General features: G+C 58.7%; 105 protein-coding genes and 1 pseudogene (2 of these 106 cut by a window edge). 61 read left to right on the top strand and 45 right to left on the bottom strand.

Translation table 11 applies throughout. The features are described 5' to 3' along the window. The 8 genes and pseudogenes from mobQ to MTP39_RS13605 all read left to right on the top strand — a co-directional run. Positions 1–761, top strand: the 3' portion of a protein-coding gene (mobQ, locus tag MTP39_RS13640) for a MobQ family relaxase (protein WP_044954172.1). Its footprint begins 817 nt before the window's first position; only the last 761 of its 1,578 coding nucleotides appear in the window; the start codon falls outside the window, past its left edge; the stop codon is at positions 759–761. Between the two features lie 907 nt (positions 762–1,668). After that, entirely contained in the window at positions 1,669–1,899 is a 231-nt protein-coding gene (locus MTP39_RS13635) for a replication initiator protein A (protein ID WP_256468826.1), read from the top strand. Positions 1,900–2,122: 223 nt separating this feature from the next. Continuing rightward, on the top strand, positions 2,123–2,305 hold the full coding sequence (locus MTP39_RS13630) for a hypothetical protein (protein ID WP_005945116.1): 183 nt from the start codon (positions 2,123–2,125) through the stop codon (positions 2,303–2,305). 93 nt (positions 2,306–2,398) lie between these two features. Continuing rightward, positions 2,399–4,024 (top strand): recombinase family protein, encoded by a 1,626-nt coding sequence (locus tag MTP39_RS13625; protein ID WP_223383313.1) that lies wholly within the window; start codon positions 2,399–2,401, stop codon positions 4,022–4,024. A 121-nt stretch (positions 4,025–4,145) separates the two neighbouring features. Then, on the top strand, positions 4,146–4,586 hold the full coding sequence (locus MTP39_RS13620) for a hypothetical protein (protein WP_005929376.1): 441 nt from the start codon (positions 4,146–4,148) through the stop codon (positions 4,584–4,586). A 164-nt stretch (positions 4,587–4,750) separates the two neighbouring features. Continuing rightward, a pseudogene (locus tag MTP39_RS13615) lies at positions 4,751–4,885 on the top strand (DUF4367 domain-containing protein); the annotation flags it as partial. Positions 4,886–5,513: 628 nt separating this feature from the next. After that, entirely contained in the window at positions 5,514–5,900 is a 387-nt protein-coding gene (locus MTP39_RS13610) for a hypothetical protein (protein WP_223382614.1), read from the top strand. 9 nt (positions 5,901–5,909) lie between these two features. Beyond that, positions 5,910–6,449, top strand: a complete 540-nt coding sequence (locus MTP39_RS13605) for a hypothetical protein (protein ID WP_015564577.1) — start codon at positions 5,910–5,912, stop codon at positions 6,447–6,449. A 79-nt stretch (positions 6,450–6,528) separates the two neighbouring features. Here the strand turns inward: MTP39_RS13605 and MTP39_RS13600 are convergent, their stop codons facing one another. Both MTP39_RS13600 and MTP39_RS13595 read right to left on the bottom strand, forming a co-directional pair. Further along, positions 6,529–6,777, bottom strand: coding sequence for a DUF6061 family protein (locus MTP39_RS13600; RefSeq protein WP_015564576.1), 249 nt, complete (start codon positions 6,775–6,777; stop codon positions 6,529–6,531). Positions 6,778–7,312: 535 nt separating this feature from the next. Then, positions 7,313–8,179: an AraC family transcriptional regulator gene (locus tag MTP39_RS13595; protein ID WP_249240935.1), complete on the bottom strand. Its 867-nt coding sequence runs from the start codon at positions 8,177–8,179 to the stop codon at positions 7,313–7,315. 297 nt (positions 8,180–8,476) lie between these two features. Between MTP39_RS13595 and MTP39_RS13590 the strand changes: the two genes are divergently transcribed. The 6 genes from MTP39_RS13590 (at position 8,477) to MTP39_RS13565 (ending at position 16,647) form a co-directional block, all read left to right on the top strand. Next, positions 8,477–9,754 carry an ABC transporter substrate-binding protein gene (locus tag MTP39_RS13590; RefSeq protein WP_249240934.1) on the top strand — a complete coding sequence of 426 codons (1,278 nt, stop codon included), beginning with the start codon at positions 8,477–8,479 and terminating at the stop codon, positions 9,752–9,754. 23 nt (positions 9,755–9,777) lie between these two features. After that, positions 9,778–10,662: a carbohydrate ABC transporter permease gene (locus MTP39_RS13585; RefSeq protein ID WP_249240933.1), complete on the top strand. Its 885-nt coding sequence runs from the start codon at positions 9,778–9,780 to the stop codon at positions 10,660–10,662. Positions 10,663–10,665: 3 nt separating this feature from the next. Then, complete coding sequence (locus MTP39_RS13580) at positions 10,666–11,502, top strand: carbohydrate ABC transporter permease (RefSeq protein WP_117506307.1); 837 nt, start codon at positions 10,666–10,668, stop codon at positions 11,500–11,502. 109 nt (positions 11,503–11,611) lie between these two features. After that, positions 11,612–13,870 carry an alpha-galactosidase gene (locus tag MTP39_RS13575; RefSeq protein ID WP_249240932.1) on the top strand — a complete coding sequence of 753 codons (2,259 nt, stop codon included), beginning with the start codon at positions 11,612–11,614 and terminating at the stop codon, positions 13,868–13,870. Between the two features lie 6 nt (positions 13,871–13,876). Further along, positions 13,877–15,703, top strand: coding sequence for an amylosucrase (locus tag MTP39_RS13570; RefSeq protein WP_249240931.1), 1,827 nt, complete (start codon positions 13,877–13,879; stop codon positions 15,701–15,703). A gap of 11 nt (positions 15,704–15,714) precedes the next feature. Then, on the top strand, positions 15,715–16,647 hold the full coding sequence (locus MTP39_RS13565; protein ID WP_249240930.1) for a carbohydrate kinase family protein: 933 nt from the start codon (positions 15,715–15,717) through the stop codon (positions 16,645–16,647). Between the two features lie 57 nt (positions 16,648–16,704). On the opposite strand, the gene MTP39_RS13560 is transcribed toward MTP39_RS13565, so the two are convergent. Continuing rightward, positions 16,705–17,166: a hypothetical protein gene (locus MTP39_RS13560; protein WP_249240929.1), complete on the bottom strand. Its 462-nt coding sequence runs from the start codon at positions 17,164–17,166 to the stop codon at positions 16,705–16,707. A gap of 592 nt (positions 17,167–17,758) precedes the next feature. Here MTP39_RS13560 and MTP39_RS13555 point away from each other — a divergent pair. Next, the gene (locus MTP39_RS13555) at positions 17,759–20,377 is read left to right on the top strand and encodes a family 78 glycoside hydrolase catalytic domain (RefSeq protein WP_442899402.1); all 2,619 of its coding nucleotides are present in this window, start codon (positions 17,759–17,761) and stop codon (positions 20,375–20,377) included. Positions 20,378–20,487: 110 nt separating this feature from the next. On the opposite strand, the gene MTP39_RS13550 is transcribed toward MTP39_RS13555, so the two are convergent. The 4 genes from MTP39_RS13550 to MTP39_RS13535 all read right to left on the bottom strand — a co-directional run bounded on the left by MTP39_RS13550 (position 20,488) and on the right by MTP39_RS13535 (position 26,938). Next, positions 20,488–21,336 (bottom strand): sugar phosphate isomerase/epimerase family protein, encoded by an 849-nt coding sequence (locus MTP39_RS13550; RefSeq protein WP_249240928.1) that lies wholly within the window; start codon positions 21,334–21,336, stop codon positions 20,488–20,490. Positions 21,337–21,339: 3 nt separating this feature from the next. Continuing rightward, positions 21,340–23,154: a family 43 glycosylhydrolase gene (locus MTP39_RS13545; protein ID WP_249240927.1), complete on the bottom strand. Its 1,815-nt coding sequence runs from the start codon at positions 23,152–23,154 to the stop codon at positions 21,340–21,342. Between the two features lie 4 nt (positions 23,155–23,158). Beyond that, the gene (locus MTP39_RS13540) at positions 23,159–25,366 is read right to left on the bottom strand and encodes a glycoside hydrolase family 2 protein (protein WP_249240926.1); all 2,208 of its coding nucleotides are present in this window, start codon (positions 25,364–25,366) and stop codon (positions 23,159–23,161) included. 81 nt (positions 25,367–25,447) lie between these two features. Then, a complete protein-coding gene (locus MTP39_RS13535) occupies positions 25,448–26,938 on the bottom strand; it encodes an MFS transporter (RefSeq protein ID WP_249240925.1) in 1,491 nt (496 codons plus the stop codon). Positions 26,939–27,166: 228 nt separating this feature from the next. Here MTP39_RS13535 and MTP39_RS13530 point away from each other — a divergent pair, with 228 nt between their 5' ends. Next, positions 27,167–28,468, top strand: a complete 1,302-nt coding sequence (locus MTP39_RS13530; RefSeq protein ID WP_249240924.1) for a glycoside hydrolase family 1 protein — start codon at positions 27,167–27,169, stop codon at positions 28,466–28,468. A gap of 54 nt (positions 28,469–28,522) precedes the next feature. On the opposite strand, the gene MTP39_RS13525 is transcribed toward MTP39_RS13530, so the two are convergent. Beyond that, positions 28,523–29,059, bottom strand: coding sequence for a TetR/AcrR family transcriptional regulator (locus MTP39_RS13525; protein WP_249240923.1), 537 nt, complete (start codon positions 29,057–29,059; stop codon positions 28,523–28,525). 262 nt (positions 29,060–29,321) lie between these two features. Here MTP39_RS13525 and MTP39_RS13520 point away from each other — a divergent pair, with 262 nt between their 5' ends. The 3 genes from MTP39_RS13520 to MTP39_RS13510 all read left to right on the top strand — a co-directional run bounded on the left by MTP39_RS13520 (position 29,322) and on the right by MTP39_RS13510 (position 32,987). Beyond that, positions 29,322–30,329, top strand: coding sequence for an SDR family NAD(P)-dependent oxidoreductase (locus MTP39_RS13520; protein WP_249240922.1), 1,008 nt, complete (start codon positions 29,322–29,324; stop codon positions 30,327–30,329). A gap of 75 nt (positions 30,330–30,404) precedes the next feature. Further along, positions 30,405–31,751: an MATE family efflux transporter gene (locus tag MTP39_RS13515; protein WP_249240921.1), complete on the top strand. Its 1,347-nt coding sequence runs from the start codon at positions 30,405–30,407 to the stop codon at positions 31,749–31,751. A 36-nt stretch (positions 31,752–31,787) separates the two neighbouring features. Further along, positions 31,788–32,987: a helix-turn-helix domain-containing protein gene (locus tag MTP39_RS13510; RefSeq protein ID WP_249240920.1), complete on the top strand. Its 1,200-nt coding sequence runs from the start codon at positions 31,788–31,790 to the stop codon at positions 32,985–32,987. Between the two features lie 88 nt (positions 32,988–33,075). On the opposite strand, the gene rhaD is transcribed toward MTP39_RS13510, so the two are convergent. Genes rhaD through MTP39_RS13495 form a run of 3 tightly spaced genes read right to left on the bottom strand, consistent with a single transcriptional unit; the run spans position 33,076 to position 36,501 of the window. After that, entirely contained in the window at positions 33,076–33,903 is an 828-nt protein-coding gene (gene rhaD, locus MTP39_RS13505; protein ID WP_249240919.1) for a rhamnulose-1-phosphate aldolase, read from the bottom strand. A gap of 19 nt (positions 33,904–33,922) precedes the next feature. Then, on the bottom strand, positions 33,923–35,182 hold the full coding sequence (locus MTP39_RS13500; protein WP_249240918.1) for an L-rhamnose isomerase: 1,260 nt from the start codon (positions 35,180–35,182) through the stop codon (positions 33,923–33,925). Further along, the gene (locus MTP39_RS13495; protein ID WP_249240917.1) at positions 35,179–36,501 is read right to left on the bottom strand and encodes a rhamnulokinase; all 1,323 of its coding nucleotides are present in this window, start codon (positions 36,499–36,501) and stop codon (positions 35,179–35,181) included. The genes MTP39_RS13500 and MTP39_RS13495 overlap by 4 nt, the downstream gene beginning before the upstream one ends. A gap of 154 nt (positions 36,502–36,655) precedes the next feature. Here MTP39_RS13495 and MTP39_RS13490 point away from each other — a divergent pair, with 154 nt between their 5' ends. Further along, positions 36,656–37,528, top strand: coding sequence for an AraC family transcriptional regulator (locus MTP39_RS13490; protein WP_249240916.1), 873 nt, complete (start codon positions 36,656–36,658; stop codon positions 37,526–37,528). Positions 37,529–37,965: 437 nt separating this feature from the next. Here MTP39_RS13490 and MTP39_RS13485 read toward each other — a convergent pair whose 3' ends face one another. After that, positions 37,966–38,832, bottom strand: a complete 867-nt coding sequence (locus MTP39_RS13485) for a MurR/RpiR family transcriptional regulator (RefSeq protein ID WP_249240915.1) — start codon at positions 38,830–38,832, stop codon at positions 37,966–37,968. A 202-nt stretch (positions 38,833–39,034) separates the two neighbouring features. On the opposite strand from MTP39_RS13485, the gene murQ reads away from it, so the two are divergent. The 3 genes from murQ (at position 39,035) to MTP39_RS13470 (ending at position 42,505) form a co-directional block, all read left to right on the top strand. After that, on the top strand, positions 39,035–39,943 hold the full coding sequence (gene murQ, locus MTP39_RS13480) for an N-acetylmuramic acid 6-phosphate etherase (protein WP_249240914.1): 909 nt from the start codon (positions 39,035–39,037) through the stop codon (positions 39,941–39,943). Between the two features lie 77 nt (positions 39,944–40,020). Beyond that, positions 40,021–41,463: a PTS transporter subunit EIIC gene (locus MTP39_RS13475; RefSeq protein ID WP_249240913.1), complete on the top strand. Its 1,443-nt coding sequence runs from the start codon at positions 40,021–40,023 to the stop codon at positions 41,461–41,463. Then, positions 41,456–42,505, top strand: coding sequence for a MupG family TIM beta-alpha barrel fold protein (locus MTP39_RS13470; RefSeq protein WP_249240912.1), 1,050 nt, complete (start codon positions 41,456–41,458; stop codon positions 42,503–42,505). The genes MTP39_RS13475 and MTP39_RS13470 overlap by 8 nt, the downstream gene beginning before the upstream one ends. A gap of 50 nt (positions 42,506–42,555) precedes the next feature. On the opposite strand, the gene MTP39_RS13465 is transcribed toward MTP39_RS13470, so the two are convergent. The 10 genes from MTP39_RS13465 to hisG all read right to left on the bottom strand — a co-directional run bounded on the left by MTP39_RS13465 (position 42,556) and on the right by hisG (position 52,525). Further along, positions 42,556–43,932 carry an MATE family efflux transporter gene (locus MTP39_RS13465; protein WP_249240911.1) on the bottom strand — a complete coding sequence of 459 codons (1,377 nt, stop codon included), beginning with the start codon at positions 43,930–43,932 and terminating at the stop codon, positions 42,556–42,558. A 378-nt stretch (positions 43,933–44,310) separates the two neighbouring features. Beyond that, positions 44,311–45,135, bottom strand: coding sequence for a histidinol-phosphatase HisJ family protein (locus MTP39_RS13460; protein ID WP_249240910.1), 825 nt, complete (start codon positions 45,133–45,135; stop codon positions 44,311–44,313). A 7-nt stretch (positions 45,136–45,142) separates the two neighbouring features. Further along, on the bottom strand, positions 45,143–45,778 hold the full coding sequence (gene hisIE / locus MTP39_RS13455) for a bifunctional phosphoribosyl-AMP cyclohydrolase/phosphoribosyl-ATP diphosphatase HisIE (RefSeq protein WP_249240909.1): 636 nt from the start codon (positions 45,776–45,778) through the stop codon (positions 45,143–45,145). A 79-nt stretch (positions 45,779–45,857) separates the two neighbouring features. After that, positions 45,858–46,613, bottom strand: coding sequence for an imidazole glycerol phosphate synthase subunit HisF (hisF, locus tag MTP39_RS13450; protein ID WP_097785705.1), 756 nt, complete (start codon positions 46,611–46,613; stop codon positions 45,858–45,860). A 15-nt stretch (positions 46,614–46,628) separates the two neighbouring features. Continuing rightward, positions 46,629–47,348: a 1-(5-phosphoribosyl)-5-[(5-phosphoribosylamino)methylideneamino]imidazole-4-carboxamide isomerase gene (gene hisA, locus MTP39_RS13445; RefSeq protein WP_249240908.1), complete on the bottom strand. Its 720-nt coding sequence runs from the start codon at positions 47,346–47,348 to the stop codon at positions 46,629–46,631. Between the two features lie 29 nt (positions 47,349–47,377). Continuing rightward, on the bottom strand, positions 47,378–47,986 hold the full coding sequence (gene hisH, locus MTP39_RS13440; protein ID WP_249240907.1) for an imidazole glycerol phosphate synthase subunit HisH: 609 nt from the start codon (positions 47,984–47,986) through the stop codon (positions 47,378–47,380). After that, positions 47,983–48,579, bottom strand: a complete 597-nt coding sequence (gene hisB, locus MTP39_RS13435) for an imidazoleglycerol-phosphate dehydratase HisB (RefSeq protein ID WP_097779006.1) — start codon at positions 48,577–48,579, stop codon at positions 47,983–47,985. Before hisB ends, hisH begins: the two co-directional genes overlap by 4 nt. Positions 48,580–48,581: 2 nt before the next feature. Continuing rightward, positions 48,582–49,643, bottom strand: a complete 1,062-nt coding sequence (hisC, locus tag MTP39_RS13430) for a histidinol-phosphate transaminase (RefSeq protein WP_249240906.1) — start codon at positions 49,641–49,643, stop codon at positions 48,582–48,584. Positions 49,644–49,655: 12 nt separating this feature from the next. Next, positions 49,656–50,933: a histidinol dehydrogenase gene (hisD, locus tag MTP39_RS13425; protein ID WP_249240905.1), complete on the bottom strand. Its 1,278-nt coding sequence runs from the start codon at positions 50,931–50,933 to the stop codon at positions 49,656–49,658. Further along, the gene (hisG, locus tag MTP39_RS13420) at positions 50,930–52,525 is read right to left on the bottom strand and encodes an ATP phosphoribosyltransferase (RefSeq protein ID WP_249240904.1); all 1,596 of its coding nucleotides are present in this window, start codon (positions 52,523–52,525) and stop codon (positions 50,930–50,932) included. The genes hisD and hisG overlap by 4 nt, the downstream gene beginning before the upstream one ends. A 383-nt stretch (positions 52,526–52,908) precedes the next feature. Here hisG and MTP39_RS13415 point away from each other — a divergent pair, with 383 nt between their 5' ends. Beyond that, positions 52,909–53,322 carry an EamA family transporter gene (locus tag MTP39_RS13415; RefSeq protein ID WP_097779010.1) on the top strand — a complete coding sequence of 138 codons (414 nt, stop codon included), beginning with the start codon at positions 52,909–52,911 and terminating at the stop codon, positions 53,320–53,322. A gap of 402 nt (positions 53,323–53,724) precedes the next feature. On the opposite strand, the gene MTP39_RS13410 is transcribed toward MTP39_RS13415, so the two are convergent. Both MTP39_RS13410 and MTP39_RS13405 read right to left on the bottom strand, forming a co-directional pair. Further along, positions 53,725–54,180 carry a MarR family winged helix-turn-helix transcriptional regulator gene (locus MTP39_RS13410; RefSeq protein WP_249240903.1) on the bottom strand — a complete coding sequence of 152 codons (456 nt, stop codon included), beginning with the start codon at positions 54,178–54,180 and terminating at the stop codon, positions 53,725–53,727. A gap of 166 nt (positions 54,181–54,346) precedes the next feature. Next, the gene (locus tag MTP39_RS13405; protein ID WP_249240902.1) at positions 54,347–56,020 is read right to left on the bottom strand and encodes a Na+/H+ antiporter NhaC family protein; all 1,674 of its coding nucleotides are present in this window, start codon (positions 56,018–56,020) and stop codon (positions 54,347–54,349) included. Positions 56,021–56,127: 107 nt separating this feature from the next. Between MTP39_RS13405 and MTP39_RS13400 the strand changes: the two genes are divergently transcribed. Continuing rightward, positions 56,128–56,283, top strand: a complete 156-nt coding sequence (locus MTP39_RS13400) for a hypothetical protein (protein ID WP_249240901.1) — start codon at positions 56,128–56,130, stop codon at positions 56,281–56,283. Here MTP39_RS13400 and MTP39_RS13395 read toward each other — a convergent pair. After that, positions 56,280–56,669 carry a thioesterase family protein gene (locus tag MTP39_RS13395; protein ID WP_249240900.1) on the bottom strand — a complete coding sequence of 130 codons (390 nt, stop codon included), beginning with the start codon at positions 56,667–56,669 and terminating at the stop codon, positions 56,280–56,282. The two genes, MTP39_RS13400 and MTP39_RS13395, sit on opposite strands and share 4 nt — an antisense overlap. A 792-nt stretch (positions 56,670–57,461) precedes the next feature. Between MTP39_RS13395 and MTP39_RS13390 the strand changes: the two genes are divergently transcribed. The 3 genes from MTP39_RS13390 (at position 57,462) to MTP39_RS13380 (ending at position 60,203) form a co-directional block, all read left to right on the top strand. Further along, positions 57,462–57,797, top strand: coding sequence for an ArsR/SmtB family transcription factor (locus MTP39_RS13390; RefSeq protein WP_249240899.1), 336 nt, complete (start codon positions 57,462–57,464; stop codon positions 57,795–57,797). Positions 57,798–57,838: 41 nt separating this feature from the next. Next, complete coding sequence (locus MTP39_RS13385) at positions 57,839–58,060, top strand: cation transporter (protein WP_015537588.1); 222 nt, start codon at positions 57,839–57,841, stop codon at positions 58,058–58,060. Between the two features lie 259 nt (positions 58,061–58,319). Continuing rightward, complete coding sequence (locus MTP39_RS13380) at positions 58,320–60,203, top strand: heavy metal translocating P-type ATPase (protein WP_249240898.1); 1,884 nt, start codon at positions 58,320–58,322, stop codon at positions 60,201–60,203. 61 nt (positions 60,204–60,264) lie between these two features. Here the strand turns inward: MTP39_RS13380 and MTP39_RS13375 are convergent, their stop codons facing one another. From MTP39_RS13375 to MTP39_RS13365, 3 genes are all read right to left on the bottom strand, one after another. Further along, the gene (locus MTP39_RS13375) at positions 60,265–60,948 is read right to left on the bottom strand and encodes a 5'-methylthioadenosine/adenosylhomocysteine nucleosidase (protein WP_249240897.1); all 684 of its coding nucleotides are present in this window, start codon (positions 60,946–60,948) and stop codon (positions 60,265–60,267) included. A gap of 11 nt (positions 60,949–60,959) precedes the next feature. After that, entirely contained in the window at positions 60,960–62,093 is a 1,134-nt protein-coding gene (gene ychF, locus MTP39_RS13370; protein WP_249240896.1) for a redox-regulated ATPase YchF, read from the bottom strand. Between the two features lie 86 nt (positions 62,094–62,179). Beyond that, positions 62,180–63,076 (bottom strand): Fic family protein, encoded by an 897-nt coding sequence (locus tag MTP39_RS13365; protein ID WP_249240895.1) that lies wholly within the window; start codon positions 63,074–63,076, stop codon positions 62,180–62,182. A 242-nt stretch (positions 63,077–63,318) separates the two neighbouring features. Between MTP39_RS13365 and MTP39_RS13360 the strand changes: the two genes are divergently transcribed. The 11 genes from MTP39_RS13360 (at position 63,319) to MTP39_RS13310 (ending at position 74,234) form a co-directional block, all read left to right on the top strand. Continuing rightward, complete coding sequence (locus MTP39_RS13360; RefSeq protein ID WP_005921458.1) at positions 63,319–64,017, top strand: response regulator transcription factor; 699 nt, start codon at positions 63,319–63,321, stop codon at positions 64,015–64,017. Continuing rightward, the gene (locus MTP39_RS13355) at positions 64,017–65,546 is read left to right on the top strand and encodes a sensor histidine kinase (protein ID WP_249240894.1); all 1,530 of its coding nucleotides are present in this window, start codon (positions 64,017–64,019) and stop codon (positions 65,544–65,546) included. Before MTP39_RS13360 ends, MTP39_RS13355 begins: the two co-directional genes overlap by 1 nt. A 102-nt stretch (positions 65,547–65,648) precedes the next feature. Then, positions 65,649–65,993, top strand: coding sequence for a hypothetical protein (locus MTP39_RS13350; protein WP_249240893.1), 345 nt, complete (start codon positions 65,649–65,651; stop codon positions 65,991–65,993). A 9-nt stretch (positions 65,994–66,002) separates the two neighbouring features. After that, positions 66,003–66,653, top strand: coding sequence for a ribulose-phosphate 3-epimerase (gene rpe, locus MTP39_RS13345; protein WP_081028471.1), 651 nt, complete (start codon positions 66,003–66,005; stop codon positions 66,651–66,653). Positions 66,654–66,665: 12 nt separating this feature from the next. Next, on the top strand, positions 66,666–67,685 hold the full coding sequence (locus MTP39_RS13340) for an RnfABCDGE type electron transport complex subunit D (RefSeq protein WP_249240892.1): 1,020 nt from the start codon (positions 66,666–66,668) through the stop codon (positions 67,683–67,685). Further along, on the top strand, positions 67,682–68,407 hold the full coding sequence (locus MTP39_RS13335) for an Rnf-Nqr domain containing protein (RefSeq protein WP_249240891.1): 726 nt from the start codon (positions 67,682–67,684) through the stop codon (positions 68,405–68,407). Before MTP39_RS13340 ends, MTP39_RS13335 begins: the two co-directional genes overlap by 4 nt. Further along, positions 68,404–69,018, top strand: coding sequence for an Rnf-Nqr domain containing protein (locus MTP39_RS13330; RefSeq protein WP_249240890.1), 615 nt, complete (start codon positions 68,404–68,406; stop codon positions 69,016–69,018). The genes MTP39_RS13335 and MTP39_RS13330 overlap by 4 nt, the downstream gene beginning before the upstream one ends. Before the next feature lie 24 nt (positions 69,019–69,042). Further along, the gene (locus MTP39_RS13325; protein WP_249240889.1) at positions 69,043–70,149 is read left to right on the top strand and encodes a putative glycoside hydrolase; all 1,107 of its coding nucleotides are present in this window, start codon (positions 69,043–69,045) and stop codon (positions 70,147–70,149) included. 32 nt (positions 70,150–70,181) lie between these two features. Beyond that, complete coding sequence (locus MTP39_RS13320; protein WP_249240888.1) at positions 70,182–71,474, top strand: DUF1015 domain-containing protein; 1,293 nt, start codon at positions 70,182–70,184, stop codon at positions 71,472–71,474. A 10-nt stretch (positions 71,475–71,484) separates the two neighbouring features. After that, positions 71,485–73,389 (top strand): DEAD/DEAH box helicase, encoded by a 1,905-nt coding sequence (locus MTP39_RS13315; protein ID WP_249240887.1) that lies wholly within the window; start codon positions 71,485–71,487, stop codon positions 73,387–73,389. Beyond that, positions 73,386–74,234: a putative RNA methyltransferase gene (locus MTP39_RS13310; RefSeq protein ID WP_249240886.1), complete on the top strand. Its 849-nt coding sequence runs from the start codon at positions 73,386–73,388 to the stop codon at positions 74,232–74,234. The genes MTP39_RS13315 and MTP39_RS13310 overlap by 4 nt, the downstream gene beginning before the upstream one ends. 58 nt (positions 74,235–74,292) lie before the next feature. Here the strand turns inward: MTP39_RS13310 and MTP39_RS13305 are convergent, their stop codons facing one another. Both MTP39_RS13305 and MTP39_RS13300 read right to left on the bottom strand, forming a co-directional pair. Further along, positions 74,293–75,648 (bottom strand): MATE family efflux transporter, encoded by a 1,356-nt coding sequence (locus MTP39_RS13305; protein WP_249240885.1) that lies wholly within the window; start codon positions 75,646–75,648, stop codon positions 74,293–74,295. A 482-nt stretch (positions 75,649–76,130) separates the two neighbouring features. Beyond that, positions 76,131–77,570: an alanine/glycine:cation symporter family protein gene (locus MTP39_RS13300; RefSeq protein WP_249240884.1), complete on the bottom strand. Its 1,440-nt coding sequence runs from the start codon at positions 77,568–77,570 to the stop codon at positions 76,131–76,133. A gap of 577 nt (positions 77,571–78,147) precedes the next feature. On the opposite strand from MTP39_RS13300, the gene MTP39_RS13295 reads away from it, so the two are divergent. Further along, the gene (locus tag MTP39_RS13295) at positions 78,148–79,071 is read left to right on the top strand and encodes a hypothetical protein (RefSeq protein WP_249240883.1); all 924 of its coding nucleotides are present in this window, start codon (positions 78,148–78,150) and stop codon (positions 79,069–79,071) included. Here MTP39_RS13295 and pdxR read toward each other — a convergent pair. Then, positions 78,978–80,420, bottom strand: a complete 1,443-nt coding sequence (gene pdxR / locus MTP39_RS13290; protein ID WP_249240882.1) for a MocR-like pyridoxine biosynthesis transcription factor PdxR — start codon at positions 80,418–80,420, stop codon at positions 78,978–78,980. The genes MTP39_RS13295 and pdxR overlap by 94 nt on opposite strands. A 166-nt stretch (positions 80,421–80,586) precedes the next feature. On the opposite strand from pdxR, the gene MTP39_RS13285 reads away from it, so the two are divergent. Beyond that, positions 80,587–81,246 (top strand): ECF transporter S component, encoded by a 660-nt coding sequence (locus MTP39_RS13285; protein ID WP_249240881.1) that lies wholly within the window; start codon positions 80,587–80,589, stop codon positions 81,244–81,246. A 66-nt stretch (positions 81,247–81,312) separates the two neighbouring features. Here the strand turns inward: MTP39_RS13285 and MTP39_RS13280 are convergent, their stop codons facing one another. Then, positions 81,313–82,554 (bottom strand): aminoacetone oxidase family FAD-binding enzyme, encoded by a 1,242-nt coding sequence (locus MTP39_RS13280; RefSeq protein ID WP_249240880.1) that lies wholly within the window; start codon positions 82,552–82,554, stop codon positions 81,313–81,315. 157 nt (positions 82,555–82,711) lie between these two features. Here MTP39_RS13280 and MTP39_RS13275 point away from each other — a divergent pair, with 157 nt between their 5' ends. Then, the gene (locus MTP39_RS13275) at positions 82,712–83,254 is read left to right on the top strand and encodes a stage V sporulation T C-terminal domain-containing protein (protein ID WP_249240879.1); all 543 of its coding nucleotides are present in this window, start codon (positions 82,712–82,714) and stop codon (positions 83,252–83,254) included. 454 nt (positions 83,255–83,708) lie between these two features. Here the strand turns inward: MTP39_RS13275 and MTP39_RS13270 are convergent, their stop codons facing one another. Beyond that, positions 83,709–85,421: a hypothetical protein gene (locus tag MTP39_RS13270; protein WP_249240878.1), complete on the bottom strand. Its 1,713-nt coding sequence runs from the start codon at positions 85,419–85,421 to the stop codon at positions 83,709–83,711. 459 nt (positions 85,422–85,880) lie between these two features. Here MTP39_RS13270 and hrcA point away from each other — a divergent pair, with 459 nt between their 5' ends. From hrcA to MTP39_RS13245, 5 genes are all read left to right on the top strand, one after another. Then, a complete protein-coding gene (hrcA, locus tag MTP39_RS13265) occupies positions 85,881–86,954 on the top strand; it encodes a heat-inducible transcriptional repressor HrcA (protein ID WP_097785731.1) in 1,074 nt (357 codons plus the stop codon). Continuing rightward, a complete protein-coding gene (locus MTP39_RS13260) occupies positions 86,951–87,568 on the top strand; it encodes a nucleotide exchange factor GrpE (protein ID WP_249240877.1) in 618 nt (205 codons plus the stop codon). The genes hrcA and MTP39_RS13260 overlap by 4 nt, the downstream gene beginning before the upstream one ends. Positions 87,569–87,669: 101 nt before the next feature. Then, positions 87,670–89,496: a molecular chaperone DnaK gene (gene dnaK / locus MTP39_RS13255; RefSeq protein WP_005925254.1), complete on the top strand. Its 1,827-nt coding sequence runs from the start codon at positions 87,670–87,672 to the stop codon at positions 89,494–89,496. Positions 89,497–89,655: 159 nt separating this feature from the next. Next, positions 89,656–90,828 (top strand): molecular chaperone DnaJ, encoded by a 1,173-nt coding sequence (gene dnaJ / locus MTP39_RS13250; protein WP_249240876.1) that lies wholly within the window; start codon positions 89,656–89,658, stop codon positions 90,826–90,828. 167 nt (positions 90,829–90,995) lie between these two features. Continuing rightward, positions 90,996–92,063: a Fic family protein gene (locus MTP39_RS13245; protein WP_249240875.1), complete on the top strand. Its 1,068-nt coding sequence runs from the start codon at positions 90,996–90,998 to the stop codon at positions 92,061–92,063. A 189-nt stretch (positions 92,064–92,252) separates the two neighbouring features. Here the strand turns inward: MTP39_RS13245 and MTP39_RS13240 are convergent, their stop codons facing one another. The 6 genes from MTP39_RS13240 to MTP39_RS13215 form a co-directional block, all read right to left on the bottom strand. Further along, entirely contained in the window at positions 92,253–92,582 is a 330-nt protein-coding gene (locus tag MTP39_RS13240) for a hypothetical protein (RefSeq protein ID WP_249240874.1), read from the bottom strand. A 74-nt stretch (positions 92,583–92,656) separates the two neighbouring features. Beyond that, the gene (locus MTP39_RS13235) at positions 92,657–93,013 is read right to left on the bottom strand and encodes a hypothetical protein (RefSeq protein ID WP_249240873.1); all 357 of its coding nucleotides are present in this window, start codon (positions 93,011–93,013) and stop codon (positions 92,657–92,659) included. A 219-nt stretch (positions 93,014–93,232) separates the two neighbouring features. Continuing rightward, on the bottom strand, positions 93,233–94,405 hold the full coding sequence (locus MTP39_RS13230; RefSeq protein WP_249240872.1) for a DHHW family protein: 1,173 nt from the start codon (positions 94,403–94,405) through the stop codon (positions 93,233–93,235). Positions 94,406–94,417: 12 nt separating this feature from the next. Further along, the gene (locus MTP39_RS13225; RefSeq protein ID WP_249240871.1) at positions 94,418–95,836 is read right to left on the bottom strand and encodes an MBOAT family O-acyltransferase; all 1,419 of its coding nucleotides are present in this window, start codon (positions 95,834–95,836) and stop codon (positions 94,418–94,420) included. 119 nt (positions 95,837–95,955) lie between these two features. Beyond that, positions 95,956–96,525, bottom strand: coding sequence for a DUF4358 domain-containing protein (locus MTP39_RS13220; RefSeq protein WP_249240870.1), 570 nt, complete (start codon positions 96,523–96,525; stop codon positions 95,956–95,958). Positions 96,526–96,666: 141 nt separating this feature from the next. Next, positions 96,667–97,488, bottom strand: a complete 822-nt coding sequence (locus MTP39_RS13215) for a M15 family metallopeptidase (protein ID WP_249240869.1) — start codon at positions 97,486–97,488, stop codon at positions 96,667–96,669. 79 nt (positions 97,489–97,567) lie between these two features. Between MTP39_RS13215 and MTP39_RS13210 the strand changes: the two genes are divergently transcribed. From MTP39_RS13210 to MTP39_RS13195, 4 genes are all read left to right on the top strand, one after another. After that, positions 97,568–98,017, top strand: a complete 450-nt coding sequence (locus tag MTP39_RS13210) for a SpoVA/SpoVAEb family sporulation membrane protein (protein ID WP_112091520.1) — start codon at positions 97,568–97,570, stop codon at positions 98,015–98,017. A gap of 87 nt (positions 98,018–98,104) precedes the next feature. Continuing rightward, the gene (locus MTP39_RS13205; protein ID WP_249240868.1) at positions 98,105–99,121 is read left to right on the top strand and encodes a stage V sporulation protein AD; all 1,017 of its coding nucleotides are present in this window, start codon (positions 98,105–98,107) and stop codon (positions 99,119–99,121) included. Between the two features lies 1 nt (position 99,122). After that, positions 99,123–99,479, top strand: a complete 357-nt coding sequence (locus MTP39_RS13200) for a SpoVA/SpoVAEb family sporulation membrane protein (protein ID WP_015537621.1) — start codon at positions 99,123–99,125, stop codon at positions 99,477–99,479. Positions 99,480–99,555: 76 nt separating this feature from the next. After that, positions 99,556–99,807: a peptidoglycan synthetase gene (locus tag MTP39_RS13195; protein ID WP_249240867.1), complete on the top strand. Its 252-nt coding sequence runs from the start codon at positions 99,556–99,558 to the stop codon at positions 99,805–99,807. 71 nt (positions 99,808–99,878) lie between these two features. On the opposite strand, the gene rpsT is transcribed toward MTP39_RS13195, so the two are convergent. Further along, positions 99,879–100,139 (bottom strand): 30S ribosomal protein S20, encoded by a 261-nt coding sequence (gene rpsT, locus MTP39_RS13190; RefSeq protein ID WP_005943554.1) that lies wholly within the window; start codon positions 100,137–100,139, stop codon positions 99,879–99,881. A 165-nt stretch (positions 100,140–100,304) separates the two neighbouring features. On the opposite strand from rpsT, the gene gpr reads away from it, so the two are divergent. Together gpr and spoIIP are read left to right on the top strand one after the other, a co-directional pair. After that, positions 100,305–101,090 (top strand): GPR endopeptidase, encoded by a 786-nt coding sequence (gene gpr / locus MTP39_RS13185; protein WP_249240866.1) that lies wholly within the window; start codon positions 100,305–100,307, stop codon positions 101,088–101,090. Between the two features lie 17 nt (positions 101,091–101,107). Continuing rightward, positions 101,108–102,235 (top strand): stage II sporulation protein P, encoded by a 1,128-nt coding sequence (gene spoIIP, locus MTP39_RS13180; protein WP_249240865.1) that lies wholly within the window; start codon positions 101,108–101,110, stop codon positions 102,233–102,235. Between the two features lies 1 nt (position 102,236). On the opposite strand, the gene MTP39_RS13175 is transcribed toward spoIIP, so the two are convergent. Further along, positions 102,237–102,788 (bottom strand): hypothetical protein, encoded by a 552-nt coding sequence (locus MTP39_RS13175; RefSeq protein WP_249240864.1) that lies wholly within the window; start codon positions 102,786–102,788, stop codon positions 102,237–102,239. A 527-nt stretch (positions 102,789–103,315) separates the two neighbouring features. Between MTP39_RS13175 and asnS the strand changes: the two genes are divergently transcribed. The 8 genes from asnS to MTP39_RS13135 all read left to right on the top strand — a co-directional run bounded on the left by asnS (position 103,316) and on the right by MTP39_RS13135 (position 109,899). Then, positions 103,316–104,704: an asparagine--tRNA ligase gene (gene asnS, locus MTP39_RS13170; protein WP_005925302.1), complete on the top strand. Its 1,389-nt coding sequence runs from the start codon at positions 103,316–103,318 to the stop codon at positions 104,702–104,704. 86 nt (positions 104,705–104,790) lie between these two features. Further along, positions 104,791–105,834, top strand: a complete 1,044-nt coding sequence (mutY, locus tag MTP39_RS13165) for an A/G-specific adenine glycosylase (protein ID WP_249240863.1) — start codon at positions 104,791–104,793, stop codon at positions 105,832–105,834. 242 nt (positions 105,835–106,076) lie between these two features. Beyond that, on the top strand, positions 106,077–106,271 hold the full coding sequence (locus MTP39_RS13160) for a phosphatase (RefSeq protein WP_249240862.1): 195 nt from the start codon (positions 106,077–106,079) through the stop codon (positions 106,269–106,271). 111 nt (positions 106,272–106,382) lie between these two features. Beyond that, positions 106,383–107,687 carry a murein hydrolase activator EnvC family protein gene (locus MTP39_RS13155; protein ID WP_249240861.1) on the top strand — a complete coding sequence of 435 codons (1,305 nt, stop codon included), beginning with the start codon at positions 106,383–106,385 and terminating at the stop codon, positions 107,685–107,687. Between the two features lie 25 nt (positions 107,688–107,712). Then, positions 107,713–108,369, top strand: coding sequence for a hypothetical protein (locus MTP39_RS13150; RefSeq protein WP_249240860.1), 657 nt, complete (start codon positions 107,713–107,715; stop codon positions 108,367–108,369). Then, positions 108,360–108,524, top strand: coding sequence for a hypothetical protein (locus tag MTP39_RS13145; protein ID WP_249240859.1), 165 nt, complete (start codon positions 108,360–108,362; stop codon positions 108,522–108,524). The genes MTP39_RS13150 and MTP39_RS13145 overlap by 10 nt, the downstream gene beginning before the upstream one ends. 194 nt (positions 108,525–108,718) lie before the next feature. After that, positions 108,719–109,411, top strand: coding sequence for a zf-HC2 domain-containing protein (locus MTP39_RS13140; protein WP_249240858.1), 693 nt, complete (start codon positions 108,719–108,721; stop codon positions 109,409–109,411). Positions 109,412–109,413: 2 nt separating this feature from the next. Next, positions 109,414–109,899, top strand: coding sequence for an RNA polymerase sigma factor (locus MTP39_RS13135; protein ID WP_249240857.1), 486 nt, complete (start codon positions 109,414–109,416; stop codon positions 109,897–109,899). A 195-nt stretch (positions 109,900–110,094) separates the two neighbouring features. Here MTP39_RS13135 and ptsP read toward each other — a convergent pair whose 3' ends face one another. The 4 genes from ptsP to MTP39_RS13115 all read right to left on the bottom strand — a co-directional run. After that, positions 110,095–111,738, bottom strand: a complete 1,644-nt coding sequence (gene ptsP / locus MTP39_RS13130; RefSeq protein WP_097779394.1) for a phosphoenolpyruvate--protein phosphotransferase — start codon at positions 111,736–111,738, stop codon at positions 110,095–110,097. Positions 111,739–111,841: 103 nt separating this feature from the next. Next, on the bottom strand, positions 111,842–112,105 hold the full coding sequence (locus tag MTP39_RS13125) for an HPr family phosphocarrier protein (RefSeq protein ID WP_112091379.1): 264 nt from the start codon (positions 112,103–112,105) through the stop codon (positions 111,842–111,844). A gap of 285 nt (positions 112,106–112,390) precedes the next feature. Then, positions 112,391–113,044, bottom strand: coding sequence for a DUF4830 domain-containing protein (locus MTP39_RS13120; RefSeq protein ID WP_117949438.1), 654 nt, complete (start codon positions 113,042–113,044; stop codon positions 112,391–112,393). Positions 113,045–113,171: 127 nt separating this feature from the next. Then, positions 113,172–113,449, bottom strand: the 3' end of a protein-coding gene (locus tag MTP39_RS13115; protein ID WP_249240856.1) for a GH25 family lysozyme. The gene runs 1,150 nt beyond the window's last position; 278 of the gene's 1,428 nt are visible here — the last part of the coding sequence; its start codon lies off the right edge, out of view — the gene reads right to left on this strand; it ends in the stop codon at positions 113,172–113,174.

Here is a 113,449-nt window from a genome sequence, read left to right as displayed (position 1 = left end):
GCTGGATCGCAGACCTGAATGAAAAGAAGCAGATTCTTTTGGATGCACTGGAACAAGCCAAGGAGCCAATGCTGTCCGACCTGCTGGTGGATTACTTCAACCTCCGCAACGAGCAGCGCAGCGATTGGTCTGGCAAGGCAAAACTGAAATGCACTGTCCGAGACTTTGAGGAAGTCAAACGGGCGGTGGACTATCTGAAAGCCCATTCTCTGAACACCATCGAGGATCTGGATACCGCAATTTCTAACCTGAACCAGACCGCCGCCCCTCTCCGTAGGCAGTTGAAGCAGAACGAAAACCGTATGCGGGCAATCGCCCAGATCAAGGATGCTGCCGCCGCCCATGCCAAGCTGAAGCCCATCCACGACACCTTTATCAAGAAGAACTTCAAGTTGACCAAGGACGCTTATGCCGCCCAGCACAAAGAGGAGCTGGACACCTTTAATAAAGCTGTCCGCACTCTGATGAAACTGAACGGCAGCACAGCGGTAGATTTTTCGGCATTGGATGCCGAATTTTCTGCGCTGCAATCCGGCAGCGCAGAACTGCGTACCAAACTGGAAACCTTGCAGCCGGATGTCTCTGCCCTGAAAAATATCCGCAAGTATATCGACATGGTGCTGAATAAGCAGCAGCTTTCCACACCGGGCGGCAAGCCCCCGGAGAAGGAATCGGTGCTGAAACAGCTGGAGCAGCTTCAGCAGAAAAAGTCCAACTACAAAACGATTTCTACCACCCCAAACCGCGAAGAATCGCTCTAAACGATCTTTCTGTCACCGATATGCCGTTGCAATCAGTGGCAGAAGTACATAATTCATTTGTTTTTTGCTGGCTTTTGGCTATTCTCGCTGGCTAGTGAGTAGAGGCGTACTTTTAAGGCAGAAATTTTCTCCAACACCCCCCATTTTAGGCCACTTTTTCTGTTAATAGTAGAAGCGCCTCTTTGAAAGCCGGTCATTTGTGACCTTTTTGTTAATTCTCAAAAAGATGGTTGTCTTTGGGCTGTTTTCGTTGCCTACCTATTGAGAGGATTTTTTCAAAAGCGGAGATTTGGTCTCAAGAATTACAATTCAATTACAAGTTTCTCACCAATGCTACGAAACAGGCGTTCTCGATGCCTACCAAGTGTAGGGCATCTTTTTCAAGACCATTCTCGGACTATTATGACGTTTTGTTTACAAAATTGCTTGCAATGCTACGAAATGGCCTTTTTCATCGGCTACCAAGTAGAAGGATGTTTTTCGTCCGTCAAAGTCCAGAAATCTTCCATATGTTCCTTGACAAGTGAATAGTTCAATCGTCCGGTACTTCACAAAAGGTACTTCTGTAACTCGCAGCCCGGTCATAACGAAGACGGGGTGGCTGAAATGCCAATGGTGCGGTGCAAGCCCGCCGCCGGACGATTCCCCACTCCTAGGGAAGTCGAGGACCAATATGGGAGACCTTAACTTATTAACGCAGTTGAGCACTTGTTTCGTGCTTTTCTGCGACTGGAGAATTGGAACCCTCCAATTCTCGTTACATACTCTTTGTTCCTGATTTCTGCTTCAGCTGGAGGTGATCAACATTTCAGAATATCTTACCACGCAAACTCCGCTGCCGCCGTTTCTCCCATACCCATGCTTCCTTTTGGAACTTGACCTGAGTCAGACTGCAAAAATGACTTAAGTGTTGCTACTCGACCGTGCCACACTCTCGCAGAAAAATCTCTGGATAGATGAACGTGGATTCGTGTTTGTCATTTTTACGATTTGCTCTTTGGCTGAGCAGCTAGGGCGCAGCACTGTCAGTGTTTCCAGTGCGCTTAAGGAATTGGACGCTGCGGGATTGATTGAGCGCAGACGAACGCGGTTTTCTTCGCCCAATCACATCTTTGTGAAAATTCCAAATGTTGAATAGTTCTGCGTTTTTCACGATTCAAGAACCGCCAAAATCACGATTCTGTGATGCAGATTCTTAATGGCATCTGCAAAAGATATTTTTCCTATGCAGTATAGCAGCCTTTAAGACTGTATCGAAGAAAACTTTCACCTAACCAACGTAATAAAACAAAAAGAGAAAAACGAATAGAATCCATCCATTCCTTTCCGTATTTGCACCACATGAATGAGGAGGTCTGCCCTTGAACAAAGAAAAATCTGAGAAGAAGCCCACCACACGCAAACGTGCGCCGAGAAGTCCGAAGTCCGTGCGCCTGATCGTGGAACGCCATTATATCGGCAATGTGCCGATGAATACGCTTTTTCAGCGGCTTGTGGAAGAAGAAATTCGTAAAACTGCCGAATCGTATCTCGCCGCTGGCTAATTGGACGTTTTACTGCGGAAAAGGGCTTGCATCGTCACGCAGTATCCGCTACAATGTGATTGATGAGGTCTCTTTTCCATTATGGAGGTACACATGGAAAAGGACAAAAAAGTAACTGCTTTATACTGCCGACTGTCAAAAGATGACGGTTCAAACAGCGAAAGCCTGAGCATCCGCACTCAAAAGTCAATGCTTATGGAGTATGCCACACGCAACGGTTTCGGGAATTGCCAGTACTATGTTGATGATGGTTACAGCGGTACGAACTCTGACCGCCCTGCCTTTCAGGAACTTCTGGATGATATCCGGGAAGGAAAGGTGGCAACAGTCATTACCAAAGACCAGTCCCGACTTGGACGCAACCACATCGAAACCGGAACGTATATGGAAATCTTCTTTCCTGAACACGGTGTCCGCTATATTGCAATCAACGATGGTTATGATTCCAACGAGCAATCTCAGATGGATATTGCCCCGTTCCGAAACATCATCAATGAAATGTACGCCAAAGACACTTCCCGAAAGATCAAGAGTGCCCTTCGGACACGCAAGAAAAGTGGAAAGTATATCTCCAGCGGCGCACCGTTTGGCTACCAGAAAGACCCTGCCGACCACAATCACCTTGTGATCGACCCGAACACCGCCCCCGTTGTTGAGTATATCTATTCAATGGCAGAGGAAGGGCTGGGGCTTCACCGCATCGCCAAGCGGCTCCACGATGAAAAAGTCTTGAAGCCGTGTTACTACAAGAAAGAGATGTTTGGCCGCTTTATTGATGATGAAAAGATGTATGATTGGGACAGTGCCTATATCAGTCAGGTTCTGCACAGCCCAGTCTACGCCGGACACATCATCTACGAAGCCAAGCCCACCGTGTCCATGAAATCCAAAAAGCGGCGTTATATTCCGTTTGAAGAACGCGCTATCGTTCCGAATACACATGAAGCAATCATCCCACAAGACCGTTGGGAGAACGTGCAGCGAATCCTTTACAGCCGTTCCAGTAGTTTTATGTGCGATAAGACCGACTACGACAATATCTTCAAAGGCATCGTCCGCTGTGCAGACTGCGGCAGAACGATGTTAGTCAAGGTCGAGCACAGGCGCAAACGTAACAGTGTTCTGGATCAGACCTTTTATTGTTGCAGCACTTATCGGAAATATGGTGCGAAAGCCTGTGACTCGCATAATTTGGAAGCCCGTGTTCTGCATGAAGCTGTCTTTGCGGACATTCAGGCACACGCAAAGGCCGCTGTGAGCAATCGGGAAGCCCTTGTGAAGAAGATTGCAAATCAGATGCACCTCCGGGTGTCCTCTGACCGGGCGCAGCACAAACGGGATTTGAAGCAGTGTAAAGCACGAATCGCAGAAATCGAAGACCTGTATGCAAAACTTTATGAGGACGTATCAAAGGGACTTCTCCCGGAGAAACGTTTTCAAATGCTTGCAGATCGCTACGACAAAGAACAGGCTGAACTGACCGAGAAGATTGAGCAGTACGAGCGGGAAGGCCGTGCTGAACACGATCAGCTGGACAAGATTCAGGATTTTATTGATGAAGTCAGCAAGTACGCTGGTATCACCGAACTGAACTATAAGATTCTGCATCAGCTGATTGACAAGATTCTGGTATCCAGAGCGGAAAAGGTCGATGGCGAATACGTCCAGAAAATCCAGATTTTCTACCGCTTTATCGGCCCATTGGATGCCATCGAGTAACAAAGTCAGAAAAGTCACCTCCGAGAACTATCCTACAGATAATGGGTATAAAAGCCACGATTCTTTAGAGTCGAAAGAAAAGAATCGTGGCTTTGTACGTTTGAATTATGGAGCAAGCCAAATGAATAAGAAATTGGAATTTTTTAGCAGTATGGCGGTTGCCTTTATAGTTTTGATATTGGTCTTTCTTTGCATTCGTTTTTCAGGTCAGGGAAAATTTGCTACACATGGAGGAACCAATCCGTCTGATGTAAAATGTATTTATACTTCAGTTTGGCCGGATAATGAATACACTAGGCTTATTTGTGAGCCGGAAAGTGGAACGATAGAATATATATTGGATGGTTCTAATGCTGGGTATTATGCAATCTTTTATAATAATATCTCTGAAGAAGAAATACAAAAATATATTGACCAATTGAAAACCTTAGGATACGCTGAAGAGGCATCGGCTTCAGAAAGCGTTTCGACAGGCGTTTTGCTAAGAAAAGATGAAACATGGATAAGCATTGCATACTCAGAGGGAGGATTTGGAATCCGGATTTCAGTAGAAAAATCCTGAATAAAAGAGATGCTGGGGAATCCCGGTTATCCCTATGATGCAGTGGAAAGAAAATGGATTGCTCAATATTGGAGGCTCCAACCACAGCTTCTTTGTTGAAATGTTAATCAGTTAGATACCGCCAGACGGTTTATTTAGAACGAGGTTAAGTTGGAACAGCCGATGCCACACTCGGAACAAACAATAGCGGAGGCCGTACAAGATATGTGCTAGTATGGGAGAAAGATGGCATATCACATACGATCATTGGAAAGATACCGCGTGAAGAGATTCTAAAAATTGCAGAGAGCATTTCCTAACTGGCTGAATTTTTGCCCACACGCTTGTAATTATTTACAAATGTGTGGACACTTTTTCGTTGAAGCGTCCAAAGCTGACAAGATTTTGAACTTTTTTCAAAAAAGCTGTCACAAACGCAGTGTGAGCAACGTTGACTAAGCAAAAGCTCCTGGGGGAGTGTACAAAATGGAGGTTATTCATTAATCAAAATGACGAAAGAAGAAATCATTTCCATGCTATCAAAGGAATTGAACAGTGAATGGACGAATGGAGTCACATGTTTGATGGTGGAAAATTCCGATAGCTATATTCCAGTAATAGTTCATCACAATAAAAATGAACTTATTGTTGAAGTAGGAGAACAAGACAAGAAGATTTACCGCATCGGACGAAATGAGCTAAATAAAACATCTTAGTCATCACCAAAAAAATCATTGAAATCAGTCACAATTTGACGCATAGAATATGAATTCAAACTTGATATGAGGTGATTCCAATGCAGAAAAAATAGAACACATATTTCGAAAATATTGCTACCATCAAACTGTCAAAGAATACAAGTCAAACGGTTCTTTGATTCGTTCTAAAACGGATTACTATCAGGCTATTGGTGGTTAAGTCACTCCGTTTGTAAGGAAAGGGTTGAAAATGGATTTTCTTAAACAAAAAGGGCCATTAGCAAGAGAATTCTGCAACACGTTGATTTACATTATTTCGTTAGTGTCATTAAAGCCTTCAAGCCTTCAGAGGGTGTTGACAGAACTTCAATGGAATGGGATGTGGTTCTTTTCTCTGGCATTTTTCGCTGTCATCTTTATGGAAATGCTGTCCGATTTTTTGCTGGTTACAGATCGCTGCACTGCATGGAAAGCATTAAATGGAAATGTCAGCGAAGCCGAATTTCACAATCTTCAGCAGATTGTCCTATGCGAAAATCAGAAAGTTTCCATTGAGAAGAAACTTGCAAGTACGATACTACTGGTTCTGATGATATGTGCAACTGCTGCATTTGTGTGGTTTACCTTTTTGGTATAAGGTTTTGTTATGAAAGAGATAATTATTATACCACATATTGGAATTGGACAATTAAAATTAGGTATGGCACCAGATGAGCTAGAAAAAACTCTTCTGCAAATGAAGAGACAATGGTCGAATTCTTCTAATGAAGCAATGCAAATGGAACGTTGTGCGGAAACCGATGACCCTAATTTGATAACCGGACGATATATGGATAATGATTCGTTCTTTCTAGTGCAGTATCGGAACGGAAAAGCTACTGAAATCGGCATCCAGAGAGATCTGTCTAAAGTTGCGTCAATAAAACTGTTCGGAATGGACATGTTTAATACAACCGCCGAGTGTATTATTGATAGCTTAATGAAAAAGGACAAAGTTATTTGCAACGAAAAGGACTTGCAACTTGGGACGGAATATATTTTTCCCAAAAGTGGAGTCCGACTCTGGAGAGAGCGAGCATTTCATCCCAAATTGTTGAAAGACCCGTTATACATGGAAGAAATGCAGGCGGTATTAGAAGACGAATACCAGTATCAGTATTTTCAGATGGTCACCATAATAGATTGAACTACTAACTAAGAGCCCTCTATTTGTAACGACTGCAAGTAGAGGGCTGTTGATCTGTTTGGAATATTTCAATTAAAGGTCAATCTTCCAGTCTGCCATGGTCGCAGCCAAGTGAAAGGTAGTGTTCAATCTCACCACTCAGCACAAGCTGGGCGTACTCCAATGGCTTATTGTAGAGCAGCCAGTCCAGTTCTGCCCGCTGTGCCGGGGTGTTGCCGTACTCGTCCTCAATGGCAATGCAGTCGATGGCAACAGCAGAGCCGTCCGCAAACTGGGCTTCCACCCGGTTGGTGTCCATATTGTAGTGGCAAGAAAGCAGTTTGTTCATAGTCGTGTCCTCCATGACTTGATTTTGATGTTCGGCCACTCAAACCAATGCCGTCAAGCCGGTGGGGGATAGAGCGATTTTATTTGTCGGGGAGTAAGTGCACGGTTTCTGCACGGATTTTGCACGGTTTCAAAACGTGCAGAAGGTGCTTTTCGTTACAAAATCCGACAAAGGGTGCAGAAATTACTGGGTGAAAAATCACGTTGTCTTGATTAAAAATAACGATGACTCGAAACTTCCATAAATTGAGACGAACCGGCGGCTTGCTCTCTTAATCAGTGGGCCCAGGGTTCGAGTCCCTGGAGGTGCACCACAACAACAAAATCCGAACTTTTTTCCGATAGGAGAAGGGTTCGGATTTTTTGTTTTCTTCGGAAAGCAGAATGCCGCGGTTGCGCAGCAATGGCAAAGCAAAAACAGGATGCGCCCCTGAATGAACAGCACCCCATTTGTCCGACAGTATTCGGTCTGACAAATGGGGTGTTTTTATATGTCGGAAAAACGAAAGGCGTATAGCGGAGAATGAGACCAATTTTTATAGTGCAAAATGCTTTGCACGATAGTCCCGTGGGCTGATGCCATATACATTTTTGAACGCACGGGAAAAGTGGAGCTGATTGGGATAGCTGACCATGGTGCTGATGGTGCTGATGGGCAGGCGGCTTTCGGTCAGCAGCTGTGCCGCCCGTGCCATGCGGTAGTGCAGCAGGAACCCCTGTGGGCTTTCGCCCATGGTATCTCGGAATACCTTGCTGAAATAGCTGCGGTTCAGTCCGCAGACGGAGGAGATATCCTCGATGGAAATATCTTCGCTGTAATGCTGCTCTATGAAAGACAGAGCCTCCTTCATATAGAAGTCCCGCAGGCGGCGGGGACTTTGTGCCTGATGGGAGGCAGAGGACTGTACAAGCTGATCCAGAAACAGAAAGCCGTAGCCGATCTGACGCATGGGGCTGTCCTGACTGTGATTTACCAGAAAGAGCATCTGCTCTTGCAGCAGCTGTCCGGCTTTGGTGCTCGCAGGCGAGTACACCGGGTTCTGTCCGCTGATGCCTGCAAGGTTCAGGGCTTCGTGGGCACGCAGACCGTCAAACTCGATCCATGTGTATTCCCACGGCTCCTGTTCATCGGCACGGTAGGTGGTGACCTGACCGGGAGCAATCAGAAAACCATGCCCGCCCTCGATGGTGTATTCCTGCTCGTTTGCAAGCAGAAGCCCTTTGCCGGAGATGACATAGTGGAACAGATAGTGGTTGCGGGCATAGGGACCATAGGAGTGTAGAGGCTCTGTCTGCTCCCAGCCATATTGGTATAAGTTGAGATCGACGAATCGCTCATCCTGAAACACATGGAACCTGCATTTTGTTTCCGTTGATACGTTTCTTTTTGTACATTCTTGCATACAAGATGCCTCCTGTCCGCTTTTTCTTATTATATACCAAAATGCGTGATGACTTCAACATAATTCGTAGTATTCCTTCAAATTGAGATATAACAAGTCGCATTTTTGCATTTACGAAACTGCTGGCAGATAGTATAATAATGGCACAACAAGAGAAAAGAAACTGTGCAATGTGATGATGCACAAAATTTTCTCGCTGCTTTTGTAAGAGCTGACAAAAGCAGGAAAATCGACCCGGCCGGTGCGACACAGTACGAAGATCACCCTACGGAATAAGGACTTTGGAGGAGAACAAAAATGAAGATCTCTCGCAGACAATTCGTAAAGGCAATGGCGGCAATGAGCGCCGCATCCATGCTGGCAGCCTGCGGCGGCAGCAGCGGCAGCGGTTCTTCCGGCGGCAAGAAGGCACTGACCTTCCAGATCTGGGACGTTGCACAGAAGGAGGGCATGGAGGCTATGTGTGCGGCCTACACCCAGCAGCACCCGGAGGTCAGCATTGAGGTGCAGGTCACCAGCTGGAACGAATACTGGACAAAGCTGGAGGCTGCAGCCACCAGCAACCAGATGCCGGATATTTTCTGGATGCACACCAATGAAATTCTGAAGTACGCTGACAATGGAATGCTGGCAGACTGCACCGACATTGTGGAAAAGGACAAGTTCTCGGAGATCTCGCTGTCCAACGCCATGGGCTCCAACGGTACCCTGTATGCAGTCCCCAAGGACAAGGACACGGTCGGTCTGGTGTATAACAAGGAGATGTTCGATGCTGCCGGTGTTGCTTACCCGGACGAGAACTGGACTTGGGACGATCTGGTCAGCGCATCCGAGAAGATCTACGCTGCCACCGGCAAGTACGGCTATATGGCATACGCCGACGACCAGCTTGGCTACTGGAACTTTGTGTATCAGGCCGGCGGCTACATCCTGAACGAGGACAAGACTAAGGCGGGCTTTACCCAGCCTGCCACCGAAAAGGCAATGAAGTTCTACATCGGTCTCCAGCAGAACGACTGGTGCCCGAACCAGACCTACTTTGCCGAGACCGCTCCCGGCACTGCCTTCTTCTCCGAGAAGGGCGCAATGTTCCTGGAAGGCGACTGGAACATCCTTGCCGAGCTGCAGAACTACCCCGAAATGGTGGGCAAGTGGGATGTGGCTGTTCTGCCCAAGTGCCCCGACCCGGAAAGCGGAGACGGCCGTGCTACCATCTCCAACGGTCTGTGCTACGCGACTGCTGCCAGCAACAAGAATCTGGATACCGTGAAGGATATCCTGAAGTTCTTCGGCAGCGAGGAGGGCCAGCGCATTCAGGGCGAAAGCGGTGCGGCCATCCCTGCCTATCAGGGTCTGGAGGATACCTGGGCAGGCTGCTTTGCAGAGTATCCCATCAATATCCAGTGCTTCATTGAGATGTTTGAGTACAGCATTCAGAGCGTCAACAACGCCTCTCGCCCGGAGTGGAAGAGCAAGGTCAATGATGAGCTGCTGAAGATCTACGCAGGTACCGAGGATATCGACACCGGCCTGCAGAAGATGCAGGACATCGTGGATCAGGCCAGTGCGGGCTGAAAATGCAGCTTGGGAGGAACCAAATGAAAAGCACATCAAAGCTGGGCCGGGATGGGCGTTTCTGGGGGCTGGTCATGGTAGCTCCCACCATCCTCGGTCTGATGATCCTGAATATTATCCCGTTCTTCCAGACCATCTACATGAGTTTTTCCAAGACGAAAGCCTTTGGAGCCTATCAGTTCTGCGGTCTGGAAAACTACCTTGAAATGTTCCGCAATGCGGAATTCTGGAAGGCAAACTGGAACTCCATCTACTTCTGCATCCTCACTGTGCCGGTGGGCGTTTTTCTGGCGCTGATCGTGGCAGTGCTGCTGAACGCAAAGATCAAGGGCAAGACCGCCTTCCGCGCCATCTTCTTCCTGCCCATGGTGGTGGCTCCTGCTGCGGTAGCAATGGTCTGGAAGTGGATCTTCAATGCGGAGTATGGCATTCTGAATCAGGTCCTTGGCACGAACATCCGCTGGCTGACTGATCCCAAGATCGTTCTGGTCACCTGTGCTATCGTTTCCATCTGGAGCTCCATCGGCTACGATGCCGTGCTGCTGCTGTCCGGCATCCAGAACATTTCCCAGTCTCTGTACGAAGCCGCCGAGCTGGACGGTGCATCCAAGATCCGCCAGTTCTTCAGCATTACGCTGCCCATGGTATCGCCCACCCTGTTTGTGGTGCTCATCATGCGGCTGATGGCTTCCCTGAAGGTCTACGATCTGATCTACATGATGGTGGAGCAGACGAACCCTGCGCTGACCAGTGCACAGAGCCTGATGTACCTGTTCTACCGCGAGAGCTTTGTTGCCGGCAATAGGGGCTACGCATCGGCCATTGTGGTGTGGACCGTGCTGCTGATCGGTCTGGTCACGCTGGTGCAGTTCATCGGTCAGAAGAAGTGGGTCAATTACGAGGTGTAAACTATGAATGCCAGTCTGAAAACCAGAAAGAATGTCGTAACGTTCTTTACCTATCTGGTCTTGATCCTCGGCAGCATCAGCATGATCTTCCCCTTTGTATGGATGGTGCTCACCAGCTTCAAGACGCAGGCCGAGTCTATGGCGATCCCGCCGCAGATCCTGCCCTCCCATTGGAATCTGGACAGCTTTGTCAAGGCATTGCAGAGCCTGCCCTTTACCAACCTCTACGTCAATACGGGTCTGCTGATCCTGTTCCGTGTGATCTTTGCGGTGGTGTTCAGCTCCATGGCGGGCTATGCCTTTGCCAAACTGGAATTCCCCTGCAAAAAGCTGCTGTTCGGTCTGGTGCTGATCCAGATGATGCTGCCGAGCCAGATCTTCATTATTCCGCAGTACCAGATGCTGGCAAAGATGGGTGCCACCAACTCCATCTTTGCGCTGGTGTTCCCCGGTCTGGTCAGTGCCTTCGGCACCTTCTTTCTGCGGCAGGCGTATCTGGGCATCCCCAACGAGATCGCAGAGGCAGCGTATCTGGACGGCTGCAACAAGTGGCAGACCTTCGTCAAGGTCATGCTGCCGCTGACCGGCCCCAGCATGGCGGCACTGGCCATCTTTACGGCGGTGTTCGCTTATGCTGACCTGATGTGGCCGCTGATCTGCAACACCGATCTGAACATGATGACCCTGTCTGCCGGCCTTTCCACCCTGAACGGTCAGTACACCACCAACTTCCCGGTGCTGATGGCAGGCAGCCTGCTGGCCATGATCCCCATGGTGATCTTGTACCTGATCTTCCAAAAGCAGTTTATTCAGGGCATTGCCATGACCGGCGGTAAATAAGCAATTCACATTTCTCCTTCATCATAGCCGACAGGCGGGTAGCCGTTCCAATACGACCGCCTGCCTGTCGGCGTTTTTGTTGGAAATAATTCTTTGAGGTGTTGAACCAATGAGCATTCGATTTGATTCCGAGACCCGCGTTTTTGCGTTGGAGACCGCCCATACCAGCTACCACATGAAGGTGGATGCGCTGGGGCACCTGCTGCACCTGTATTATGGTAAAAAAATCGGTACAGGCGATCTGATGCAGCTGTATCCCCGCACAGACCGGGGATTCTCGCCGGATTACTACGCTTACCGCACCCACCGGGGCATTTCCCCGGATCTGCTCCCGCAAGAGTATACCGGCTGCAACGTGGGTGATTTCCGCATCTCCTGTCTGACAGTCGCAGACGAAAAAGGTGCATTCGGTGCGGATTTCACCTATGTTGATCATACAATAGAATCCGGCAAATACTCCCTGACCGGTCTGCCCTGTGCCCACGCAGAGGAAAACGATGCCGAGACCCTGATCGTCCGAATGCAGGACGAAGCCACCGGTCTGACGCTGGAGCTGCTGTACGGCGTGTTTGCACAGCAGGATGTCATCACCCGCGCGGCGCGGCTGACAAACCACGGCGATGCCACGCTGCGGCTGGACAAGGCAGCATCTGCCTGTCTGGATCTGCCCTTTGGCAGATGGGATCTGCTGCATTTCCACGGCAGACACGCCATGGAGCGGCAGCTGGAACGGGAAGCTGTGGGCACCAATATCCAGACCATTTCTTCGGTGCGGGGCAGCTCCAGCCACCACAATAATCCCTTCCTGATCCTCTGCCAGCAGGATGCAACGGAGACCAGCGGTGCCTGCTACGGGGTGATGATGGTCTATTCCGGCAGCTACCAGATGGACGTGGAGCGCTCTCAGACCGGGCTTGTCCGGGTAGTGAGCGGCATTCAGGAGGAGCGCTTTGCGTGGAACCTGAAGCCGGGCGAGACCTTTGACACCCCGGAGGTGATCCTCTCCTTTGCGGCAGAGGGTCTGACCCCGCTTTCCCAGCAGTACCACCGCTTTCTGCGGCGCAACATCTGCCGCGGCCCGTGGAAAGACAAACGCCGCCCGGTGCTGATCAACAACTGGGAGGCCACCTATTTTGATTTCAACACCGAAAAGATCGTAAAGATCGCTGAAAAAGCGGCCTCTCTCGGCGTGGAGATGATGGTGCTGGACGATGGCTGGTTCGGCACCCGGAATGACGACAATCAGGGTCTGGGCGACTGGACCGTGAACTGCGAAAAGCTGCCCGGCGGACTGGACCCGCTGATTGGGCAAGTCAATGCGCTGGGCATGAAATTCGGCCTGTGGATCGAGCCGGAAATGGTCAACGAGAACTCCCGGCTGTACCGCACCCACCCGGACTGGGCGCTGACCCTGCCCGGACGTAAGCCCGCCATGGGACGCAACCAGCTGGTGCTGGACCTCTCCCGCCCGGAGGTGGTGGACTATCTGGCAGAGGCAATCGGTAAGCTGCTGCGGGAGCATCACATCGAGTATATCAAGTGGGATATGAACCGCAGCATGAGCGATGTGTACAGCCGTGCTTTCCCTGCCGAGCAGCAGGGCGAGATCATGCACCGCTATATGCTGGGCGTTTATGCGCTGGCAGAGCGGCTGACGCAGGGCTTCCCGGAGGTGCTGTTCGAGGGCTGCGCAGGCGGCGGCGGACGCTTTGATGCCGGAATGCTGTGCTACTATCCCCAGATCTGGTGTAGTGATGATACCGATGCCATTGAACGGTTGACGATCCAGCACGGCACCTCCTTTGGCTATCCGGTCTGCACCATGGGTGCTCATGTTTCTGCCTGCCCCAACCACCAGACCGGCCGCACGACGCCCATCGACACCCGTGCTGTGGTGGCGATGAGCGGCACCTTTGGCTACGAGCTGGATCTGGGCAAATTAAAGCGCACCGAGTGCACCGCGGTGAAAAACCAGATCAAGCGGTTCAAGCGGCTGAACGACCTGATCCGCACCGGCGATTATTACCGGCTGACCGACCCGGCAGAAAACGCATATTTCACGGCATGGCAGTTTGCCGCAGAGGACGGCAGCGAGGCACTGTTGAATCTGGTGGTGACCCATCCGCAGGCAAATCCCTTGCCCATCCACCTGTGCTTCCGTGGGCTGGAAGAAGACGCTGTGTATGAGCTGGATGGCATCGACTATTTCGGCTCTCAGTATGACCACGACGGCGGCAAAGCCATAGAGGACGGCATTCACAAAGGGATGCGGTTCAGCGGCAGCACGCTGCTGTATGCAGGGCTTGTCCTGCCGCAGCTGTTTGGCGATTACCCCAGCGTGCAGCTTCATCTTACACGAAAAGGATAAAAGGATATGAAGGATCAAACTGCATTTTCCACCCGCTTTGCCCACCATAAGGACGAGCTGGAATGGCTGTTCATGGAGCTGTACCACAACCGGGAAGGGCTGGAAGTTCTGGAGCGGGAGATGGCAGAAGCCTACAACGCCCGCAGCGCCGAGCTGAAAGCACTGGACAAAGCCCGCACCGCCGACCCGGACTGGTACAAGCGGGGCAATATGTTCGGCATGACCATGTACACCGACCTCTTTGCCGGAAATCTGAAAGAACTGGCAAAGAAACTGCCCTACCTCAAGGAGCAGAAGCTAACTTATCTGCACCTGATGCCCCTGCTGCAGATGCCCCATCCCCACAACGACGGCGGCTATGCGGTGGAGGATTTTGACACCGTAGACCCCGCTCTTGGCACGAACAAAGACCTCGAGAACCTGACCCGGGAGCTGCGCAAGGCAGGCATCAGTCTGTGTCTAGATTTTGTCATGAACCACACCGCCAGCACCCACCGCTGGGCCATGGCGGCAAAGGCGGGCGACCCGTGGTTTCAGGCCTATTACCACCTCTATGACGACCGCACCATCCCTGACCAGTACGAGCAGACCGTGCCGCAGGTGTTTCCCAACACCGCGCCCGGCAACTTTACATGGTGCGAGGAGATGCACAAGTGGGTGCTGACCACCTTCCACGACTACCAGTGGGATCTGAACTATGCCAACCCGGCGGTGTTCGTGGACATGACCAAGAGCATCCTGCACCTTGCAAATCTCGGTGTGGAAGTGTTCCGCATTGACGCCGTGCCCTACATCTGGAAGCAGCTGGGCACCACCTGCCGCAATCTGCCGCAGGTGCACACCATTGTGCGGATGCTCCGCATGGTGCTGGAATGTGTCTGCCCCGCTGTCATCCTCAAGGGCGAAGTGGTCATGGCTCCCAAGGAGCTTGCCGCCTACTTCGGCACTCCGGAAAAACCGGAATGCCACATGCTCTACAACGTGTCCACCATGGTCAACCTGTGGAGCGCTCTTGCCAGCCGGGACACCCGGCTGCTGAAAGCGCAGTTGGATGCCCTTCACGCCCTGCCGGACAACTGCTGGTTCGTGAACTATCTGCGCTGCCACGATGATATTGGCTGGGGTCTGGACGAAGCGGTGGAAAACCGGCTGGGCATCGACCCGCAAAAGCATAAAGAATACCTGTACCACTTCTACGAGGGCAATTTCCCCGGCAGCTGGGCAAAGGGTGAGCTGTACAATTACGACCCTGCCACCGGCGATGCCCGCAGCTGCGGCACCACCGCCAGCCTGTGCGGCGTGGAGCAGGCACTGGAAAAGGGCGATAAGATTGCACTGGACTACGCTGTAAAACGTGACCTGCTGCTGCACACCGCCATGGCGTTTTTGCAGGGCTTCCCCATGCTGAACTGCGGCGATGAGATCGCCCAGCGCAACGGCTGGGATTACAAAAACGACCCTGACCGTGTGGAGGACAGCCGCAACCTGCACCGCAGCAAATTTAACTGGGAGGACGCCAAGCAGCGCACCCGGAAGGGCACGCTGCAAAACCAGCTGTGGCAGGGCATGGAACAGCTGCGCCAAATGCGTGCAGACCCCTGCTTTGCCCCGGATGCGTGGGTGACCACATGGGACAGCCATAACCCCAGCGTGCTGGCACTGGTGCGCAAGCGCGGCGAGGAAACGCTGGTGGGACTGTTCAACTTTACCGAGTACCCGGCAGGAGCCAGTCTGGACGCTCTGGGCGGCGAGTATCACACCCCGGAGGGCACTTCCGTCTGGCTGGCGGATGTGGAGCTGGAGCCGTATCAGGCGCTGCTGGTACGCCGCTGAAAGGAGCAGCCATGGATATTGTAACGATTGGTGAAGTTTTGATCGACCTGACCCAGACCGGCAAGGACGAAAAGGGTGTTCCACAGTTTGCTGCAAACCCCGGCGGTGCCCCGGCAAATCTGGCGGTGGCTGCTGCCCGGCTGGGGGCACAGACCGCCTTTATCGGCAAGGTGGGTGCAGACGCCTTTGGCCGCTACCTGAAAGAGGTTCTGGCAGAAAACAAGGTAGACGTTTCCGGCATGGCGGTGGATGCAGACCACCCCACCACCATGGCAGTCGTGTCGGTGGATGCCACCGGTGAGCGGAATTTCAGCTTCTACCGCAGCGCCAATGCCGATGTGATGCTGAGCAAAGAGGACATTTCGGAGGGCGCTCTGAAAGCTGCCAAAATCGTCCACTTCGGCTCTGTCAGCCTGACCGCTGACCCCTCCCGCACCGCGACGCTGGATGCTGCTGCCCGCGCCAAAAAGCTGGGTGCTGTCATTACTTATGACCCGAATTACCGTGCCAACCTCTGGAAGAACAAAGAGGATGCCATTGCTCAGATGAAAGCACCCCTGCCGCTGGTGGATATCTTGAAAGTGTCCGATGAAGAACTGCCCCTGCTCACCGGCACCACCGACTGCGAAAGTGGCACGGCACAACTGGCACAGAACGGCATCCGACTGATTTTTGTCACCTTGGGTGCAAACGGCGTATTCTACCGCTTTGGGGAGAAAACTGGTCATGTGGCAGGCGTCCCCTGCAAGGTGGGCGACACCAACGGCGCAGGCGATACCTTCTTTGGGGCTGCTCTGTCCAAGCTCTGCAAGGCGGATTTGAACACCCTGACCGTGGACAAGCTGGAAGGCATTCTGGCCTTTGCCAACAAGGCTGCCAGCATCACCACCAGCCGTCACGGTGCGATCCCTGCCATGCCTGCATTGGAAGAAATCGAAAAATAACAGAACCGGCCACCAATCTGTAGCAAATCATACAGGCTGGTGGCCGGAAACCATGGGTTAGAAGATTAAGGACAAAATAAAAAACAGGGCGCGTCCACCCGGGCGCACCCTGCCAAAATCCACATACGATAGCGATATGTACAACAGGAAGTTCCCCAGCGGGAACTTCCTGTTTTTCTTTGCCGGAGATGTGAGCCTGCTCTGCCTGCCACACGGCAAGCTCGCGTTTGCGAAGCGCAGCGCAGCAATGAAAGCCCCAGTGGGGCTTTTAAGCGGCAGCGCGGTCTGCGACAGCAGATGGAGGGGCGTTGCCCCGACAAGCGCTACCCCAACAAGATCACTTGGAAAACTCGCAAGAGTTTGAGAAGTGAAGTCCCGGATGGACAGGAAATTTTCAAGAATTGAAAATTTGTGGCCACGGGACGGTTCTTGCCCTCTACCGCTGCGCTCAAAACCGTTTCCGGGTAATTGTTTCCGAATTGTTAAGGTGCAAAAAATAAGTAGCGGGTCTCTGCTCATGTAATGGAAATCACCGTTTGCTCCGAACGAAGTTCCTGCCCATGTTTGTGCAGCGGCGTTGACGGAAAGTCGGTATCACGTTCGGTCGGCTCATGAAATTTTCAAGGTACAACTCCCGTAAAAGAAAAATACCACCCTGCAAGACAGGCGAAAAATTTTGTCGGGTGAAGTAAGCGGCAAAATGAATCGGGTGTGTTGCGGAGCGGTAAATCTTTCAGGGATAATCCACGGTGAGGCAGCGTTCAAAATGAACACGACCACATCTTGTAGAGGACTTCAAACCAATCCACAAGAACGGTGGGATTTAGAAGAAAAATACCAAAGTATGTAGAATGCGTCAAGAGGATTTTGAGAGATTTATGCCAGTAAAGTGGAGAGAGTAGGACTTATTTTATCGTGCAATCCCTGCCTTACCCAAAGTATAACAGGAGAACCGCAGACAGTACGGATGAAAAATCGTGGAGCGAGATGAATTTTTTGGATTATCATAAATAGCACGACTTTTTGACCGACAACACAAATTTTTGCACCCTTATTCCGTGGGATTCCCTCTATAATAAGAGCAGAGATCAAACGGAAAAAGGAGATGTGGATGATGCAAGCAACAAACCTGAAAACGAATCATCTGACCCAGCCTCTCGGTATAGATGCCGGGACGCTGTTTTTATCGTGGCAGTGCGCCGAAGGCGTGCGCCAGACCGCCTACGAAATCGAAGTGACCGCCGGAGCCGAAACGCTGTGGGCAAGCGGAAAGATCTTGAGCAGTATGATGCACACCGAAACGCCCACCCCTGTGCCGCCCAAGATGCAGGGACAGTGGCGCATCCGGCTGTGGGATGAAAATGACCAGCCCGGTGCATGGAGCGAAGCCGTCTTTGAAACGGGTCTGCCCTTTGCCGACTGGCAGGGCGTGTGGGTCTGCCCGGAAACGGAAGAACCGGATATCGATTGCACCGATGCAATCAACGCCTTTGCAAAGCCCAACTGGGAGCAGAAGCAGGCTGCGCTGGAAGCCTCCGGCAAAGGGCAGGCGCAGCCGTATCAGCCCCACCGTCCGGCAAGCTATCTGCGCAAAGTGTTCACCGCCCCGGCGGGGCAGCGCAAGCGGCTGTATATTACCGCTAAGGGTCTGTATACGGCATGGCTGAACGGCAAGCGGGTCGGCGATATGGTGCTTGCTCCCGGCAGCTTTACCGCAGACAAGCACCTTGGGGCACAGACCTACGATGTGACAGCGCTTGTCCGTGAGGGGGAAAACGAGCTGCTGATCGCGCTGGGCGATGGCTGGTACCGCAGCACCTCCGGCGTGGATGGTGACCGCGACCTGTTCGGCAAGGAACTGGCTGTCCTGTTCCAGCTGGAAGTGGATGGCAAGGCGGTCTGCGTTTCGGATGATGCCATGGAAGCAACCCAGTGCGGTCCCATCCGGCAGAATGATCTCCAGCAGGGCGAAGTGTATGATGCCCGGCGGGAAGGAGAACTGACTGGCTGGCACGGCGTGAGGACTGCGCCCAACACGCTCCCCCTCATTGGCATGAACACCGTGCCCATCCGGGAGCAGGAAGCCTTTGCGGGCAGGCTGTTCCGCACACCCAATGGAGAAACGGTTCTGGATTTCGGGCAGAATATGGCAGGCTATGTAGAAATGAAGCTGACTGCCCACGAAGGCCAGAAGATCCGTCTGTTCTGCGGCGAAACGCTGGACGAGAACGGCAACTTCACACAGGAGAACTTTCAGGACAGGAACCGCCACAAAGAGGGCGGCACGGCACAGCTGCTGGAGCTGATCTGCAAAGAGGGCGAAAACCACTATAAGCCCAGCTTTACCATCATGGGCTTCCGGTACGCAAAGGTGGAAACGGACATCGACCTGACCGGCGCAGAGTTTACCGCCCATGCCGTCTATTCGGAGATGCCGGTCACCGGCAGCTTTGAGTGCGGCAATGCGGATGTGAGCCAGCTGGTGCAAAACAGCGTGTGGAGCCAGAAGGGCAACTTCTGCGATATCCCCACCGACTGTCCTACCCGTGAGCGTGCCGGCTGGACGGGCGACATGGGGGTGTTCATTGAAACCGGTCTGACCCTGATGGATTGCTACCCGGTGGTGGAAAAATGGCTGGCAGAATGCCGCCTGAACCAGTACCCGGATGGGCGCATGGCAAACATTGCCCCGCCCACCAGCCGCCCCGGTTATATGACCCCCATGCTCTGCATGTCGGCGGGCTGGGGCGATGCTGCCATTCTGGTGCCCTACGCTCTTTATCAGCGTACCGGCGACCGCAAGATCCTGGCAGACAACTACGAGATGATGCAGAAGTGGTATGCGTTCCTGCTGGGGCGTGCCCAGCAGACCACCGAGGAGCAACAGACCGGCGAGTACGCCAAATACACCGTTCTGAACGGTCTGGACTACGGCGAATGGTGTGAGCCGGGCATTACCCCCATGCAGGCGATGATGAACCCGCGCAAAAGCGTGGGTACGGCCTACCTTGCGTACTCCGGCAGACTGCTGGCAGAAATCGCCGTTGTGCTGGGCAAACCGGAAGAGGCAGCGCAGTACCGTGACACAGCGGAAAAAGCCCGCCTTGCCTATCGTGCCGCCTTTACGGATCACGGGAAAATTACTTCTGACCGCCAGTGTGAATATGTCCGTGCCATTGCATTCGGTCTGTTGGATGAAGCTGAGAGCCAAGCCGCTGCGGATATGCTGAACCAGATGGTGCTGGAAAACGGCTGCCACCTGAACACCGGCTTCCTTTCCACGCCCTTCCTCTGTGAGGTGCTGGCAAAGTATGGTCATGCGGACACCGCTTACAAGCTGCTGCTGCAGGATACTGCCCCCAGCTGGCTCTATGAGGTCAAACAGGGCGCTACCACCGTCTGGGAAACGTGGACGGGCATTGACACCAATGGACACCCCAGCGAATCCCTGAACCATTATTCCTACGGCGCGATCTGCGGCTGGCTGTTCGGCGGTGTGTGCGGCATCCATCTGGCAGGCCAGACCCTGACCATCGCTCCCACCCCGAACCCTGCACTGGGTTGGGCAAAAGCGGTGTACGATTCCCCGGTGGGGCGCATTGAAAGCGGATGGCAGTATGCAGGCGATGCTGTGACCTACACCATCACCGTGCCCTGTAATCTGACCGCAGAGGTTGCCCTCCCGGATGGCAGAAACCTGACCTTGCAGCCGGGAACCCATACCCTGTAACGCAGAAATATTCCCCGCAAAACACAGCGCCCCGCACCGGAAGGAGTAACCGGTGCGGGGCGTTGCTTTTATGGGGATAATGAAGAAGAAAATGATGAGAAAATGGCAGATCAGAATTTTTGTGCAAGGTATTTTGCACTGAGCTGGAAGCTCTTGACAGGGGAATTGTCCACCCAGTTGCGGTGGCTTTCCAGAATGATGGCATCTACATTCACGGAAAGTGCCTGTGTCATCAGGCTGTCCAGATCCATGTTGCCTGTGCCCAGCTCCATACTGTCGGTTTTCAGAATGGGGGTAATGGCGCTGCCGGTGATGCGGGTGCCACGGTCGTTGATGTGCCACAGCTTCATGCGAGGACCAAGCCGCTGCATCCACGCCAAGGCGTTTGCACCGCCCTCGGTGAACCAGTAGCTGTCAAACTCAAAGTTGACGAAGGCCGGATCGGTTTCCTCTAAAAGAATATCGTAAGCACGCTTTTCTGCGTTTACAGGACGCAGCTCGCAGTTGTGGTTGTGGTAGAGCAGGTGGATGCCCTCTTTTTGCAGGGTTTCGCCCGCCTTGTTCAGCCGCTGTGCCAACTGGTGCATCGTGGTTTCATCGCCGTAATCAAAGCGGTACATCCCGGTGATGACCACATACTCCGTGCCAAAACTTTTTGCTTCCTCGGCCACTGCATGGGCATCTCGTTCCAGAGAGCCAAGGTCGGTGTGCAGGCTGACCACCTGAAGGCCTGCCTCCTGCACCAGCTTGTGCCAGTCCAGATTGCCGCCCTTGCCCACCGGCATTCCGGCGGCCTTGGTCAGCAGCTTTACCACAAAGCCAATGGGATGGATCATAAATCCACACAGTTCAATGCCGTCGTACCCGGCGGCTTTCATGGCGGCAAGCGTTTCTTTCGCCTGCTGTTCGTTGTTCAGTACAGTGCCCAGCATAAATTGCTGCACGGCTTTGATGGGCATGATTTACCCCTCCAGTTTGAATGTCTTGCCCGGCGTGATGCCGTTTTCGTTAAAGCTGTCCACGCAGATGTAGTATTCCTGCCCGGCGGTCAGGGTGGAAAGGGTCACTTCGTCTGCATCGTAGACCAGCCAGCTCAGATAGAGCTTGTCGGGTGCAACGCCATAGCGGACATTGCAGCCCTGCGCGTTTTCGATGTGCTGCCAAGTGATCGTTGCATCCAGTGCATCTACGCGAGCCCCGGCGGCTTCGGCCTGTGCGGGCTTCGGGCCTTCGCCGTTGCCGAACACCCGCAGGCCGCTGATGCGCAGTGCCTGCCCATAGGGCAGTTCGCCGCCGGTCACCCGGACATACCGTGCCCGGATGCCATCGGCATATTCGTAGTAGCCGTTGGAGCACTCCCGGGCAACCGTTTCGCAAATCGTCCAGTCTGCTCCGTTCACACTGGTCTCTACCGTGTAATGGGAGATCTGCGGCCGGGTCTCGATGTGGCGGGTCTTGCGGGTATCGCCGTAGCTGTCGGCTGGGAAGTCCACCACAAGCTTTTCATCTGCCATATTTACCTGAATGGCGCGGATATCACTCTCTTTGCCAAGGTCCACGCAGAGCCATTCGCCCGGCTCTGTACCAGCGGCGCTCCACCAGCTGCGGCAGTCCTCGTTGACGGCCAGTGCCGGGCTGCTGCCCTCGGCAGTGCTGGAAGCCGTGACCGGCTTTTTGTAGCTCAGAAGCATCCATTCCGGCTGCTGGCTGGCGGCATCGAACTTGCCAGCCGGGATGCAGTGCGGGTAATCGGCAAAGTTCTGGTTGCAGTAGAGAACCCCGTCTTTGTCGAACCCGGCAGGGAACAGCCCCACCCGGCGCTCAAAGTCATAGTTGACGGAAATGCGCATGGTAGAGGCGTGCCACCAGTTGCCATAGCGGTCGGCAATGGTGCTGCCGTGGCCTGCGCCGGTGATGAATCCGCCGGGCTTTGCGGAAAACGGGTTGGATGCCTGCCGCACAAAGGGACCCAGCGGAGAAGTGGAGGTGTATACACCATCGGCGTAAGTGTTGTACTGAGTGCCGGGGCAGGCGTATTGCAGGTAATAGAGGCCGTCATGCTTTGTCATAAAGGCACCCTCAATGTAGGGTTTGCCCACGGCGTTGAACATGGCAGTCAGGCTTTCGGCACTCAGGCCGGGGATGTTTGCCATCTGCGGCGGCAGATCCAGCTTGCCGGTTTCTGGGTTATAGAACTGCTTCATGGACTGGTACAGCACGCTGGCTTCCCGGTCCACAATGCCGTTGTTGCCGGGGCGTTCGTAGCCCAGTACGGTTTCATTGCCGAAGATCAGCTCCTGCTTTTCCCCGATGGGGGTCATGGTGTCCGGGTCCATCTCCACGCCGTAGATGGGCGTAGTATTGGAGCAGCCCCAGTAGAAGTACACCCGGCCGTCATCATCGCAGAACAGATCCGGGTCCCAGAAAGCAAAGGGCGCAGATACTTCGGTAAACGGCTCGGTCAGGGGGTCGGCGGTGCGCAGAATGGGACAGTTGCGCCCCTTGCGGCTGGCGCAGAAGTACAGGAAATCGCCCACCTGCCGCACATCGGGGGCATAATCGTAGATCAGCAGATCCGGGTCTGCATGGAAGTCCCAGTGCAGCAGGTCGTCCGAATACCAGAAGCCTGCCGACATGGAAACAAAGAGATAATATTTGCCCTTGAAGGATACCAGCGTGGGGTCTGCACCCTCCCGGAAACCTGCTGTACGGGGACCTTCCTTCATGTGCTGGTAACGGTAGCCCAGATCAAGGGGGTTACAATAGGTTTGTTTCATCGAATCACTCCTTGGAAATGCCCTGCAATACACGGTTCAGCTGCTTGATGTCCTCTTCCGAAGCGCCGGCCTGCATCAGCATGGATTCAATGGTCATCCGCCGCATAGCACGCTCCATCATCGCCACCAGAGCCGGGTTGTCCTTCACGGCGGCGGCAACATCTCCGCGGGCAGCGGCGGCTTTATCAGAGATCTGCTTCAGGATGGGACCAACTTTCGGGTCTGCCGTGGCGGCAGCCATGTTGTCCTTGACCGACCAGCAGCTTTCGTCCAGCTCGCCGTCAAACCAGTTGGTCACGTTCTTGCGGTTGTCCATGGCGTAATCCGGGTTGGGGGCGTCCACCTTGTTCACCAAGATCACGCTGCTGTGCTCACCGGAGCGTGCCTCAATGCTGTGCTTGCCGGTGATGGGCAGCTGGAAGGTGAACACCTTGTCGCCCTTACGGGTCTCCACCAGCTGACCGTCCTTGTACAGCGAGACCTCCGGCAGATTGGAGTAGACCTTGATCTCAGTCACATCCTCGGCGCGGTCTACATAGCGGCTGCCGCACAGGTGCACGAACGGTTCCTTGCTCCAGTAGGCCTTGTAGAGATAGAAGGGGTCTTTTTTGAGCTTGCGGTCAAAGGTGACAAGTCCCTTCTGGTTCTCGCCATGCTTGCCGCCCTCATCACGGCCATCGGCGGCAAAATCAAACATATTCCACACATGGGTCGCCCACAGCCACGGACGAGCGGCGATCATCTTTGCGATATGCTCATGGTAAACGCACTGGTAGCTCTCGGTGTAGTCGCCCTTTTCCGGGTGGCTGCTCTGGTACTGGGGGTTGGCATCTGCGCCGTACTCCGAAAAGCCGATGCAGCGGTCAGGGTAATCGGCGTGGTACTTGTCAAAGAACTCGTCGTTCTGCTCCAATTCGCCCAGATACCAGCCGAAGTAGAGGTTGTAGCTGTTCACATCGGGAATTTCCAGAATGGGACTGGTGGTCTCCAGCATAAACACGTTTGCCATGGTGGTCTTGCGGGTGGGGTCCAGCTTGTGCGCCAGCTCGTTCAGCAGACGGTGGTTTTCCAGCAGATCCTCGTTGACAGCAGAAGCAGCGGTGATCTCGTTGGACAAGCCCCACACGGCAATGCAGGGGTGGTTGTAGTTCTGGACGATCAGCTCTTCCATCTGGGTCAGGGTGTTGGCACGGCCGTTGGTCATGTGCATGGTGATGTAGGGGATCTCTGCCCAGATGACAAGACCCTTTTCATCACACAGGTCGTAGAAATACTGTGCGTGCTGATAGTGTGCCAGCCGGATGGTGTTGGCGCCCATTTCCAGAATGATGGAGATATCCTCCTCCATCATTTCGTTGGTCAGGGCATAGCCCACACCCTTACGGTCCTGGTGGCGGGAAACACCGCGCAGCGGATATTCCCGGCCATTCAGGATAAAGCCCTTCTGGGGGTCGATCTCAAACTTGCGGCAGCCGAACCGGGCGGAGGTCTCCTCGCCATTGTCCAGCTTGGCAGATACGGTGTAGAGGAAGGGGTCGTCCACGCCATCCCACAGATGGGCGTTGTTCAGCGTGAAAACAACCTTTGCGGTGCCCTTTTCCACCGGGGCGGTGAGGGTCTGACCCTCCAGTGCAAAGGTCACGTTCTGTGCGCCCACCACGGCGGCTTCCACGGTGACCTCGGCGGTCTTGGCAGCAAGGTCGGTGACGATGGGGGTCACCTTCAGTGCCGGTGCGCCATTAGCGGGCAGGGCAAAGTGTTCTGCCGGGACGATATGCAGGGTCACATCCCGGTAAATGCCGCCGTAGAAGGTAAAATCGGCTTTCTGGGGATACACGGTGTCGTTGTCGCGGTTGTCCACGGAAATGGCCAGCAGATTTTCCTCTTTGAGGTGGTCGGTCAGGTCTACCCGGAAGGTGGAGTAGCCGCCCTTGTGCTCGGCCAGCTTTTCACCGTTCAGGTAGACGGCGGCGGTCATGGCTGCGCCGTCCAGCTGTAAAACAGCCTTGCCGCCTGCCGGGATGGCGGGCTTTGCCAGAGCCAGCGTATACCAGCAGGTGCCGCGATAGTAATCGTTGCCGCCGTCCTGACCGTCCACGGCGTTCCATGTGTGGGGCAGGGTGACGGCCTCGCCCATAACGGCGGCGGGGATGCCGGGGTTCTCCTTGGTAAAATGCCAGTCGCTCTGATTCAACAGGATGGTCTTGCTCATGGTAAAAACTCCTTTATAAAAGATGGATGGAATCAGCAAAGACCGAAAGAGCGTATGAGCCCTTTCGGTCTTTGCAGGGTGTTACTGCATCTGTTCTGCAATTACTTCATGACGAAGGGCTTCTTTCTTATCTGCGATGCGCTTCTGGACGTTGACCATTTCTTCCTTGGTCAGCGGGCAGCCCAGCATGGCGATCAGGGTGATGGCCCAGCCCAGCATGGGCAGACCGAACTTGATGGCAAGGGTCATCCAGAAGATGCCGCTGGTGTAGGGATCCGTGGGCTGGGGCATGGTGGTGGTGTAACCCAGAAGGGCGACCGCACCGGTGGCGATGACAGCAGCCACCGAGGTGATGAGCTTGTCCACCAGACTGTAAGTACCAGAAACGACAGCCGGGATATAGCGGCCGCTGCGGTCCAGCTCGTAGTCAATGGTATCGGCCATGTAAGAAGTGTTGGAGGTGGTAATGCACATCATGGAACCGTTCTGCAACAGAGTCAGCAGGACGTAAACGATCATGTTCCAGCTGCCGATCACACCGATCTGATGAGTGTCGGTAAAGATGAAGAACAGGAACAGCACAGAGGCGATGGCCATGCTGACGCAGGTCCAGGTCACGATGCCCTTTTTGCTGCCATTTTTGCCCACATACTTTGCACCGAAGGCCGCAAAGAAGATGGAAGGCACCATGCTGATCACGCCAAGGGTGGTAGCAAGACCCATGTTGCCGATGAGGATGCCGTTCAGCATCGTGTTGATGATGGCCTGGCTGCCTACCTGCTGTGCCAGCTTATCGGAAGCGTTGGAGGCGATGTAGCACTGCAGGGGCTTGTTGTGCTTGAGCACCTCAAGAATATCCGCAGTTTTCAGCGGCTCGTGTTTTTTGTTGGTGCCCTCGAAGTTTTCGGGCTTATCGTAGGCGGAGATGCCGGCGCAGACGACCAGGGTGCCGATGCCGGCAATGATCAGCACGATGGTGCAGACCGTGCTGAGGAAGTCCTGATTAAAGGTGCCGCCGCACTTGGGCAGGATGACGGTGTAGATCAGCATACTCATGCCCATGGGCACGAAGTAGTTCAGCGCAGTGCTCCAGACACCGATGGTGGGACGCTGGCGGGGATCGTTGGTCATAATAGCCGGCAGGGTCTGGGCGGTCATGTTGGTGACGGTATAGCCGATAATGTAAATAATGTAGGTCAAAACGAACACCGGCAAGCCGAAGCCTTTGCTGGAGCACAGGTTGAACATACACAGCAGGCCGACAGCCTCGATCAGGTAGCCGCTGATCAGAAGAATACGCAGCTTGCCGAAACGGGTGTTGACGCGGTCGTAGATGAACGCCAGCATCGGGTCGGTAAAGCCGTCCAGAATGCGGGCCAGCATCAGGATGAGGCCCACGGCTGCAGTGGTGATGCCGTAGCCGATGCTGGCAGAATAACTGGCCATACCGATCAGGGAATAGATGCTCATGCCCACAAAAGCGTTGCAGGCGTAACAGATGATCTGCCAGAGCTTTGCACGGCGGTACTGGACGCCGTCTACTTCACTGGCACTGGGTTTCTTTTGGAACATAATGATTTTCCTCCTTTTTGTGTGAACTGAGTTCCGCTTTTTCTGACACCAGAATAACAGAATGCAACAGCCACTGCCGGATGAAAAACGATAGTTAAGGATAAAAATTCGTGCAATAATTTGTGGTGCGTGAATTTGCGCCCGCCTTCACGATTTATTGTCCCATAGGGGCAAAACAGGTCTGCTACAATAGCCTCAACAAGCAACACGCAGGAAGGGAGAACCATCATGCAGAAATTTGAAAAAGGCTTTTTCATCGGTGCTGCAACAGCAGCCCATCAGGTAGAAGGCAACAATACGAATAGTGACTACTGGGCACAGGAACAGCTGCCCCATTCCAGCTTTACGGAGCCCAGCGGCATTGCCTGTGACCATTATCAACGGTACGAAGAAGATATCAAGCTCTTGGCTGATGCCGGGCTGAATGCCTACCGCTTTTCTATCGAGTGGGCACGGGTAGAGCCGGAGGAAGGAAAGTTCGATCCGGAAGCTATCGAGCATTACCGCAAGGTGATCGCCTGCTGCAAAGCGCATGGCGTAGAACCCATCGTGACGCTGCTGCACTTCACCAGCCCGAAATGGCTTATCTGCAAGGGCGGCTGGGAAACCGAAAGCACCGTAGAGGATTTTAAACGTTATGTGACCTATGTGATGGAACAGCTGGGCAGCGAGCTGCGCTATGTCTGCACCATCAACGAGGCCAATATGGGCTTGCAGCTGGCCGCGATCTCCAAGCGGTTCCGTCTGATGGCAGAACAGGCTGCCCAAAATGCCGCATCGGCCGGAAAGTCTGCCGAGGGTACGGTGCAGGTGGGCATGAACTTCCAGAAGATGATGGAAAACATGAAGTATGCCGCCATGGAGAATGCACAGGTGTTCGGCACACCCCAGCCGCGGATCTTTGTCAGCGAGCGCACCCCGGAAGGTGATCTGCTGGTGATGCGTGCCCATGCAGCCGCACGGGATGCCATCAAAGCCCTCTGCCCGCAGGTCAAGGTGGGCCTGACCCTCTCGCTGCACGACTTGCAGGCACAGCCCGGCGGCGAAGCCTTTGCCGAGGCCGCATGGCAGGAGGAGTTCACCCATTATCTGCCTTATATCAAAGACGATGATTTTCTGGGTGTGCAGAACTATACCCGCACCCTTTACGGCCCGCAGGGGCAGCTGCCGGCACCGGAGGGCGCAGAACTGACCCAGATGGACTACGAGGTCTATCCGCAGGCACTGGAACACGTCATTCGCAAGGTGGCAGAGGAATTCAAGGGTGACCTGATCGTGACCGAAAACGGCATTGCCACCGCCGATGATACCCGCCGTGTGGCGTTTATCCGGCAGGCGCTGGATGGCGTGCAGCACTGCATCGCCGACGGCATCCCGGTGAAGGGCTACTTCCATTGGAGCCTGATGGATAACTTTGAGTGGCAGAAGGGCTATGCCATGCAGTTTGGACTGATCGCCGTGAACCGCGAAACGATGGAGCGGACCGCAAAGCCCAGCCTTGGGGTGCTGGGTAGTTACGCAGAAAGATAAGCTGCAATAGCAAAAAACAGGCTGCGGAAGATGCTTCTTGCAGCCTGTTTTGGCTCAGTGGGAAAGATGCAGACCGTGGACACCATTCGCAACCACGGCGGCGATCACATCAATTTGTTTTTGTGCCAGTTTTGCGTCGGTGTTCAGAAGCCCGGAAAGACCGTTCATTACAAAAATCAGGATCGCACCGACATTTTCATATTGGGATGGTTCCATGTTTGCGAGTTTGATTTGTTCCAGTATCGCATCACGCAGATGCTGTGTAAAGCGGTTCATCGCGGATGCCGGAACCACACCGAGATAATCGGTCGCCTGCTGGAGATTAGCAAACATCTCCCGCACAAAAGCCTCCGGCGTATCCAGCAGCTGCTGTGCGCCGCCCATATTGTCGCAGACGAGCTGGACCGTTTGCCGCTCCATTTCGGCGGTGAGGGCATCCAGCGTTTCATAGTGGGAATAAAAGGTCGTTTTGTTGATCTCGGCCCGTTCGGCAATTTCTTTGACCGTGATCTTTTCGATCGGCTTCTCCCGCAGCAGGGCAACAAACGCTTTCTGAATGGCACGCTTCGTTTTTTTGACCCGGATATCCATACAATTCCTCCATCAATTGATTTCATAAAGGGTGCTTAACCAACGCTTTGAATGTGATTCGTTGCTTAAACACCGGACACGCCGGAAACTGCTGATTGCAGCTCCTGCGCCACAGTGTTATTATAGCACCACAGGGATGGATAAGCAACTGATGGTTGCAAATCTGATTCGTAAATACGATAAATCATCGGGAAACCATCCACGATGAAGTGGAATGGCTGAAGCAGAACGATATGATCTGAGAAAAAGGAGAGGATATAGGATGGATTTTAACAGTGTCAAAGGTAAAGTGGCCATCGTCACCGGCGCAAGCCGTGGCATCGGCCGGGCCATTGCCGAGTGCTTTGGCGAAAACGGCATGAAGGTGGTCTGTGCAGCCCGCAGTGCAGAACAGGGGCGGGCTGTGGCAGATGGCATCTGCGCCAAGGGCGGCGATGCCATCTTTATCCAGACCGATTGCAGCAAGGCTTCTGCCATCAAAGAACTGGTGGATAAGACGGTGACGCACTACGGCAAGCTGGATGGCGTTGTCAGCAACGCAGGCATCGGCATGGGCGGCACACCGTTGCATGAGTATGAGGTAGAGGATTACGAGAAGATCTTCTCCCTGAACAGCGAGGGCGTCTTTGCCGGGATGAAGTACGGCGCCAAGGCCATCCTCAAGAGCCACAGCGAAGGCGGATTCCTCATCAATGTGGCATCGGTGGCGGGTCTTGTGCCCCAGCGTGGACAGGCGCTGTACAGTGCCACCAAGTTCGGCGTGGTCGGCATGACCCGCGCAGCGGCACTGGATTACGCAGAATACGGCATTACCGTCAACGCTATCTGTCCTGGCTACACCAGAACCAGCATTTTCGGGGATGCACCGGCTGCGGCCATGGACTTCTTTGCAGCCGACTGCCCGGCAAAGCGGATGGGCGACCCGGAGGAGTGCGCTGCATTGGCACTTTTCCTTGCCAGCGGTCTGGCACGGTACATCACCGGTGCAGCCATCCCGGTGGACGGCGCACTGTCTGCCGGACACCAGAGCATCAGCAGCTGGAAGCACCCGGAAATTTTGACCGGCGGCAAGCTGAACAGCCAGAGCACGATTGCAGCGCTGATGGAAAACGAGGCCGCAAAAGCCATCGTGGAGCAGTACCTGCCCGGTTTTGCCGATAACCAGCAGGCAAAAGCTGCCTACGGCATGACATTTGGCAAGATCGGCCCTATGCTGGGGCTGCCGGAAACGGTGCTGAAAGCACTGCTGGATGCGCTGGACAACCTGTGACCGAAGCAGCTCGGAAAGCTCCCTTGACAGGGGCTTTCGTTTTGCCTGCGTGCGGTTGATTTTTGGGAGGAGACCATGAAAAACGAAGCACTTTTCCGTACCGGCTCTGTCTGGAAATCCATCATTTCCATGGCGGTGCCCTCCATTATCATTATCCTTGTCATGGTGCTGTACAACATGGCGGATATGTTTTTTGTGGGCTGTCTGGGCGATACCGCACAGGTGGCGGCGGTCTCCGTTGTGGGGCCGGTGTTTTCGATCCTTTCGGCAGTAGCGACCATGCTTGGCGCAGGCAGCAGCGCCATCATTGCACGCTGCTTTGGCGCCGGCGAGATCGAGCAGGGCAAGACTTGCTCCTCGCTCTGCTTCTGGAGCTGCTTTTTTCTGGGCGTTCTGGTCAGCATAGGTCTGCTGGTGGGTAGAGTGCCACTTCTGGGGGTGTTGGGCTCAAATGCAGAATTTTTTCCCTATGCAGAGCGGTATCTTCAGGTCCTTGCACTGGGTGCGCCGCTTTTTATCCTGTCCAACAGCATGGCGATGCTGGTGCGTGCAGAGGGCGCAGTAAAAGAAGGCTTGATCGGCAATCTTCTGGGCACGCTGGTCAACTGCATTTTTGACCCGCTGTTCATTCTGGTGCTGAACTTCGGCGTCAGCGGTGCGGCTGCTGCCAGTGTGCTGGGCAATCTTGTGGCAACGGGCTGCTATCTGCGCTACATCGTCAAACACGGCACGGTGCTGACCATTGATCTCCGTCCTGCCCTGAAAAAACCGCAGATGCTGGGGGAGATGCTGGCCATTGGTCTGCCCAACGGGATCAGCAGCCTGCTGGCAGGGTTTGCCTCCTCCTTCAGCAACCGGCTGCTGGTGACCCACGGCACGGCGGCGGTCGCAGCCATGGCGGCAGCGGGCAAGACGACCATGATCATCAGTATGATCGCCATGGCGATCTGCATGGGGTGCCAGCCGCTTCTGGCGTACAGCTACGGCGCAGGCGACACGAAGCGCCTGAAGCAGCTTTTGAAAGATCTGATCCTGCTGACCGTTGTTTTTGGTGTTCTTGCCGGGGCGGCCAGCTTTGCCGGACGCAATGCCCTGATCGGGATGTTCATCAAGGAAGAAGGGGCATTCCGTCTGGGGACGCAGCTGGTGATCTATCTGGTGCTGGGCAGCCCGGTGATCGGTCTGACCTATCTGGCAACCAGCCTGCTGCAATCCGTGGGCAGGGCAAGTGGTGCGGTGGTGCTCTCTCTTTTGCGGCAGGGGCTGCTGCTGATCCCGCTGCTGTACCTGATGAATGCGCTTTGCGGGGTGCAGGGCATTGCGGCGGCGCACCTGATGGCAGACGTGGGCGCTGCGGTCATCTCCGCAGGCATCCTGCTGCACTGGCTCCGGGCATCGGTAGAAAAAACGGCAGAAGTATGATATACTGTTTCCATCAATGAGCCGGAGGGATTAGGCATGGATGTTCTCCAGAATATGATGCTGTTTTCCGAGCTTGTCCAGTGCGGCGGAAATGTATATACATGGTGCTATGATGCACAGGGGAAGCTCTTGCGGAGCAACTGCCCGGACGAGGCATTTCTTGCCAGTGCATTTGAACTGTTCGGCTGCAAACAGCGGATGCTGGAGCATGGGGATCGGGACGATGTACCTGTTACCTTGGGGACGGCATTGGGTCTTTTGTGGGGCGCAGCCTTTGAAAAGGAAGAGGGAGAACTGAAGCGTGTCTGGGTCATCGGGCCGGTGTTCTATCAGGATGTGACAATGCGCGGGATCGAGGAAGGGCTGAAATATTACAGCAAGCTGGAGATCAGTGTGGCATGGACGATCCAGCTTTACAAAGCCCTTGAAAAAGTTCCTACCCTGCAAAACACCATTATGAACCGCTATCTGCTGATGATGCACTACTGCCTGACCGGGCAGCGGCTGGAGCTGAGCAGTGTGAACAGCAGTGCAGCACAGGACGAACGGCTGAAAAGCGATGCCATTCCCCATGACCGCCATAAGATCTGGATGGCGGAGCAGGGAATGCTGCAAATGGTCCGCACCGGAGACCTGAATTACAAGCAGGCACTTTCCAACAGTATGAGCATAAGCGCAGGCGTGCCGGTGCAGAGCAGCGATGTTCTGCGCCAGAGTAAGACTTCCATCATCGTGTTCACCTCGCTGGTGTGCCGTGCCGCCATTGAGGGCGGTCTTTCCCCGGAGGAGGCGTACTCGCTGGGGGACAGCTACATTCAGACGGCAGAAGCGGCAAAATCGTTGGATGAACTGAGCCCGCTTGCAATGATGATGTACGATGATTTCATTCGGCGTGTCCACAAACACCGGACGAACCCCAACCTCAGTATGCAGATCCAGAAATGTGTGGATTATATCGAGATGAATCTGGACAAAAAGATCGTGGCGGAAGATCTTGCCGCTCTGGTGGGCTACACGGAATACTACCTCACCCATAAATTCAAGGAAGAAACGGGTCTGAGCGTCACGAACTATGTGAAGTTTGCAAAGGTCGAACGCGCGAAGGTTCTGCTGAAAAGCACAACGCTCAGCGTCCGGGAAATTTCCGAGCAGCTTGGCTTTGCCACCCGCAATTATTTCAGCGCAGTCTTTCAAAAGGTCACCGGAAAAACACCTATGGAGTTCCGGGAAACATAAAGCAGAACAGGCATCCTGCGATACCATTTGGCGGTATCGGACAGGATGCCTGTTTTGCTAGGATGAAGAAAAATGGGGGGAAAATAGCTCAGTTAAGGAACTTCTCGTTCAGGGTCACGCCAAAGTCGCGGGCAATGGCGCGCAGGTCATCGTCGGTGATGGTCTGCCGGATGATGCCGCCGCCCATGGAGAGCACCTTGACGTAAATTTCGGCACTCTTTTCGATGGTGTGGGCCAGACCGAAGGTGATGTCAAAGTCCGGGCCGGAAGCAAACAGACCGTGCTGTGCCCAGATGGCTGCCTGATAGTGCTTCATCAGCTCACTGGTGGCCATGGCAATGTCCGCCCCGCCGGGCACCATCCAGGGGCAGACGCCCACACCCTCCGGGAACACCACCGGGCACTCGGTGGCGCTCTGCCACAGGGCACGGGTGAAGTCCCGGTCGGTCAGGGGCAGGATGTAGGTCAGGGCAATGACGTTGGTGGCGTGGCAGTGGTAGATGACGCGGTTTGCGCCATTGGTGGCGGCTTTGCGGACGCTGTGGTTCATAAAGTGGCTGGGGAACTCGGATGTGGGCTTTGCGCCGCCCTCCAAGCCCCAGACGATGCGCCAGCTGTCGCCCTTGTCGTTGATCTCCACGATGCCGATGCTGTGAACAGGGTCCGGCTCCACGTTGCGGAAAAACTTGCCGGAGCCGGTGGTAATGAAATACTCGCCCGCCAGATTGTCCGCCTGCACCCCCATGTTCACCCACTCCCGTGGCTGCTCATCAAAGAAGGGGCGGCACTGCGCCACTTCTTCTTCCTTCATGCGGTAGGTCAGGTTGCCGCCGTTGCGCTCGTGCCAGCCCTGCAGCCAGCCATCGTTGCACATCCGCATAAAGCCTTTTACAATCTCAATATCCAGAATACCCATCTTCAAAAACCTCTTTCCTTCAAATGCGCTTGCTCAGCACGTTCTGCTCGTACTTTTTGACTTCCTCAAACCATGCACCATCCACCGGCACACTGTTCCGGCGGCAGTATTCGTCCCAGACCTCGCCAAAGGGCAGGGTCTTCAGCTCCTCCTGCCGCACCATTAGCTCGGTGAACTGGTTGGTGTCCTGCAGCTCTTTCAGCGCCGTGTGGGGGGTACACAGGGCAGACAGCAGTGCCTTTTCCACGTTGCGGAAGCCCACCGTCCATGCGGAAATGCGGTTGATGGAAGCATCAAAGTAATCCAGTGCAATGTTCACCCGACCATCCAGACCGCCGCAGCGGACGATCTCCTTGCAGATCTCCTTCGTTTCATCGTCGAACAGCACCACATGGTCGGAGTCCCAGCGGATGGGGCGGGTAATGTGGAGCGCGATCTCCGGGAAGAAGGCAAGCAGGGCAGGGATCTTATCGCTGACCACCTCGGTGGGGTGGTAGTGACCGTTATCCATCAGGGGAATGCACTTTTCCCGGTTGAAGGCGGCATAGCTCAGGGCAAACTCAGCGCTGCCCACGGTGTAGGCCTCCACACCGATGCCGAACACCTTGCTCTCGATGCAGGGCTTTACCAGCTTGAAGTCGTAAGGTTCGCTCAGGATCTCGTCGATGCTTGCCTTATAGCGGTCCCGGGGACCTTTGCGGTCCGCCGGTACGTCCTTGAAGCCGTCGCCTGTCCAGATGTTCATGGTGCAGGGCTGCCCCAGTTCCTCCGCCAGATACTGGCTGATGCGGATGCAGGCCTTGCCATGTTCTACCCAGAATTTCCGAGTCTCCTCGTTGGGGCTGGCAAGGGTCAGAGGATCGCACTTGGGGTGGGAGAAAAAGGTGGGGTTGAAGTCTGCGCCCAGCCCTCTTGCCTTGCAGAAATCCACCCATTTTTTGAAGTGCTTGGGCTCCAGTTTGTCCCGGTCTACCCACGGGTTCTCCTCGTCAAAAATGGCGTAGGAGGCATGGAGGTTGATCTTTTTGGTGCCGGGGCAGAGGGACAGCACCTTGTCCATGTCGGCCATCAGCTCCTCCGGGGTGCGGGCACGGCCGGGGTAGTTGCCGGTGGTCTGGATGCCGCCGGTCAGGGGCTTGGTGGGGTCGGTATCAAAGCCACGGACGTCATCTCCCTGCCAGCAGTGCAGGGAGATGGGCACGGTCTTTAACCGGGCAATAGCGGCATCGGTGTCCACACCAATGGCGGCGTAGCGGGCTTTTGCTTCTGCGTAGCTCATAAAGTTCCTCCTTCAGGAATGCTCATCTGAATCTTCAAATTGCCGATGGCGGTGGCCTCAATGGGCAGCGCCACCACCTGTTTCCCGGTATAGTGGGCGGTCAGCTCGTTCAGGGTGGCGTTCTTGGCGCCGCCGCCTGCGATGTACAGCTTATCCCAGTGCTGCCCGGTGAGGGCTTCCAGCTCCCGGAATGCTTCCCCGTAGCAGTACGCCAGTGAATGATAGACGCTGTTGATGAGGTCGGCATCCGTGGCAGGAGCATCGCCGGTCTCGGCAAGGGCGGCTCTGATCTCTGCGCGCATATCCTGCGGGGCAGAGAAGCGGGCAGCGTTCACATCAAAAATGCGGGTGTAGGTGCTGGTTTTGGCCAGCTCCACCATCTGGGCAAAGGAGATGCCCAACTGCTTTTGCAAGCACTGGATGATCCACAGTCCCATGATGTTTTTCAGGTAGCGGATGTACCCCACGCCGCCCTCATTGGTAAAGTTTGCACGGCGGCTTTCCGGGCTGGTGATGGGCGTTGCCAGCTTGACCCCCAGCAAACTCCATGTGCCGGAGGAGAGGAACGGCGCATCCCCCTGTTCCATGGGAATGCCCTCCACGGCACTGGCGGTGTCGTGGGTGGCGCACAGCACCACCTTGGTCTGCCCGCCCACCTCGGCGGCGATGTCGGGTAGCAGGGGACCCAGCACCGTGCCGGGAGCGGTGAGCTTGGGGAACATCGCCTCCGGCAAGCCCAGAGCCTGCAAAATTTCCGGGTCGTACTCCTTGGTCTGGGCGTTCACAAGCCCGGTGGAGGTGGCGTTGGTGTACTCCCGCGCCTTTACGCCGCAGAGCTTCCACAGCAGGTATTCCGGGATCATCAAAAAGTCCTCGGCCTGCGCCAGCCGCCCAGCTGTTTTGTCGGCATACAGCTGATAAATGCTGTTGAAGGGCTGGAACTGGATGCCGGTGCGCTGGTAGAGTTGCGCAAAGGGCAGGATGCTGTGGACTTCGGAGATCACGGCCTGTGTCCGGTCGTCCCGGTAGGCGTAGACCGGGTAGAGGGGCTGACCGTCTTTCAGCAGCACATAGTCCACTGCCCATGTATCAATGGAAAGGCTCTCAATCTCCGGGTACTTGACAAAGGCTTCCCGGATGCCCTGCTTCACGTGGACGAACAGGCTGTCGATGTCCCATTCCAGATGACCGTCCACCCGCCGGACGCTATTGGGAAAACGGTACACTTCCTCGGTGCGGAGAACGCCGTTCTCCATCCATCCCACAATGTGCCGCCCGCTGGATGCGCCAATGTCGATGGCAAGATAATTTTTGTGCATAATGCGCCTCCTGTGTGGCTTTGACTGCTACCAGTATAGCCCCATGATGCCGCCGATTCCATCCGCAAAGGTGACGCATTTTTTGTGAAAAGTCTACTCTTGCACGGCAAAGGCTGGTGCGCTATACTGAACACAGAAAGAGAGGAACCGGAAAATGCTGACCTACAACATGGATGTGACCCCGGAAAGCGTTTGGAAGCGCACCACCCCCAGCGAAGCAGAGCTGGCACAGCCCTACTACTGCACCGAGGCAGGGGTGTTTTACGCCCAGCAGCACTTTTCCACCGCCCGCACCGATAAAGAAAGCTACCTTCTGTTTTACACCCTCCGGGGTGCGGGACTGATTGAGCAGGGGGAAAGCCATGTGGTACTCAGCACCGGGCAGGCGCTGCTGCTGAATTGCCGCACGCCGCAGAGCTACTGTACCGCCCCGGGGCAAAGCTGCTGGCATCATTACTGGGTGCATCTGGACGGCGCAGGGGTCGCCGCTATGGAGCCGCTGCTGCTGCCGGGCAAAAAACTGACCCCGGTGCAGCTCACCGGGGTCAAGATGCAGGAATATTTTGAGACGCTTTTAGCGCAGATGGAGCGCAGCACCGTGGACAGCATGGTGACCACCGGCTTGGCGCTCCACGAGATGCTGGCCCTGTGCGCCCGTGGCATCCTTGCACAGGCTGAAGCCACCAGCGCACGGCAGGTCATTTTGCAGGCGGCGGAGACCCTGCGCAAGAATTACCAGCAGGAACTTTGCCTTGCCGACCTGCTGGCAGAAGCGCACATGAGCAAAAGCTATTTTCTGCGCCTGTTCCGGCGGTATATGGGTACGACACCGTATAATTATCTGGTCAACTTCCGCATTACACAGGCAAAGGAACTGCTTGTCCTCACCGACCACAGCGTCAGCGAAATTGCACAGAAGGCAGGCTTTGGCGATGCCAGCAACTTTTCCACCCGCTTTGCAAAAGCCACCGGGCAAAGCCCCCTGCAATACCGCAAAAGTGCGCTGAAAAGTGCAGAAGAACGATAAACAGGGCTTCCTGTTCGGGTGTCTGCCCTGAAAGCTCCACAGGCAATCGGCTTTTTTTCGCAAGTAAAGAGCCTGATTTTGCGGTGCGGCCACTCAAACCAATGCCGCCAAGTCGGTAGGGAATAGGACGATTTTATTTGTCGGAGAGTAAGTGCACGGTTTCTGCACGGTTTTTGCACGGTTTCAAACCGTGCAGAGGGTGCTTTTTGGTGCAAAATCCGACAAAGGGTGCAGAAATTACCGGGTGAAAAATCACGTTGCTTTGATTAAAAATGACGATGAATCGAAACTTCCATAAATTGAGACGAACCGGCGGCTTGCTCTCTTAATCAGTGGGCCCAGGGTTCGAGTCCCTGGAGGTGCACCAGATATTGAACGTCAAATCGTAAGATTTTGCGTTCTTTTTGTTATTGCACCCTGCGGCGGCGGCTTCTGCTTTACGGCTGGGTCAGCACCTCCGGGTCACCGGGCTTATAGATATGAGTCTTGGTCAGGCGGCGCATGGTGTCCTCGTGGTTGCGGCTGGCGTAGGCGGTGTACAGGATATCCATCACGTTCAGCTGGGAAAGCCGGGAGGACATGGCACCGTTGCGGAACAGGCTCTCGTTGGCGGCCACATACAGCACATGGTCGGCCAGCTGCGCCACCTCGGAGGGGTAGTAGCGGGTCACTGCGATCACCGGTGCGCCGCCCGCCTTCATCTCCTTGATGCACTGGATCATCTCCATGGTCTGCCCGGAGTAGGAGAACACGATGCCCACATCCTGCGCGGTGGCGTTGCGCGCCTGCAAAAGCTGGGAGTGGGAGTCCTCGTTGACCACGCAGGGCTTGTCCAGCCGCAAAAATTTCAGGTAGGTGTCTTTTGCCACGCACAGCGAGGAGCCGATGCCGAACAACAGCACCGTGCGGGCGTTGGCGATCAGCTCCACGCACTGCTCCAGCTCGTCCAGCAAAAGCAGCCGCTGGGTGTCCAGCAGGCTCTGGATGTTCTTGTGGGTCACCTTTTCCGCGATCTCCTGCAAACTGTCCTGCGGGGTGATGTCCTTTTCCCGGTGGCTGCCGTTCTCCCCAAGGGTGGCAAGCTCCAGCGTCAGGGCGTGGCGCAGCTCCTTGTAGCCCTGAAAGCCGATGACCCGGCAGATGCGCACCACGCTGGAAGGGGAGGAGAAGGAGCGCCGCGCCAGATCCCGGATGGTAAGGGTGGTGGTCTCGTCCGGGTTGTCCAGAATGAACTGCGCGATCTGCCGCTCGGTGCTGCTGAGGGAGGGCTGCACCTCCCGCAGGCGTAAAAGAACGTTCTGCATATAGATACCTCTGTTGTATTTCAGGATGGATTGAACAAGCTGCACAAAAAAGTCGTACTTATAAGCAAAAATTTCAAAAACAATGCTTGTATAAAACATTGTACCACAAAATAGTCTTTTTGTGGACATTTTGTTTGAAAAAGTTTATACTTTGGTCACAATCACGCCGCAAGGGGTGCGGCGGAAAGTTGAGGTGCAGGAAATGGGATTGAATCTGAGTGGGATGACCACCGAGACCCGCAACCCGCGCACGATGCAGCTGGACCAGATGTCCCCGCTGGAGATCGTGACAGTCATGAACGAGGAGGACGCCCGGGTACCGCTGGCCATTGCCAAGTGCCTGCCGCAGATCGCGCAGGCAGTCACATGGGCGGCAGAATCCTTTGAAAAGGGCGGACGGCTGTTCTATATGGGCGCCGGTACCTCCGGCCGCTTAGGCGTGCTGGACGCCGCCGAGTGCCCGCCCACCTTCGGTGTGCCGAAAGAGATGGTGGTAGGGCTGATCGCCGGCGGCGAAAAAGCCTTTATCGAAGCCGTGGAAGGCGCAGAGGACAGCCGGGAACTGGCTGTTGAGGATCTGAAAACGCACGGCCTGACCGCAAACGACCTTGTGGTAGGCATTGCCGCCTCCGGCCGCACGCCCTATGTGCTGGGCGGTCTGGACTACGCTAAAAGCGTGGGCTGCCACACCGCCGCCATTGCCTGCAATATCGGCAGCGCCATCGGCAAGGCCGCAGAGCTTGCCATCGAGGTGAATTGCGGCCCTGAGGTGCTGACCGGCTCCACCCGGCTCAAGTCCGGCACGGCACAGAAGCTGATTTTGAACATGATCTCCACCGGCTCCATGGTGCGCACCGGCAAGGCCTACCAGAACCTGATGGTGGACGTGCAGCAGACCAACGAAAAGCTGCACACCCGCGCCGAGAACATCGTTATCGACGCCACCGGCGTGGAGCGGGAGAAAGCCCGCGCCGCCATTGACGCAGCGGGCGGCAGCGTAAAGACCGCCATCACCATGCTGCTGGCAGACTGCGATGCCAAGGAAGCCGCCCGGCGGCTGGAAAAAGCTCGCGGTCATGTGCGGGAGGCCATCCGGCTGGAAGTGCTGTAAGGCACATTATTCTACTCAAGTTCCTTAGCGGCAAAGGCCGCATCGGATATACACCTGTTTTAAAGGAGGACCCACTTATGACGAATGAAGAACTGGTCCGCGCGGCGCTGGAGAAAGTCGGCGGAAAGAGCAACGTTCTCACCGCAACCAACTGCATGACCCGCCTGCGGGTGCGTGTCAAGGATGACGCCAAGATCGACGACGAGGGCCTGAAGGCCATCGAGGGCGTGATGGGCATTGTGCACGACCGTACCGGCTATGTGGAGATCGTGGTCGGCCCCGGCAAGTGCCGCAAGTGCGCAGATATCTGCCGCGATATGGGCATCCCGGCGGACGCCGCCGCTTCCACCGCCAACGACTGGCAGACCAACAAGGCCGCAGTCAAGGCAGGGCAGAAGCAGAGCAAGGTCAAGGAGCTGTTCAAGACCTTTGGCGATATCTTTATCCCCCTGATCCCGGGCGTTGTGGCTTCCGGTCTGTGCGCCGGCATCAACTCCCTGATCGGTCAGGTGGTGCCGAACTACGCCGACATCCCCGCACTGGCTCTGATCAGCACCCTGCTGGGTCTGATGAACACCTGCTTCCTTGGCTACCTGACCGCATGGGTCGGCTACCGCGCAGCCGAAAAGTTCGGCGGCACCCCCATTCTGGGCGGTATGCTGGGCATGATCACCGGTCTGGAGGGCATCAACAAGATCTCTTCCATTCTGGGTCTGTTCAACGAGGCTGTGCCGCTGGATTCCATCCTGCGTGCAGGCCGCGGCGGCGTTCTGGCCGTTGTGCTGGGCGCATGGTGCCTTGTCAAGATCGAGCGCTGGGTGCGTAAGTGGATGCCCGAATCTCTGGACATCGTGTTCACCCCGCTGATCACCATGATCCTGTGCCTCGTGCCCTATATCCTGGTCATCATGCCCGCCACCGGCTATGTTTCCACCGCGCTGTGCTGGGTGGTTGAAAAGCTGTGCATGAGCGATATCCTGATCGTGCGCATCATTGCCGGTTATGTTTCCACCGCTCTGTTCCTGCCCATGGTCGCTATGGGTATGCACCACGGTCTGGTTGCCCTGTACTCCGTGCAGCTGGAGAGTTTTGGCTACGTTACCCTGTACCCCGCTCTGGCTATGGCCGGTGCAGGTCAGGTTGGCGCTGCTGTCGCTATCTACTTCAAGGCTAAGAAGTGCGGCAACACCCGCCTGAAGAACGTTATCACCGGCGCACTGCCCGCAGGTCTGCTGGGCATCGGCGAGCCGCTGATCTACGGCGTCACCCTGCCCATGGGCAAGCCCTTCATCAGTGCCGGTCTGGGCGCTGGTTTCGGCGGTGCCTTCGTCATGGCCATGCAGGTGGCTGCTACCGCTTGGGGCCCCTCCGGTCTGCTGGCTCTGTTCGTCATGACTGCCGGCCCTCACGGTGTGGCTGCTTCCGTTGGCTGCTACGCAGTGGGTCTGGTCATCTGCTACATCATGGGCTTTATCGTGACCAACGCAATGGTCTCTGTTGAGGACGTTGCCAATGCTTAAAACACTCGGACGGTCAGTGTATCTGACGCAGTTTGAGGAACAGCGTGCGTCGCTTTCCGCTTTTGCGGCAGGCGGCGCGCCTGTTTTTATCTCACTGCATATCAGCGAAGAATTTGATGCCGCTTACTGCGCCCGCGTGCAGGAGATGTGCGACTTTCTGGCGGCACAGGGCTGGCGCATTCTGGCAGATGTGTCGGAAAAGACCATCCGGCAGTTCGGCTGTGCCGACCTGACCGCGCTGGCAAAGCAGCTGCACCTGTGGGGTTTGCGGCTGGACTACGGCTTCTCGGTGGAGGAGATGTGCACCCTTGCGCAGCAGCTGCCCGTTGCCGTCAACGCCTCCACCACCACCCCGGAGGTGGCGCGGCAGCTGGCGGCGGGCGGCGGCACGGTCATCGCCATGCACAACTTCTACCCCCGCCCGGAGACCGGCCTTGACCCGGAATTTCTGCGCGAGAGCACTGCAGCTTTGCAGGCCGAGGGCTTGCAGGTGTACGGCTTTATCCCCGGCGATGCCCTGCTGCGCGGCCCGCTGTACAAGGGCTTGCCCACGCTGGAAGCCCACCGCACCGCTGCCCCCTCGGCAGCCTTTGCGGATTTGGCGCTGAACTACGGGCTGGACGGCATTTTTGCGGGCGACCCGGAGGTCAGCACCCGGGAGCAGGAGTACATCCGTCACTTCTGCACCACCGGCGAGCTCTGCCTGCCGGTCGCCCTGCGCCCCGGCTACGAGACCCTGCACGACCGCACCTTTACCTGCCGCCCGGATTCGCCCAAAGGGCTTGTGCGGTATCAGGAATCCCGGCTCTACTCCTGCTTTGGCAGCACCGTGCAGCCGGACAACTGTGTGGAGCGCCGCCGCCGCTGCGTGACCATGGATAACATCGGCTACGGCCGCTACTCCGGCGAGATCCAGCTTGTGCGCGCCGACCTGCCCGCAGACGAAAAGGTAAACGTCATCGGCGAAGTGCCCGCAGAATACGACCTGCTGCTGGACTGCATTAAGCGCGGAAAGACCTTCCGCATGGTAAAAACATCATAAAAACAAGCACCGGAGCGTCCGCAGACGCTCCGGTGCTTGTTTTTGTTTATTTATTGATTCTTCCTCGGATACACAAAGGCATCGCGGCGGTACACGGCCACGAGATACGCCGCCATGAAGCACCAGATGATGGGCTCGCACAGGATGACGGCGTTGTAGGCGTAGCGCGGGATGAACACCAGCACAAAGATCACCTTGCCCACTAACTCGATGACGCTGGAAAACAGCGGCAGCACCTTCTGCCCAAGGCTCTGCAAAGCGTACCGGGTGCACAGCAGCACCCCCAGCACCGCGTAGAACGGTGCGTTCCACATCAGATACCGTGCGCCGTTTTCCAGCACGAGGGGCGCGGTGGAACCGGAAATCAGCTGCACCAGCTGCCGGGCAAAAAGCTGCATCAGCACCACCTCTGCCGCCATGATGACCACTGAGCACAGGTACATGGTGCGCATTCCCTTACGCACCCGCTCCGGCTGGGCGGCGCCCCGGTTCTGGGAGACAAAGGTAGAACCGGCGTTTGCCATGGAGATCAGCGGCATGCTGGTAAAGGAGAACAGCTTGCGCGCGGCGGTGTGCCCTGCAATGGTCAGCGTGCCCAGCCCGTTGATGCCGTATTGCAGCACCACCGACCCCGCCGACACGATGCTGCTCATCAGCCCCATGGAGATGCTCTGGCTGAACAGCTCCCAGTACAAATGCTGTCCCACCGCCCAGTGTTTGCGGGCAGGCAGCAGCAGCGGCACGCGGCGCATCACATACAGAATGCACAGCACCACCGAGATGCCCTGCGCAATGACGGTAGCCACCGCCGCACCCTGCACGCCCATGCCCAGCCCGGCAATGAACCACAGGTCCAGCGCCACATTCAGCCCGGAGCTGATGAGCAGGAACACCAGCGGCATCACGCTGTTGCCGATGGCGCGCAGCAGACCGGCGCACAGGTTATAAAGGAACATCACCAAAACGCCCAAGTCGATGACGATGATGTACCGGTAGGCGTCCTCTAAAATCTCTGCGGGGGTGTCCAGCAGCTGCAAAAGCGGCCGCAGACCGAAAAAGCCCGCCGTGGTAATGACAAAGCTTGCGCAGAGCCCGATGACCAGCGAACCGGCCACCGTCTTTTTGAGCAGATCCTCGTCCTGCGCCCCGTAGGAGCGGGCAGCCACGATGGAAAGCCCGTTGCCGATGCCGATGCCAAAGCCCACCAGCAGCTCGTAGATAGACCCGCAGGAGCCGATGGCAGCCAGTGCGGTATCGCCCAGCACATTGCCCACGATCATGGTATCTACGGTATTATACAGCTGCTGGAACAGGTTGGAAACCAGAATGGGCAGCATGAACAGCAAAAGGTTCTTGAAAATAGGCCCGTGCAGCAGGTCTGCATTCCGGTTAAAGAGGTTTGTTTTCAGGGGTCGCGTCTGGGTCATAGGGTTCCTTTCTTCGCGCAAAAAGGAGGCCGTTGCACATTTTTTGTGTGCAGTGGCCTCTTTTGCGGTTAAATGATTTTGAATGCCCTCCGCTTTCGCTCTGGGCATATTCAGCGGAAAAATTATTTTTATTTCGCAATTCTGGAAAATCTGCGGATTTTCCAGAATTGCCTTTTCACGGGTGGGGTTTTGGAACGAACTCCCTCAGAGAGGGAGCCTTTGGCATGGTTGGAAAGCTTCTCATTGAACCTGAAGCTTTAGCAATGTGCCTTAAACCTTGGCTCTCCCTGAGAGGAAAGGCTTCCCCCGCTCCGGGGGAAGATGTCACCGTAGGTGACAAAAGGGGGAATCTGGCGCGGGAGCGCCTGAGAGGGCTATTTATAACGCCTGCTCTTCAAACCCGTTGACGGTCAGCACAGTCACGGCGGCAAAGCCTGCGGCCTTGATGGCGGCGGCGGCTTCGTCAAAGCCGAAGGTCAGCGCGGCGGTGTCGTGGGCGTCGGCGGTGATGATCACCCTGCCGCCCAGCTTGTTCCACTCGCCCAGCAGCCATGCGCCGGGGTAGAAGTCCTTGCGGTAGCCCCGGTATACGCCGCCGGTGTTTACTTCCAGAATGCAGTCGTTCTCCCGGGCAGCTTGCAGCGCCCTGAGTGCCGCTGCCTTGTAGCGGGGGGATTCCTCGTCAAAAAAGCTGCCGTCGGCGTTCAGCTTTTTAACAAGGTCGATATGTCCCAGAATGTCCGGCTTTTTGGCGGCGATCTTCTCCACCTCGGCAAAGTAGGCCTCCACCGCTGCCAGCGGGTCACCGTCAAAATCGTTATTGATGCAGTCCCGCAGATCCTCGGGGCGGAAATCGATCTCGTAGTATTTGCCGGTGTTCTTGCCGTACAGATGGTGTGCGCTGCCGATCCAGTAATCAAAGCCCTTGGGCGTGCCCTCGCTCAGCAGGTCCCACTCGATGCCGCACAGGATATCCACCTTGCCCCGGTACTCGTTTTTCAGCTTGGCAATGGTGGCGCGGTACTGCGCGGTGCGGCCGGGGGTCATGCAGTATTCGCGGTCGGGCTTTGTGTAGCTGTGGCCGCTGAACCCAAGGGTGGTCAGCCCCTGCGCACAGGCGGCACCCGCCATCTGCTGCAGGGTGTTTTTGCCGTCACACAGGGTAGAGTGGCAATGTACGCTGGATTTTCTGTAATCTGCCATAGGCTTCTCACTGCATCCTTTCCTGCTTGACCTTGTGGTCGATCACGTGGCGCTTTTCCAGCTCCCGGGTCACATCCTCAACGGTGATGCCCGCGCTGACCATCAGCACCAGCACATGATAGGCAAGGTCGCTGATCTCGTAGACTGTCTCGGCCTTGTCCTCTTTTTCGCCCGCAATGATGACCTCGGTGCACTCTTCGCCCACCTTTTTCAGGATCTTCTCCTTGCCCTTTTCAAACAGGTAGGTGGTGTAGCTGCCCTCCGTGGGGGTATCCTTGCGGCCCTTGATGAGGGCATACAGCCCCTGCCAGCTGAACTGCTTCAGCTCCGGGGAGACGTATACCTCGTTGAAAAAGCAGCTTTCCGCTCCGGTGTGGCAGGCGGGGCCGTCCTTTACCACCTCTACCACCAGCGCATCGGCGTCGCAGTCGGCGGTGATGGACACCACCCGCTGCACGTTGCCGCTGGTCTCGCCCTTGCGCCAGATCTCCTGACGGCTGCGGCTCCAGAATACGGTGTGCCCCTCGGCAATAGTCAGTGCCAGCGTTTCGGCGTTCATGTAGGCAAGGGTGAGCACCTGCTTTGTGTAGTGATCCTGCACGATGGCGGGGATCAGGCCTTTTTCATCAAATTTCAGTTCCATGACGGTTCTCCCTCCCCGGATGGGGATACTGTGTATTTTATCGTATTCAAGATAAAAATGCAAGGTGTTTTTGTGCTTTTCACAGCCGCATCTCCACGCCGTTTGCGTTCAGGTACTCCTTCAGTTCCCGGATGCCCAGCAGCTTTTGGTGGAAGATGCCCGCCGCCAGCCCGGCGTCGATGCCCTTGTGGTGGAACAGCTCCAGAAAATCCTCTTTTTTGCCCGCGCCGCCGCTGGCAATGATGGGGATGTTCACCCGGGCGGCCACCGCGTCCAGCATTTCAAGGTCGAAGCCGTTGCGCACGCCGTCGGTGTCGATGCTGTTCAGGCATATTTCGCCCGCGCCGTGGGCGGCGCACCAGCTGATCCAGTCCAGCGCATCCCGGCCGGTATCCTCACGCCCGCCCTTGGCGAACACCCGGAACTGCCCGTTCACCCGCTTCACATCTGCGGAAAGCACCACGCACTGGTCGCCATAGCGCTGGGCGGCGGCGGGGATCAGCCCGGGGTCCTTCAGTGCACCGGAGTTGACGCTTACCTTATCCGCGCCGCATTTCAGCACCCGGTCAAAATCTTCCAGCGTGTTGATGCCGCCGCCCACGGTCAGGGGGATAAAAATCTCTCCCGCCACCCGGGTCAGGATGTCGGTAAAAAGGGCGCGTCCCTCAAAGCTGGCGGTGATATCGTAAAACACCAGCTCGTCTGCCCCGGCGGCGTTGTACAGCCGTGCCATTTCCACCGGGTCGGCCACGTCTTTGATGCCCTCAAAGTTCGTGCCCTTGACCACCCGGCCGTCGCGCACGTCCAGACAGGGGATGATGCGTTTGGTTATCATAAAGACCCCTCTTTCTCAGTCCTGCACCAGCTGCACGCAGCGGGCAAGATCCAGCGCGCCGGTGTACAGGCTTTTGCCCAGAATCGCCGCTGCCGTGCCCATCTGCTGCAATTCCAGCAGCTCTGCCTCGGAGGAGATGCCGCCGCTGGCTGTAAAGGCCACTCCGGGCACCTCTTTTGCCAGCTGGCGGTACAGGGCAAGGTTCGTGCCCTGCATCGCGCCGTCACAGGCAATGTCGGTGTAGATGATGGCGGTGCAGCCGGCCTCTGCCAGCCGCTTGCAGAAGGCCACGCCCGGCTCGGCGCTGATGTCCTTCCACCCGTGGATGGCCACATAGCCGTCCTTGGCGTCCACGCCCACGGCAATTTTGTCGCCGTATTTTTGCAGCATCCGGGCGGTAAAGGCAAAATCCGTCACCGCCACGCTGCCCAGAATGCAGCGCCCCACCCCGAGGGAGAGGTATTTTTCAATGCGCTCCTCGGTGCGGATGCCGCCGCCTACCTCGATGTACAAGCCGCCCTGCTTTGCCAGCGCGGCAATGGTATCGTAGTTGGAAAGGGTGCCGTCCTTGGCACCGTCCAGGTCCACCACATGAAGATTTTTTGCCCCGGCGGCCACAAAGCTGCGTGCCTGTGCGCAGGGGTCCTGCCCGTAAACGGTCATGCGGTCGTAGTCGCCCTGTGTCAGGCGCACCACCTGCCCGCTACGCAGGTCAATGGCTGGAAATAGCTGCATAGTTGTTTCTCCTTTAGAAACGAGCCCGCTCACAATTCGCTGAACGCCTTGAGGATCCGCAGCCCGGTATCGCCGCTTTTTTCCGGGTGGAACTGGGTGCCGTACACCCGCCCTGCCCGCACCGCGCCGGTGACCGGGATGGAATAATCGCTGACGGCAAGGGTGCTTTCGGCGCAGTTTTTGCCGTAGTAGCTGTGGACGTAGTACACATACTCGCCCTCGCGGATGTACCGGAAGAGCGGGTCATCCTTTACGATGTGCAAAGCGTTCCAGCCCATCTGTGGCACTTTCAGCTCTTTGTCCGCAAGGTCGGGCCCCAGCGGGCAGACCTCGCCTTTGATAAAGCCCAGCCCGGCGTGCTCACCGTATTCGTAGCTTTTTTCAAACAGCAGCTGCATCCCAAGGCAGATGCCCAGCAGGGGCTTGTGCGCCGCCTGCTCCTTCAGCACCGGCACAAGGCCGGTGGCGGTAAGCTTTGCCATGGCATCCCCGAATGCGCCCACCCCCGGCAGGATAAGCCGGTCGGCGGCGCGGATGACATCGGCATCGGCGGTGACCACTGCCTGCAGCCCCAGCTGCTGCAAGCTGGAGCGCAGGCTGAACAGGTTGCCTACCCCGTAATCAAGAATGGCGATCATACCAGCAGTCCTTTCGTGGAGGGGATCTCGTCCCGGTGTGCCGCGTCGATGCGCACGGCCTCGGCCAGCGCGTGGCCCGCGCCCTTGAAGCAGGCTTCCAGAATGTGGTGGGTGTTCTCGCCCGCAAACTGCACAAAATGGACGGTGGCGGGCACGCTGCGGGCAAAGCCGTACCAGAACTCCTTGGCGCACTCTACGTCAAAATCGCCCACCTTTTCGGTCTGGCAGCGGATGTCCCAGTTCAGGGTACACCGGCCGGAAAGATCCACCGCGCACAGCACCAGTGCCTCGTCCATGGGCAGGTAAAAGCTACCGTAGCGGCAGATGCCGCGCATCTCGCCCAGCGCCCGGGCAAAGGCCTGTCCCAGCGCAATGCCCACGTCCTCGGTGGTGTGGTGGTAGTCCACCTGCACATCGCCGTGGCAGGTGAGCACCAAATCAAACCGTCCGTGCCGGGCAAACAGTTCCAGCATGTGGTTCAGAAAGCCGCATCCGGTGTCGATCTCGTAGCGGCCGGTGCCGTCCAGATCAAGGGTCAGCTCGATCTGGGTCTCGTTGGTGCTGCGTTCCAGCGTTACCATGCGCTCTGCCATTGTCACACCTCCAGTATTTTGTCCACGGCGTCCATCAGTGCCTGCATCTGCTCCGGCGTACCGATGGTGATGCGCAGCCAGTTTTCAATGCGCGGTGCATCAAAATGCCGCACCAGAATGCCATTTTTCTTTAACTCTTTGTATAGCACACTGCCATTTATCCGCTCTGTGCTGGCAAATACAAAGTTTGCGCGGCTGTCCAGTACGGTAAAGCCCCGGTCGGCCAGCTGCTGCATCGTCCATGCGCGGGTGTCCATAATGGCGGCGCGGGTCTTTTCAAAGTAGGCGGTATCCTCCAGCGCAGCCTGCCCGGCTTTCAGGGTCAGGCGGTTGATGTTGTAGGGGTTCAGGCTGAACTTGACCCGGTTCAGGTCAGCGATCAGCGCCGCATTGCCCATGGCAAGCCCAAGCCGCGCACCCGCCAGCTGCCGGGATTTGGAGAAGGTCTGCACCACCAGCAGGTTGTCGTATTGGTCAATAAGAGGTACGCAGCTCTCGCCGCCAAAGTCCACATAGGCTTCGTCCACAATGACCACGCTGTCCGGGTTTGCCTGCAAAATGCCCTCGATGGCATCCCGGGGCAGGCACAGCCCGGTGGGGGCGTTGGGGTTTGCGATGACGATGGTCTCGTGCAGGCCGTGGTAATCGGCGGGGTCAAGGGTGAAGTCCTCTTTTAACGGAATGATGTGGGTGGGGATGTGCAGCAGACCGCACCACACGCCGTAGCAGCCGTAGGTGATATCCGCAAAGGCCAGCGGGTGGCTCTCGTCACAGAAGGCCCGCAGCGCAAAGAACAGGTTCTCGTCGCTGCCGTTGCCGGGCATGACCTGGGACGGCTGCAAGCCGAAATGCGCCGCCGCCGTGCGCAGCAGCTGGGCACAGGCGGGGTCGGAGTAAAGGCGCAGCTTTTCCACCTCGGCTTCGCTCACGGCTGCCACTACCCGGGGAGACGGCAGATAGGGGCTTTCGTTGGTATTCAGTTTGATGTACTGCTGATCCTGCGGCTGCTCCCCGGGTGTGTAGGGGGTAACAGCGGACAGGGCAGGGGAAAGAAAACGGCTCATAATGGTTTCCTCTTACTTCTCATACCGGATGGTCACGCTGCGGGCGTGGGCGTGCAGACCCTCGCGCTCGGCAAAGTCTGCAATGCGGGGCGCAACAGCTTCCAGCGCGTCCCGGGTGTAGTAGATGAAGCTGGACTTCTTGACGAAATCGTCCACGCCCAGCGGGCTGGAAAAGCGTGCGGTGCCGCTGGTGGGCAGGGTGTGGTTGGGGCCTGCAAAGTAATCGCCCAGCGCTTCCGGCACGTTGCGGCCAAGGAAGATGCTGCCCGCGTTGCGGATCTCGTTCAGCACGCCGAAGGGGTCCTCCACGCAGACCTCCAAGTGCTCCGGCGCAATGATATTGCAGGCTTCAATGGCCTTGTGCAGGTCGGTGCAGAGGATGATCTTGCCGTTGTCGTCCACACTGGCGCGGGCAATGGCGGCGCGGGGCAGCTGCGGGATCTGCACCTCCATCTCTGCCTGTACGGCTTTGGCAAGGGCTGCGCTGTCGGTCACCAGCACCGGGCTTGCCAGCCTGTCGTGCTCGGCCTGACTCAACAGGTCTGCCGCCACCCATGCGGGGTCGCAGCTGCCGTCTGCCAGCACCAGAATTTCGCTGGGGCCCGCGATCATATCAATGCCCACCTTGCCGAACACCTTGCGCTTGGCGGTGGCAACGTAGATGTTGCCGGGGCCTACGATCTTATCCACCGCCGGGATGCTCTGGGTGCCGTAGGCCAGCGCTGCCACAGCCTGTGCGCCGCCGGTCTTGAAAATTTTAGTCACTCCGGCGGTGGCAGCAGCGGCCAGAATGACCGGATTCACCTTGCCGTCCTTCCCGGCGGGGGTGGTCATGACGATCTCGGACACCCCCGCCACCTTGGCGGGGATGACGTCCATGAGCACGGTGGAAGGGTACGCCGCCGTGCCGCCGGGCACATACACACCGGCTTTTTCAATGGGGGTGTATTTCTGCCCCAGTACAATGCCGGGGCGGTCGTTCATCACAAAATTCTTGTGCACCTGCTGGCGGTGGAACTGCTCGATGTTCTCCGCCGCCTGCCGCAGGGTCTCGAGGAAATACGGGTCCATGCCCGCAAAGGCTTCGTCGATCTCCGCCTGCGTCACCTGTAAATTTTCGATTGTTGCACCGTCAAATTTCAGGGCATAGTCCTTCAGGGCGTCGTCGCCCCGGGTGCGCACGTCCGCAATGATGGCGTCCACCACGTCCTCCACGTTCTTTTCGGCGCGGATGTCCCGGTTCAGGATCTCTTCCGGTTTCAGCTCGTCAAAATTATACAGCCTGATCATTTCTCTTCCTCCTGCTTGTGCAAGGTGTCGCGCAGCTTTTCCAGCATGGTGTCCATCTGCCGGTGCTTGAACTGGTAGCTGGCCTTGTTGGCGATGAACCGCGCCGAGATGGGCATGAACTCGGTGACCACCTGCAGGCCGTTCTCCCGCAGGGTGGTGCCGGTCTCCACAATGTCCACGATGACATCCGAAAGCCCAAGGATGGGTGCCAGCTCAATGGAGCCGTTCAGCTTGATGATATCGATATCCCGCCCCATGGAGGCGTAGTAACGCTTTGCAATGTTGACGAACTTGGTGGCCACCCGCACCGGACGGCTGGGGTCGTCCCGGTAGCCCGCCGGGGCAGCTACGCACATCCGGCAGCGGCCAAGGCCGGTGTCCAGCAGCTCGTACACATCGGCGGCGGCCTCGGTCAGGATATCCTTGCCCACGATGCCCACATCGGCAGCGCCGTGCTCCACATAGATGGCCACATCGCTGGGTTTGACCAGAAAATACCGGATGCCCGCCGCCGGGTTCTCCACCACCAGCTTGCGGGTGGCGTTGTAGTCCTCCGGGCAGCCGTAGCCGATGCCCGCCAGTAAGTTATAGACCTTGTCGCCCAGCCGCCCCTTGGGCAGCGCTACGTTCAGCATTACTTTGCCGGTGTCCTGATGCTGTACCGGCGGCATCGCGTTCAGCCGGTCCAGCTCGTCCAGATACACCGCAAAGCCGATAGCACCCGCCCCGGGGGTGAACTTGCGCACCAGCAGATCGTACCGCCCACCCTTCAGCAGCGGGCGGGGCAAAGCCTTGAGATAGCCCTGAAACACAAGGCCGTTGTAGTATTCCATCTCACCGGCTAAGGTCAGGTCTAACCGGATGCTGCCGCCCGCCTGTCCCAGCGTGGGCGCTAGGGCGGTCAGCTCTGCCACGGCGGCGGTCATGGCGGGGTTGCGGCAGAGCGCCGCCGCCTTGGAAAGGGTAGCCGCGTACCCGCCGGAAAGTTCCAGCACCCCGCACAAAGCGTCTGCCGCTGCTTCGGAAAGCCCCGCAGCAAGCGCAGCGGCGCGCAGCTCGTGGGCGTTTTTCTGCCGCAGCTTTTCCAGCAGCTGCGCCCGGGCGGCTTCCGGCACGTTCAGTGCATCGAACAGGCCGAACAGGTAGCCCATGTGGCTGACTTCCAGCACCCACTCTGCGCCCAGCGCTGCCAGCGACTGCGCCGCCAGACACACCGCCTGCTGCACCTCGGCTTCGCCCACAGCGCCCAGCAGCTCCAGACCCATCTGGGAGATCTCTTTAAAGGTGTGGCTCTCGGCAGAGGGACGGTAGACGTTTTCGTGGTAGTAGTACCGCAGCGTCTCGCCCGGCGCGGGCTGTGCCGTCTTGGCGATGGACAAGGTCACATCCGGCTTGAGCGCCAGCAGACGGCCGTCCAAATCGGTAAAGGTGATGACCTGCTCCGACGACAGAAAGCTGCGGTTCTCCTGATACAGGCTGTACTCCTCGAACCGTCCCATGTGGTACTTGCGGCAGCCTGCCGTCTCGTACAGGCTGCGCAGCGCAAAGGAGGCGCGCTCCTTTGGCTGCAGATGCTCCAGACTGAACTCCATCCTGCTCCCTCGTTTCCTTTTCCGTGTTTCTTTCCCTGCACCGGCACAATTCCGGCGTCTCTATACACAAAAACATCCGGCGCGGCATCCTCCGCACCATAGAATGAAAGGCTTCTGTCCTTATTTTACTTTATCTAGGTAAAGTTGTAAAGCGTGAAAGTGAACGTCTTTTCCATTCTTATCCTACAATTTTTCAGTGCGTTTGTACAGGAAGGCGAAAATTTTTCAACCCACCGGCCCTTCCCGTGAAAATGGAGCACCGGAGCGTCCGCAGACGCTCCGGTGCTCCGAAATCATAAATGTTCCATTATCCTCCCGCCTGTCGGCAGCCTTGTATTCTGCCATACAAAGGCGTATACTGAGGCAAAAAGGAGGCGTTTTCCATGTGGTTCGTTTACGCGCTGGGGTCGGCGGTGTTTGCCGCCCTTACCTCGATTCTGGCGAAGATCGGCATCGAGGGGGTCAACTCCACCCTTGCCACCGCCATCCGCACAGCGGTGGTGCTGCTGATGAGCTGGGGCATGGTGTTCCTCACCGGTACGCAGGCCGGTATTGCGGAGATCTCCCGCCGCAGCTGGCTGTTTCTGGTGCTGTCCGGCCTTGCCACCGGCGCAAGCTGGCTGTGCTACTACCACGCGTTGCAGGTGGGTGCAGCGTCCAAGGTGGTGCCCATTGATAAGCTCAGCGTGGTCATCACCCTTGCGCTGGCCTTTGTGGTGCTGCACGAGCCCTTTACCGCCAAAAGCCTTATCGGCTGCGCCCTCATCACCGCCGGCACGCTGTTTATGGTGCTGTAACGATTGGGAATGCGCGCCGCGCTGCTTTCTGCGAAAGCGCGGCGCTGCGGGCGTGCCCGCTCCCCCTTGGGGGAGCTGTCGCGCAGCGACTGAGGGGCTATGGATGGAGAAGCGAAAAAAGCGTTAAAGCGATAGCGCCGACTGGCGCAGCGCTAGCTTTTTTGTGCTTCGACTTCTTCTTTAGGATTGTCAAGGGCGAGTAGCCCTTGGCCCGTTGCGGGGTGGGTGGAGTCCAGAGGTAGGGAGGGGGGACTCGGAACACCCCTCCCTGCCTCTGGCCCAGCGGAGCGTCCTTGCACGCTGAAAGCAAGCAGGAACTTTCCCTGCAAAGCGTGCACATTCTAAATCATCCAACGCAAAACGGCTGCTGCACAAGAACGTGCAGCAGCCGTTTTATCGTTCTTATTCCTCGCCCTTTTTCAGAATATCCAGTTCCGGCATCAGCTCGGTGCTCACGATGGTAAGCATCTGTTCCAGCTTTGCGCATTCCTCGGGGGTAAAGCGCTGCCGGGCACGCTCCACTACGGTGTGCAGATAAGAGTAGCTGATGCTGTAGTAGTCGATATACTTCTGGGTGGGGCGCAGGTGGTACTCCCGCCGGTCGGTGGTGGACTGGATCTTTTCCACATAGCCCTTTTTCACCAGACTGCCGATCTTGTACGCCGCATTGGGGGTGGAGATCTGCATCATGCGGGAAAACTCCGCAATGGTGGGCTCGCCCATGGCCATGATGCCCTCCATGCAGAAGGACTCCACCGTGGTCAGGGTAGCCTCACGGGTGGCAAAACGCTGGAACACGTTCTGGTAAAAATGCAGCTTGAATTTGGTGTAGACGTCCTGAAAAGCTTTTTCCAGCATGGGTCATGCGCCTCCAATGGTTCAACTTTTTTACTATACGGCTAGTATACCACGAAAATGCCCCGCTGCATAGCGGAATTTTTACACAGCCGCAGAAATAAATTCTTGCAGCCTGACCCGGAGCAAGGGCGTTCCCCCCGGCCGGGGGGAACGCCTGATTTCCATATTACGCAGCATCCCCGGAAGTTTTTGCCCGGGTGCGGGCGCGGATGACGCCGAGCACCACCAGCTCCAGCACGATGGCAACCACCAGCAGCACCAGCGAGGTAAGCAGGCTTGCGCGGCTGCCCAGCACTGCCTGTGCAAGGCCGGTGATGACATAGCACACCGCTGAGCAGGCCGCCGCCGTAATGGCGTAAGGCAGCTGGGTGGAAACATGGTTCACATGGCTGCAATGTGCGCCTGCCGAGGCCATGATGGTGGTATCCGAGATGGGGGAGCAGTGGTCGCCGCACACCGCGCCGGACAGGCAGGCGGCAATGGACACCACCAGCATCTCGCCGTCCGGGAAGGCCTGACAGACGATGGGGATCAGGATGGAGAAGGTGCCCCAGGAAGTGCCGGTGGCAAAGGCAAGGAACACCGCCACAAGGAAGATGATGAACGGCAGCAGATACTGCAAAGCCGCCGCAGAGCTGCCCAGCAGGTTTGCCACATAATACTTTGCACCCAGCAGGCCGGTCATGCCGGACAGCGTCCATGCAAGGGACAAAATCAGCATGGGGCTGACCATGGCCTTGAAGCCCTCGGGGATGCAGGCGGCAAAGTCCTGAAAGGTCATCACGCTGCGCACCCGGTAAAATACAAAGGTGAACAGCAGGGCGATGCTGCTGCCCATCACCAGACCCGCCGAGGCGTTGCAGTCCGCAAAGGCGGTGATGAAGTCCACGCCCTCAAAGAAGCCGCCGGTGTACACCATGCCGAAGATGCAGGCCGCGATCAGCACCAGCACCGGGGCGATCAGGTCGATAACGTGGCCGTTGGTGTCGCTGCCGTCGTCCACATCGTCGCCGTAGGGACGGTCGGCGGTGGTGAACAGGTCGCCGTTCTTGGCGTTGTCCTCGTTCAGCTTCATGGGGCCGAACTCCGCCCCGGTAAAGATGAGGAACAGGCTCATCACCACAGTCAGGATGGCGTAATAGTTATAAGGAATGGTGCGCAGGAACATGGTAAAGCCGTTGATGCCGGAACCCGCCGGTACGCTGGAAGTGACCGCAGCCGCCCAGCTGGACACCGGCGCAATAATGCAGATGGGCGCGGCGGTGGAGTCGATCAGGTAGGCCAGCTTTGCGCGGGACACCTTCTGCCGGTCGGTCACCGGGCGCATCACCGAGCCAACGGTCAGGCAGTTGAAGTAGTCGTCCACAAAGATCATCACGCCCAGCAGCAGGGTGGCAAACTGTGCGCCCGCCCGGCTGTGGATGTGGGTGGAGGCCCAGCGCCCGAAGGCCGCCGAGCCGCCCGCCTTGTTCATCAGCGCCACCAGAATGCCCAGCATCACCAGAAACGCCAGAATGCCCACGTTGCCGGAGTCCGACAGCTTGGTGATCATGCCGCCGTCCTCGTTGAAGAACAGGGTGTTCAGTGCCAGTTCAAGGTTGCCGTTGGCATACAGCAGCGCACCGGAAGCAATGCCCACTAGCAGCGAGGTGTACACCTCCTTGGTGTTCAGCGCCAGCACGATGGCAATGACCGGCGGCAGCAGGGAAAAGAAGGTGCTGTACACCGCACAGGTGTAGGTGGCGGGGTCGGCGACCTTGCCGGGGGTCACCGCCGTGCACCACAGCAGCAGGGCAAAGACGAACAGCGCCCCCGCCCAGGATAAGTTTTTGTTTTTCATAAGCTCCTCATATCAGGTGTCAATCATTGTCTGCGGGGTTCGTCCGGCGTATCGGGGCGCAGGCTGCGGGGCAGACTACCCACAGAAACGCAAAGGGGGTGTGCACCGTGCCGGATTACAAGGCCATGTACTTTGAACTGTTCCGCGCCAGTGTGCAGGCTGTGCAGCTTTTGCAGGACGCGCAGACCCGCGCCGAGCAGCAGCTTCTGGCCGCAGACCCGCCGCCGCTGCGGCTGGACGAAACAGAACCGGACGATCCTTAGCCCTTTTTGGCTTCTGCCTTAGCGGCAAACTTTTCCTCAAAGATGACAAAGCGCTCGTGGGTGCCGCCGCCCACAGGACCCTTCTCGTCTGCAAGCGTCACCTTGAAGGTCAGCTTGCGGCCCTCTACGGCCACCAGCTCACTGCGGCAGGTCACGGTCATGCCCACAGGGGTGGGGGCGGTGTGCTCCAGCTCCAGCTTGGTGCCCACCGTGCCGCTGCCTGCTTCCAGCGCAGGGGAAACGCTCTGCCAGCAGGTCTTTTCGGCCAGTGCCACCAGTGCAGGGGTAGCAAACACGTCCAGCGTGCCGCTGCCCATGGTCTTTGCGGTGTTCTCTGCGCTCACGCGCACGCTCTGCTCGCCGCAGATCCCGGTTTCCAACTTCATATACAGTTCCTCCTTATGCGCCCTTTGGACGCAGTTGTGTTATTTGTGGTTACACACCTTTATAAGATATCACAAAACGCGCCGGAATGCACTATTTTTTGCATATTTTTTCAGCGTCTCTTACAGAGGGCGGACGATTTGGAGTGTGCCGCGCTCCGCGGGGGAAGTTTCTGCCTGCCTTCAGCGTGCAAGGACGCTCCGCTGGGCCAGAGGCAGGGAGGGGTGTTCCGACTCCCCCCTCCCTACCTCTGGACTCCACCCACCCCACAACGGGTCAAGGGCTGCACGCCCTTGACAAACCTAAAGTAGAAGTCGAAGCACAAAAAAGCTAGCGCTGCGCCAGTCGGCGCTATCGCTTTAACGCTTTTTTCGCTTCTCCATTTATAGCCCCTCAGTCGCTGCGCGACAGCTCCCCCGAGGGGGAGCGAGCGCCCGCCCGCAGCGCTGCGCTTTCGCAGAAAGCGGCGCTGCAAATGCCGTTTCCCTCTACGACCCCTCCCGTGAAAATAGCGTTTGGAGCGCTCCGCAGAGCGCGACAAACGCGAAATTAAAAATAATTTTTCCGCTGAATATGGCTAGAGCGAAGCGGAAGCCATTTCAAATCGTTCTGCTGCCCAACCCGCACCCAATTTGCAAATTAAATTTGCATCTTTTTTGCGTTTTACGGAAGTTTTCAGCAATTTTACGGCAATGTAAAAAACTTTGCGGATTTTGCTTGACAGGGGGCTGTCTGCGTGTTATCATGAACACATGAACAGATGCTCATATATCGAAACGAAAGGGGAGGACAGCATGACCGGGCTAGAACAGACCGTGCCGGAAAAGGAAAAACAGCCGGTGGAGATGCCGGACGACGAGGTGCTGTACGAGCTGGCAGACCTGTTCCGTGTGTTTGGCGATTCCACCCGCATTAAAATCTTGTACGCCTTACATGACAGCGAACTTTGCGTGCAGGATATCGCGGACGCCGTGCAGCTGAGCCAGTCTGCCGTCAGCCACCAGCTGCGGGTGCTCAAGGACTCCAAGCTTGTGCGCTTCCGGCGGGAGGGCAAAACTGTTTTCTACGCACTGGACGATGACCATGTGCGCAGCATCCTTTCCATGGGAATGGACCATATCGAAGAATGACCGGGCACGCGCCCGCACAAAAAGAAAGGCTGGTACTTATTATGAAAAAGACCTACAAGATCGAAGTGGACTGCGCCAACTGCGCCCAGAAGATGGAGGATGCCGCCAACACCGTAGCCGGTGTGGAAAAGGCGACCGTCAGCTTTATGACCCAGAAGATGAAGGTGGAGTTCGCCGAGGGTGCCGACCCCCACGCCACCATGGAGAACGTGCTGTCTGCCTGCAAGAAGGTAGAGGACGACTGCGAGATCTTTGATATCTGATGTACGGCAAAGCTCTCCCGGTCGGTGTGGACCGGGGGAGTTTTTCTGTGGAAAAATCCGCCACTTTTCAACAATTTCCACCGGGTTTTCAACAGATTTCGTGAGGAAAACAAAAAAGAAGCGTGAAAAAGTGCTTTTCTGCCGGAAAACTGTGTGGAAAACCCGGGTAAAACTGTGGAATACCCATTTTTTTGCCGAAAAACCTGTGGAAAACCACCCATTTTTCACCCACTGCACCGCAAAATAAGGAGCGTTGCTTATGAACAAGAAACAAAAAAAGACCCTTGAGCGCATTCTGATCGCCGTGGCGCTGGTGATTGTGCTCAAGCTTTTGCCCGCCTTGCCCATGCCGGTGGAGTTGGCGCTCTACTGCATCCCCTACCTTGTGGTGGGCTGGGACGTGCTGCGCAAGGCGCTGAAAGGCATCAAGAACCGTCAGCCCTTTGACGAGTGCTTCCTGATGGCAGTGGCCACCGTGGGTGCGTTTGCGCTGGGCGACTATGTAGAGGGCTGCGCCGTTATCATCTTTTACCAGATCGGCGAGCTGTTCCAGAGCGTCGCCGTGGGCAAAAGCCGCCAGAGCATTGCCAGCCTGATGGATATCCGCCCGGACTACGCCAATATTGAGGACGAGGACGGCAAGCTGGAGCAGGTAGACCCGGACGAGGTCGAGGTGGGCACGGTCATCGTGGTGCAGCCCGGCGAGCGGGTGCCCATTGACGGCGTCATCGTGGAGGGCGCATCTGCCCTGAACACCGCCGCCCTGACCGGCGAAAGCCTGCCCAGGGACGTGAACGCCGGGGATGAAGTCATCAGCGGCTGCGTGAACATGACCGGCCTGTTGAAGGTGCGCACCACCAAGGAATTCGGTGAATCCACCGTCTCTAAAATTCTCGACCTTGTGGAAAATTCCAGCATGAAAAAAGCCCGGGCAGAAAACTTTATCACCCGCTTTGCCCGGGTGTACACCCCGGCTGTCTGTTACGGCGCACTGGCGCTGGCCCTTCTGCCGCCGGTGGTGCTGCTGCTTATGGGACAGCCCGCCCGCTTTGGCGAGTGGGTCTACCGCGCCCTGACCTTCCTTGTCATCAGCTGCCCGTGCGCGCTGGTCATCTCCATCCCACTGAGCTTTTTCGGCGGCATCGGCGGCGCTTCCTCCTGCGGCATCCTCATCAAAGGCTCTACCTATCTGGAAGAGCTGGCAAACACCGGCGTTGTGGTGTTCGATAAGACCGGCACCCTGACGCAGGGCACCTTTAAGGTCACCGGCATCCATCCCGCCGAGGGCGTGACCGACGCTGCACTGGTGGAAGCCGCTGCGCTGGCGGAAAGCTGGTCGAAGCACCCCATCTCCCTGAGCATCAAAGCTGCCTACGGCAAGCCCATTGACGCCGCCCGGGTCACGGACGTGCAGGAGCTGGGCGGTCATGGCGTGACCGCGAAGGCGGACGGCAAGACCGTTGCCGCCGGTAACGCCCGCCTGATGGAAAAGCTGGGCATCACCGTGCCCGCCGTGGAGGGCGTGGGCACCATCGTGCACGTTGCCGTGGAGGGCAGCTACGCGGGCTATCTGCTGATTTCGGACGTGGTAAAGCCCCACAGCGCCGATGCCATCCGCGCCCTGAAAGCTTCCGGCGTGCGCAAGACGGTCATGCTGACCGGCGATGCACAGCCGGTGGCGCAGGCAGTGGCGCAGCAGCTGGGTCTGGACGAGTACCACGCCGGTCTTTTGCCCGGCGACAAGGTGGACCAGATCGAAAAGCTGCTTGCCGCAAAGCAGCCTAAAGAAAACCTTGCCTTTGTGGGTGACGGCATCAACGACGCACCGGTGCTGTCCCGCGCAGATGTGGGCATCGCCATGGGTGCGCTGGGTTCGGACGCCGCCATCGAGGCCGCAGACGTGGTGCTGATGGACGACGACCCCGCAAAGATCGCGCTTGCCATGCGCATCGCCCGCCGCACCCTGCGCATCGTGCACCAGAACATCGTGTTCGCGCTGGGCATCAAGGCGCTGTGCCTGCTGCTGGGCGCACTGGGCATTGCCGGAATGTGGGCGGCCATCTTTGCGGACGTGGGCGTGATGGTCATCGCCGTGCTCAACGCCACCCGCGCCCTGTATACCAAAGACCTGACCAAAAACTGACATAAACGCAAAACAGCCAGACCGGCATTGCCGGTCTGGCTGTTGTTGTTTTTGGGAAAAATTACAGCTTTTCCACCATTGCTGCCACGATCTTGGTGGCGGTGGCGACATACTCGCTGATGCTGAACTTCTTCACCACCAGCACCTCGTGGCCGTCCTCGTCGGCGTTGTCGCTCATGGCGCGCAGGATGACGCAGGGCACGCCGTTCTTGGCGGCGATCTGGCTTACCGCCGCGCCCTCCATCTCCACGCAGTCCGGGGCGCACTTGGCTTCAATGGCGGCTTTGGTCTCGCTGTCGCCCACAAACAGGTCGCCGGTGGCGATCTTGCCCACCAGTGCCTTTACCCCGGCTTCGGCACAGGCGGCTTCGGCGGCGGCGATCAGTTCCGGGTCGCCGGTGTACTCCTTCAGATAGGGCGGGTTCTGGCAGATCATATCCAGCTGGGCATCGTGGTACAGCACCGTCTTGCCGATGACCACATCCCCGATGCCGATTTTGCTGGTCATGTTGCCCGCAATACCGGAGAAGATGATTTTCTCCGCGCCGAACTTGGTGATGAGCACCTGCGTAGTAGCGGCGGCGTTGGCCTTGCCCATACCGGCGCAGCACACCACCACCTGCTTGCCGGCCAGCGTACCTTTGTGGTACTCCACGCCGCCGTAGGGCTCAACGGTGACATTTTCCAGCTTTGCACACAGCTGGTCTACTTCATCGGGCATAGCGCCCATAATACCCAAAATCATGGTGGACTCCTTTAAACATTAAACAGGAACTCGATGACGTCGCCATCGTGCACAACATACTCCTTGCCCTCGGTGCGCTGCAGGCCCTTGGCCTTGACGGCGGCGTAGTCGAAGTTGTTGGCTTCCAGATCGTTGTAGCCGATGACGCTGGCGCGGATGAAGCCGCGCTCGAAGTCGCTGTGGATCTTACCGGCAGCCTGCGGAGCCTTGGTGCCCTTGCGGATGGTCCATGCGCGGCACTCCTTCTTGCCGTCGGTCAGGAAGGAGATCAGACCCAGCAGGTCGTAGCTGGCGGTGATCAGGTTGTCCAGACCGCTGGCCTCAATGCCCATCTCGGCAAGGAACGCCTTCTTTTCCTCGGGGCTGTAATCCGCGATATCCTCCTCGGTCTTGGCGCAGATGGGGATGTAGCGGGCGCCCTCCTCCTTGGCGCGGGCAGCCACCAGCGGGACGTACTTGTTGTTCTCGATGCCCTCCATCAGGTCATCCTCGCCCACGTTGCAGGCGTACAGCACCGGCTTTGCGCTCAGCAGACCCATCTCGTGCAGAACGGTCTGCTGCTCGGTGTCGGCGGGGTCAAAATCGAAGCTGCGGGCGGGCTTGCCGGCGCTCAGATGGTCGGCCAGCTGCTGCAGCCATGCGGCCTCGGCGGCAGCGCCCTTGTTGTTGCCGCTCTTGGCAGCCTTTGCCATGCGGCCTGCGCGGTTCTGCACCACCTCAAGGTCGGAGAGGATCAGCTCGTAGTCGATGGCGTCAATGTCAGCAATGGGGTCCACGGCCTCGGCCTTGGTCACATCCTCCACCACATGGATGATGTTGTCATCGTCAAAGCAGCGCACCACATGCACGATGGCGTCGCACTCGCGGATGTGGCCAAGGAACTTGTTGCCAAGGCCTGCGCCCTGACTTGCACCCTTCACCAGACCCGCAATGTCCACGAACTCCACGATGGCGGGGGTCTTTTTGCTGGTCTGCCAGATCTCGGCCAGCTTATCCAGCCGCTTGTCCGGCACCGCCACGATGCCGGAGTTCGGCTCGATGGTGCAGAAGGGATAGTTTGCAGCCTCCGCGTTCTTGGTGGAGGTGATGGCGTTGAACAGAGTGGACTTGCCCACGTTGGGCAGGCCGACGATACCTAACTTCATATAAAATACGCTCCTTACACGTTTTTTGGCATAACGATACATCTACCATTATACGCGATGAACCCCGCCAGCGCAAGGGGGCAGGGCTATCTTGAATAAGGAATCCTGAAATAATCCAGAACTGCCTTGAACTGATCCTGCGCGGTCAGGCAAGTGTCCAGCAGATACCCGCGTTCGGATTTCCACTCGTGCAGACCCCGGTAGTAGAACAGTTTGAGGTCATCCGTAATAATAAACGGCACGATGTTGTTCCGCAGACACTCCTTGAAGAGTAGCAACCGCCCGACACGTCCATTTCCGTCCTGAAACGGATGGATGGATTCAAAGGCATAGTGAAATTCCAGCAGATCCTCCAGCGACTTGGCAGAAATTTGATTGTATGCGGATAAAAGCTCTTTCATCTGCGGGGCAACCAGTTCCGGCTCAGTGGTGCTTCTGCCGCCGACCTCGTTCGGGAGCTTTTTATATTCACCGACAGCAAACCAGTCTTTGCGGGAATCGCTGGTGCCGCTTTTCAGGGTAAGGTGCAGCTTTTTAATAAACGCTTCGCTGATGGGTTTCTTTGCATCCTGGATGATAAGGTCAATGCACTTGAAGTGATTGGCTGTTTCGACCACATCATCCACATTGACAACACCGTTCTCCATGCCGATGGTATTGGTCTCGTAGATATATCGTGTCTGGTCATGGGTCAGGCGGCTGCCCTCAATATGGTTGGAGTTATAGGTGAGGTCGATCTGAATTTTGTGGTAGATGCCGCCCTTGACCTGCCCGTTCATCTCGTCCTGCAAAATATCCAGCAGGGTTCTGGGTGCTTCCGGCTTTTTGTTGGTGCGCTCCGGGCGCTTTGCATCCTGCGGAATATTCCAAGTCTTGCCGGTAAGCACCGCCCCCGGGATCTTGCCGGTAGCGCAGTAGTTGCGGACAGTTCGTTCTGAAATATTCCATAATTTTGCCGTATCAGCGACAGAATAGTACTTCATGATAACACCTCCCAGTAAAACGATTATACCATTTTATCGGCAAGAAATCAAATTTCGGAGGTTCCGATGTGAACATTTCTTGCCGATAGCGCTGCCGTGCGGGCAGAAATGTGAAAAAAACTACACTTCCTTCTTTATTTTGTCATAACTGTCCCGTATAATAGAAAGGAGAGAGCCTGTCAAAACGCCCGGAAGGGCTGCAAATACAACAAAAACCTGCATAAAAGGGGAGGAAAACACTTATGGCAAACGAAAAGATCCTTGTGGTGGACGACGACGCCAACATCTGCGAGCTGCTGCGGCTGTACCTGACCAAGGAGGGCTATCAGGTCACGGTGGCAAACGATGGCGAAGAAGGACTGGAAAAGTTCAACGCGGTCAAGCCGGACATGGTGCTGCTGGACGTGATGATGCCCCGCATGGACGGCCTTGAGGTCTGCCGCCGCATCCGCAAGGCGGGCAACACCCCGGTGATGATGCTTACCGCCAAGGGCGAGACCTTTGACAAGGTGCTGGGTCTGGAACTGGGCGCAGACGATTACATGGTAAAGCCCTTTGACGCAAAAGAGGTGGTGGCACGCATCAAGGCAGTGCTGCGCCGCTGCCAGACTACTTCCGCTGCCGCCGAGAGCACCGAGGGCGTCATTGAGTTCGACAACCTCCGTCTGGATATGAACAGCTACGAGCTGCGGGTCAAGGGCAAGGTGGTGGAAGCTCCCCCCAAGGAGCTGGAACTGCTCAACTGTCTGGCCTCCCACCCCAACCGCGTGTACACCCGCGACCAGCTGCTGGACGAGGTGTGGGGCTTTGAGTACTACGGCGACAGCCGCACCATTGATGTCCACGTCAAGCGCCTGCGCGAAAAGCTGGCAGGTGCTTCCGATAAGTGGGAGCTGAAAACTGTCTGGGGCGTGGGCTATAAGTTCGAGGTGCGTCAGTAATGCGTAAAAGTATCTCCACAGCCTTTTTTTCCATGGTGTCCACCCTGATGGTGCTGGGCATCGTGCTGATGGGCTGCTCGGAGTGGGTGCTGTTCAAGAATTATTTTGCGAAGGATCGCTACGAAACGCTGGATCAGGTGGTAAACGTTGCCAAGCGCACCGCAGAGTATCTGGTAAACAGCGAGACCATGCCGCAGGGCGCAGAGCTGGACGCTTTGAACACCAAGCTGGAGATCATCGGCGAGAGCGCCGAGGCGTATCTGTTTTTCACCGACCGGCAGGGCAATGTGCTCATTGCCTCCGACCCGGACAAGCTTACTACCGGCACCGTGCCGCTGGATATCTGCCAGCGCGCCAACGCAGTGGCAGACCCGGACGCCCGGCACTACCACGCCTTCAGCGACTTGGGCGGTGCCCTGACCGAAAAAAGCTATATCGCGGCGGTGGAGACCATCGACGACCAGAGCCTGTTCAGCGGCTGGCTGTTTTTGTGCTCCTCCGGTGCGCAGCTTACCGACTTCAAGCAGCAGTTCTGGTCCAACTTCCTCATGTCTGCCTGCGTGATGCTGCTGTGTGCCAGCGTGCTGACCCGCCTTTTGATGCGTCAGCTCACCGACCCGCTGCAAAAAGTCACCGATGCCGCCCAGCGCTTTGGCGGCGGCGACCTCTCCGTCCGCGTGGAGGGCGTGGAGGGCGATGGCGAGGTGGCAGACCTTGCCCGCACCTTCAACCAGATGGCGGAGAATATCCAGTCCAACGATAACTCCCGGGGTCAGTTCATGGGCAACATCGCCCACGAGCTGCGCACCCCCATGACCACCATCAAGGGCTTTGTGGACGGCATTCTGGACGGCACCATCCCGCCCGAGATGCAGAACCACTATTTGCAGCTGGTCAGCGAGGAGACCGGGCGTCTGGCGCGGCTCATCCAGAATATGCTGGATCTCTCCAAGCTGGAAAGCGGCGAGTATCAGGTGAACGCCCGGATGTTCAATATCTGGGAGACTTTGACCGGCGTGGCGCTGGCCGCAGAGCAGCGCATCAACGACGGCATGATCGAGCTGGAAGGCCTGACCATGGACGAAAAGGTGCTGGTCTACGCCGATCCCGACCTGATCCATCAGGTGGCGTATAATCTGCTGGACAACGCCATCAAGTTCACCCCGGCGGGCGGCACCATCCGCTTCAGCGTGGAAAAACTTGGCCCCGAGGCCGAGATCTCCATCTGGAACTCCGGGCAGGGCATCAGCCCGGAGGCGCTGCCCTATGTGTTCGAGCGGTTCTATAAAGAGGATCGTTCCCGCGGCCTGCACGCCCGCGGCTCCGGCCTTGGGCTGAATATCTGCAAGGTGCTGGTCAATCTGGCTGGCGGGCAGATCCGCGTGGAGAGCCAGCAGGGCGAGTGGTGCCGCTTTGTGTTCACCCTGCCCACCTGCTCCCCCAACCCCGGCGGCATGAAGCGCCTGCCGGACGCCGCCGGTCAGCCCGGCGCAGTGGAGGACCCCGCCAGCATGAAGCCGGTAGAATAAGACCCCGCAGCCAGACTGCCCCGCCCGGGCGGTCTGGCTGCTTTGGCATTGTGGGAATAAAAATCCTGCTTACCGCTGTGACCCCCTTTTGTGAAAATGCGTTTGGAGCACTCCGCAGAGTGCGACAAACGCGAAATTAAAAATCTATTTTCCGCTGAATATGGCCAGAGCAATGCGGAGGCCATTCCAAATCGTCCTGCTTCAAAGAAAGCTGCTGCAAAATGGCAAGCCTTCGGCGGCAGCTGCGCGGCGCATGGAGATGCTGCCGCGCAATGGACTTTTTGCGCTATTTACGACTTTTCCGTGAAAAAAACGGCTGCGGGTTTGATTTTTTGGCCGTTTTCATGTAAACTAAAAGATAACCATGCCCGCGTATTTTTTGCCCGGCAGAACCCTGCAAAATGCGCAACGCATGGGATAAAAATTGCTAAAAATAACGGAGCGTAATGAAATATTATGGCCATCGTAAGTCCTTCGATTCTTTCTGCTGATTTTGGCAAGCTGGGTGCAGATTGCCGCATGGTGCTGGACGCCGGTGCGCAGATGCTGCACTACGACGTGATGGACGGGCATTTTGTGCCCAACATCAGCTTTGGTGTGCCGGTGCTCAAAAGCCTGCACAAGGCGCTGCCGGATGCCTTTTACGACGTGCATCTGATGATCAGCCACCCGCTGCAATACGCCGAGCCTTTCATCAAGGCTGGTGCGACCCTGTATAACTTCCATCTGGAGTGCGAAGATGATATTCAGGCCACCATTGACGCTGTGCGTGCGCTGGGCTGCAAGGTGGGTCTGACCATCAAGCCCGGCACCCCGGCCGAGGCGCTGGCACCGTGGCTGGAGCAGCTGGATCTGGTGCTGGTGATGAGCGTGGAGCCCGGCTTCGGCGGGCAGAAGTTCATGCCCTCGGCGCTGGATAAGCTCCGCTGGCTCAAGGCGGAGCGGGAAGCCCGCGGCCTTTCCTACCTGCTGGAGGTGGACGGCGGCGTGGATGCCGCCACCGCACCCCTGTGCGTGGAAGCCGGAGCCGACGTGCTGGTGGCGGGCAGTGCCGTGTTTGGCGCTGCCGACCCCGCTGCGGCTGTGGGCGCACTGGCCAGCCTGTAAGGAGGGCTGTATATGGATGAAGCTTTGATCCAGGAGCAGGAGCGGCAGCTGCAAAAGACCGGCCGGTACTACCAGCACGTTTTCTGGCTGTGTGTGCCGCTGCTGTGCATGGCCTGCTATTTCTACGGCGCGCGCCCGCTGCTGCTATGCGGCGTCGCCCTGCTTACCGGCAACCTGTGCGACCGTCTGGTGGCGCTGCTGCGCCATCGGGTGTACACCAATAAAGATCTCTCCAACGAGAGCTTCAGCCTGATCATCGCTCTGCTCATGCCCGCCACCGTGGACATCTATGTGCTGGTGGTGGCGGTGATGGCGGGCGTGCTCATCGGCAAGGAGGTCTTTGGCGGCTACGGCAGCTACCCCTTCAACCCCGCTGCCGTGGGCTACGCCGTGGCGGCGGTATCGTGGCCGGAGCAGGTGGTGCGCTACCCGCAGCCCTATACGCCGCTGCCCCTGTGGAACGCCTCTGCCGTGCCGGTAAGCAGCACCATCGAGGATACCCTGCGCAGCGGCGGTATCCTGAACCTGAACACCCTCGCCGTTGTGCTGGGCGAGTTCGCCGCCCCCATGGGCACCGGCGCAGCGCTGGTCATTCTGGCCTGCGGCCTTGTGCTGTGGACCCAGAAGGACGTGCACATCGGCGCATCGGCAAGTTTTCTCATCACCTGCGGGCTCATCGCCTTCTTCTTCCCGCGGCAGGTGGGTCTGGCAGACAGCACCCTCTTCAGCAGCTTGCTGCCCCGCTTGCAGGGCATCCGGGACGAGCTGCACACCGGTGCGGTGCTGTTCTGCGCGGTGTTCCTGCTCAACGAGCCCTACACCTGCGCCCACCACCGGCTCGGGCGCATCCTGTACGGCGCACTGGTGGGCATCGCCACCATGGGCTTCCGCTATTTCGGCGTGTACGAGACCGGTGTCTGCTTTGCGCTGCTGGCGGTCAACAGCGTGTCCGCGCTCATTGACCGCACCGAGGAGCGGCTGTACCGTCTGCTGCACCGTCTGCCGTCCGAACGAAAGGAGGCTGCGGAATGAAAAAGCGTACTGCGGAACTGATTTTGCAAAGCCCCGAAAAGTTTGCCCATCATGACCGCGTGTTCCTGAATAACCCGGTGGTCATGCAGGGCATGGGTCTGGCACCGCTGGTGGTCGTGGCTACCACCGGCCAGAACAGCCTGATGCTGGCGGCGGCGGTGGCGCTGCTGCTGGTGCCCTCCCGCGTGCTGGCCTGCCTGCTCAGCCGCCTTGTGCCCCTGCAGGACGAGGAGCCTACCCCGGAGCAGCTGCAAAAAAAGCTGCTGCCCCGTGCGATTCTGTACGCAGCCAGCGCCGCTGTGGTGTACTTGGCGGCGTACCCCATTTTGAACCTCGTGTTCGGCACGGGCCTTTTGAACCTTGGCATCTACCTGCCCATGCTGGTGGTGGAGCCGCTTCTGACCTACCGCTTCGGCCGCGTGCAGGAGACGGTGCACAAGGCCGTTTCCAAGGGCGTGCGCATCACCGTGGGTTATGCGCTGCTGCTGCTCGTGGTGGGCATCGTGCGCGAGTGGCTCAGCCTTGGCACCGTGTTCGGTGCCCCGGTGGGGCGCTGGGCGCTGCTGCCGCTGGCTAAGATGCCGGCGGGCGGCTTTATCGTGCTGGGCATCCTGTGCGCCATCTGGCGCGCTGCGGCTGCAAAGCACAAGGAATATCTGCAAAAGGAAGCGCGGGATACCCTGACCGTGCACTACCAGAAGGAGGCGGACCGCGAACCGTGAAGGAAGTTGTAAGCAGCTCGGCAGTGTTTTTCAGCTACGCACTGCTGGCTATTTTTGCACAGAACGCTGTCTTTACCCGTGCACTGGGCGTGTCCCGCATGGTGCAGCTGGTGGGGGACGACCGCACCAGCAGCGCTTTGTTCGGCATGATGCTGTGCATCACGCAGGTGCTGGTGGCACCGGTGGCTTTCTTTGCCGGGCGGTGGTTCATTGCCCCGCTGGATAACCGCGCCCAGCTGCGCCCGCTGGTGTATATCGCCAGCATCGCCGTGGTGTGTCTGGCAGAGCATCTGGTGCTGTGGCTGCTGCGCAGCCTGCCCCGCCGCGCCCAGCTGCTGCGCATCGTGCCGCTGGCCGCGCTGAACAGCGGTGTGCTGGGTACGGTGCTGGTGGAGCGCACCCAGACTTTTACCCTTGGCCAGAGCCTTGGCTTTGGCCTTGGCAGCGGCCTTGGCTATGTGCTGGCAGTGCTGCTGGTCACCGAGGCGCGCCACCGCCTGCGCAGCAAAGCGATCCCCAAGGCATTCCGCGGCCTGCCCATCACGCTGGTGTATATCGGCGTGCTGGCGCTGGCGATCTATGGCTTTACCGGACATTCCGTTATCCTGTGATGCAGACAGGGAGGAAAGGATACCATGGCTAAGTATAAACGTCAGAAGGTCAAGCATTATCACCGCAGCTTTTACAGCCGGGAAATGCGCGTCAAGCGCGGCATCGGCATTGCGGTGCTGGTAGTGGCAGTGCTGGCAGCAGCATGGTTTGCCGCACCCCATGTGCTGGATTGGGCCACCCACACATGGTATACCGTGGTCAAGGACCGGGATCTTGAGGCCGAAAGCGCTTCCCGCGCCGAGGCAGCCGCTTCCTCTGCGGCGGCAAGCAGCGCTGCCGCCTCGCAGGCAGCGTCTGAACCGGAGCCGGAAGAGGAAAAGCCGCTGGACGGCAAGGCCATCACCGGCGGCAGCTGGGCAGAGCTGGATGTGACCACTCTGACCGATGAAGCCGCCATCCGCGCCGCCGCCCGGCAGCTGAAGCAGCAGGGCGCAGACTACGCCCTTGTCACCCTGAAGGATGCCGCTGGCACGGTGTATTATGCTTCCGGGGTGGCAAATGCCGCCCAGAGCATCACGGAAAGCCCGGTGGATGCGGCAAGCATCGCCGCCATCCTGCGGGAGGAGGGCATCATCCCGGCGGCGCAGCTTGCCGCCTTTACCGACCCGGTGTCGGTGTACACCGACCGCAGCATGGGCGTGCACTATGACGGCAACAGCCTTTGGCTGGACAATGTCAGCGCAGCCAAGGGCGGCAAGGCGTGGATGAACCCCTTTGCCGCAAGCGCGGTGCAGTATGTCGGCGACCTCATTGAAGAGGTGCAGGGCATGGGCTACGAGCAGGTGGTGCTTACCGGGGTGCAGTTCCCCAACATCATCACCCGCAAGCAGGACTTCGGCGCTTCCGGCGGCAAGAGCCGGGAGGGACGCGCCGCCCAGCTGACCGCCGACATCGCCGCATGGCAGACCCGCTTTGCGGGCAGCGTGACCCTGTGGGTCAGCTACCCGGACGCACTGTGCACCGCCGCCAACGATGCCCTTGGCACCACCGGCGTGTCCCTTGGCATGGAAAATCTGCTGGTCACCAGCAGCACCGCGCTGGACGCGGACAGCCGCGCTGCGCTGGAGCAGGCCGCTGCCGACGCCGGTGTGCAGCACATTGTGGTGCACGACACCGCAGCATTCCGCTGAAAAGCGGCTTTTAGAGAGGGGAGGAAACCACTATGAAACCGACTACCTGTTTTGCACCCGCACACATCCTGCTGCCTTCGGAGCAGGTGCCGCTGGAGCAGTGGGGCTGTATTGCCTGTGACCAGTTTACCAGTGACCGCAGCTACTGGCAGCGGGCAGAAAAGACCGCTGCGGGTGCACCCAGCACCCTGAACCTGATCCTGCCGGAGGTGTATCTGGAGGACGGAGACGCCGATGCGCGGGTGGAAAAGATCCACGCCACCATGCAGGATTATGCCCGGAACGTGCTCACCCGGGCGGTGGACGGCTTTATCTATGTAGAGCGCACCGAGCAGAGCGGCCGGGTGCGGCAGGGTCTTGTGGGGCGTGTGGACTTGGAAGCTTACAGCTACCGCCGTGGCGAAAAATGCACCGTGCGTCCCAGCGAGTGCACCGTGGAAAGCCGCATCCCGCCCCGCATGAAGGTGCGCACCGGCGCTGCGCTGGAAACGCCCCACATCATGATGCTGGCAGATGACCCGGACTGCACCCTTATCGAGCCCATTGCCGCCCACAAGGACAGCCTGCCCAAGGTGTACGAGGGCGAGCTGATGCTGGGCGGCGGTCATGTGGCAGGCTGGGCGGTGGAGGACCCCGCCCTCATCGCGCAGATCGAAAACGCACTGACCGTGCTGGGCAGTCAGGAAGAATTTGACAAGAAATACCCCGATGCCACCCGCCGCGACCCGCTGACGCTGGCCGTGGGCGACGGCAACCACTCGCTGGCTACCGCAAAGGCCTGCTGGGAGGAGCTGAAAAAGACCCTGACCCCGGAGCAGGCAGAGAACCACCCCGCCCGCTGGTGTCTGGCAGAGGTGTGCAATGTGCACTCCCCGGCCATCGAGATCGAGCCCATCCACCGGGTACTGTTCAATGTGGACTGCGCCACCGTGCTGCTGAGCCTTATCACATGGAGTGATGCCAACATGGCAGGCTGCTGCTTTGGCGGCAGCAAGCAGCAGCCCTTTACGCTGGCAGGCCCCCACATGGCCAATGTGCTCAGCTTTGAGGACCCCACCGAGCCGCTGACCGTGGGCACCATCGACGATTTTATTTCGGATTATATGGCACGCCACCCGGAAGCAAAGGTGGACTATGTGCATGACGAACCGGCTGTGCGCGCTTTGTGCAAGCAGGGCGCGGTGGCGTTTTTGATGCCGCCCTTCGCCAAGAGCGACCTGTTTCGCGGCGTTGTGATGGGCGGCGTGCTGCCCCGCAAGACCTTCAGCATGGGACACGCGGAGGAAAAGCGCTACTACATCGAGTGCCGGAAGATCACAGAATAATAGGAGAACCATGACATTTAAAGAACTGAATCTGTCCGCCCCGCTGCTGCGCGCTGTGCAGGAAGCGGGCTACGAGACCCCCTCGCCCATTCAGGCAGCGGCCATCCCGCCGGTGCTGGCAGGCCGGGATCTGATGGGCTGCGCCCAGACCGGCACCGGCAAGACGGCGGCTTTTGCGCTGCCCATGCTGGACCGGCTCACCGCCAATGCGCCCCGCCGCAAGGGCGCTGTCCGCGCCCTGATCCTGACCCCTACCCGGGAGCTGGCCTTGCAGATCGGCGAAAGCTTTGAAGCCTACGGCAAGTACCTGAAGCTGCGCAGCACCGTCATCTTTGGCGGTGTGGGACAGGCACCGCAGGTGGAAGCGCTGAAAAAGGGCGTGGACATCCTCATCGCCTGCCCGGGACGGCTGAACGATCTGATCGGGCAGGGGTTTATCGACCTGTCCGCACTGGAGATCTTTGTGCTGGACGAGGCCGACCGGATGCTGGATATGGGCTTTGTCCATGACGTGAAAAAGGTCATTGCCAAGCTGCCCGCCCAGCGCCAGAACCTGATGTTCAGCGCTACCATGCCCGCCGAGATCGAGCAGCTGGCTGCCGGTATCCTGCATGACCCCGCCTTTGTCAAGGTGGACCCGGTGTCCAGCACCGTGGACCGCATCCAGCAGAGCCTTTACTATGTGGAAAAGGGCAACAAGAAGCTTTTGCTGCCGTGGCTCATCAAAAATTTGCAGCCGCCGGTGGTCAATGCACTGGTGTTCAGCCGTACCAAGCACGGCGCGGATAAGATCGCAAAGGACCTGACAAAGCAGGGCATCCCCGCCGCCGCCATCCACGGCAACAAGAGCCAGACCGCCCGCGTGACCGCGCTGGAGGATTTCAAGTCCGGCAAGACCCGGGTGCTGGTGGCTACCGATATCGCCGCCCGCGGCATTGATATCAGCGAGCTTTCCCATGTGTTCAACTACGACCTGCCCGAGGTGCCGGAGACCTATGTGCACCGCATCGGGCGCACCGCCCGCGCAGGTGCGGACGGCACCGCCGTCAGCTTCTGCGCCCCGGAGGAACAGGAGTATCTGGCAGGCATCGAAAAGCTGAACCGCCGCAAGATCCCGGTGGTATCCGGCCATCCGTGGGACGGCGTGCCCGCCCCGGTGCGCCCCGTGCTGCCCGTGCGCGGCAAAAAGCCCCGCCCCGAAGCAGAAAAACCGGCCGAAGCGCCGAAAAAACAGGCCGAAACTGCGCCCGCAAAAGCTGCAAAGGCAGCTGCACCCGCGCCGAAGCAGGAGCCGAAGGCCACAAAGAACGCGGTGCCTGCAAAACCGAAAAAAGAGGAAACATTGATGCAAGACAGCAACGCAAAGCGCGGGGTCCGCAACGACCGCCGCGCCAACAACCGGGGCGCAAACGCCCCCAAGGAAGCGGCAGCGCCCCGCGCCCGCCGCGAAAATGCCGCCCCCGCCCGGGGCAGCAACGCCCAGCCCAAGTTTGACCCCCATTTTGTCAGCGCCCCGGAGGCTACTCCGCTGCGCCCGGCACGCAAAACTCCTGCTGCTCCGGTAGCACCTGCGATCCGCAGCGCACAGGAGCCCCAGAATAATCAGAACGCAAGCCGCAGCGGCAGCCGCCGCAATGACCGCAGCGAGCAGCGCGCTGCCCAGAGCAACAACGCCCGCCCTGCCCGTAACGAGCGCGGCAGCGCAGGCAATCAGAACCGCACCGGCAGCGCACCCCGTGCTCCCAAGGCCGAGCCTGCCCGCCGTGGCCGCAATGCTGCCGCCCGGGACGAGGACCCGGGGCTGATGCTCATCAGCCGCCGCCCGCCCCAGCAGAAGTACACCAGCTTCGAGGAGTATATGGACGCCCACGGCGGTGCCACCGCACCCATTGAGGATCACAGCGAAGAAGTATGAGCCGGAACGAAGCCTTTACCCCGTGGCAGTGCCCCCTGTGCGGCGGCGTACTGCAAGGGGAAACCGACCTGAAATGTGAAAAAGGCCACTGCTTTGACCGCGCCCGGGAGGGCTACTGGCATCTTTTGCCGGTGCAGAGTATGCGCACCAAAGCCCCCGGGGACAGCAAGGAAATGGTTGCCGCCCGCCGCGCCTTCCTGAATGCCGGATACTACGGCATCTTCGGGCAGGCGCTGGGGGAACTGTGCCTTGCCCACGGCGTACCTGCCGCCCCGAATACTCCGCTGCATCTGCTGGATGCAGGCTGCGGCGAGGGCTGGTACGACCGCTGCATCGCGCAGCAGTTCGCGGCGGCGGAAAAACCGTTGCAGCTGGCCGGGTTCGATATCGCAAAGCCCGCCGTGCGCTTGGCTGCAAAGGCGCTGCCCGCCGCGCAGTATGCAGTGGCGTCCAGTTTCAGCCAGCCGGTGCGCACCGGCTGGGCAGATGTGCTGCTGAACTGCTTTTCGCCCTTTGCGCAGGAGGAGTTCAGCCGGGTGCTGCGCCCGGGCGGGCGCATGATCTACGTTGTGCCGGGGGCAGAGCATCTGTACCAGATGAAGGCCGTGCTCTATGAAAAGCCCTACAAAAACCCGGTGCAGCAGGTGGAGTACCCGGGCTTTTGCGCCATCGACGAGCGGGAGGTGCAGGGAACCATCACCGTGCCCGCCGCCCAGCTGGAAGCGCTGTTCGCCATGACCCCCTACTACTGGAAAACGCCCCGCGACGGTGCCGCCCGCCTTGCGGCTCTGCCGCAGCTCACCACCACCATCGCCTTCCGCTTTCTGGTGTTTGAAAAGCTGTAATAAGATAAAAAAGGACTGCCGTGCTGGTGCACGGCAGTCCTTTTTTTGTAAAATAATGTTATGTATGATACTCCATCCACTTGCCCTTCCACGCATATAGGATCATGAGCACTGCGCCCAGACCCCAGCTGACGGGGTAGAGGATGAACACGCCTTCGATGCCGGAGAAGAAGGGCAGCAGGAACTGGATCCATACTACCCGGAACAGGCACAGCGAGACCAGCAGCACCACCATTGGCGGGATGCTGGCACCCGTGCCGCGCACGGCACCGGCAAGGCCGTGCAGAATGCTGAGCAGGAAGTAGAACGGGCAGAACCACCGCATGGCCAGCTTGCCGTAGGTGACCACGGCCTCGTCGGCGGTGAACAGGTGCAGGATGGCATCCTGCCCGGCCAATAGTGCCGCGCCGGTGCAAAGGGTGTAGAGGACCCCGATGGCAAGGGTGACCCACACCGAGCGCTTTACCCGGTCCAGACGCCCCGCACCGTAGTTCTGCCCCACAAAGGTGGTGGCAGCCATGCTGATGCTGCTGACCGGCAGAATGTTGAAGCCGTCGATCTTCATGTAGGCGGCAAAGCCCGCCATGGCGGCGGCACCGTAGCTGTTTACGCTGGCCTGCACCAGCACGTTGGAAAAGGAGATGACCATGTTCTGGATGCCGGTGGGCAGACCCACCCGGATGATGCGGCCTGCCATTTTGCGGTGCAGCCGGATGGCAGAAAGCTCCACCCGGCAGGCGTCCTCGCTTTTCATCAGAAAGCGCAGGCTCAGCACGCAGGACACCAGCTGGCTCAGGTCTGTGGCGATGGCAGCGCCTGCCACCCCCATCCGCAGCCCCACGATGAATACAAGGTCCAGCACGATGTTGGTCACCGACGCCCATGCCAGATACACCAGCGAGCGCCGGGAGTTGCCGGCGGCGTTCAGGATGCCGGCGGTCATGTTATACACCACGCTGAACAGCACCCCGCCAAAGTAGATGCGGATATAGGTCACGGCGTCTGCCAGCACCTCGGCGGGGGTGTTCATGGCCACCAGCAAAGCGCGTCCGCAGGCAACGCCGCCCACCGTCAGCAAAAGCCCCATGACTACCGCAATGGCAAGGGCGGTGTGCACCGCCTCGCGGGTCTCCTTGTGGTCGCCCGCGCCCAGATACTGCGACACCACCACCCCCGCACCCACGGCAAGCCCTTGGCTGAAACCGATGAGCAGATAGATAGGCGACCCGCTGGAGCCCACGGCGGCAAGGGCATTGCTGCCCACAAAATTGCCCACGATGATACTGTCGGCGGTGTTATACATCTGCTGCAGCAGGTTGCCGAAGATCAGCGGCAGGGCAAACAGCAGCAGGCTTTTTACAATGCTGCCCTCGGTCATAAGGGTAGCAGTATTCCGTGTTTTTACGGCGGCCATGGGGTTCCTCCTCTCAGCGCAAAAAATCGCTTATACCCCTTAGCATAGCACAAACCCTGCCTTGGGACAAGGGGACGGCTGACGATTTAAAATGGCTTCCGCTGCTTACGGGTTGCGGCACCCAGCATCCGCTTCGTGCCTTGGGCGGCACGCGCGTCTTGCTGGCCGCTGCCCCAACAACTCCTCCCTGTTTCCGCCGCTGGCGGCGGTCGTCGTCGTTGCTAGCCATCTTCAGCGGAATTATTATTTTTATTTCGCGTTTGTCGCGCTCTGCGGAGCGCTCCAAACGCTATTTTCACGAGAGGAGTCCTGACGGTAAACGGCAGCGCCGCGCTTTCGAAGAAAGCGGTGCTGCAAATGCTGTTCCCGATTACGACCCCACTTGTGAAAAAGGGGTTCTGAAAAGCCCGCAGGCTTTTCAGAACCCACAAATTAAAAATCTTTTTTCCGCTGATGATGCGCAGAGCAACGCGGAGCGCATTTTAAATCGTCTCACCCGCCGACAACAGCGGCTGCACGGCGCTGCCGTACAGTTTGCGGGCAAGGTAGTTTTGGGTGATGCGCACCACCGTGCCGGACAGCGCAATTACGCCGATGAGGTTCGGCAGCATCATCAGGCCGTTGAAGGTGTCGGAAAGCGTCCATGCAAGGTCCAGACGCATCACCGCGCCCACCGGCATCAGCGCCACGAACAGCACCCGGTAGCCCGCTCCCGCCCCTGTGCCGAAGAGATACTCCACAGCCTTGCAGCCGTAGCAGCTCCAGCCAAGGGTGGTGGAGTAGGCGAACAGCAGGATGCACACTGCGATGAGCTTGGACCCCAGTGCACCGAACACGGCGTCAAAGGCCTGCCCTACCAGCGCACTGCCCGCCGCCCCGGCGGCAATGCGCCCGGTGTCCAGATCCACAAAGCCGGAGGTCAGCACCACCAGCGCCGTCAGGGTGCACACCACCATGGTGTCCGCAAACACCTCAAAAATGCCCCACATGCCCTGCTGTACCGGCTCTTTTACGTTGGAAGCCGCGTGCACCATCACCGAGGAGCCAAGCCCGGCCTCGTTGGAAAAAGCACCCCGCTTAAAGCCCCATGTGACCGCCCGGGACAGCCCATAGCCTACGATGCCCCCACCGGCGGCGCGCAGCCCGAATGCCCCCTTCACGATGGCGGCAAGCGCCGCCGGGACGGCGGTGATGTGCACACCCACCACGGTGAGCGCACCCACGATGTACAGCAGCGCCATGGCGGGGACAAGCCTTTCCGCCACCGCAGCCACACGCTTCAGCCCGCCCAGCAAAATTACCGCCGACACTGCCGCCAGCACTGCGCCGGTAGCGGTCTCCGGCACGCCGAAAGCCGCCCGCAGATTGCCCGCGATGGAATTGAGCTGGCTCAGGTTGCCGATGCCAAAGCTTGCCAGCGCGCAGAACGCGGCAAACAGCACCGCCAGCACCCGCCCCAGCTTGCCGCCAAGGCCGTCCCGCAGATAGTACATCGGCCCGCCGCGCCAGCCGCCCGCCGGGTCTTTGCGGCGGTAGTAGATGCCCAACACGTTCTCGGCGTAGCTGGTCATCATGCCCAGCAGCGCCATGACCCACATCCAGAACACCGCACCCGCCCCGCCGGAAAGGATGGCTGTCGCCACCCCCACAAGGTTGCCGGTGCCGATGGTGGACGCCAGCGCGGTGCACAGGCTCTGAAACTGGCTGATGGCCTGTTCCTCGCGGGCGGTATGGGCGGTGACGCTCCGGTCGGTCAGGATCGCGCCCAGCGTATGCCGCATCCAGTAGCCCCACCGCCGCAGCTGAAAGCCCCCGGTGCGCACCGTCAACAGCAGCCCGGTACCGAAGAGCAGCCCCAGCCCCATCGGCCCCCACACGATGCCGTTCAAAGCCTCGACTCCCCGCATGAACCCTTCCGGCATCCTGTGGCCTCCTTTGCTGATGAAAAGTTTCTGCTTGCCTTCAGCGTGCAGGGACGCTCCGCTGGGCCAGAGGCAGGGAGGGGTGTTCCGACTCCCCCCTCCCTACCTCTGGACTCCACCCACCCCGCAACGGGCCAAGGGCTGCACGCCCTTGACAATCCTAAAGAAGAAGTCGAAGCACAAAAAAGCTAGCGCTGCGCCAGTCGGCGCTATCGCTTTAACGCTTTTTTCGCTTCTCCATTTATAGCCCCTCAGTCGCTGCGCGACAGCTCCCCCGAGGGGGAGCGAGCACACCCGGAAACTTTGCAGTTTAACCGCAAACTTTCCCGCTATGCCAAAGGCTCCCTCCCCGAGGGAGCTCCCTTACCATCCTATGCAGCGCCATTACTCCTCATGCGGTGCGGAGGGCTTTTCGGGGTCGGGTGCGGGAAGGGGCTCCAGCGTCAGCCAGAAGTCCTCCTGTTTCTCGCGGTCTTTTTCGTTGGGGGTATTTGTTTTATCCATATAGCATCCCTGCCTTTCTGCATAAAGGGTCGCCCGGTGGGCTATGCTTTATGCACAAAAAGGAGGCAGAGCCATGAAACACGCAAAACGCAGCGGCTGGCGTCCCTTCTGGGCGGCGCTGTGCGCCGCCCTGCTGGTGCTGCTGCCGCTGGTGGGCGGCACAGTGCTGCTCAGCCGCGCCCAGCTGCGCAGCAGTCTGCGGCAGGCTGCAAAAAGCCAGAGCGGGGTGCCCATCCGTCTGCCCAAGGCCGCAGACCAGTGCACCGTGCTGCTGTGCGTGGCAGACGAGACCCCGGGCTTTGTGCTGGCCTACCTGAACGCCGGGCAGAACTGCATCCATCTGCTGGCGGTGCCTGCCGTGCTGGAAGTGCCCTTTGGGGGCAAAAACGTCCCCCTTGCGGACTGTTACGCCGCCGCAGGCCCCGCCCGCTGCCGGGAGGCGCTGGGCGAGGTGTTCGCCCTGCCGGAGGACACCGACTATCTTGCCATCGCCCCGGCGGTGCTGACAAAGCTGGCGGCGCGGTACGGCGCAGTGCGAGTGGGCTTTACCGGGGCGCTCACCCCGGAGCAGCTGGCGCGGTACGGCAAAGGCACCGGGGTGCAGGGCATCTCCGCTGCCGATGCTCACAGCTTTTTGGCGGCGCTGGATGCCGACACTTCTCTTTCGCCCCGACGCAGCGCCGCCGCCCGGGCGGCGGTGTGGGATGCCTTTTTCCGGCAGGCGCTGGAGCTGCTGCCCACTACCCTGCCGCAGGGGCTGCGGGAGGTGAGCAGCAGTCTGCTGACCAGCCTGACCGCCGTGGACCTTGCTACACTGGAACGCACGCTGGAATTTTTAGCCACCAGCGCCGAGCCGGTGGACATCGCCGCCGACGCCCTGCCCGGGGACTGGTCAAGCGGGCACTATACGGTGTCCAAGGCTTCCCGGGCGGCGGTGCAGAGCTTTTTCAACCTCTCCCCGGCGGCGGGGCAGTCCGCGTCCGGCAGCGAGCCGTAACCCAGCACCAGCGTCCCGGCGGCAGAATGTGCCGTGCCGGTCAGGTCGTAGTCGCTCAGCAGGGAACAGCGCACCCCGTACTGCCGGGCAGCAGCCCGCAGGGCGGCGTCCGGCGGCGGGTCTTTCAGCTGTGCCAGCAGGTGCAGGCCGGTGTGCAGCCCCGCAAGGGTCAGCTCTTCCGGTGCAAAGGAGGTGCGCAGCGCCGCCACCAGCGCATCCCGGCGGGCTTTGTAGGCGGTGCGCTCCCGCGCTAAGTGCCGGGTGAAATACCCCCCGGTGATGAAGCGCGCCAGCGTCTGCTGCTCAAACCGCCCCACCGTGCCGGAATAGAGCCGGTATTTTTCCTGCCACGCGCCCAGCAGCTGCCGGGGCAGCACCATATAGGCGATGCGGATGCCCGGGGCAAGGCTGCGGGAGCAGGTGGACAGGTACACCACCGGGCCGTCTGCGCCCGCCATGCCCTGCAAACTGGGCAGCGGGCGGGTGTCGAAGCGGAACTCCGAGTCGTAGTCGTCCTCTATGATGTACCGCCGCCCCGGGGCGCGGGCCGCCCAGTGCAGCAGCTCGGCCCGGCGTCCGGCGGGCATGGTGACCCCGGTGGGGAACTGGTGGCTGGGGGTGACATAGCACACTGCCGCATCGCTGGCAGAAAGGGCCGTCAGCGACAGCCCGTCCGCGTCCACCGGCAGGCAGCGGCAGGGTACGCCGTTGTTTTCCAGCACCTGCCGGGCGCGGGGGTAGCCGGGGGTCTCCACGGCGGCGGGACCGGGCAGCAGCGGGGCAAGCAGCCCCAGAAGATATTCCAGCCCTGCACCCACCACCAGCTGTTCCGGGTCGCACTGCACGCCCCGGTACTCGGCCAGATACCCGGCCAGCGCCTGCCGCAGGGCGGCATCGCCCCGGGCATCCCCGGGGGTGAGCAGTTCCGGTGCGGAGTAGAGCAGCTCCTTTTGCAGCCGCGCCCATGTGCGGAAGGGGAACAGCCCCGGGTCCACGCCCCGGGTGGATAGATCAAACTGCACCGGCGGGGCGGTGTCGGCGGGGTGCGCTGCCACCGGCGCAGAGGGCGCGGCGGGCGGCTGCACCCCCTGCGGCAGGGCAAGATACTCCTGCACGGTGAAGCCGCTGCGCTCCCGGGCGGTCAGGTAGCCCTCTGCCGCCAGCATCTGGTAGGCGGTGTCCACCGTGTTCACCGATACTGACAGCTCTGCCGCCAGTCGCCGCTTGCCGGGCATCCGGGTGCCCGCCGTCAGAGTGCCTGCCCGCATCTCGGCGGCAAGGCTGCGGTAGAGCTGCTCGTACAGCGGCACCGCCGAAGCCGGGTCCAGTGCCGTGGTCAGATGTACCATAGAATGTCCCTCCCATCTGGGTATTGCGTCAAACTGACCCCATAAAAAAACTATGTTCTGGGTATTTTCATAGGGTCAGTTCTGCGTATAATAGGAGCATACCCGCCGAACACCCAAATGTCAAGTAGTTTTGTGGGGTTATCGGCGTGATTGGAGGGAAAGTATCATGTCTACTACTGCAATGTGGCTGCTGCTGGCAGTCGTCGTTATCCTGATCCTGTTTTTCAGTGTGCTGTACAAGCGCCGCTTTACGGTGCACGAGCTGGCGCTTACCGGCGTGATGGCTGCGCTGAGCTTAGTGGCCTACCTGTTCTTCCGCATCCCGTTCTACGGCGGTTCTTCGTTCCATCTGGGCAACACCTTTACTGCCCTGACGGCGCTGCTGCTGGACGGTGTATCCGGCGGTCTGGCGGGTGCCATCGGTCTGGCGCTGGCGGATATCCTTGCCGGTGACCCGGGCTACGCCATTACCACCTTCGTGCTCAAGTTCATCATCGGCATCACCTGCGGTGCCGTGGCACATAAGGTGTTCAAGCTGCGGGATCAGGATCGTCACAGCGCCGGGTATCTGGTCAAGGTGATCGTCTCTGCGGGTTCCGGCCTGTTGCTGAACGTGTTCACCGACCCCTTCCTTGGCTACTTCCGCAACGTGTACATCTTTGGACAGGAGTACACCGTGGCACAGGCGCTGACCAAGATCGCCGGCGGCGTCACCTTTGTGAACAGTGTGGCTTCCACTGCCTGCGCCGTGGTGCTGTATCTGGCACTGCGCCCCGCGCTGGAGCGTGCAAAGCTGCTTTCCAAGGGCGAGAATAAGGCTGTCTGATTTAGAGAATAAAAGGGACGAGGGAAAGCCCGCGGGCTTTCCCTCGTCCCTTTTTTATTACCGTTTTCAGCTGCAAAGGTGCTTTGCGGCGTCCCGCCCGGCGGCAAGGCCGCTGCCGAACGCCCAGTGCAGGTTGAAGCCGCCGCAGCTTCCGGCGCAGTCCAGCGTTTCACCCACGAAGTACAGCCCCGGACAGCCCTTGAACTGGAAGGTCGGTTCCACCTCGGTCAGGGCAAGCCCGCCGCCGGTGGTCTGCGCCTGCCGCCAGCCGCAGGGGGTAAGCCCCTCGAACCGCCAGTGCTTGGCGGTGTGGGCAAGCTTCTGCCAGCTGCCTGCGGGCAGGGCGTGGGGGGCGGTATCCGGCAGGGCGGCGGCAGCCCAGAGGGCGCGGCCAAGCTTGCCGTGCAAAAGCCCCAGCCAGAACGCCGCCGCCGTGTCCTCGGCAAGCAGCGGTGCACGCGCTGCAAACAGGGCGGCAAGCTCTGTCTCCGGCACAGCGGGGAAGAGATCAAGTTCCACCGCCGGGTGCTTCGGGCTGCGCCCGGGGGCAAGCAGGCCGGACAGCTGCATGATGCAGATGCCGGAAAGCCCGTAGTCGGTAAACTGCACTTCGCCCATTTCTTCAGCCAATACCCGGTCGCCGTCCAGCAGACGGGCAGCGGCCTTGGCGCGGATGCCTGCAAGGCTCTTGTTCGGCTTTGCGCATTGCAGGGCGGTCAGGCAGGGGTAGAGCGGGCGCAGCTGCCCGCCGCAGTCGGCGGCAAAGCGGGTGCCGAAGCCGTCCGTGCCGAACTGCGGCCCGGCAGCGCCGCCCATGGCGCAGATAACGGCATCTGCCCGCAGATTTTCGGTGCCGCCCTCGGCGTTCGTAAACTGCACGGCGTAGCCGCCCTTGCTCTGGCGCAGGGTGCTTACCGTGCAGCCGGTGCGCAACTGTACGTTATGCCGCTGCAAATGCAGTTCCAGCAGCGCCAGCACGTCTGCCGCCTGATTGGAATAGGGGTACACCCGCCCGGCTTCATCGGTGCGGGTGTACAGCCCCAGCTGCTCAAACCATGCCAGCGGTGCGGCGGCATCCACCGCCGCCAGCAAAGGCCGCAGCGCGGCGGGGTCGGCGGTGAAGTATTTTTCCGGCGCAATGGCGGTGTTGTCCAGATTGCAGCGGCCGTTGCCGGTAGCCAGCAGCTTTTTGCCCACCTTGGGGTTGCGCTCCAGCACCGTGACGCGGACAGTGGGCGCGGCCTGTGCAGCCGCCAGCGCAGCGGCCAGTCCGGCGGCACCGCCGCCCAGAATAAGGATGTGTGCCATGCGGACACCTGCTTTCTTTGGGTTTATTCCTATTTATTGTAGCAGAACCCCGCCCGGAACGCAATGCAACGGGCAAAGCAAAAAATCCGCTGCCGGTATAATTTGCCGTCGCTGACAGATACTACATACAAAGGAAACCACAAGGAGGGCACTATAAATGAAAGCAACCGGTATCGTGCGCCGCATTGACGAGCTTGGCAGGGTGGTGATCCCCAAGGAGATCCGCCGCACCCAGCGCATCCGGCGGGGCGACCCGCTGGAGATCTTTACCACCGGCGACGGGGAAGTGATCTTTAAAAAGTACTCGCCCATGGGTGAGGTGAACACCCTTGCCGCCCAGCTGGCAGAGGTGCTCAGCCGCCAGTTTGCGCTGACCGCCTTTGTGTGCGACAGGGACCGCATTCTGGCGGTCAGCGGCAGCGGGCGGCGGGAGCTGGCAGACCGCAGCATCAGCCAGCCGCTGGAAAAGCTGATGGAAGCCCGCAAGCCCTACCAAAGCCCAGGCAACCCGGAAAAGACCCTGCTGCCCTGCGAGGGCGCACCCCGGGTGCTGCTATGCGCCGCGCCGGTACTGGCGGGCGGGGACGTGACCGGCGCGGTGGGTCTGCTGACCGAGGATCGCACCGCCTGCCCGGAGGACGCCCAGTGCAAGGCGGTGGCAGTGGCAGCGGCCTTTCTGGCAAAGCAGATGGAGGAGTGAAAACACCGCCGCCCGGCGGGGAATGGAGGATGCTGCCGTGGATGTTCTCTTTTGACACCAAAAGAGAACCAGAAAAGTGCCAGCGATTTCGACGCGCTGGAGCCACGAAAAAGGGGCTACTCGCCCCTTTTAACCCCAAAGAAGTGGGCTACACCGGAAAAAACTGAAGATTCACGCCTGTTCGGCGTGAAGATCTTTTAACCGTTTTTTCCGGCTCCGCCGATTTGAAGCCCCTCAGTCGCTGCGCGACAGCTCCCCCCGGGGGAGCGTTCTCTCCCGCAAGCTTTGCACTTGAGCCGCAAACTTTTCCGCCATGCCAAAGGCTCCCTCTCAGAGGGAGCTGGCAAAACCGTCAGGTTTTGACTGAGGGAGTTTCACCCGCAAAAACACCGCCGCCCGGCCTGTGGAAGCAAGCCGGGCGGCGGTGTACATGAAAGGATGAATGTGAGGATGATTAGTTTGTGATGGGCACAGGCACCTTTTTCAGGCTGTTCCATGCGCGGATGATGCGTGCATTGGTCACCGTGGTGTCCGGGCCGAAGGTCGCGCCGTGGTCGGAGAGCAGACCCTGCTCCACGCACCAGCGGGCGGCTTTCTGCTGCTCGATGGCGTCAGCGGGGATATCGGTATACAGGGCGGTGCTTACAGGGTCGGGCTTGCCGGCAGTCGTCCACAGGACGTTTGCCAGCTCCTGACGGGTGGAGGGGATAAAGCCGCCCGGCAGCGCGTAGTACAGGTACAGGGAAGAGACATGGGCATAGGTGATATAACCCAGACCCGCAGTGCCCAGTACCACGCCAAGTGCGGCTGCACCGGAGGAGAACGCCGGGTCAAGCTCGCCGGGGTCGTCCGTTGGGGGTGCCGAAGGCTCCTCGGTCACCAGCACGATCTTTTCAAAGTTCTGCACAGGGATCTGGTAAATGTAGCTGTCACTGTCGCTGTCAAGGACGGGGAAGCGTTCACCGTCTGCAAGGTAATAGAGTAGTTTGGTATTGGTCTTTACGGTAATGGTGTTGGGCTGCGCAGACGATCCGCTGGGCACATAAAGTTCGTTGTAACCGTTTTCAGACCAGCCTCCGTTTACAGGCACTTGGAAGGTTCTGTAACTCTGATCGCTCACAGAGGTAAAGGCAATGCCGCTGCTTTCCGGCATGGTAGGCTCGTTTACAAAATAGTCGCCGGTGATGGAAAGCTTGGACGGGTCGGTGTCGCTTACATCCACAGCTTGGGTAAACAGGCCGCCGGTGATGGAAAGCGGGGCGTAACATCCTTTGGCTACAACCTCACCGTCAAACAGGCCGTCGCTGATGATGATGGGGGCGCCATCACTATTCTTGAGCGTCATGCTCTTTTTAAAGGTCCCGCCCTCGATCTTGGCCTCAGTGCCGGAGGCGGCGTTTACCTCGACAGCTTCCTTAAAGGTGCCGCCGGAGATGGTGCCGCTGGAGTTGGTCACATTCCCTTGGAAAGTACCGCCGGAGATGGTGCCGCGGAAGTTGTACAACTCACTTTGGAAGGTACCGCCGGAGATGGTGCTGTCGTTGTACACCTCCCCTTGGAAGGTGCCGCCGGAGATGACGCCGTCGTTGTCCACCTTCCCTTGGAAGGTACCGTCGGAGATGGTTTGGTAGTTGTTCACATCCCCTTGGAAGGTGCCGCCGGAGATGGTTCGGAAGTTAGCCACCTTCCCTTGGAAGATGCCGCCGGAGATGGTGCCATAATTGTTGGTTTCACAGCCGACGGTGCCGCGGACTAGCTCGGCTTTATCTCCAATGCGGAAAAGGCGTGCCTTCAATGCGCTTTCTGCCTCGGGCTCCGAGGAGGGCTGCAGGGCAAAAACGCCAGTGTCCAGCTGGCAACCGGAGTCAGCACTGTAGTACCAATTGCCATCGTCGCCGCTGTCTGCGGGCTTGCCTTCGGCGTTCAGCTGGATGGTAATGCTTTCTGCGGTGCCGTTCTCCGCGTCCAGATCACGGCTGCTGCGGGTGGAGGCTTCCTCCTCGGTGCTGCGGGAGGCGTCTGCCTCCTGTACAAGGGGTGCAGCCTTTTTGGCCGTGATTTGGGCGGGTGCATCGAACACCGGGGCAGCTGCCAGTGCAGACACCGGCAGCAGGGACAGCAGCATACTGCCGGTCAGCAGGATGCTCAGGATGCGTTTGGCTTTCATAACGTTTCGCTCCTTTCGTGTGGGGTTTATACGGGGTGTCGTTACCATAAATATACCATAAACTAGGCAAAAACAAAAGAAATTCTGCGCGAAAGGGGGTTGAAACTGCGCGAATCGCTGAAAAAGGGGAGAAAAGTAGTACATATTATAATAAAACTCCCCCAGTCATCGCTGCGCGATGCCAGCCCCCTCTGGGATGGGGCCTTTGGCATAGCGGTACAGTTTCCGGCTAAAGTGCAAAGTTTGCGGGCGCGCCAAAGGCTCCCTCCCCGAGGGAGCTGGCAAAGCCGCAGGCTTTGACTGAGGGAGTTCACACCCCCTTTATGACAGAATTATGAATCTTTATAAACATTTTTGCAAAGGGCTTGACAGCAAGGCAAAAACGATTATAATGGTCTTAGCACTCAGGAACAAGGAGTGCTAAACAAACAAAAGCAATACAAAAAGGAGGCAGGCGCTATGACGATGGATGCACGCAAGCAACGGGTCTTGCAGGCGATCGTGGCGCTGTATGGCCTTGAGGGCGAGCCGGTGGGCAGCAGCGTGCTGGCAAACTACTTTGACATGGCAGTGTCCAGCGCAACGCTGCGCAACGAGATGGCGGCGCTGACAAAGCTGGGTCTGCTGGAGCAGCCCCACACCAGCGCGGGGCGCGTGCCCAGCGCCAAGGGCTACCGGTATTATCTGGACAACCTGCTGACCGATGATCAGCCGCTGGACCGCGTGACCCGCGCCCGGGTGGATGCGGTGTTCGCCAGCCTTGACCACGAGCCGGAAAAGCTGGCACAGGGCGCTGCCAAGGCGCTGGCCGCCATCAGCGGCTGCACCGCCGCCGTCAGCACCCCCTGCGCCGAGGATCTGTGCATCGCCCATTACGAGGTGGTGCAGGTGGGCCGCAGCGCAGCCGCTGTGCTGGCTGTGACCACCGCCGGTTACGTCCGCACCCGGGTGGCGCGGGTACGCACCGGGCTTTCCCGGGAAAATGCAGCCGCCCTTGCGGCGCTGCTCAACCGCAACCTTACCTTTGTGGCACCGGTGGATCTTTCCACCCGGATGCTCAGCGAGCTGTGCAGCCAGATCGCACCGGAACTTGTGCCGGTGGTCAGCGCCGCAGCCGCAATTTTGCAGGACAGCGTAAAGCCCCATGTATTTCTGGGCGGCGAGCAGTACCTGCTGGACTGGCCGCAGCTGGACGGCCGGGTGGGTGATATCCTTACCCTGCTGAACGACGAGGAACAGGCCGCAAGCCTGATCGCACCCCCGGAAAACCGCAGCGAAAGCGTGCTGCTGGGCGAGGATCTGGAACCGCAGATCCCCGGGCTGTGCATCGTGAGCGACCGGTATCTGGTAGGCGGCGGGCTGTGGGGCTCCATTGCCCTGATCGGCCCCACCCGGATGCCCTTCCAGAAGCTGATGCCCCTGCTGCACGAGTTTGCAGACCAGCTGGGCGAGGGCATGAGCGGTAAACGAAAAGACACCCCGCAGGCTGCCGTACCGCGGCGGACTGTGATCTATAAGGAGGATCTGGAATGAGCGAAGAAGCAAAGAACACGGTGCCCGAGACCGAGCAGCCGGAGACTGCCCCCGAGGAAAAGACCGCTGCCGCAGCGCCCGAACAGGCTGCTGCCGAAGCTGCCACCGAAGAGGACAAGAAGAAGGACGGCGGCTGGTTCAACAAGAAGGCCCGGGAGATGGAAGCCGTTAAGGCAAAGCTGGATGCAGCGGAAAAGAACGCCGCACAGGCCAAGGATCAGCTGTTGCGCATGGCTGCCGAGTACGACAACTACCGCAAGCGCTCCACCCGCGAGGCCGACCAGAAGTTTGGCGACGGTGTTTCCCATGCAGTGGAAAAGATCATCCCCATTCTGGATACGCTGAATATGGCTGCCAACGCCCCCACCACTGACGAGAACTACAAAAAGGGCGTGGTCATGACGCTGGATAAGGCGGCAAAGGCACTGGAAGCCCTCCATGTGGAGGAGATCGAGGTGCTGGGCAAGCCCTTTGACCCCAACTTTATGAATGCTGTGCAGCAGATCCCCGCCCCGGACGGGCAGGAGAGCGGCACGGTGGTCACCGTTTTCCAGAAGGGTTACAAGCTGGGGGACAAGATCATCCGCCATGCAACCGTTGTGGTGGCCGAATAAACAAGCCGAACCTCCCGCAAGGGAGTTTGCAATAACATCCGCTTGACATCATCATAAGCATCATATAAACAAGATTTGTTCTTTCGAGAGGAGATTTCATTATGAGTAAGATTATTGGTATCGACCTTGGTACTACCAACAGCTGCGTAGCTGTTATGGAGGGCGGCGAGCCTGTTGTTATCGCCAACTCTGAGGGCGCCCGTACCACCCCGTCCGTTGTCGGCTTCACCAAGACCGGCGACCGTCTGGTAGGTCAGGTTGCAAAGCGTCAGGCTATCACCAACCCCGACAACACCGTTTCTTCCATCAAGCGTCAGATGGGCACCGACCACAAGGTGACCCTGAACGGCAAGGAGTACACTCCCCAGCAGGTCAGCGCTATGATCCTGCAGAAGCTGAAGGCTGACGCCGAGGCTTATCTGGGCGAGACCGTCACCGAGGCTGTCATCACTGTGCCTGCCTACTTCAACGACAGCCAGCGTCAGGCAACCAAGGACGCAGGCACCATCGCCGGCCTGAACGTCCGCCGTATCATCAACGAGCCCACCGCAGCTGCTCTGGCTTACGGTGTGGATAAAGAGGACGACCAGAAGATCATGGTCTACGATCTGGGCGGCGGCACCTTCGATGTGTCCATCATCGAGATGGGCGACGGCGTTACCGAGGTTCTGGCCACCAACGGTGATACCCATCTGGGCGGCGATGACTTCGACCAGCGCATCATCGACTGGATGGCAGACGCCTTCCAGACCGAGAACGGCATCGACCTGCGCAAGGACAAGATGGCTGCACAGCGTTTGAAGGAAGCTGCCGAGAAGGCTAAGATCGAGCTGTCCAGCGCAATGAGCAGCCAGATCAACCTGCCCTTCATCACCGCCGATGCTACCGGCCCCAAGCACTTGGATATGACCCTGACCCGCGCAAAGTTCAACGAGTTGACCGCTGATCTGGTCGATCGTACCATGACCCCCGTGCGCAAGGCTCTGCAGGATGCAGGTCTGCGCGCTTCCGACCTGAAGAAGGTGCTGATGGTCGGCGGTTCCACCCGTATCCCCGCTGTCTACGACGCCGTGAAGAAGGAACTGAACTGCGAGCCCTTCAAGGGCATCAACCCCGATGAGTGCGTGGCTGTCGGTGCTGCTATTCAGGGCGGCGTTCTGAACGGCGAGAAGAAGGGTCTGCTGCTGCTGGATGTCACCCCGCTGAGCCTCGGCATTGAGACTCTGGGCGGCGTGTGCACCAAGATCATCGACCGCAACACCACCATCCCCACCCACAAGAGTCAGGTGTTCTCCACCGCAGCCGACAACCAGCCCTCTGTTGAGGTCAATGTGCTGCAGGGCGAGCGTGAGTTTGCCCGCGACAACAAGAGTCTGGGTGTGTTCCATCTGGACGGCATTGCTCCGGCTCCCCGTGGCGTGCCTCAGATCGAAGTTACCTTCGATATCGATGCCAACGGCATCGTGAAGGTCAGCGCTAAGGATCTGGGCACCGGCAAGGAGCAGAACATCACCATCACCGCTTCTACCAATATGTCCAAGGAGGACATCGACAAGGCTGTGAAGGAAGCTGAGCAGTTTGCTGCCGACGATAAGAAGAAGCGTGAAGAGGTCGATATCCGCAACGGTGCCGACCAAATGGTGTTCCAGACCGAGAAGATGCTGAAGGAGAACGGCGACAAGCTGCCCGCAGACGTGAAGAGCGATGCCGAGGCAAAGCTTGCTGACCTCAAGACCGCTGTCCAGTCCGGCAACGTGGACGACATCAAGGCAAAGCAGGAAGCCCTGAGCCAGGTGTTCGAGAAGATGTATCAGGCAGCCGCTGCCGCACAGCAGGCCGCCGGTGCACAGCCCGGTGCTGACGCAGGTGCAGCCAATGAAAAGCCCAACGATGACGGCGTTGTGGATGCCGACTTCAAGGAAGTCTAAGTCTGACACAAAGCGCTGCGTCCGGCCAAACCGGCGGGCACACGCGCAATAGAGCAAAAGCCGCTCCGGTTTAGGCCGGGGCGGCTCTTGCTGGTTTATAGAGTGAGGAACCGACCGGGGCGTTACCCGGGGAGGGCGTTCCCGGAGAGGTGAGTGGATATGGCACAGGAAAAGCGTGATTATTACGAAGTGCTGGGGGTATCCAAGGGCGCAAGCGATGCCGAGATCAAAAAGGCATACCGCAAGCTTGCCATGAAGTACCACCCGGACTATAACCCCGGCGATAAGGACGCCGAGGCAAAGTTCAAGGAGATCAACGAGGCAAACGAGGTGCTTTCGGACCCGAAAAAGCGCCAGCTGTACGACCAGTACGGCTTTGCCGGTGTTGACCCCACTTATGCAGCACAGAACGGCGGCGGCCCCGGCGGCTTTGGCGGTTTTGGCGGCGACGGCGTGGATCTGGGCGACATCTTTGGCGATATCTTCGGCGGCGGCTTTGGCGGTTTTGGCGGCTCGTCCCGTCAGGCGAACCCCAACGCCCCCCGCAAGGGTCAGGACATCCGGGTGCGCATCACCCTGAGTTTTGACGAGGCCGTGCACGGCTGCAAGAAGAACATTACCATCACCCGCCAGCAGGAGTGCACCGAGTGCCACGGCAGCGGCTGTGCCGCCGGCAGCAGCCCCGAGACCTGCCCGGACTGCGGCGGCCGCGGCTTTGTCATCCGCCAGCAGCGCACCCCCTTTGGCGTGATGCAGACCCAGCAGCCCTGCTCCCGCTGCGGCGGCAAGGGCAAGCTGGTAAAGAACCCCTGCAAGGTCTGCCACGGCAGCGGCAAGGTGGCTACCAAAAAGACGCTGGAGGTGTCCATCCCCATGGGCATCGACGACGACCAGAGCTTTGCACTGCGCGGCATGGGCGATGCCGGTACCAACGGCGGCCCCGCCGGTGATGTCATCGTCATGGTCAGCGTGCGCCCCAGCGAGGTGTTCCAGCGCGACGGCTACGATGTGTGGGTCACCGTGCCCATCACTTACAGTCAGGCGGTGCTGGGCGACAGCGTCACCGTGCCCTCCATTGACGGCAAGGTGGAGTACACCGTGCCCGAGGGCACCCAGAGCGGCACCACCTTCCGCCTGCGCGGCAAGGGTATCCAGTATCTGAACGGCCGCGGCCGCGGCGATATGTACGTCAAGTGCGAGGTGGAGATCCCCAAAAAGCTGAACAAGGCGCAGCGCGATGCCCTGAAGAAATTTGAGGGCACTTTGAAAGAAGAAAACTACGAAAAGCGTAAGGGCTTCTTCAAAAAGCTGAAGGATATGTTCAACGCATAAAAAACCAAACGGCGGCACGTTCCATCGGAGCGTGCCGCCGTTTTTTGTGTCTGCGCAAGGCCGATTCGTCTCATACACTTGCGCTTTCGTCTAAAATGGGGTATGATTGAGACGAAAGACGGATATCATGAGACGAAAGAACCGCCGGAAGAAGGAGGAGACACAGCATGAGAAGCTTTGACTACGGACAACTGGCAGACCGGATGTGGGATATGGAAACGCTCTCGTATGTGGCAAAGATCCATGAATGCAAAGGCCGACAGGAGCTTTATGTGCGCCAGAAACCGGCAGAACTGGATCGTTTGGTGGAGATTGCCAGAATACAGAGCACAGAGGCTTCCAATAAGATCGAGGGCATCGTAACGACCGATACCCGCATGAAGCAGCTGCTGGCCGATAAAACCACACCGCGCAACCGGGACGAAAGCGAGATCATGGGGTACCGCGAGGTGCTGAATACCATCCATGAAAACCATGATCTGATCCCGGTCAACTCCAATTATATCCTTCAGCTGCATCGGGACATGATGCAGTATGCAGGTGTTTCGTACGGAGGACATTTTAAGAACGTACAGAACTATATCAACGAGACCAGACCGGACGGCACGCAGGTGACCCGGTTTCAGCCGGTGGCACCCTATGAAACGCCTGCGGCGATACAGGCCATCTGCGAGAGCTATAATCAGACGCTTTTACAGGAAAAGGTGGACCCGCTGCTGGTGATCCCGGCGTTTGTATGCGATTTTTTGTGCATCCACCCTTTTAACGATGGCAATGGCCGGATGAGCCGTCTGCTGACGCTGCTTCTGCTGTACCGCAGCGGGTACGAGGTGGGAAAGTATATCAGCATTGAAAAACAGATCGAAAAAACGAAGGATACCTACTACGAGGTGTTGCAGCAGATCGATCAGGGCTGGTATGAGGGAACGAATGACCCGGTGCCGTTTATCCGGTATATGCTGAAGATCATTTTGGCTTGCTATGCTGAGTTTGAACAGCGCGTAGGGCTGGTGAACGCAGAGGGAACACGGAGCACGGCACAGCAGATCGTGGAGCATTATGTCAACGGAAAAATCGGGCGTTTTACAAGTGCAGAGGTGGTGGCAGCCTGCCCGATGATTGCAAGATCTACAGTGCTGCGGGAACTGAAGGAGCTGACCCGGAAAGGCGTTCTGCAAAGGCTTGGCACGGGCAAAAACACCTGCTATGTCCGCAGGGATGCGCTGGAGAAGTAATGCCGATTCGTCTCATACACTTGCGCTTTCGTCTAAAATGCACCATGTTTTAGACGAAAACTTGGATACATGAGACGAAAGCTAAAAGAAAACCCTACAAAAACAGCGGAGGCGCTGCCCTTTCGGGCAGCGCCTCCGCTTGCTTTGTTCTTTGGTGTACTCCGAGCCGATCTTATGAGATAAGATGGATCAGAGCAGGATGACTGCTGCATTGATGATCAGGCCGACACCGGTAGCGGTGGAGCTGATCATGTAAGCGGTGCAGGCAATGTCACGGATGGCGTTGGCAGTGCTCTTCTCCATATCGGCAGTCAGAGCATCCAGACCGGTCTCAGTCCAAGTGTTGGGGTTCTTACGGCGGTAGTCGCGGACAGCGGTCACGCCTCTGAACCAGCCATACGGAGGGATCAGCCAGCACAGCAGAGCCTCGGTCATGGTAGCATTGGCGCCGCCTTCGGTGTAGGTCATTTCCTCAGTGGACAGGACATTGTAGTACGCGGGCATCATCATTTTTTCCATAATAACACTCCTTTTGAAACAAAGCTATCCAAAACGGTGCACCCAAATCGCACCGTTTTATCTGATTAAAAAGGTCAGCGCACGATCAGCAGAACGGCGCTCAGGGGAGCCAGTGCCACTACCATGGTGGTGGAGACCGCATCCCGCACAAAGTTGCTGGCGGATTTGCCCATGTCGGTGGCAAGGGCATCGGTAGCGCGGCCCAGCACGGTAAAGAAGTTGCCGTCCTTGTTGCCGTCCTGCTGCAGCCATGTGCGTGCCTGCTTGATGCCCCAGATATAGCTGGAAGCCAGCACCACAGCACCTACGACCGTTGCGGCAGTGGTAGCGATCCCGGCAGCATCATCCACTGCGCCGCCGCCGGTGGTATAGGTCATTTCTTCGTTGGAAAGTACCGCATAATCTGCGGGATAATTCATCTTTTTCATCATCAATACTCCTTTGTCAAGGGGGAATGCCGCATTGCATCCCGATTCCCCGGCGTCCATACCCAAGGCCGATAGAGCATTGTTCTCTATATAGCCATTCTACAACAGTGGTCGGATTTTATCAAGGGGTTTTGGTACATCTGTGCAAAAACTGGCGGGACGCATGAAATTGCAGCTATAAATTTGTGAAAATAGACTGCAATAATTTGGGCTTTTGGCTGTTTAGCCTGTTACACCGGCGCGGTAGAGGTAGGGGTCGCTCTTGAAGCTGTCAAAATTGTACAGCACAAGGATCTGGTCGTAGCTGTTATCGGCGATCAGCTTGTCCAAGCCGTAGTTGTAATTGCGGAAGTCCACCACGTCGATGTCGGCGTAGTTGGCGGTCAGGTAGGGCACAAAGCAGTTGGCGTAGCTGTCCTTGATGACAAGGATGCGCCCGCTGCCGTTGCCCTGCACCCGGCTCAGGCCGTTGTTGCCGTGCAGGAACATGGCGTACTTGTCGTAGACGGAAAGCTTTTCCGTGTCGTATAAGCCGGTAGTCTGTCCCTCGGTGGGCTGCCCCGCCGCCGTCACGTTCCATACCGTCAAGGCGTTGGCAAGGTCGTAGTAGGTGATCACGTCCGGCACGGCGTTCCATGTGCGCGCCTTGGCGTAGTGGGTGCCGTAAAAGCCGTCGGCAGTCAGCGCGGTGTGTGCGGCGGTGTCAAAGGGGGTAAGGCCAAGGGTCTGGCACAGCTGGCTGTACGCGTAGTAGGCGCCAAGGCTCGTCCAGTGGTGGTCGGTGCGGTAGTAAATATACTCGCTCTTGTGGGCGGTAAGGGTCTGGCGCACGTCCACAAAATTCCCGCCCGCTGCCTGCACCGCAGCGGAAAGCTGGTCAAGGTAGCCGTCCTCATCCAGCAGAGGGGCGTTTGCGGGCACGTTCTCTTTATAGATATCGCTGGCGGCGGGGGCCAGCAGCACATTCACCTTGCCCGGGTAGCGCTGGCACAGACTGGTGAGCGCTGCGGTGTTTTTGGGCAGGGTGCGCTCCTCGCTGGAAAGCAGCCCGTAGGTGCGGGGGAACATCATGTGCTCCTTGCCCAGCAGGATGCCGCCGTTCTGCTGCTTTTGCAGCAGGGTGGTCTCCACCACGCTCTGCAGGCTGATCCAGCTATCGCGCCCTGCCACCTGATCCTTGACGTATTTGGTATAGGCGGTAAAGTAGCTGTTCAGCCCCTTGGCGGTGAACTGGGTCAGCGCCGGGCGCTGGCTGAGGGTGGTGTTCTCCAGCTCGCTGTAACTGCGGTCCGGGGTGACCATATCCAGCGCGAACAGCCCGATAAAGAACAGGCTGAACACCACCAGCACCGGGTAGTGCAAAAGGGAGGAGGTCTTTTTCTCGTGTTTGGACATCTTCCCGCCTCCTTAAAAGTTAAAGTACAGGAACGGGCTGTTGGTGCTGCCCACCACATAGGCGGTGGAGACCACCAGCAGCGTCAGGATGGCAGCGCAGCGGGTGACTACGTTCTTGCGCAGCACGTCCCACAGCTTTTCGATCAGCGGGGTGCAGCACACCACGCTTACCGCCAGCAGTACGCCGTAATTCCGCAGGAAATACAGCGGCGACACCCCGCCGGAGGGGATAAAGAGTTTCTGGAACAGCAGCCCGAAGGACACGCCGGTGTCGTTGCCCACGAACATCGCCCAGCCCACCACCACAAGGAACAGGGTGTAGAAATGCGGCCACACCCTGCCTTTTTTCAGGTAGGGCAGCAGGAACAGCTTTTCGACTGCCAGCAGCACAAAGTAGTAAAGACCCCAGCAGATAAAGTTCCAGTTTGCGCCATGCCAGATGCCGGTGAGCAGCTCCACGATGAACAGGTTCAGGATCTGCCGCTTGAGCCCCTTGCGGTTGCCGCCCAGCGGGATATACACATACTCCCTAAACCAGCCGGACAGGGTCATGTGCCAGCGCCGCCAGAACTCGGTGATGGAAGCGGAGATATAGGGGTAGTTGAAGTTTGCGGGGAAATCGAAGCCCAGCATCTTGCCCATGCCGATGCCCATCAGGGAGTAGCCGGAGAAATCGAAGTACAGCTGCAAGCTGTATGCGATGATGCCCAGCCACACCAGCGGGGTGGAAGCGTTTGCCAGTCCCACAAAGGTGGTGGAGGGGCTGTCGGCTACCCCGATGATGTCCGTCCACAGCGCGCCCACGGCGTCCGCCAGCAGCACCTTTTTGGCAAGACCGAAGGTGAACAGGGTCATGCCCTCTTCAATCTGCTTGAGGTTATAGCGGTGCTTGTAGACGTGCAGCTGGTCGGAGACGTCCCGGTACTTGACGATAGGTCCCGCGATGAGCTGCGGGAACATGACCACATAAGCGCCGAAATCAATGATGTTGCGCTCGGCTTTTACATCCCGGCGGTAGACGTCGATGGAGTAGGAAAGGGTCTGGAAGGTGTAGAAGCTGATGCCCAGCGGCAAAGTGCCGATGCCCTGGATCTCGGCAAAGGCGGTGCCCAGCAGGGCATTCACGCTGCGCAGCACAAAGTTTGCGTACTTGAAGTAGAACAGCATCCCCAAACTGCCAACGAGCGCCACCAGCAGAAAGAAACGGCGCAGCGCGGGCTTTGCATCAAAATGCTCGATGGCAAGGCCGCTGAGATAGTTGATGAGGATAAGCGCCACCATGACCGGAAAAAAGCGCACCTCGCCCCAGCAGTAGAACACCAGACTGCACAAAAACAGCACGGTGTTTTTCAGTTTTGCGGGGGCAAGATAGTACAGCGCCAGCGTGATGGGCAAAAAGCGGAACAGGAAGATGATGGTGCTGAAAACCAAGGGGTCAGCCTCCTTTTTTACAAGTTTTGCGGGCAATAACGGTTTTCCCATCCCGGGTGCGGGAGGGCTTGACTGAAAAAAGCCGATGCCGCAGATGGCACCGGCTCGGAAGGTCAGATTCAGCTGTTCAGGGCGCTGTCCACAGCACTGGTCAGGTCTGCGGTGCACGCGTTGGAGGCAATCACCATGACCACACGGTCGCCCTTGGAGGAGATGATGGCGTTTTCCACGTTGCTCTGTGCCTGTGCAAACTCGGCGTAGTTGCCGTAGAAAGCCACCTGATCCTGCTTGTAGCTTTCCAGCGCGGTCACCACGTCCTGTGCCTTGCCGGAAGCGGCTTCCACCACCAGCACAAGGCCGGCGTCACCGTTGTCATTGCTCTTCACGCCCTTGTAGGCGGCTACGTCCTCCGCCTTCAGGCCAAAGTCGTACTCGATGTTCATGGCGGCGATCTCGAACTGGTTGGAGATGGGGTTGGCAGCCAGCAGGGACTCCACGGCGCTGTCCAGATCGGCAGTGCCGTTTTCGGTGGTATCCGCTGCCGGGGCGGCAGTGCTGGAAGCCGGTGCAGAGGCGGAGGCGCTGGACACGGAGGACGGCGCGGAAGAAGCACTGCCGCCGCAGCCGGTCAGGGCAACAGCCAGCACGGCGCTGACGGCGATCACAGAAAGTTTTGTGCGGTTTATCATAAAATATTCCTTCTTTTGTTGAATTCATTTGTCGGGGTGCGGGGCTGTGCCGCGCACACGGGCAGACTGTATTTATCTTACCATAACAGCAGGTAAATTGCAACGCACCCCACAGGGTTTTCCGGCAGTTTTCATTGGATTTTAACCGGTCACGGTCTCCCCGGCGGCAATGCGCTGCAAAACGGCGACCGCGTCCTCCAGACACAGGCCGCTCTGGTTGAGCAGGGCGGCGTTTTCCGGGCCTACATAGCGCCAGTGCCACGGCTCGTAGGTGATGCCGGTCACGCTTTCGGCTTCCTTGGGGTAGCGCAGGATAAAGCCATACTGCTCCGCGTTCTCGCACAGCCAGCGGAAGGCGGCGGTGTCGGCAAAGCCGGTGTCAAGGGTGGTGTGCTCCGGGCTGTTCAGGTCGGCGGCAAGACCGCAGTTGTGCTCCGAGCAGCCCGGCGGGTTGACGATGGTGGCGGCCTTTTCCCGGGCGGCGGCTTCGCTCAGACCCTTGCTGCGGTAATACTGGGTCTTGTTGTCGTACAGCTTTTTCTGGTAGCTGACGCTGCGGTAGCCGCTTTGCATCCGCACATCCACGCCGTCCTTGGCGGCAGCAGCCTGCATGGAGAGAAAGGCGTCGGCGGCTTCGGTCTGCAAGGTCTTGTTGATGGCGGTGGCCGAGCCGCATTCCTTGGTCTCGACGGGGTAGTCCTCCGGCATCTTGTGGGTGCGGCTCACAAGGATCATGCGGGGGTCGTCCAGCAGCGCCTGTGCCTGTGCGGCGGTAAGGGTGCTCTGCTGCGCGCCGTTCTCGGCGGGCTGCTGCACAAGGCTTTCGGCAGGCAGCTCGGGCAGCTGCGGCACCGCAGCTTTGCGGGTGCAGGCGTAGGCAGTGCCGCCCGCCACAAAACAGGCCAGCGCCGTCAGGCAGAGCAGACGGCGGGCGTGATGGTTGCGATGATGGGAAGAACGCATAGACTATACCTTCTTTCACAAAAAAAGGATAAGCACCCGCCGCCCCGGGCAGACTATCCGCAAAAGGGGGCGCGGGAAGATGAAGATGACAGCGCAGGAATACGCACGCCGGGTGCAAAAGGCCGGGCCGCACTCGCCGCTTTTGGCAGACTGCTTGTGGGCGTTCTGCGTGGGCGGCGGCATCTGCCTGCTGGGCGAAGGGCTGCGGCAGCTTTTTTTGCGGCAGGGCGCGGACGCCGAAGCGGCGGGCACTCTGACCAGCTGCACCCTGATTTTGCTCTCGGCGGTGCTGACCACGCTGGGCTGGTACCAGAAGCTGGCGGCAAAGGCCGGGGCGGGGTCGCTGGTGCCCATCACCGGCTTTGCCAACGCGGTGGTCAGCGCGGCCATCGAGTTCAAAGCCGAGGGGCGTGTGCCGGGCACGGGCGCCAAGATGTTCCTTATCGCCGGGCCGGTCATCGTGTACGGCACGCTGGCGGCGGTGGTGTACGGTGTGGTGCTCTGGCTGCTGGGGGCCTCTGCTTTATAATACGGAACAGCCCCGCCGGATATTGCAGCGCCACAGCACCAGTATAGCACGTTCCGGGGCATTTTTTGCAGAAAGGGAGAAATTTTTATGACAGAGCGCCGGGGCGATACCCTGTTGTTTCATACCCCGCCGGTCATCGCCGCACAGGCGGCGGTGGGCGGCAAAAAAGAGAGCGAAGGCCCGCTGGCAGCGGGCTTTGACGAACTGACCACCGACAACCGGCTGGGACAGCGCAGCTGGGAGGCCGCCGAAAAGCAATTGCAGCTGCGGGCGGCGCGGCTCTGCCTGCAAAAAGCGTCTCTGCCCGCCGAGCGGGTAGACCTTGCGCTGGCAGGGGACTTACAGGCGCAGTGCACCGCCTCCGGCTACGCGCTGCGGGAGCTGGGGGTGCCCTTTGCGGGGCTGTTCGGGGCGTGCAGCACCATGGCGGAGGCGCTGGCACTGGGCGCGGCGCTGTGCAGCAGCGGCGCGGCGCAGAACCTGCTGGCCATGACCTCCAGCCATTTCTGCGCGGCAGAACGTCAGTTCCGCACCCCGCTGAGTTACGGCGCGGTGCGCACCCCTACCGCCCAGTGGACGGCTACCGCCGCCGGGTGCTGCCTGCTGCGCCCGGCAGGGCAGGGGGTGGGCATTGCTGCCGCCACCTTTGGGCGGGTGCAGGATTATAATATTAAAGATATCAACAACATGGGCGCAGCCATGGCACCGGCAGCAGCCGCTACCTTGTTACAGTATCTTGCCGATACCCGCGCCGAACTGCGGGATTTTGACTGCATCTATACCGGCGACCTTGGGCTGGTGGGCAGTCAGATGCTGCGGGAGTTATTGGCAGCAGAGGGTCTGCTGCTGAAAAACCACGCGGACTGCGGCTGTCTGCTCTACGATGCCGGGGAGCAGCGGGTAAAAAGCGGCGGCTCGGGCGCGGGCTGCTGCGCCGCTGTGCTCTGCGGGCATATCCTGCCAAAGCTGCTGCGCCGGGGCAGCCGCCGGGTGCTGTTTATCGCCACCGGGGCGCTGATGAGCCAGACCACCTTTTTACAGAAGGAGAGCATCCCGGCGGTGGCACATTTGGTGGAGCTGACCGCACCGGAAAAGGAGAACTGAAATGAACTATCTGTGGGCATTTTTAATAGGCGGTGTCCTCTGCGCGGTGGGGCAGCTGTTCATCGACCTGACAAAGCTGACCCCGGCCCGCATTCTGACCGGCTATGTGGTGGCGGGAGTGGTACTTTCGGCGGTGGGGCTGTATGCGCCGCTGGCAGAGTTTGCCGGTGCGGGGGCGAGTGTGCCGCTGCTGGGCTTTGGGCATCTGCTGGCAAAGGGGGTGCGCACCGCCGTGGCAGAAAAGGGTGCCATCGGCATCCTGACCGGCGGACTGACTGCGGCTTCTGCGGGCATCACCGCAAGCCTTGTCTGCGGCGTGGTGTGCAGCCTTGTGGGTAAAAGCCACGACCAGAACTAAGCTGTTTGTCTGCGCTGCTTCGCCATATTTTGCGCCCGGCGGCTGGTAAACTGGGAGCAAAACGGAGGTGAGGCGCATGAAACACAGCGGACAGACCGTATTGTGGGAGCTGTGGGCGGCGCTGTGCCTGTGCACGGCGCTGGTGCTGCCGCCCGGCAGCCCGTGGCTGCACGAGCCGGCGCTGTTGTACCCGGGGCTTTCGCTGGCGGTGGTGGTACCCGCCGCATGGGCGGCGTGGTGGATGGCGGTGCCGCCGCAGCCGTTGCCGCCGGAGCAGCTGCTGGAGCCGGTGCAGCGGCAGAGCCTTGTCGCGCTGTGCGGGGTATAGCCCCGAAAAAACAAAAACCCCTGTGCCGGGTACCCGGTACAGAGGTTTTGTTCGTCAATCAAACTGCGCGATCAAGCGTTCTTGTTAGCACGCTTTGCCATACGGCTGATCTTGCGGCTGGCGGTGTTCTTCTTGATGACACCCTTAGCGCGAGCCTTGTCGATCGCGGAAACAGCAGCCAGGACGGTTGCGTCCTTGTCAGCGGCATTCGCATCGATGGCAGCGTCTGCCTTCTTGACGACTGTTTTCAGGTTGGTCTTAATGGCCTTGTTGTGAGCCTGCTCTGCAGCAGCCTGCACGACGCGGTCCTTCTGAGATTTGATGTTAGGCATTCGTTCCACCTCCTTGGCTACCTATAACAGCGCACCCTATGATACCATATTTCGCGTACCAGCGCAAGCGTTTTTTTGATTTTTGTTTGGAAAAGTTTTGTTTTTCCCATACTTTCCGGCAAGAAAGCGGGCTTTTGCCCCCAAAAGGAACGGAGAGTGTGGAAAATGCGTACTACGGATATGGCCGACGAGCTGTTTTCGGCAGCAGCGCAGCCCCTGCCCGCAGGGGTGCGGCTGGCTACCGCCCGCCACGGCGGGGTGACGGTGACAAGGGTGGAGATCGCCCGCGAGGGGCTCAGCCGCCCCCGGGGCAGGTACGTCACGCTGGAAATGCCCAGCGTCAGCGTGCTGGACGAGCGGGACGCCGCCGTCATAGAGGTGTGCGCCCGGGAGCTGCGCGCCCTGCTGCCGCCGGAAGGGCCGGTGCTGGTGCTGGGGGTGGGCAACCGCCGCATCACCGCCGATGCTCTTGGCCCGCGCACGGTGCAGCGCATCCTTGTTACCATGGGCGCGGGCACTGCCCCGCCGGTGCGGGGCCTGCGCCCGGTAGCGGCCGTTGCGCCCGGGGTGGCGGCAGCCACCGGGCTTTCGCTGCAGCAGCTGGCGGCGGCGCTGGTGGGGCAGCTGCGCCCGGCGGCGGTGGTCTGCGTGGACAGTCTCTGCTCCGCCGAGGGGCAGCGGCTGGGGCGCACGGTGCAGTTTTCGGACTCGGGGCTTTACCCGGCGCAGGCTGACCACACCCGCCACCTGACCCGGGACACCCTTGGCGTGCCGGTGGTGGCGGCGGGCATCCCTACCCTGATGCAGGCGCAGGAGGGCGCAGACCTTGTGGTCACGCCCCGCGCGCTGGACAGCGTCATCGCCCACGGCGCGGCGCTGCTGGCGGGCAGCGTCAACCGCGCCTTGCAGCCCCGCCTTACCGTGCAGCAGCTCTGCTGGCTGACGGGGTGAAGAAAGGAGGTCTTGCCATGCGCAGCAGAGAGCCTTGGCGTCTGCCTGCGGGGCAGAGCAGGGCAGTGCCCTTTTTGCAGGCTGCGGTGCTGTTTGCGGCCCTGTGCATCTTTGCCCGCAGTGCCGCGCTGGTGCTGGCGGCCTTTCTGGCGGCGCCGGTGCCCGCCGCGCAGACTTTGCTGCATCTGGGACAGCAGGCGGTGGAGAGCCGGGCTGCGGCGGCGTCTGCGGAAAGCGTGCCGGAAGCCGCGTCCGCGCCCTCTCCGGCGCAGGAGACTGCCGCCCCGGTGCAGACCGGGGTGGAGCAGTATTTTGTGGCCTTGCAGCCGGACGAAGCCCGCCCCGCCGATGCCGGTACAGTAACAGAGCAGCAGTTCGGGCAGGGCAGCGGCGAAAAGTACATCCCCTGCGGCGCGGGCAGCATCAAAAATAACACCCGGCAATCGGCGGCAGACATCGCCGCCGAGGCGGCGCAGCCCTTGCCCTTTGCCATCGAAAAGGACAGTGCCGCGCCGCAGGTGCTCATTATGCACACCCACGCCACCGAGGACTACCGCCTTTCTGCCGGGTTGTGGTTCACCCCCGGAGACGGGGCACGCAGCACCGACCGCAGCATCAATATGTGCGCGGTGGGGCGGGTGATGGCAGATACCCTCAACGCGGCGGGCATCTGCACCCTGCACGACGAGACCCTGAACGACTACCCCAGCTACACCGGCAGCTATGCCAACAGCCGGGCGGTGGTGCAGCAGTATCTGGCGCAGTACCCCAGCATCAAGGTGGTGCTGGACGTCCACCGCGACGCCATCGAGCGGGAAAACGGCACCCGCTGCGCCCCGGTGTGCACCATAGACGGGCGGCAGGCGGCGCAGGTGATGATCATCTGCGGGTGCGACAACGGCACCAGTGTGCAGCTGCCTGCATGGCGGCAGAACCTGCGCTTTGCCGCCGCGTGGGAGCGCAGCATGGAAGCAAAATATCCCGGCTTTACCCGTCCGGTGCTGTTCAGCTACCGGTTCTATAATCAGGACCTGACCACCGGCAGCTTGCTGATCGAGATCGGCGGGCACGGCAACAACTTAAATGAGGCCCTGTACGCCGGATATCTGGCAGCACAGGGCCTCGTGGAAACATTATTAGGCTGAATCAGCCGCCAAGGCTGGAGATCATGCTGCGCTTGGCAGACTGGTAGTAGCTCCATGCCTGATCGGCTACGGTCTCGGGCTGGTTATACTCCCGCAGGATGCTGCGCATCTCGCTGACCACCGAGGAGACGGCACTGTCGTAGGTGCTTTCCACCGAGGAAAGATGCTTGTAGGCAATGCTGGCCTTATTGATAAGGTTGCGCTCGCTGGCGGGCAGGGCGTGGTATTCGTCCTTTGCGCGCTGGATGGCACTGCTGACATCCGACCGTGCCGCAGACTCCAGCGAATACAGCTGGCTCATCAGCGAGGAGATCTTGGCATCGCACTCCGGGTTTGGCGGGTCGTAGACGTGACCGCTGTCCTCCACTGATGCGGAACCTCCTTCGTAAGTGCTTTCCCCGGCACTTGGGGGAGAGGGGAACCAGTCGCCGAACAGAAACTCGTTGTACCCGGCAATGAATTCCTCCTTGGTGCAGCCGCTCAGCAGGGCTGCCAGTGCGCAGCTGACCACGGCGAGGGTCAAAAGACGGATGGCGCGGTGTGCGTGTTTCATGATCTCCTCCAGTATCTGTTTTTGCGGAATACCGCTTTTTCCATTTTACCAGAGAAAAGGCGTTCTGACAAGAAAAAACGCAGAATTTTATTCAATGCCGTGCGGTGAGGTTGACAAAATGCCGCCAACGTGCTATTTTAAAACAACAAATGCAAGGAACGGGAAAAGTAGCGCGGGCCGTCCGGCCCAGAGAGTGCGGCACAGCTGAGAGCCGCGCCCGTGCGCCGCGTGAACGAACACCCGGGAGCAGCAAACTGAACACGGCAGCGCGTCTGCCGCAAAGTAGGTGCGCCGCAGGTCCAGCGTTACAGGGACAGCGCTTAAACAAAGAGCGCGTGAGCGACCGGACACTTCCGGTAATTCAGGTGGCACCGCGGACATTATAAGACAGCTTGTTCGCCCTGAACTTTCAGGGCAAAAGCTGTCTTTTATTTTTTATTTTTGGCTTTGTCTGCGGGTACCCCGGTGCCCGCAGACAAAGCAGAGGATCGAGCCTCTTTGTACAGAGGACGAAAAGGAGAACTACTATGGAACGTACCGAGATCCTTTCGCTGTTCAAGAACACCCCGGCGGACGGCACCGAGATCACCGTCTGCGGCTGGGCCAAGAACATCCGCGACTCCAAGAACATCGGCTTCATCGCCCTGTCGGACGGCGGCTGCTTCAAGACCCTGCAGGTCGTGCTGGAAGCCGGAAAGCTGGCAAACTACGATGAAGTCATCCACACCGGTCTGTACAGCAGCCTGCGCATCAAGGGCAAGCTGGTGCTCACCCCGCAGGCAAAGCAGCCCTTTGAGCTGAACGCCGAGAGCGTGGAGATCCTGGGCGACTGCCCCGCCGACGAGTACCCCCTGCAGAAAAAGAAGATGAGCATGGAGTATCTGCGCACCATGCCCACTCTGCGCCCCCGCACCAACACCTTCAACGCTGCCTTCCGCGTGCGCAGCGTGGCTGCCTACGCTATCCACAAGTTCTTTCAGGAGAACGGCTTTGTCTACGCCCACTCTCCGCTGATCACCGCTTCCGACTGCGAGGGTGCAGGCGAGATGTTCCGTGTGACCACACTGGATCTGGACAATGTGCCCAAGACCGAGGACGGCGCTGTGGATTACAGCAAGGACTTCTTTGAAAAGCCGGTCAACCTGACCGTTTCCGGCCAGCTGGAAGCCGAGGCCATGGCGATGGCCTTTGGCAAGGTGTACACCTTTGGCCCCACCTTCCGCGCCGAGAAGAGCTTTACTACCCGCCACGCTGCCGAGTTCTGGATGATCGAGCCGGAGATGGCCTTCTGCGACCTGAACGGCTACATGGACAACGCCGAGGCTATGATCAAGTACGTCATCCGCTATGTGCTGGACAACTGCCCGGATGAGATGGCCTTCTTTAACCAGTTCATTGATAAGGGCCTTGTCGAGCGTCTGGAGCTGGTGGCAAACAGCGAGTTCGCCCGCATCAGCTACACCGAGGCTATCGAAATTCTGAAAAAGAACAACAAGAAGTTCCAGTACCCCGTGGAGTGGGGCGTGGATATCCAGACCGAGCACGAGCGCTACCTGACCGAGGTGGTGTACAAAAAGCCGGTGTTCGTCACCGACTACCCCAAGGAGATCAAGAGCTTCTACATGAAGCAAAACGCCGATGGCAAGACCGTGGCGGCAGCAGATATGCTGGTGCCCGGCATCGGCGAGCTGATCGGCGGCAGCCAGCGTGAAGAGGACTACGGCAAGCTGGTGGCCCGCATGGACGAGCTGGGCATGGACAAGACCAACTACGAGTGGTACCTGAACCTGCGCAAGTTCGGCGGTGTGGAGCACGCAGGCTACGGCTTGGGCTTTGAGCGCATGATCATGTACCTCACCGGTATCCAGAACATCCGTGACGTGCTGCCCTTCCCCCGCACCGCATACGGCTTCTGAGAAGCGCGCATACTGTAACTAAAGAAAGCCGCCGCTTCTGCGGCGGCTTTCTTGTTCTTCATTTTTCAACAAGGAGCACAAAACAAGTGGAAAACATTTCGCCTGCCCTCTTGGACTGGTTTTACAAGAACCGCCGCAGCCTGCCCTTCCGGGAGGACCCCACCCCCTACCATGTGTGGCTCAGCGAGGTGATGCTGCAGCAGACCCGGGTGTCGGCGGTGCTGCCGTATTACTACCGCTTTCTGGAAGAGCTGCCGGATATCCCCGCGCTTGCCGCCTGCGAGGAGGAAAAGCTGCATAAGCTGTGGGAGGGGCTGGGCTATTACAGCCGGGTGCGCAACCTGCAAAAGGCTGCAAAGCTCGTCTGTGCGCAGTACGGCGGGCAGCTGCCCGCCGACTACGCCGCCCTGCGCGCGCTGCCCGGCATCGGGGAGTACACCGCCGGTGCCATTGCGTCCATCAGCTTCGGCTTGCCCGTGCCCGCCGTGGACGGCAATGTGCTGCGGGTGTTTTCCCGCCTGTATAATGACACCGGTGTAATTACAGAACCGGCGGTAAAAAAGGCCTTTACCGCCCGGGTCATGGAGCATCAGCCGCCGGAAAAGGCCGGGGATTACAATCAGGCGCTGATGGAGTTGGGCGCGCTGGTCTGCGTGCCCAACGGCGCGCCTTTGTGCGGGCAGTGCCCGCTGGCAGAGCTCTGCCTTGCCCGGGCGGCGGGCACCACCGCCCAGCTGCCCCAGAAGGCAAAGCCGAAGCCCCGCAAACTTGTGCCGGTAACGCTGGCACTGGTGGAAAGCCCGGCGGGCTTTCTGGTGCAGCAGCGGCCGCAAAAAGGGCTGCTGGCCGGGCTGTGGCAGCCGGTCTTGTGGGAGGGCGAGCATCTTTTGCAGGCCGAGGTGCTGGCGCGGCTGGCGGCACTGGGGCTGGACACCGGCACGGCAGCTCTCGCTGCCCTGCCCGCCGCAAAGCATATCTTTACCCATATCGAGTGGCTCATGTCCGGCGTGCAGCTGCACGTTCCGGCGCAGCCCGCGCCTGCGGGCTATGTCTGGGCAAGCCGGGAGCAGCTGCGCACCACCTACACCCTGCCCGGGGCGTTCCGGGCATATAAGCCTCTGCTGCTGTAAGTTTGGCAATTTGCTGTAATGAACTGCGCCAAAACCGGCACACTGCCCAAAGTGTGCCCCGCAGCACTTTCGGGGCGTGAAAATTGGGGCGCAACGGTTGTAATTTTGGACGCGAACGGGTATAATAAAAGTTACAAAGCGGCGCAGTGGTGCCGTTTGCATCAAGATCCTTTTGCGGGACGCCCGCTGGAAAAATCAAGCTGAAACAACGTTTCAACTGCAAAAAGGAGTGTACTGAATCTATGAAAAAATCTTGCTTGGTCGCTGTGATCGCTGTTCTGGCTGCTGTGGCTGGTGCGCTGGCTGCTGTGGCACTTTACCTGAACCGCCGCGAGAAGGAGCTGGACGAATACGAGCGTCTGCTGTTCGGCGAGGATGACGCAACCACCGTAGAGCCGGAGGAAGCCGCTGCTGAGGACGAGACCGAGGCAGAGTAATCCCCTGAATACCGGAAACTGCCGGGAAGATAAGCGCATCGGGGCGCACGGAGCAGTCTGTCTGAACGGACTTGCCCCGGTGCGCCCTTTTTGTACATAAGGAGAAGGAACATGAAGCGTTTTTTGCTTTGGCTCATCAGTGTGGCGCTGGGTGTGGTGGTGCTGCTGGCGGCTGTGATGGGGGTAAGCTATGCCTTTACCACTGAGGGCGGCTGCCCGGACGGCGCGGCGCAGTTCGGCGGGCAGGCACTGGAAACCAACGGCTCCTGCTGGCAGGTGCCGCTGCTTGGCGGGCAGCTGGATAAGGTATTTGCCAGCCCCGCCACCCTGACCGTGCAAAAGCTGGGGGTGCTGTACACCGCCCACCCGGAGCTTGCCTTGCCGGACTGGACCTGTTACACCGCCCTGACCATCCAGAATGCGGCGGGGGATGTGCTGTTTGCGGGCAGCGCAGGGGAGTACCAGAACTTCCTCTTCCCTGCGAACGGTGAGTATAAGGCGGAACTGACCGCATGGCGTGTGCCCAAGGGCGGGGTCATCACCCAGTTCGAGGGCGGCAGCACCGGGCAGCTGCGCAAAAATCTGGGTTTAGAGCGCCCCGCAAAGCCCACCGGCTGGTACCGGTATAGCTTCCGGTTCACCCTGCAGGCCAGCGCGGAGGTGGAACTTTCCACTGAGCGGGTGGAGCAGGGCGGCACGGTGGGCGTGCGCATCTCTGGCATGACCGGGGACGCCGTGCCCACCATCGAGACCGACCTTGGCAGCGTGCAGTGCGTGCGCGCCGCCGAGGGCTGGCGCGCCTATATCCCGGCAGCCTATAACGCCTCCTCCGGCGGGCACGAGATAAACATCACGGTGAATGGCGAGACCATCACCCGCACCCTGACCGTGCTGCCGAAGGACTTTGGTACGGCAGAGGTGGAAGCCGAGGAGCCCGCCCCGGAGAGCGCCAACGCCCAGTTCCGCAGTGCCATCTGGCCGCTGTACGAGGCTGACGCCACCGCCAAGCAGTGGCAGGGCGGCTTTGTGCCCCCGGCTGAGGACTCCATGACTTTGGTGGACTACGGACAAATCAAGGTAACGAACGGTCAGCAGGGCAGCCGCTCCAACTCCACAAAGCTGTACACCATCCCGGGCGCGCCCTGCCGCGCAGCGGCCAATGGCACGGTGGTGTTCGCGGGCAGTCTGGAACTTACCGGCAATACGGTGGTCATCGACCACGGCTGCGGGCTGCGCAGCTACCTGTACGGCTTGCAGGAGCTTTCGGTCAGCAAGGGCCAGACCGTGGAAAAGGGGCAGGCTGTGGGCGCACTGGGCGAAGAGCTGACCATGGACTTCAAGCTGGGCAGCAGAAGCGTGAACCCCCGGCTGCTGTTCCAGACCTCCGGCGGCTTGTTCTGGAAGGAAAACGACTGAGCCGTAAGATGCAGGAGGAACGACATTGAAAAAGAGGATCATTGCATGGGCGGTGCTGTTTTCGGTGTGCGCAGCAGTCCTTGGGCTGTGGTGCAGCGCCGCCGCCGGCAAAACTGCCCGCACACTGCCCTGTGAGGCCGAGGGGCTTATCCTTTCCATCACCACCTTTGACGGCAAGAGCGAATCCAAACCCTTTCTCAAGTGTTTCGGGCATACATGGATCGGGCTGGACAACCGCACCGGGCACACGGTCTACCTGAAAGACCGCGCCATCCCGGACGGCGAGATGGTCACCTTCTCGGTCTGGGCGGTGTCGGGGCTCTCGGGGCTGCTGTTCGATCTGGAACCGTGCTATATCGCCAATTACGGACGCTACTCCGGCAGGTTGTCCCTGAGCACCAATATCGGGGAAGAGCAGCTGAAGGTCATCGAGGACTACATGGAACAGCACGATAAATGGACGGTGAACAAAAATTGCAGCTACTGGTCGATCCATCTGTGGAACGCGGTGGTGGGCGAGGATGCAGCCCTGAAGATCCGGGGCTTTGTCTGCACGCCCGAAAAAATTGAACAGGCCTTCAGCGCCTTTGACTGCGTGGAGGTGGACAAGGACTTCTCCCGCGCGGGCGGCATCTACTGCTACAAGGACGGAGAGAGAACGGAGCTGCAATTATGTTCGTAAGATTCATCACAAGCAGGCTGCTGCGGGTCATCGTGTGCGCAGCGGCGGGGCTGTACGGCCTGTACAACGCCATCTCCTGCTTTGTCACCCTGTATAAGGCGGGGCATCAGCCCTACCTGATGGCCGGAACGGTGCGGTTCGATTTTCAGGGCTAATACATGATGGCCGCCATGCACATTGGCATCTGCCTGCTTTTGGGAGTGCTGGTATGGCTCTTCCTCAAGGGAACGAAAAAACTGCGGGAAAAGACCGCGGTCGGGTAAATTTGCGTTTTTTCTGTAACGTTTTTCCTCTTTGTGCGTTATTGGGGTGAAAGGGCACACGAAAGCCCGCAAAGGAGAAAATGACCATGAAACTGGAATGTGACGTGATCCGCGATTTACTGCCCCTGTACGCCGAAAAACTTGCCAGCCCCGCCAGCAGTGCGCTGGTGGAGCAGCACCTTGCAGAGTGCCCCGCCTGCCGTGCAGAGCTGGAACAGATGGAAAAGCCGGTGCCGGTGCAGCCGGAGCCCCAGCCGGATGCACCGCTGCGGAGCATCCGAAAGACCTTGCAGAAAAAGAGCATCCGCATAGCGGCGGCAGCGGTTCTGGCAGTGCTGTGCGCCTTTGGGCTGGTGTTCTGGATGGGCGGCGCAAAAACGCCGGTGACGGCAGAACAGGCGAAGATTTGGACTTACAACAAAAAAGAAAATGAGGCGAATCTCTGTGTGCTGGAAGTGCAGGGCGAAAACGTCTGGCTGGAACTGGAAGGCTCCTTTAACTGGGGCAAACCATCCGTTACCGTCCGGGCGGTACGCTATACCTTCCCGCACATCCATGCTGCGCTGGAAGGGCTGCTGGGCACATCGGCTTCTGATACCAGCATCACAGTTTCCGGCACACAGCTGCTGACGGTGCAATGCGCCGATGAGAACCTCTATTACAGGGACGGTCAGCAGGTGAAGCGGTTCATCCTGAAAAAAGAGGATGGAACGCAGACCTATGTTTACGAATCTGAGGATGTGGTCACACAGGAACAAGGCGTGTTTGAGAAGGGCTGACTATGGACATTGAAACCATCTACCGGCTCTACTTCCGGGACGTCTGCCTGTTTTTGCAGGGACTTACCCGCAGCGAGACGCTGGCCGAGGAGCTGACGCAGGAGACCTTTTTCCGGGCGCTGGACGGTTTGAAGGATTATGACGGAAAACAGGATGTGCGGGCGTGGCTGTTCACCGTGGCGCGCAACGCCTACTACGACCACTGCCGCCGCGCAAAGCACGCCGCCCCGCTGGAAGATGCCGAAACAAAAGCCGCCGACAGCCCGGATATCGCGCAGCTGTTGGTGGATAAAGACGCCGCCTTTACGGTGCACCAGTGTCTGCACGCGCTGGAAGAGCCTTACAAAGAGGTGTTCAGCCTGCGGGTGTTCGGTGAGCTGCCCTTTGAGAGCATCGGGGCTATTTTTGGCCACAATGCCGCATGGGCGCGGGTGACTTATTACCGCGCCAAGACCCGCATCCAGACCATGCTGGAACAGCAGAAATGATTGGAAATGCCCGCCGCGCGAACCCTCTCAGTCACGCCTTACGGCGTGCCAGCTCCCCCGAAAGGGGGAGCTTTTTTGTGTGGCGGCAAAGACTGAGGGGGTAAATCCCATCCGTGAAAATGGAAAGCCGGAGCGTCCGCAGACGCTCCGGCTTTCCGAAATTTAAAATAATGTTTTTTATCGTCCTGCCCAGGTTCAGGCCTTCTCAGAGGGCTTGCTCAGGTCTACGCTGCGGATGATCTTGCGCACCGGCAGGATGCTCTTGGCGTTCATGGACAGCTCGTCCACGCCCATGCGCAGGAAGGTCTCGGTCAGGGCGGTGTCGGCACCCAGCTCGCCGCAGATGCCTACCCAGATGCCATGGCGGTGACCGGCTTCAATGGTCATCTTGATGGCGCGCAGCACGGCGGGGTGGTGGGGGTTGAAGAAGGGCTCCAGCTTTGCGTTCTGGCGGTCCAGTGCACAGGTGTACTGGGTCAGGTCGTTGGTGCCGATGGAGAAGAAGTCGCACTCGGCGGCCAGCTCGTCCGCGATGAACACGGCGGCGGGGGTCTCGATCATGGTGCCCACTTCAATGTTCTGCCCCATCTTGACGCCCTCGGCGGTCAGCTCGGCGCGGCACTCTTCCAGAACAGCCTTGGCGTCCTGCAGCTCCCGCAGGCTGGTGATCATGGGGAACATGATGCTCATGTTGCCGTAGGCAGAAGCCCGCAGCAGCGCGCGCAGCTGGGTCTTGAAGAAGTCCTTGCGGGTCAGGCAGATGCGGATGGCGCGGTAGCCCAGTGCGGGGTTATCCTCGTGATCCAGCTTCATATAATCCACAGTCTTGTCTGCGCCGATATCACAGGTGCGCACGACCACCTTGCGGGGGGCGAGGCTTTCCACAACCTGCTTGTAAGCCTCGAACTGGTAGTCCTCGGTGGGGAAGTCCTTGCAGTTCAGGTAGACGAACTCGGTGCGGAACAGACCAACGCCGCCGGCGTCGTTCTGCTGCACTGCGCCAACGTCGCCCATGCCGCCGATGTTGGCGAACACGTTGATGGTCTTGCCGTCCAGCGTGGTGTTGGGCTTGCCCTTCAGCTCCTGCAGCAGGGCCTGCTTCTTCTGGTCCTCCTGCTGGCGCTTTTTCAGGCTCTTGAGCAGGTCGGGGGTGGGGTCTACATACACACAGGCGTTGTAGCCGTCCACCACAGCCATCTTGCCGTCCCAGTCGTCCTGAATGTCCTTGCACTGGATCAGGGCGGGGATGTTCATGCTGCGTGCCAGAATGGCGGTGTGGCTGTTGGAGCTGCCCTCGCGGGTGATGAAGCCCAGCAGCAGGCTTTTATCCATGCGCACGGTCTCGGAGGGAGCCAGATCCTCGGCTACCAGAATGCTGGGCTCGGTGCCCTGCAGGGAAGCGTTGTCCACCCCCTGCAGAATGTCCAGCATGGCCTGCGCGATGTCCAGCACATCGGCGCTGCGGGCCTGCAGATACGGGTCGTCCATGGCAGAGAACACCGCAGCCTGATTGTTGCCGGCGGTCTTGACGGCGTACTCGGCGCACATCTTCTGCCCGTTGATGATCTCCTTGATGGCATCCACAAAGTCGTCATCATCCAGCATCATGGCGTGGATGTTGAACACCTCGGCGATGTCCTCACCGGCTTCTGCCAGTGCCTTTTCGTACAGGGCAGTCTGCTGCTCAATGGCCTTCTGGCGGGCAGCTTCAAAACGCTCCAGTTCTGCGGCGGTATCTGCCACAGGAGCGGTGGAAATCGCGGTGTCTTTTTTCTTATAGATCTTCAGCTTGCCAATGGCGATGCCATTGAGTACGCTTTTGCCGGTGCCTACCTGCATAGCACTTTCTCCTTCCACTTACAGCCGGGCGTGCAGCGCCCGGCGTGTTGTCAAAAAAAGCCCCCGCAGTTTCCCCGCGAGGGCTCGGCTTTTAAGCCGCGGCTCAGACGTTCTCGCTCAGGAACTTCTGGATGGCCTCTGCGGCTGCTTCTTCATCATCGCCTTCGACCTTGATGGTCACGGTCTCGCCCTGCTTGACGCCCATGCCCATCAGAGCCATCAGCTTGCGCATATCGCAGCTCTTGCCGTCCTTCTCGAGGGTAGCGGTGCTTGCAAAGCCCTTCACGGTCTTGACCAGCAGGCCGGCGGGACGGGCATGGATGCCGCAGGCATCCTTAACAGTGTACTGAAATTCCTTCATAATCATTTTCTCCTTACTACTTGATCCCTCTGCCCGGACTGCACATTCAGCCCCGGAACATGGCTTTATCAACGGGGATCGGTATACTACTATTATAAACCCGTACCGGTTTTTTTGCACCGTTTCATATTGCCGATTTTTACAAGAATTTTTTGTTATATTTGAACATACGGATGCTACAAAAATCCGTGTTTTGCCTAATTTTTGTCGAATCGTTTGTAAAAACTAGGCAGTTTGTGCAACTGCCGGACAAGAGCTTAAAAAAGGTCGTTTTTCCCTCGAATGCCGTCCCTATTCCACAGGGTAGCCTTCTGCGTCCAGCGGCAGCTCGGTGTAGGGCGCTGCCTGCGGGGCGGCTTCGGGCGCTGTCTCCGGTTCGCCGGAGGTCTGCTGTGCGGTGCTGTCGGTCAGCTGCTCATCGTGCCGCTCGCCCCAGTCGCCGCTGTAATCCTCGCCGGAGGTCTGCTTTGCCAGCTCGTTCTGGGCGTCCTGCAGCCCCAGCACCGTGCCGGAGGGTTTTTCCAGCAGATACGCGCCCACCGCCTTCTTTTTGTACACCAGCAGCACCCCGTAGCGGCTGGTCTCGCCATTGCTTGCCGCCGGGAGCAGCGCCGACCATTTTTCCACCGTTTTGCCCTTGTAGCGGGCAAGGTCCATGCCGCTCTGCTGCACCACCCCGTTGAAAGCGGAAAAGCTGTCGTCCCATTTGCGGGGGATCTTGACCTTATCCGCCGTGATGGACGCGCCGTCCACCTCCAGTCCGTAGCCGGTGAACCATGTCTGGATGTCCTGTGCGCTCTCGATACGGTTCACCGGGGCAGCTACCGCCACCGTCCGGGTACTGATGAACCGCCCCAGCATGGCGCTGAACACCACCAGCGCGCAGCACGCCGCCCCTGCTCCCAGCTTTTTCAGGCTCGTTTTGCTCAGTGTTACCACAAACATATCTCCATGCCTCCCCGCCATTTGCGCTTGCATACTCTGCCACCAGCTTATGCACAAAAACAGGGGAGTATGATAAAAACACCCCCGGTCAGGGCTTGCGCCGCTGACCGGGGGTGTTTAGTCTCTTTTACCCGATGTAGCTGATATTGGCGTCCAGATCGCCGTTGTAGCCGTTGATGCGGGCCTTCTCGGTGCCCTGCCACAGATCGCAGCCGATGGGGCTGGAGGAGACGCCGTAGTGGGCGTTCCAGATGGTGTAGCGGCTGCGCAGGGTGTTGTAATCCACCCGCTTGCGGTACCATGTGGTGGAAGCGTACACGCCGGGCTTGTAGCCCAGCTCCTTCACCCGCTCGCAGAAGGCGATGGCGCACTTGGTGCGGTCCTCGACGCCCAGACCGTCGGCGC

It is taken from the genome of Faecalibacterium sp. I3-3-33 (assembly GCF_023347295.1).
In the GTDB taxonomy this organism is placed as follows: domain Bacteria; phylum Bacillota; class Clostridia; order Oscillospirales; family Ruminococcaceae; genus Faecalibacterium.
This window is presented reverse-complemented; position numbering and strand designations above follow the sequence as displayed.

Bases quoted from the DNA above. Each gene is read 5' to 3' on its own strand.
- MTP39_RS13555 (WP_442899402.1), top strand. From the start codon at position 17,759: ATGATGCAAGCAACAAACCTGAAAACGAATCATCTGACCCAGCCTCTC.
- MTP39_RS13140 (WP_249240858.1), top strand. From the start codon at position 108,719: ATGAAACTGGAATGTGACGTGATCCGCGATTTACTGCCCCTGTACGCC.
- MTP39_RS13410 (WP_249240903.1), bottom strand. From the start codon at position 54,180: ATGCTGGAAAAAGCTTTTCAGGACGTCTACACCAAATTCAAGCTGCAT.
- hisB (WP_097779006.1), bottom strand. From the start codon at position 48,579: ATGGCAGAGCGCATGGTAACGCTGGAACGCAGCACCAACGAGACCCAG.
- MTP39_RS13605 (WP_015564577.1), top strand. From the start codon at position 5,910: ATGAAAGAGATAATTATTATACCACATATTGGAATTGGACAATTAAAA.
- MTP39_RS13500 (WP_249240918.1), bottom strand. From the start codon at position 35,182: ATGAGCTACGCAGAAGCAAAAGCCCGCTACGCCGCCATTGGTGTGGAC.
- MTP39_RS13325 (WP_249240889.1), top strand. From the start codon at position 69,043: ATGGCTAAGTATAAACGTCAGAAGGTCAAGCATTATCACCGCAGCTTT.
- MTP39_RS13575 (WP_249240932.1), top strand. From the start codon at position 11,612: ATGAGCATTCGATTTGATTCCGAGACCCGCGTTTTTGCGTTGGAGACC.
- MTP39_RS13560 (WP_249240929.1), bottom strand. From the start codon at position 17,166: ATGAGCAGAGACCCGCTACTTATTTTTTGCACCTTAACAATTCGGAAA.
- MTP39_RS13275 (WP_249240879.1), top strand. From the start codon at position 82,712: ATGAAAGCAACCGGTATCGTGCGCCGCATTGACGAGCTTGGCAGGGTG.
- hisH (WP_249240907.1), bottom strand. From the start codon at position 47,986: ATGATCGCCATTCTTGATTACGGGGTAGGCAACCTGTTCAGCCTGCGC.
- MTP39_RS13215 (WP_249240869.1), bottom strand. From the start codon at position 97,488: ATGCGTTCTTCCCATCATCGCAACCATCACGCCCGCCGTCTGCTCTGC.
- asnS (WP_005925302.1), top strand. From the start codon at position 103,316: ATGGAACGTACCGAGATCCTTTCGCTGTTCAAGAACACCCCGGCGGAC.
- MTP39_RS13510 (WP_249240920.1), top strand. From the start codon at position 31,788: ATGGATGTTCTCCAGAATATGATGCTGTTTTCCGAGCTTGTCCAGTGC.
- MTP39_RS13380 (WP_249240898.1), top strand. From the start codon at position 58,320: ATGAACAAGAAACAAAAAAAGACCCTTGAGCGCATTCTGATCGCCGTG.
- MTP39_RS13195 (WP_249240867.1), top strand. From the start codon at position 99,556: ATGAAACACAGCGGACAGACCGTATTGTGGGAGCTGTGGGCGGCGCTG.
- MTP39_RS13235 (WP_249240873.1), bottom strand. From the start codon at position 93,013: ATGATGAAAAAGATGAATTATCCCGCAGATTATGCGGTACTTTCCAAC.
- MTP39_RS13280 (WP_249240880.1), bottom strand. From the start codon at position 82,554: ATGGCACACATCCTTATTCTGGGCGGCGGTGCCGCCGGACTGGCCGCT.
- MTP39_RS13125 (WP_112091379.1), bottom strand. From the start codon at position 112,105: ATGATTATGAAGGAATTTCAGTACACTGTTAAGGATGCCTGCGGCATC.
- MTP39_RS13600 (WP_015564576.1), bottom strand. From the start codon at position 6,777: ATGAACAAACTGCTTTCTTGCCACTACAATATGGACACCAACCGGGTG.
- MTP39_RS13470 (WP_249240912.1), top strand. From the start codon at position 41,456: ATGCTTAAAACACTCGGACGGTCAGTGTATCTGACGCAGTTTGAGGAA.
- MTP39_RS13515 (WP_249240921.1), top strand. From the start codon at position 30,405: ATGAAAAACGAAGCACTTTTCCGTACCGGCTCTGTCTGGAAATCCATC.
- MTP39_RS13565 (WP_249240930.1), top strand. From the start codon at position 15,715: ATGGATATTGTAACGATTGGTGAAGTTTTGATCGACCTGACCCAGACC.
- MTP39_RS13135 (WP_249240857.1), top strand. From the start codon at position 109,414: ATGGACATTGAAACCATCTACCGGCTCTACTTCCGGGACGTCTGCCTG.
- hisD (WP_249240905.1), bottom strand. From the start codon at position 50,933: ATGATCAGGCTGTATAATTTTGACGAGCTGAAACCGGAAGAGATCCTG.
- murQ (WP_249240914.1), top strand. From the start codon at position 39,035: ATGGGATTGAATCTGAGTGGGATGACCACCGAGACCCGCAACCCGCGC.
- MTP39_RS13175 (WP_249240864.1), bottom strand. From the start codon at position 102,788: ATGAAACACGCACACCGCGCCATCCGTCTTTTGACCCTCGCCGTGGTC.
- hisC (WP_249240906.1), bottom strand. From the start codon at position 49,643: ATGAGCCGTTTTCTTTCCCCTGCCCTGTCCGCTGTTACCCCCTACACA.
- MTP39_RS13475 (WP_249240913.1), top strand. From the start codon at position 40,021: ATGACGAATGAAGAACTGGTCCGCGCGGCGCTGGAGAAAGTCGGCGGA.
- dnaJ (WP_249240876.1), top strand. From the start codon at position 89,656: ATGGCACAGGAAAAGCGTGATTATTACGAAGTGCTGGGGGTATCCAAG.
- MTP39_RS13415 (WP_097779010.1), top strand. From the start codon at position 52,909: ATGTGGTTCGTTTACGCGCTGGGGTCGGCGGTGTTTGCCGCCCTTACC.
- hrcA (WP_097785731.1), top strand. From the start codon at position 85,881: ATGACGATGGATGCACGCAAGCAACGGGTCTTGCAGGCGATCGTGGCG.
- MTP39_RS13545 (WP_249240927.1), bottom strand. From the start codon at position 23,154: ATGAAACAAACCTATTGTAACCCCCTTGATCTGGGCTACCGTTACCAG.
- MTP39_RS13270 (WP_249240878.1), bottom strand. From the start codon at position 85,421: ATGAAAGCCAAACGCATCCTGAGCATCCTGCTGACCGGCAGTATGCTG.
- MTP39_RS13620 (WP_005929376.1), top strand. From the start codon at position 4,146: ATGAATAAGAAATTGGAATTTTTTAGCAGTATGGCGGTTGCCTTTATA.
- rpe (WP_081028471.1), top strand. From the start codon at position 66,003: ATGGCCATCGTAAGTCCTTCGATTCTTTCTGCTGATTTTGGCAAGCTG.
- MTP39_RS13595 (WP_249240935.1), bottom strand. From the start codon at position 8,179: ATGCAAGAATGTACAAAAAGAAACGTATCAACGGAAACAAAATGCAGG.
- hisA (WP_249240908.1), bottom strand. From the start codon at position 47,348: ATGCAGCTATTTCCAGCCATTGACCTGCGTAGCGGGCAGGTGGTGCGC.
- MTP39_RS13245 (WP_249240875.1), top strand. From the start codon at position 90,996: ATGAGAAGCTTTGACTACGGACAACTGGCAGACCGGATGTGGGATATG.
- pdxR (WP_249240882.1), bottom strand. From the start codon at position 80,420: ATGGTACATCTGACCACGGCACTGGACCCGGCTTCGGCGGTGCCGCTG.
- ptsP (WP_097779394.1), bottom strand. From the start codon at position 111,738: ATGCAGGTAGGCACCGGCAAAAGCGTACTCAATGGCATCGCCATTGGC.
- MTP39_RS13465 (WP_249240911.1), bottom strand. From the start codon at position 43,932: ATGACCCAGACGCGACCCCTGAAAACAAACCTCTTTAACCGGAATGCA.
- hisIE (WP_249240909.1), bottom strand. From the start codon at position 45,778: ATGGAACTGAAATTTGATGAAAAAGGCCTGATCCCCGCCATCGTGCAG.
- MTP39_RS13320 (WP_249240888.1), top strand. From the start codon at position 70,182: ATGAAACCGACTACCTGTTTTGCACCCGCACACATCCTGCTGCCTTCG.
- MTP39_RS13535 (WP_249240925.1), bottom strand. From the start codon at position 26,938: ATGTTCCAAAAGAAACCCAGTGCCAGTGAAGTAGACGGCGTCCAGTAC.
- MTP39_RS13155 (WP_249240861.1), top strand. From the start codon at position 106,383: ATGAAGCGTTTTTTGCTTTGGCTCATCAGTGTGGCGCTGGGTGTGGTG.
- MTP39_RS13520 (WP_249240922.1), top strand. From the start codon at position 29,322: ATGGATTTTAACAGTGTCAAAGGTAAAGTGGCCATCGTCACCGGCGCA.
- MTP39_RS13145 (WP_249240859.1), top strand. From the start codon at position 108,360: ATGTTCGTAAGATTCATCACAAGCAGGCTGCTGCGGGTCATCGTGTGC.
- hisG (WP_249240904.1), bottom strand. From the start codon at position 52,525: ATGGAGTTCAGTCTGGAGCATCTGCAGCCAAAGGAGCGCGCCTCCTTT.
- MTP39_RS13385 (WP_015537588.1), top strand. From the start codon at position 57,839: ATGAAAAAGACCTACAAGATCGAAGTGGACTGCGCCAACTGCGCCCAG.
- MTP39_RS13390 (WP_249240899.1), top strand. From the start codon at position 57,462: ATGACCGGGCTAGAACAGACCGTGCCGGAAAAGGAAAAACAGCCGGTG.
- MTP39_RS13160 (WP_249240862.1), top strand. From the start codon at position 106,077: ATGAAAAAATCTTGCTTGGTCGCTGTGATCGCTGTTCTGGCTGCTGTG.
- MTP39_RS13460 (WP_249240910.1), bottom strand. From the start codon at position 45,135: ATGGCAGATTACAGAAAATCCAGCGTACATTGCCACTCTACCCTGTGT.
- rpsT (WP_005943554.1), bottom strand. From the start codon at position 100,139: ATGCCTAACATCAAATCTCAGAAGGACCGCGTCGTGCAGGCTGCTGCA.
- MTP39_RS13570 (WP_249240931.1), top strand. From the start codon at position 13,877: ATGAAGGATCAAACTGCATTTTCCACCCGCTTTGCCCACCATAAGGAC.
- MTP39_RS13315 (WP_249240887.1), top strand. From the start codon at position 71,485: ATGACATTTAAAGAACTGAATCTGTCCGCCCCGCTGCTGCGCGCTGTG.
- MTP39_RS13525 (WP_249240923.1), bottom strand. From the start codon at position 29,059: ATGGATATCCGGGTCAAAAAAACGAAGCGTGCCATTCAGAAAGCGTTT.
- MTP39_RS13485 (WP_249240915.1), bottom strand. From the start codon at position 38,832: ATGCAGAACGTTCTTTTACGCCTGCGGGAGGTGCAGCCCTCCCTCAGC.
- dnaK (WP_005925254.1), top strand. From the start codon at position 87,670: ATGAGTAAGATTATTGGTATCGACCTTGGTACTACCAACAGCTGCGTA.
- MTP39_RS13625 (WP_223383313.1), top strand. From the start codon at position 2,399: ATGGAAAAGGACAAAAAAGTAACTGCTTTATACTGCCGACTGTCAAAA.
- MTP39_RS13210 (WP_112091520.1), top strand. From the start codon at position 97,568: ATGAAGATGACAGCGCAGGAATACGCACGCCGGGTGCAAAAGGCCGGG.
- MTP39_RS13490 (WP_249240916.1), top strand. From the start codon at position 36,656: ATGCTGACCTACAACATGGATGTGACCCCGGAAAGCGTTTGGAAGCGC.
- MTP39_RS13375 (WP_249240897.1), bottom strand. From the start codon at position 60,948: ATGATTTTGGGTATTATGGGCGCTATGCCCGATGAAGTAGACCAGCTG.
- ychF (WP_249240896.1), bottom strand. From the start codon at position 62,093: ATGAAGTTAGGTATCGTCGGCCTGCCCAACGTGGGCAAGTCCACTCTG.
- MTP39_RS13360 (WP_005921458.1), top strand. From the start codon at position 63,319: ATGGCAAACGAAAAGATCCTTGTGGTGGACGACGACGCCAACATCTGC.
- spoIIP (WP_249240865.1), top strand. From the start codon at position 101,108: ATGCGCAGCAGAGAGCCTTGGCGTCTGCCTGCGGGGCAGAGCAGGGCA.
- MTP39_RS13230 (WP_249240872.1), bottom strand. From the start codon at position 94,405: ATGTCCAAACACGAGAAAAAGACCTCCTCCCTTTTGCACTACCCGGTG.
- MTP39_RS13295 (WP_249240883.1), top strand. From the start codon at position 78,148: ATGAAACACGCAAAACGCAGCGGCTGGCGTCCCTTCTGGGCGGCGCTG.
- MTP39_RS13205 (WP_249240868.1), top strand. From the start codon at position 98,105: ATGACAGAGCGCCGGGGCGATACCCTGTTGTTTCATACCCCGCCGGTC.
- gpr (WP_249240866.1), top strand. From the start codon at position 100,305: ATGCGTACTACGGATATGGCCGACGAGCTGTTTTCGGCAGCAGCGCAG.
- MTP39_RS13550 (WP_249240928.1), bottom strand. From the start codon at position 21,336: ATGCCCATCAAAGCCGTGCAGCAATTTATGCTGGGCACTGTACTGAAC.
- MTP39_RS13495 (WP_249240917.1), bottom strand. From the start codon at position 36,501: ATGCACAAAAATTATCTTGCCATCGACATTGGCGCATCCAGCGGGCGG.
- hisF (WP_097785705.1), bottom strand. From the start codon at position 46,613: ATGATAACCAAACGCATCATCCCCTGTCTGGACGTGCGCGACGGCCGG.
- MTP39_RS13240 (WP_249240874.1), bottom strand. From the start codon at position 92,582: ATGGAAAAAATGATGATGCCCGCGTACTACAATGTCCTGTCCACTGAG.
- MTP39_RS13220 (WP_249240870.1), bottom strand. From the start codon at position 96,525: ATGATAAACCGCACAAAACTTTCTGTGATCGCCGTCAGCGCCGTGCTG.
- MTP39_RS13305 (WP_249240885.1), bottom strand. From the start codon at position 75,648: ATGGCCGCCGTAAAAACACGGAATACTGCTACCCTTATGACCGAGGGC.
- MTP39_RS13395 (WP_249240900.1), bottom strand. From the start codon at position 56,669: ATGAAGTTGGAAACCGGGATCTGCGGCGAGCAGAGCGTGCGCGTGAGC.
- MTP39_RS13335 (WP_249240891.1), top strand. From the start codon at position 67,682: ATGAAAAAGCGTACTGCGGAACTGATTTTGCAAAGCCCCGAAAAGTTT.
- MTP39_RS13365 (WP_249240895.1), bottom strand. From the start codon at position 63,076: ATGAAGTACTATTCTGTCGCTGATACGGCAAAATTATGGAATATTTCA.
- MTP39_RS13285 (WP_249240881.1), top strand. From the start codon at position 80,587: ATGTCTACTACTGCAATGTGGCTGCTGCTGGCAGTCGTCGTTATCCTG.
- MTP39_RS13340 (WP_249240892.1), top strand. From the start codon at position 66,666: ATGGATGAAGCTTTGATCCAGGAGCAGGAGCGGCAGCTGCAAAAGACC.
- MTP39_RS13590 (WP_249240934.1), top strand. From the start codon at position 8,477: ATGAAGATCTCTCGCAGACAATTCGTAAAGGCAATGGCGGCAATGAGC.
- MTP39_RS13580 (WP_117506307.1), top strand. From the start codon at position 10,666: ATGAATGCCAGTCTGAAAACCAGAAAGAATGTCGTAACGTTCTTTACC.
- MTP39_RS13260 (WP_249240877.1), top strand. From the start codon at position 86,951: ATGAGCGAAGAAGCAAAGAACACGGTGCCCGAGACCGAGCAGCCGGAG.
- MTP39_RS13540 (WP_249240926.1), bottom strand. From the start codon at position 25,366: ATGAGCAAGACCATCCTGTTGAATCAGAGCGACTGGCATTTTACCAAG.
- MTP39_RS13200 (WP_015537621.1), top strand. From the start codon at position 99,123: ATGAACTATCTGTGGGCATTTTTAATAGGCGGTGTCCTCTGCGCGGTG.
- MTP39_RS13310 (WP_249240886.1), top strand. From the start codon at position 73,386: ATGAGCCGGAACGAAGCCTTTACCCCGTGGCAGTGCCCCCTGTGCGGC.
- rhaD (WP_249240919.1), bottom strand. From the start codon at position 33,903: ATGGGTATTCTGGATATTGAGATTGTAAAAGGCTTTATGCGGATGTGC.
- MTP39_RS13300 (WP_249240884.1), bottom strand. From the start codon at position 77,570: ATGCCGGAAGGGTTCATGCGGGGAGTCGAGGCTTTGAACGGCATCGTG.
- MTP39_RS13405 (WP_249240902.1), bottom strand. From the start codon at position 56,020: ATGAAAAACAAAAACTTATCCTGGGCGGGGGCGCTGTTCGTCTTTGCC.
- MTP39_RS13610 (WP_223382614.1), top strand. From the start codon at position 5,514: ATGGATTTTCTTAAACAAAAAGGGCCATTAGCAAGAGAATTCTGCAAC.
- MTP39_RS13120 (WP_117949438.1), bottom strand. From the start codon at position 113,044: ATGTTTGTGGTAACACTGAGCAAAACGAGCCTGAAAAAGCTGGGAGCA.
- MTP39_RS13530 (WP_249240924.1), top strand. From the start codon at position 27,167: ATGCAGAAATTTGAAAAAGGCTTTTTCATCGGTGCTGCAACAGCAGCC.
- MTP39_RS13585 (WP_249240933.1), top strand. From the start codon at position 9,778: ATGAAAAGCACATCAAAGCTGGGCCGGGATGGGCGTTTCTGGGGGCTG.
- MTP39_RS13355 (WP_249240894.1), top strand. From the start codon at position 64,017: ATGCGTAAAAGTATCTCCACAGCCTTTTTTTCCATGGTGTCCACCCTG.